This is a genomic window from Shewanella sp. SW1, assembly GCF_025653545.1.
Lineage (GTDB): Bacteria > Pseudomonadota > Gammaproteobacteria > Enterobacterales > Shewanellaceae > Shewanella > Shewanella oncorhynchi.
On sequence record NZ_JAKKSG010000002.1, the window covers coordinates 1 to 115,343 of the forward strand.

A 115,343-nucleotide genomic window follows, 5' to 3' on the forward strand; every position below is an offset into this window, starting at 1 on the left:
AAGGTCCCCTCCTTTCCCCCGTAGGGCGTATGCGGTATTAGCAGTCGTTTCCAACTGTTATCCCCCTCGACTGGGCAGATCCCTAGGCATTACTCACCCGTCCGCCGCTCGCCACCTCAGAAGTAAACTCCCTTGTGCTGCCGCTCGACTTGCATGTGTTAGGCCTGCCGCCAGCGTTCAATCTGAGCCATGATCAAACTCTTCAATTAAAGTTTTGTTGTTTGACTTTCGTCAAACGGCTCAATGAATTCTACTGTTTTGATTCGCTTTGCTCACTAAGAAGCATTGCGTTTCAATTCATACATTACTGTATGTACATATTACTATGAACACTCAATCACGCTTCCCGTTAAGGAGAATGACTTGAAAACATTGATTTAAATTTTTGACTGCCAACCCGAAGGCTAAGCAGTTTCGATTAACTCAACACCTGTGAGTGTCCACACAGATTTGCTTGATAAATTGTTAAAGAGCATGGTTAGCAGCTTATTCAGCGCTTAACCGTTGACCCCGCTGGGTCAGTGGATGCGCATTATAGGGATGTCAGATTTTACCGCAACCCCTTTGGCGCGAATAATTACGAAAAACGATTCAAGCGCACACTTTTTAAACTAAAAATGGTATTTTAACGCCAATATTATCGAATTTGTGCTGAGTTATGGGGAAAGATAAGGTTCATCAGCGCTAGAAATGACAAGAGCCAACCTATTGGTTAGCTCTTTATGCCATGTTAGATCGCTTTTAACGCAAGGTTCCATTCAACAAGAGCAACAACCCACGCTACTGGCTACTGTAATAGTAGCTAGTTGAGATGAACTTATAAGCAAATGTTTATCTGCTTATAAGTAGTAGCGTAGCGACTAGCCTAGGCTTTTTAAGTAAGCCGGCACATCGGCAATACTGTCGAGTACCACTGTGGCATCACTGTCATCGGCAATAACCTTACCACTGCGCACGAATATACGTGTAGTCACGCCCGCCGCTTTCGCTGCCTGCATATCTTCGGCTTTGTCGCCAACCATGACTGAGTGCGCTAAGTCGATTTTTAAGAATTGCGCCGCATCATTAAGCATACCCGGCTTAGGTTTGCGGCAATCACAGTCGACCTTATATTCCCCTATGCCTTTCTCGGCATGGTGCGGGCAATAGTAAATACCATCGAGCTCGACCCCTTTATCGGCAAAGTTCCAATCCATCCACTCCGTTAAGCTGTGGAATTGGTCTTCAGTATACATGCCACGGGCAATACCGGATTGATTAGTGACGACAACTAACTTGTAGCCCATTTCTTTTAAAGAGAGGCAAGATTCAAACACACCGTCAATATATTCGAAGTCATCCACTAGGTGGACATAACCATGGTCTTTGTTAATCACACCATCACGGTCTAAAAATACTGCTCGACTCACTGTAATACTCCCAAATCGCCTAAGGCGTTATCGCGCTATTATTCCATTCATTATCAGAAATTGCACCGCGAAGTTATGCTTTTAGCGCTAAATTGCACGTTAGTGATATTTCGTGGCTGTACAGGCAAATCTCTATGGACAGCTTGTGTCTATGCGAGATAGTAATTGTCCCACCAAATCAGCGTACAAAAAATCCAGCAGTGAAATGTGTAATTGCACTGTTTAATCAAAATACTCAATCGAAGAAGCTGAACAGCGTTTTTACAAATAATTGCCACTGTTACCATCGAAGCCACTCGCAAGTAATGCGCTTCAAATCGTAAGAGAAAACCACAAAAAAACCCGTCGTTTGGACATTGTTAGTCTCTTAGATGCTGCACTCAATCAAGCATTTCCCTTTATTTGTGGTGTTTTTAACGGTAATCTTGGGCAAATAACGAGAAAATACCCGAAATAGACGGAAATAATGAGTCGAACTACGCCTATCGTCCACAAAACCCGCACCCAGTTAGTTGTGGAAGTGCTCAGAGAGAGAATTCTTTCAGGTGACATAGCCGCAGGAGAACCCCTCAGACAAAGTGCCTTGGCTGAAGCGTTAAATGTCAGCCGTATTCCGGTGAGAGAAGCATTATTGCAACTCGAAGCCGAAGGACTCGTTAAGTTTGAGCCCCATAAAGGTGCGACCGCGACCGTGTTATCCGTCGAACAAGTCACCGAACTTTTTGAATTACGTGCAATGATCGAAACCGATCTGCTTGCGAAAGCGATCCCACGACTTCAAGAGGCTGATTTAGAAAAAGCAGAACGTGTACTCGAGCAATTGGAGTCGGCCTTCAAACATGAAGATGCCGTCGCCAGTTGGAGCGAGTTGAATACGCAATTTCACACTTGCTTATATCAGGCGGCTAATCGCCCACACACCCTTGAGGTTGTTCACGGCCTCAATACTAATTGTGATAGATACATTCGTTTGCAGTTATTGCTCGCGGGGGGAATTCCTGCCGCAGAGCATGAGCACAGGGCTTTGCTCAACCACTGCAAACTGAGAGAAACAGAAAAAGCGACGGCGCTACTGCGTCATCATATTCTGCATGCCGCAATGACAATTCGAGATCTCGTCGCCAAACAGGTGGTCTAGATCACGGACGGCCATTAGAGTTGCCGATAAGCTTTGTTGTCGATTCAAGGCAGCGCTCAGGTTCTGCCTTTTTTATTTGAGAGAAACCACCATGCAGTACGCCACTATCACAGGTTGGGGCAAATGTGTTCCACCAGCCACGCTGACTAACGATGATCTTGCTACCTTTATCGAGACATCCGACGAATGGATTAAATCTCGCACAGGGATCAGCCAGCGCCATATCAGTCATGTAAATACCTCTGAACTTGCTTCAGTTGCAGCACAACGTGCGCTCGCAGCTGCAGGTATTGATGGCAGTGAAATCGACATGATCATTCTGGCCAGTGCCAGCCCAGACACTTTGATCCCAAATATTGCATCCACTGTACAAGCTAATATTGGCGCCAGTTGTGCCGCATTCGATATCAATGCTGCCTGCAGTGGCTTTTTATATGGCTTAGGTTTAGCCAGCTCACAAATCAAGAGTGGCCAGAGCAAGAAAGTATTAGTCATTGGTGCTGAACGTTTATCTTTCTATTTAGATTGGTCGCGCCGCGAAACCGCAGTGCTATTTGGTGATGGTGCGGGTGCCGTTGTGGTTGAAGCGACAGATGTTGCCGGTGGCGTGCTCGGTTATGAGCTGAATAACGATCCTGAAGGTCGTGATATTCTGAAAGCGGGCTTTGGCACGGCGATGGACAGATTCTCAGCCGACTCATTGGACTTTTTCATTGAATTCGATGGCCAAGAAATCTTCAAGCGTGCGATTAACGGAATGAATAAATTGAGCACTAAAGTGCTTGAAAAATGTGGTGTTGATAAGGATGAAGTGGATCTCGTGATCCCGCATCAAGCCAACGAACGTATTATTGATACCTTAGTTAGCCGAATGAAAATCCCGAAAGAAAAAGCCTTCGTGAACATCGCTAATTATGGCAATACCTCGGCGGCGACGATTCCAATTGCCATTTGTGATGCGTTAGAACAAGGCATTATCAAGCCGAATCAAACCATACTCTCTTGTGCCTTTGGCGCAGGCTTAACCTCTGCCGCACTCTTGCTGCAATGGGGAAATCGCGTCACACCTATCAATATCAGTGATGCCGAGTTACCGCCTTGTGATAAAACAGGCATAGAGTTAGTCAAACGCGCTGTAGATTATTTTTGTAAGCCGTAAACGGTTTTTGCAAAACGATTACATAGTGTTTCACTAAAACAAAAAGCCATCTTAAGCGATGGCTTTTTTAGTATATGACTACAGAACTTATTCATTCAGCTTGCTAATGATCATCTCATCCCAATAGATAGCTTGATTAAAGTGTTCGGCGAGTTTTTGATTTAACTCATTAAAGCCTTTAATCACGCCTTCGCTACCACTAATACAAGACCAGACAAATCGATGGCAATTATTGTCGAATAAATCATATTCCCGATACTGATAAATCGCCTGTTCAGCGCGGGGCAACACAGACTCGGCAATAAGAGGCTGATGTTGGTGATTACAGGCAAGATAGATTTGGCTACCGGTCCGTCCCGCTAAAAAACGCTTTACCGATACAGCCCGCACCAGCCCTGAGCCATGTAACTCTACGAGGCAATCATCACCAAGCCAAATGCCAGTATGCTCAATCACGCCAAAAACATAACAACAGACGATACTGCCAGGAATTGGCGACACTTGTTTTAATCCCTTTTGCCATTGACTCGGCGGTGCCACCATAGCGCGATTGGCAACGGGGTACTTAGGGGCCTTACCGAGTAATCTGTCACGCTCAAGCTGTTGACGCTGCTCGCGCTCATCGGCCAGCAAAACCGCACCGATTACGGCACCACCCACCCAAAGTAAAGGTAACGGCATCATATTCTCCTACCCACTCAACTTAGTAGAGTGAAGTACAAGTTGGTTGGATTGCCAAGTTAACGGCAGGTTGAATTCGAACAGAGGATTAAATGTAAACTGAGTTTAGCTTGTCAGTGATTAACCTAAGATGAAATCCAGATGAAACCAATCCATCTCAAATGAATTCACTCACCACAAATAGTGATTTCTGTTAGCACTGACTAAGTCGATTTTTGCAGTAAATCAGCCACAGTAAGCTTTGCCGCACCGCCCATAGCAGCCATTTGCGCAAGTAATAATTCCCCACAAGCTAAGGCATCGGTCAGCGCGCTATGGGCCGTATAAATGGGTAAACCATAACGTTCGCGACAAGCGCCAAGGCGCAAACTCCCCTCTTTAATCACTGAGTGCTCCCGTAGTAAACGGTGCTTTTCAACCATTAAAGTATCGATTGCAGGTAAAACAAGGGCTTGATGATAAATCGTCAATAAATCCTGCTGTAAAAAACGACAATCTAAAGGGGCATGATGTGCCACCAGCACGCGTCCATAGGTTTGATTGATAAACCAGCCCATGGCTTCCTCAATGGTGACGGCTTGTACCAAATGATTATCAAGAATGCCGTGAATCGTCGCACTTTGGCCTACACTACCGCGAATTTGCACTAACTTTTGCTCGGCGCGTGCCAACGGGATCTCACCGCGCTCAATCGGCACCAATCCAATGCTGAGAATTTGATCTTGCTGTGGATTGAGCCCTGTCATCTCCAAATCCATCGCCGTTAACGGCGCTTCGGATAACGGCATTGCCAGTAGAGGCAACAGCGACTGATAATAGCCTTTAAATAAATGATGTTGGCAACGCAGCGCCCGCCAATTGAGCTGAGTTTTCAGCAACAATGTATTCATATCAAAAGCTTCGCATAAATTTCATCTTCATCCCCGCCTGCGCCTCATGTACGACTTTAAAAGCGTCACGTAACTGATGACGAACCAGCGAAGATAAATGCCCAGGCAGCAAATAATTACTCACCTCTACCCCTTGATTATGTTGATAACCTTGGTTCGATAACCGCATATGGGCGATAAACTCGTGGGCATCAGCCAAATTGAGCGCATCTTGTCGATTGAGAATATTCGCATCCATCAAGGCACGAATACGTTTTGCAGTATTCACTTCTTTAATGCCCGCAGACAAGGCATAAACACGGGCAATATCGTTAATCAAAGCATTACCTTTATGCTTCAAATCTATGCCTTTAACTTCGCTACCATCCCGCTCGAGTACAAATTTGCGGAAAAATCCAAGCGGCGGCGACTCCACCAGCGAATTGCCTGTCATACCCGCGAGGAAAATATCGTTATCGCGGGTTTGAGCCAAGACTTTATCCTGTAAGGCATCAAACAGGGTTTGTGGACCGTAAACCGATCGCATATCGAAGAAGATGCTGGCGTGCATTAACGCCTTAGGCTCAGGCGTTATGACCCATTTTTCAAATACCTGTTGCCACTGTTTGAGTGACATCCGCCATTGGGGATTTTGCGCCATAATATTGCCGGGACAAAATTCATAACCACATTGGTCAAGCCCTGCGCATACGGCATGGGTTAAGGCATCAAAGTAACCTTTAGCAAAATCATCCATCTCTTCTGCGACTAACAAGCCATTATCTTGATCTGAACACGCAGCCTGATCTTGTCGTCCCTGCGAGCCAAATGCCAACCAGCAAAAGGCCATGGGCGGTTCACCGAGTAATTGCTGATTGAGCACAATTAATCGCCGCGTCAGCGCATCGGTGACAGAGGTTAACACTCGGCCAATTTCTTCAGCTCTGGCATCGGCACTAATAAGATTTTGCAGCAATAGGGGAATTTGCTTACTGACGCCAATTAAACTGGCAAGATCCTGCTGCCGTTCAATCTCACCAATCAACAGTAGCGGTTGTGAGCCCTGCCCGCGCAAGATGTCGGTACTGGTCACCATACCGATAGCTTTATCTTGATCGATAATCGGTAAGTGATGAATGTTATGCTCACTCATCAGCAGCATAGCTTCAAAAATCAATGCATTGGAGGAAATCGAGATAGGTGAAACGGTCATGGCTTGATGCACAGCAACGCTGCCATCAAGCCCTGCTGCTAACACGCGATTACGCAAATCCTTATCGGTTAAAATGCCAACCAATTTATGATTATCCGTCACCAATAAGGACGATACTCGGCGATTTCGCATCAAGAGTGCCGCCTGAGTCACGCTAGCTTGGGCATCAATAACGATGGGAGTGGAAGACATTAACGTGCTGATCCGACTTGTGGTCGTCAGATCCTTTGCCTTAAAGCGGGCCTCATGGCGTAAACGCTTTGCGAAGGCGCGGGTAAAAAACTTATCGAAGTGACGACTCTCACTCCTAAGGCTATCAAACAAGGCTTGGGGCAGATGATAAACTAGACCGTCTTCAAGAATCGCGACTTTATTAACGACTTTTTCCCCTGATAACAAAGTAGAAAAGCCAAAAAACTCCCCCTCGCCCACTCTATCCACCAACACGCCGTCAGGATCGCGCACCTCAAAGGCGCCGCTACGCACCATATACAACTTAGGCGAATTCGCGTCGAAATTAACATAACCAGAGACTTTGCTGTAATACCCAACAGTAACAGCCTTAGCGCAGCGCACGACTACATCCTCAGGCAGAGCATCAAAGGGCACAAGTCCCTGTAGAAATTGCACTACGGGTTGTAACTCACTGGCATTCATAGGCAACACCTTCTTTAGGCGAATTTTTACTGAGATGTCATCACTATAGCCTGCATTGTCGCTACGCTACATTCGACTAAAGTCAGCCGCAAGCATAATAAAGTGACTCCCCACAGAGTGATAAAGGCAGGCCAAAAGAGGCAATAAAAAAGAGCGCCGAAGCGCTCTCTTGTGTTGATACTCACCATTACGCAGTAAGGTTAGTGTCCGCTTGCTTCACCCGAACCTTTAGGGAAACGAATCGATTCAACCATCTCCTGAACATGCAGTGGTGTTGCCGCAGTGACTCGACTCACTATCGCTGCCACACCGAAGTTCACTAACATGCCTACCATACCAATACCTTCTGGTGAAATACCCAGGAACCAGTTAGCAGCTATGTTAGCCGTTGGATCAACAAACTTGAAGTAGATGATATAACCCGCAGTAAACAGTAGACCCGTTAACATACCGGCAATCGCACCTTCTTTGTTCATCGTCTTAGAGAAAATACCCATAACAATGGCAGGGAACAGTGAGGAAGCCGCTAATCCGAAGGCGAATGCCACCACTGCCGCCACGAAACCAGGAGGGTTCACCCCAAAGTAACCCGCAATCACAATGCCGATACCTGCCGCCAAGCGAGCGTATAGCAGCTCTTTTTTATCGGAAAGGTTAGGCATTAAATTCTTTTTCAATAGGTCGTGTGAAACCGACGTTGAAATCACCAATAGCAAGCCTGCAGATGTTGATAACGCTGCTGCTAAACCACCCGCCGCCACGAGGGCGATAACCCAAGCTGGTAAATTAGCGATTTCTGGCGTAGCAAGTACGATAATATCGTTATCAATCTTCATTTCATTTTTGCTAGCGGGATCTTCAATCTTACCTGACGAATAGTAAATTTTACCGTCGCCATTTTTGTCATCCCACTTAATCAAACCGGTTTTTTCCCAGTTCTTAATCCAATCTGGTGCAGACTCATAAGCCACACCTTTAGAATCGGGACCGTTAATAGTTTCAATCATGTTCACGCGGGAGAACGCTGCTAACGCAGGCACTGTGGTGTACATAATCGCAATAAAAACAAGCGACCATCCGGCAGTGATACGTGCATCCTTCACTTTAGGTACAGTGAAGAAACGCACGATAACATGGGGTAAACCCGCAGTACCCACCATCAAGGCACCCGTAATACAGAACACATCTATCATGCTCTTAGAACCGTCGGTGTAAGGTGCAAAGCCGAGCTCAACCGAAACGTTATTGAGTTTTTCTAACAAATACACACCGCTATTATTACCAGCGGCATCCAGTAACTCAGCACCAAAACCAATTTGCGGAACTAAGTGGCCCGTCATCATCACTGAAAGGAAAATAGCCGGAACCATAAAGGCGAAAATCAGTACACAGTATTGGGCAACCTGAGTGTAGGTAATCCCTTTCATACCACCGAGTACCGCGTAGAAGAACACGACCGCCATACCTATATATACGCCCGTATCCACATCCACTTCAAGGAAACGCGAGAACACAACACCCACGCCACGCATTTGCCCTGCAATATACGTAAAGCAAATAAAGATAGCGCAGATAACCGCGACTGTACGTGCCGCCTGTGAGTAATAACGCTCACCGACGAAATCTGGCACAGTAAACTTACCAAATTTACGTAAATACGGTGCCATACAAAGGGCAAGCAATACGTAGCCGCCCGTCCAGCCCATCAAGTACACGCTACCATCGTAACCGACGAAAGACACAATACCCGCTAACGAAATAAATGACGCCGCTGACATCCAATCTGCCGCCGTTGCCATACCGTTCACCACAGGGTGAACACCGCCGCCAGCAACATAGAACTCTTTGGTTGAACCCGCACGGGTCCAGATTGCAATCCCAATGTAGAGCGCAAATGAGAGCCCTACGATAATATATGTGAGTGTTTGAACATCCATCTCAAAGCTCCTTAGTCTTCTTGTACGTTATATTTTTTATCTAAGGCGTTGGCTTTTGCCGCGTAGACAAAGATAAGCGCAACGAATACATACATAGATCCCTGTTGTGCAAACCAGAAACCTAATTTGAATCCCATGAAATGGACTTCATTGAGTACATCAACCAATAAAATGCCGCATCCAAAAGAAACTGCCGCCCAAATGGCTAATAAGCTCAGTACGAGACGAATATTCTCGCGCCAATAACCCTTTGCCTTGTCGTTGTTTTCAAAACCCATAGTGACTCCCCTGTGCTGTTTTAATTTTAAGTCATGTTTAATCTAGCAACAGCTGGTGTGAGCACAATCACGACTTTCGTCTAACCCGTGATTCAAAACACTGTCTGCAAATAGCGAATAGAAACAAATTCAAAGAGTTAACAATGATATTACATTTCGATACGGTTTTAACTTTTTTAACAGGTTAGACCAATGTCGAACATGAATGAGTGGGATGTGAATGGAGAAAGAGGATTTTCATCCAATAAATAGAAATAACTTATTGTCTGAACTAGGGAAATTAGAAATTTAAATGACCTTTAATACGGCTCTAGACTGGCTAAAAATCAGATGATTTAAGATTTTTAGCCTAGATTATTGAGGGTTTTAATCATGAGTTTCTCAATCAATTAGAGACGTTAAATCTCTCATCAAACCTAGGTCAGGCCAATTGCTTACCGTTTTATTTCATCATGTTATTTCGTCAAAATGTTAGGGTTTGACTCACTGCCTCTTTGCAGGTTTACAACAAAAAATAACCCAGCCTATGCTGGGTTACTCAATCTACCTTGAGGAAACGTGACTAAGCGTTACTCGCAACAAGCGGCTTTCATCGCATGATACATCGCGTGCCGTCCGTCTATAAAATGCCGTTACTTCGCAGCTAAAAACCTCACTAACGCCGCCAATTCTTCTGCGGTATGTGCGGTTGAGGTCAGCATATAACGGCCATTAACCAATAATGACGGTACCCCCTTGATCCCAGCAAGCTCAGCTTGAGAGTCATAATTCATTAGAGTGAATTTAGCATCGACGGAATTCATCGCGGCATCGACATCACCCACCTTAGCGCCTTGGGCAATGAAAAAGGCTTTTACTTGCTCTAGGGTGGTAAATTGCTCACCTTTCTCATGAATTTGCTTAAAAATGGCACCATGGGTTTGCTTAGTCATCTTTAATTTTTGCGCCATATAATAGGCAAACTGGCTCAATTCCCAAGCAGGACGACCTGCACCAACGGGGGTACGCTCAAAGGCCACATCTTTGCCAAGCAGCTTTACTGTCGACTCAATGAGCGGTTCTTGCTTATAACAATGTGTACAGTTATAAGAAAAAAACTCCCGCAGCACTGGCTTTTGCGTTTCGGTAATGCCCGCCACAGTGACATAATCCTTGCCTTCTTCGAAACTTGCAGCCTGCAGGGCAAAGCTGGCACTCAGCATTAATCCGCACGCAAATACTGCTATAGGTCGAACTCGATTAAACACGCTCATTATATTGTCTCTTTTTATTCGTCGTTTGTTTAAATAAGGATTACACATTTGCTCAAGCAAACTTGGGACCCAAAGATAACCTAAAAGTTCGACTTTTACCTTTTACAGTAATGAACCTTTCTCAACATGCCGCTAGCATATCCAGCGGCGAAACATACTGATATCGAAAGCCTAAATCTGTGACAATCGCGTCAGCTTGGATGACTTTACTCGGCATAGATTGTTGATTAAATTCTGGCGCGACTAAACCTAGAGATTCGGCAGCAGCTTGATAAAACTCAGCTTTAGTCGGATGTGAAGGTGCGCAAAGATTATAAATCGGCGCCACTGATAATCCAGAATGAGTTGCCGCGAGAATTGCGCTAACGGCGCGCACACAGTCACTAAGATGGACTAAATTTACCGCGACATTCGCCCCACTCACATCGGTTTTTCCAGCAAGAAAACGCCCAGGATGACGTTTAGGACCGACGAGTCCAGCAAAACGAACGATACAGGTATGGGGCAATGCTTGAAATAAAGCTTCAGCATCTAACAGCACTTGGCTATCGCTTGATTCTGCCATCGCATCGGCTTCTGTCATCAATTTATCTTGGGTCGGATATACACCCGTAGTGCTGATAAACACAATCCGCTGATATTGCCAGCCTTGAGTTAATGCGATGAGTTGTTGTAATTCTTCAAGATAAGCGGCATTACCACGCTTTAATCGGGGAGGAATATTGACCACTAAATAATCGGTCTGAAATAAACCGCTTAACGCCTGAGCATCGGGGGCAGAGGATGCTTCGTGGCCCAATTGCAGCGGATAGGCTTCAATCCCGACTTCAGTTAATACCGATAATTCTTCGGCACTGCGCTTACAGCCAGTGACTCGATAGCCCTCATGGACAAGTTGCTTTGCCAAAGCAAAACCAAACCAACCACAACCGACCAAAGCAACACTGGATTTTACTGCGCTGTTTTCTGCTTTTACATTCGCCATATTAGCCCTAAGGGAATCACATCAGCGGATAGAATACGGAACTTAGCGTATAAGATTCAAGTTTGTAGCGAACTAAAATAAAAACTAATCCCTTTATCGACTTGTAATGTACGAATAGCCCCCTCGGACAACTCTTCCGCCTTGATGGCTTTTTGTACTGTCACGCCTTCATTACTTAAAAAACGCAGCGATGGTTCACTGCCATCCTCTTTGCAGGCCCACACTTGGGGTTGACTCACATCTTTAGTCGTCATCATGACTTTTGCGATACAGCCATCGGAGAGTTTCACTATGGTTCCTGGTGGATAAATACCGAGAATTTTAACCAAAATAGCGATTAAAGATTCGGCATGTTTAGTGGCCCGATTCTTAAACAAATAACCTAAAGCGACTTGAGGGGAGGATATTTGTTGACCACTGAGCTGTTGATCGTAGTCATTTGCCAAACTTACGATCTGCGTAATGATAGGAATTTTATGGTCAGTTAACCCATCAGGGAAACCTGAACCGTCAATAAACTCATGGTGGTGTAGCACAATGTGGAGTACTTCTTTTGGGAATAATCCGGAACGATTGAGCATGTCATAGGCGAAATTAGGGTGCATTTGCAGATAATTTGACTCATGAGGTGTTAAGGCTCCACGCTTACGGCGAATAACATCAGGTACCTTAAGTTTACCAATATCATGTAACAAACTACCAAGAGCAATATCACGCAGTTCCCTTGGACTTAAATCCAGTGCATGGCCCATCATCATTGCTAATACTGCCACGGAGACGCCGTGCTGGGTCACACTGACATCGTTATCATCCATTCCAACCAAAGTGAGGAAAGGTTTTTCAACTTCCTGTAGATGGCTGAGCAAGTCTTCTACCAATGACGCCGACAATCGATAGGCACCTTCGGGATCACTGGCTATCTTGCCAAATACATTTCTGCAGTTATTTACGTTCTCAAGGAAACGTTTTTGGCTTAAACGTATCGCCTTACGGGTATCGGCCTTAAGATCTCGCTCAGGTGGAACTTCAATTTCATCTTCAACATCCTTATCTTCCCTAACTGTCTCCGATCCGCGATTCAATTCAGATAACAAAAAAACATAGGGAACACCTAAGCCACGGATCATTTCGATTTGAGCGGCACTGCTAATATCAACACGGTTAAATAAAAAAGGGTGGTTCGTCCATGACAAAGGCAACTTGACTCTCATGCCAAGTTGAATTTCTGACAGTAACAACTTTTTTTGAGGTACTTTTGCCACGCAATATGACTCCTTTCAAATGTAATGTGGGTATAAACAGATGGCCTCATCTGCGTATCCAACAGGGCACATTTAAGCTAAGTACATATAACTATAGATGATTCAAAGAATTCAATGGCGAAATAAGGTAAAAATCCTTATCAAACTGAGGGATAGAACACATCGTCATGTGCCCCACCGCTCAGATCTAAATAAAGTTATTATATAACAATACGATAAAAACTAAGGCTGAAGTTCTTTAGCTTCTTCTTTTGGCCAATCACGGAGGTAATAACTGAGTCGCTTCGATTTAATAAGATAAATACTCGACCAAAACAACATTAAAGCATCTAAAGCAAGACTCCAATGAAACAGAAATTGGCCATGGAACAATCGCTGACCCAACAAAACGCCATCAATAATCAACAGCAACCACAACCCCCATTTTAAATGCACAAAAATCGGTCTTAACCATTGGGGCGAACGTCGACGTTCAGCTATCACCACAAGATAAATCAAAACCGCGCCAAGTCCCGCACCGAGTGCTAGCAAAAAATCTGACTTTTCAGGGTAAAAAATCCGCACTAACTCAGAACGATCACCCATCTGAGTCAGCGAGGCGATAAAAATACACCAACCACGCGCGAGATAAGCCAAAAGCGCATATAAAAAGATGGGCGGTTTAATGTGGCCTTTATCATCGAGCCAAGTGATGTGACTAAAATTCAAATAGGTTTCCAATCAGCAAAATCTAAAACAGCATATCAAGGAGATGGTGCCAATCGCGGTTAATTCAATAGCCAAAGCAGATAATCTTTCCGCACCTTGATTATTTTCAGACAAAAAAATAGCGCCTTAAGCCAGGCGCTATTTAATATCGACTATTCGGCGGTTTCCCACCTTGATACAAGGCTGCAGCCGCTACAGCCAACATTGAATCAACATCAAGCCAACGCCCTCTCTCAACTGACGCCAATCAAGCGTTAGCCGCGAGAAGGGCTAACAACTCATCTTCATCCATCACTTTAACACCAAGCTCCTGCGCTTTAGCCAGTTTTGAACCTGCCGCCTCACCTGCCACTAAACAATCGGTATTTTTGGAGACACTGCCTGCCACTTTCGCCCCCAGCGCCTGCAACTGCGCTTTAGCATCATTGCGATTGAGCTGATTTAAGGTGCCAGTCAATACCCAAGTTTGGCCTTTAAGCGGCTGAGCATCTGCACTAGGTGCTTCAATGGCGGGCCAATGAACACCAGCAGCAACTAAAGCATCAATAACTTCAAGGTTATGGGGCTGGTCAAAAAAATGGGCCACATGCTGGGCAACGACAGCACCAACATCTTCTACTTCAGTTAACTGCTCCACAGTTGCCTCCCGCAGCGCATCTAGACTGGCAAAGTGCGCCGCCAGGTTTGCTGCCGTCGCCTCGCCCACTTCGCGAATACCTAAGCCATATAAGAAACGCGCGAGAGTGGTGGTTTTGGCTGCTTCAATCGCGGCAGCTAAATTGGTTGCCGACTTCATCCCCATGCGGTCAAGCATAGTCATCATAGAAGCGGTGAGCTTAAACAGATCCGCAGGACTTTGGACGAGTTCTTTATCAATCAATTGCTCAACGACTTTGTCGCCCATACCATCGATATCTAAAGCCTTGCGGGATGCAAAATGCTTAATCGCTTCTTTACGCTGCGCTTCGCAGAATAAACCACCGCTACAGCGAGCCACAGCCTCACCTTCTAGGCGCTCGACTAAACTGCCGCATACAGGGCAATTGTGTGGGAATACAATATCAGTCGCTGTTTCAGGGCGTCTTTCGGGCACTATGGCAACAATTTGTGGGATAACATCGCCAGCGCGGCGGATAATCACCGTATCACCGACCTTAATGCCTAAACGGGCAATTTCATCGGCATTGTGCAGAGTTGCATTTGATACAGTGACGCCGCCAACAAACACTGGCTTTAAGCGTGCTACTGGCGTGACAGCACCTGTGCGGCCCACTTGAAAATCAACGCCTTCAAGTTGGGTCATTTCTTCCTGTGCGGGGAACTTATAAGCAATCGCCCAGCGGGGTGATTTAGCCACAAAGCCTAAACGTTGCTGCTGGGCAATGTCGTTAACTTTCATCACTACGCCATCGATTTCAAAGGCTAAATCACCGCGACGGCTGAGAATATCTTTGTAGTAGTCATAAACTTGGCTTAGTTCAGCGCAGACTTTGATTTCGCTACTTACGGGTAAGCCCCACGATTTAAGCTGCTGTAACTGCTCGAAATGGGTTTTAGCTAACGGATGGGAATCCGGCTCCACCACACCGAGCGCATAGGCATAAAAAGCCAATGAACGGGCAGCAGTAATTTTACTGTCAAGTTGTCGCAAGCTACCGGCTGCTGCGTTACGCGGATTCACGAAGAGTTTTTCATCTTTGGCGCGCGCCCTGTCATTCAAAGCTTCAAAAGCGGCTTTTGGCATAAAAGCCTCGCCGCGCACTTCAACGAGCTCGGGAAAATCATGACCACGTAATTTAAGCGGGATCGATTTAATGGTTTTAACATTTCCAGTGATGTCTTCACCCACTGAACCATCGCCGCGCGTCGCCGCACGCTCGAGCACACCATGGCGATACAAGATACTCACGGCAAGGCCATCGAGTTTAGGCTCACAACAAAAGCTCACCTCACCCACTTTATCGGTGACACGCTTATGGAAAGCACTGAAATCCGCCTCATCGAAGGCGTTATCTAGGCTTAACATAGGCTTAAGGTGCGTGATTTGCTCAAACTTAGCCAGTGCCAATCCGCCCACCCTTTGAGTCGGTGAATCAGCGACAATCAAATGGGGATACAAGGCTTCTAACTTGAGTAAACGCTGCATCAACCTGTCGTACTCAGAATCGGTAATGCTCGGAGCATCGTCCACATAGTAACGAATGTTGTGCTCGTTCAGCGATTGGCTGAGCGCCTGCATCACCTGCGATGCGTTTTCTGGGGTGACGTCTTTAGACAGAAGTATATCGAGTTGAATGTCTTGCATATTCTTTATCCAGAATTCTTTAGATCACAAAAAGTAGATCACAAAAAATGAGGCCGCAATCGCGGCCTCATCAATCTATTAACCGCCAAATTGCGGCGTCGGCTAAGCGTTAGCGCGAATGCGGTGTAAATAATCTTGCTTAGTGAACTCACCCCAAGGTTGGCGTTGTCCGTCAAGCACCACCGCATCGATATCATCCGCGAGTTGACGCGCCGAGTTAAGCATAATCGAGAAGTTCATTAGGGCGTCACCGTAACAAGGCAAAGTCATGAAAAACACCACGCCTTGGGTACTGAACTGCTCCATATTATCAGGATCAAACACGCCAGGCTTTAGCATATTCGCTATCGAGAACAATACTTTACCATTGCCAGCATTATCCACATGGCGATGGAAAATATTCATATCGCCATATTTAAAATTCAAGGTTAAGAAACAAGGCAGCAATTCGGCGCCGTTAAGCTGTAGACCCTCTTTAGCGACCACGTGTAATACCAGTACGTCGCGTGGTTCACCTAACTCATCTGCAGCGGCTTGTTCAACAACCTCTTCTTGATAGCTATCTTCTTTATATTCATTTTCGTCAAACAAGGCCGTTTGCTGCGGAGCTGCACTACGTAACGCATGTTCCTGTTCAGCTGCTTTTTGCGCGACAATAGCCGCATGGGATTGACCCATTGGCGGAGTTTGCATGCTCGCTTGAGTGTTCAAAACGGGCTCTTGACGCGAGACTTTCGGGCCACGGTGTTGCTCTTTTGCCACGGGTGGCTGCAAGCTAAAATCAGGCTGAGCTGTCACAGGCTCGTGTTTAGGGCCAACTTTCAACTCTGGTTTAAATTCTGCTGATTTAAACTCTTGTGGTTTAAATTCAGGCTTTGGTTCTAGCTTTACTTCCTGCTTCAAATAAGGATTGGCCGCAGGAGTTTCATTGTTAGGTGCAAGTTCACCGGCTTTGCGCACGCGTACGGCGCCAATACCATCGGCATCAAACCCTTCTGAATCGATCCGCTTCGGACTCGGCTCACCTTTCTCAGCCTGTTTCTTATAAAAGTTGCTCATTGGGCTATCTTTCAATGATTTAGGCTGTTGTCTTCTGATAGACCAAAATCCATGCACCAGCACAGCAACTATGGCTATGGCGCCTAAAACGAACAATACTAGTTGCAAATCTTCCATTGGTTACCCTGTCTTTCTTCTAGTTATCCAGCGTCAGCCATCGCCACCGCTTGCTCTATGTCTACCGCAACTATACGAGACACACCGGGCTCGTGCATAGTCACGCCAATAAGTTGATCCGCCATTTCCATGGTTATTTTGTTATGGCTGATATAAATAAACTGTACGCTCTGTGACATTTCTTTTAGCAATCGACAGAAGCGTTCTACGTTGGCATCGTCTAATGGCGCATCCACTTCATCTAACATACAGAAGGGAGCAGGATTCAGCCTAAAAATGGCGAATACCAATGATAAAGCGGTTAATGCTTTTTCACCACCCGAAAGAAGATGGATTGTGCTGTTCTTCTTCCCCGGTGGTTGGGCCATGATAGTCACGCCCGTTTCTAACAAATCGTCGTCAGTTAACGCTAAATAAGCTCGGCCGCCACCAAACACTTTCGGAAATAAGCGTCCGAGATCTTCGTTGACTGAATCAAATGTCGTCTTAAAGCGGCTTCGGGTTTCCTTATCTATTTTACGGATCGCTTCCTCTAAGGTTGCAAGCCCTTTATTTAAATCGTCATCTTGATGATCAAGATAAGATTTTCGCTCACTTTGCTGTTCAAATTCTTCGATCGCCGCAAGGTTAATGGCACCTAAACGAACAATTTTCTGCCGTATTTGATCTAAATCACTCTGCCACTTGTCTGGCATCCCCTCTGCGGGCAAGTTTCCAAGGATTTCAGACAGAATGATTTGCTGTTCCTGTAAGGCTTCCAGCTGACTATTCGCTTGGCCTTTTATTCCTTCACGACGTAACTTTAACGTGCTCAGGCTTTGAGTCAAGTCCTCAAGCTTACCAAGCTCTTGTTTTTGCTTTATTCCTATACGGTTTAATGTGTCTGTGAGCACACTTTGCTGCTGACGAACCTCTTTTAAGCCCTGTTGTTGCTCATGTTGTTGCTTTAGTAACTGCGTTAACTGCTCAGTCAGCTGCACACTATTTTGCACCCCACTCAATTGGGCAACTTTGGCAAGTTCTGTTAACACAGACTCGCGGGAGTGGATGAGTTCATTGACACGCACTTGCTGTAATTCAATTTGCTCCGTGCTCACGGCCATGCGCATAGTCACGGCTTGCAAACCCGTCGCAGTGGCTGATAATTGACGTTCTACCTCAGTAATACGCCCTTTTAATGCTTGATGGCGCACACTATCGGCCTGTGTGTCTTGGATGAGTTGCCGCTGAATATCTTCACTAGCCTGCAGCGTCTCATCGAGCTCCATTTCTTGTTCTGCTAATAATTCGCATTGCTCGCTTAAGCGTTCAATATCAATCAAACTCGTACTTAAAGCCGCGTCGAGTTTACTTTGCTGTTCGACGCGCGCCTTCACTTGCTCGATTAAACCACTAAGCTGCATCGACTTAGTCGCTTTGTCTAACTGCAATTGATGTAATTTTTGCGCGCCATCGGTCAGTTGCAGTCTTTGTTGCTGCAAAATAGCCGCAAGATCTGTCATCTTGTCTTGCCGAATCTGCAGGGATTGTTGCAAATCGAGGATATTTTTCGCTAACTGAGCTTGCTCTTTACTGAGTTGCACCAGTGACTGGGCGCCCTCTGTTTTCGTGATTAAAAAACCTTGTCCCAGTAGATAACCGTCGGCAGTGACAATCCGTTGATCGGATGTTAGCTGTGGCAGCAGTTCTTTCGCTGCATGGATATCCTTTGCCCACTTCAGCCCCGCTAACCAAGGGGCGAGATTCACCTTAGCCTGTAAAAATTCACTTTGGCTTGATTGTGACGCTAACGCTTGAAACCCCATTTCAGTTTCAGTGACACCAACGGGCAAGGTCAACAAGCCATTTAGGGCGAGTTCGGCCGCTGTTTCCCAACCATTTTCAACGGTTAAACTCTGCCATAACTGCGGTTTATCACTCTGCTGTTCTTGCTTAGTCAACCACTGTTCAACCAGCTCATGGCGCGCTTTAGTCGCGGTTAATTGCTGCTGAATGTGCTCAGCGCTATGGCGGGCTTCATCTAAGGCTTGCGTACTAGCACTTACACTTTGTTCTTGCTGATAATTAATTTCATTTTGCAGTTTAAGCGCATCATCCAAAGACTCAATATCTTGCTGCAATGGTGTAATACTCGATGCGAGATCACCATCCATTAACGCCACAAGTTGTGCCTGCTGCTCACGACTTTGCTGCTGTTTGTGTTGCAGTAATTGCTGCTGATGCGCTAACTGGCTGCGACGTAGTTCAAGCTGCAACTTATGCTGAGAAACATCCGCTGCCTGTTGGCGCGCCACTTCGGCCTGCTGCTGACTGCGTTCTATGCTCATTTCCCATTGGGATTGCAGCTCATCCATGATCTCTTGTTGCTCATCATGCTGTGGCCCAAGTTTGGCAAGCTCAAGCTCCAATGCGCTAAGACTCGCTTTATAGCCGTTAAGCTTGTCGGTATTTTGTTGGATCTGCTCTTTGACTTGCGCCAACTGTGTTTCGAGCTGGGCGTCGCGCTGCTTTTGATTCTGTAACTGTTGCTCTAACTTAGCGATTTCAGTACCAGTCAGATAATAGGCCTCAACCGCTCGCTGCTCTTGCTCCGCCAATTGCGCGAGTTGCACTTGCAATTCAGTGGTTTGTAATTCATCGGTTTGCGCGAGTGACTGCGCCGCCGCTTGCTGCACTTCAATAGCACTTATCTGCTCAGATAGGCTCGCCATCTGAGCTTGCAACTCTTGATAGCGCATCACAAGGAGTTCAGCATGGGTCTTACGCTCGGCCTGTTTAAGCTCACGATATTGTTTAGCGGCTTTAGCCTGCTGCGCGAGTTTATCTAACTGCTTACCGAGTTCACTGCGAATATCGCCCAAACGCTCGAGGTTTTCGCGGGTATGGCGAATACGGTTTTCAGTTTCGCGCCGACGCTCTTTATATCGGGAAATCCCAGCGGCTTCCTCAATAAAGGTGCGCAAGTCTTGGGGTTTAGATTCAATCAGGCGGGAAATAGTGCCTTGCTCGATAATGGCATAACTTCGCGGGCCAAGACCGGTGCCCATAAACAAGTCGGTAATGTCTTTACGACGACACTTTTGACCATTGAGAAAATACCAAGACTCACCGTCGCGGCTCACCTGACGCTTAACGGCGATTTCTTCATAACTGGCATACTGACCAGCGAGGCGACCCTCTTTGTTTTCAAAAATAAGTTCCACACCCGCTACAGACACAGGTTTTCGCGCGCTTGAACCGTTAAATATCACATCGGCCATAGAATCACCGCGTAGGTGCTTCGCCGAGCTTTCACCGAGCACCCAACGCACGGCATCGATCACGTTCGATTTGCCGCAGCCATTTGGGCCAATAATGGCGGTTAATGCCTGTAAAAAAGGAATTTTCGTGGGATCGACAAACGACTTAAAGCCGGCAAGTTTTATCTGTTTTAATCTCATGGTGCCAGTTAGCGCGTCTCTGAAGTCTGGCCCGAAAATGAGCCAAGCGGTGCAAATGCATTTATCGGCCAACTTTAACAAAGCAGGCAGCATTTTGTAACGCTTTTTATTGAATTCATGCGGCTTTTAGCTTGTCATCTGTCCATGAGTTGATCACAATCGCATATAGCTGTCGCTTAACTTTTTGGAAAAACGATATGACACAGAAAAAAACCTTGCCCTTCCCAGCCAAAAGTGGCGTTAATTATTTTCTCGATGGCTTTGGTTTAATCACACGTAAAGGCCTGCGCACTTTCGTATTTATTCCGTTAATGATTAACCTTCTGCTGTTTGCTGGCGTCATTTATGTAGCCATAGGCCAGTTAGATACGCTATTCACTTGGATGAATGCCCAGCTCCCGGAGTACTTAAGCTGGTTAAACTTTTTACTTTGGCCACTCGCCGTCACCACTATGCTGGTGATGCTTGCTTTTGTATTTAGCTCCGTCATGAACTGGCTCGCCGCCCCCTTTAATGGTCTGTTGGCTGAAAAAGTCGAACAGTTGTTAACTGGTAAGCAGCTGAATACCGGTTCTGGTATTGATTTAATCAAAGACTTACCGCGTATCCTTGGGCGTGAGTGGATCAAACTCAAATACTATCTGCCCCGCGCACTGGTATTTTTGTTATTGTTTTTAGTGCCTATGGTAGGCCAGACGCTGGCACCGATTTTATGGTTTCTGTTCAGCGCTTGGATGATGGCGATTCAGTACTGCGATTATCCCTTCGATAACCACAAGGTCAGTTTTAAAGATATGCGCTTTGCCTTGAATCAAACCCGTGGCACCAGTTTTAGCTTTGGCGCCACTGTGACGCTATTTTCGATGATCCCCATAGTCAACTTTATCGTCATGCCAGTGGCGATTTGTGGCGCGACGGCCATGTGGGTCGATAAGTATCGTGAAGCGTATCGCAACCATGCAATCGCACCCGAGTAGTAACACCAGCAGTGCTGAGTCATGGCTCAGCACTGCTCCCCAATTTTTTTAGACCCAATAATCCAATCATGTTTCGCCTCGTTAAAATCAACGCAAACCTTGTAACAATTACTCACCATTGTTAACTTCACGTTTTCTGGCAAAATGCGCGCCACGAATGTGTTATTTGAGTCTTTTGTGTTGAAATCAATCTTAGCCATCATCTTATCTAGTCTTACTTTTCTACCTGTAACTTGTCTTGCTGGCTATGCCAGCCAATTTCAGTTAGCCATTCCAACACTTAACAGTGCTGCCAATATCGACGGTGAGTTGGACGATGCCATTTGGCAACAAGCCGCAGTCACAGAGCTCAAATATGAAACCCAACCAGGGGAAAACATTGCCGCATTAGTGAAAACCGAGGCGCGAGTCTATGCGACTAAAACCAGTCTTTTTGTGGCATTTACTGCCAAAGACATTAATCCCAAACTCATTCTGGCCACACTCAAGGACAGAGACAAGCTGTGGAGTGATGATTTAGTCGGAATTAAACTCGATACTTTTAATAATGCCCGTTTAGCGTACCAATTTTTTATTAATCCCCTTGGCGTGCAATTAGACTCAATTGAAAACGAACTAACGGGTGAAGAAAGCGAAGCATGGGATGGTATTTGGAAATCCGCAGGCAAGATCACCGCCGATGGCTATCAGGTCGAAGTCGAGTTACCACTGAGACTGTTTAACTTTGACGACAAGAAAAGTCTGCAAGAATGGGACTTTGAGTTAATTCGTTATTATCCACGCAATGAAAAACATCGCCTATCGACCCATAAGATTGACCGTAATACGAGTTGTCAACTTTGTCAGTTAGGTGTGGCTTCTGGCTTGGCGGGGGCAGAACAAGGACAGGATGTACAAATCACCCCGACTTTTATCGCCAACCGTAACGAACATAAACAGGCGGATGGCTGGGAAGCTGATAACAATCTCGAGCCAGGTGTAGACTTGCGCTGGGGCATTAATTCCAGCACCTTACTCAATGCCACCATTAATCCCGATTTTTCCCAAGTGGAATCCGATGCTGGCCAGCTCGATGTGAACAGCACTTTCTCCTTGTTCTATGATGAGAAACGGCCGTTTTTTTTGGATAATAAAGACTATTTCGACACACAGGTAAATCTGCTGCACACCCGCAATATTGTTGCACCTGACTATGGTATCAAACTGACAAGTAAGAGCGATGATCACACCTTAGCTCTGCTAGCGAGTAACGATAGCCAAACCACGTTTTTGGTACCGGGAAATTTAAGCTCAGAGGTTGCCTCGCTTGATCAAGAAAGTTTGAACCTTGCGGGACGTTATCGTTTCGACATGAGCAAAACCTTCTCCATCGGCGGATTACTTACCGCAAAAACGAGCAGTGACAACACTCACAATGGTACAGTAAATAACCCACACGATGGGATTAACAGCCAACCCGATTACCACAACTATGTCATTAGTCTGGATGCGAAATATCAACCAACACCACAGGACAGTTTCACTGCACAAGTGGCCCAATCGGATACTCAATACCCCACGGGAGTCTATCGTCAATTTTGTACTGATACTGAAAATGACCCTAGTAATGGTTTGCCCTGTGGCCAATCTCAGCTTGATTGCGAACTCGGTCACTGCCAACTCAACGAACAAGTATTACGTAGCCAATCTGATAGCCGCTTTGGCGGCAATTTATATCAGTTAACCTTTAAACACGAAGAGCGAAATTGGTTTGCATACAGTGAATACAACGCAGTTGATCCCGATTTTCGTGCCGATTTAGGCTTTGTCGAAAAAATCGATTACCGCACCTTTGAGGCTGGTGCGGGTTTGATTTGGTATCCTACGGGCACCTTTAACAAGGTGGAATTAGCTGGAGATTGGGATATCACTCATAACCAAGCAGGCGAACGACTTGAAGAAGAGTATGAAGCCTACATCGAAATCCTCGGCGCATTACAAAGCGAAATCACCTTTGGTGTAGAAACCCGTGAACGTGTGGGCCCTCGCCGCAATGCTTCACTGCTCACTATCGCCGGAAATAGTCAACTATATGATGAAACCCAAGTGTGGTTTTATGGCGCAGTAACCCCGTTATCGCCCCTGAGTATGGAGCTTGAAATGTACTACGGCGATGAAATTGATTTTATCAATGATAGGCTGGGCACTAAAACGCAAATGAACCCGAGTATCAATTGGAAAATTGCTAATGGACTTTCTATCGATATCTCCCATGTTTATCAGCAAATGGATGTGGAACAAGATGCGCTTTTTACCGCTAATCTGAGCGATGTACGCCTCAACTGGCAATTCAGTCTACACAGTTTTATTCGCCTTTCTAGCATTTACACCCGGATAAATCGCAATGTGGCGCAGTATTTATATTCGGCGCCGCAGAGTGAGGAAGCGCATTTAGGCAATGAGGTCCTCTACGGTTATAAACTCAATCCGCAGAGTGTGTTCTACCTCGGATACTCTGATAGTTTACAGGCTAATGATGAGTTAAGCCGCCTGACGCGGGACGAGAAAACCTACTTTATGAAGTTAAGTTACGCATGGCTGCTATAAACAATCATTACATTAAACAGAAAGCAACTTAGGCAAACAACTGACATAAAAAAGCCCACATCGAGGAAGATGTGGGCTTTTGATTATGACGGTTAGAATCTTAGACCTTCTGCAGAATTACACTGCCAATAGAATATCCTGCGCCAAACGAACTCAATAAACCTAAATCGCCAGCCTTAAAGTCACCGGAAAACTTGTGAAATGCAATAACAGAACCCGCGGAAGCCGTATTGGCGTATTCATCTAGTACCACGGGCGCTTGTTCCGCTGACACATCATCCCCAAGCAACTTTCTCACCACGAACTGATTCATGTTGATGTTCGCTTGATGCAACCACAAACGTTTGAAGGACTGTGGCGTTAACGCTTGTTCGGCCAGATGTTCATCCAAATGTTGATAAATCATCGGCAACAGCTCTTTAAATACCTTGCGCCCTTGTTGGTGGAATAGCTTATCGGCTTGATGGGCCGCACTCGGATCGCAGCGGTTCAAGAAACCGAAATTACTGCGAATATTGTTCGAGTAATCGGTAAAACAGCGGCTTGAGATGATCTTAAACACATGGTCAGACTGGGCTAAGCTTTGTTCTTCCAGTACCAGAGCCGTCGCCACATCACCGAAGATAAAATGGCTGTCACGGTCGCGATAATTCACCTGTGCCGAGCAAATCTCAGGGTTGATCACTAACACTCTTGAGGCAGAACCCGTAGCAATGGCATTAGCCGCGGCGACAATTGCAAACGTCGCCGATGAACACGCTACCTGCATGTCGTAACCATAACCCCGCGTACCTAGTGCACGTTGAATTTCAATCGCCATAGCAGGATACGCACGCTGAGTATAAGCGCAGGCAACAATCACTAAGTCAATTTGCTCAGCCTTGAGATTGGCATTCTTTAGTGCCATCAAGGCAGCTTCAAGGCCAATCTCAGCCTGCATAGATAATTCGTCACTGCTGCGCTCAGGAATCAACGGCATCATGACTTCGGGATCCAGAATGCCCTCTTTCACCATCACATATCTGTGCTTGATGCCGGAGGCTTTTTCAATAAACTCGCTCGATGAATAGGACAAAGCCGCAACATGGCCTTGCTCAATTAAGCCTGCATTTTCAAGATTGAAAATATCCACATAAGCATTGAAGCTCTCAACTAAGGCTTCATTGGAAATACTGTGGGGCGGCGTAAATAGGCCACTCCCCGAAATGACGACCTGTTTCATAAATGCTCCAAACGGGTACTGGTTGTAAGGTGAGCAGAGGATGCATCATCACTCGTAAGCACAGGTGCTAACTCATTTTGCCCCTGCGCTTGTTGCTCTAATCGTTGCTTTTTATGCATTTGCACTAAGTCTATCACGACTGTTGAAGATATTTTATCTTGGATCCCCTGCCGATTGGCATCCCAAAATATTTGCATAAAACCAAGTAAGCCTGTGGTAAAGCCTGCGGCATAGCCACCATAACGGCCAAACGCGGCCCATAAACTGATGTTGGCACCATCGAGCTGGATCACCCGAATGCCCAACATCTTCTTACCTAAGGTTTGACCATCAAATCGTGCAGTAAAGACGGTAAAGTAAAACGCTGCCCAACCAAAACCCAGCCCCATATCACTCAGAAAGCCTTTCACCCAAGCGACAACACTATGGCTTGTAGCTTCATCAACGGTTCTGAGGGGAGAATATTGCGAAGAGCTCACATTCACTGCATCAGCCACCGTGCTTTGCGGCTGTACATCCGGCGAAATAGCTTGAATAGGCTGAAGTGGCTCAGGCGGAGAATCTGTTGTCGCCAACTCAACAGGAAGCGTAATAACAGGCCATAGGCTGCCATTAAGCACTTCCGCCTGTAACTTTTCACTATCTATGGCAGGCAAACTACTGTTGGCTATGGTTGCTAGCACTATTTCACGTTGATCATTTTCTGTCATGCCCTTTGATCCTGAAGCATTTTTTATCGCTTCATGTAGGGACTGAACTTGAGTTTTACCACAAGCATAATTATTACACTGGCTCAACGACATCAATGCTGGTAGTGACGTAATGATTTGTTCACCTAATGCAAATTGTTGCTCTACTCCCTCACTGCTTTTAACGTCTGTTCCATTAAAATCAAACAGATTATTGGCGGTTGTCAGCAACATAAAAACCAACATCAAGGCATAAAGTCCCCACTTGAGTAAACGACCAAACTTACGACTGCGCTTTTCAATCCAGATAATACTGACCACCAGCAAGACAAACATCCAATCCATCTGCTCAGCTAACACAGTGATCAGCAAACCATCAATCAGTATGGCTAACATCCGCTTCAACGGTGTCGCCAATGGGGTATATAACACGGCTGCTGCAATGGTAAATGCCTTTGGTGTTACCATCGTTTTTGGATCTTTACCCAGATCCATTTGTTGCTGCTTCATCTTTGCGCTTGTCCGATACGAGTGATAGGCTAGTTTTACGATTGAGACATCAAGAAGTTATCCCTGTTAATGCCACAATCTTTTTTATGTTAGCAAGAGGTTAACACAGTTAAACTGGCTGCCAATCAGGGTTTGCGAATAACAGCACACCCTTTAATAACCAAATCGAATAAAGAAGAACAAACAATCACTTCTAAAAGCGCCACAGCAGATTATGATTCAGTAGTGCCAACATAGGAGCAAGCAATCCATGAGCAAAATTTTCGAAGATAATTCATATACTATTGGTAATACACCGCTAGTACGTTTAAACCGTGTTAGCCAAGGTAAAGTGCTGGCCAAAGTCGAAGCCCGTAACCCAAGTTTCAGTGTTAAATGCCGTATCGGTGCCAATATGATTTGGGATGCCGAGAAGAAAGGTCTATTAACAAAAAATCACGAGCTGATTGAGCCGACATCAGGCAACACAGGTATTGCATTAGCGTATGTTGCCGCGGCCCGTGGCTATAAACTGACCCTGACCATGCCAAATACCATGAGTTTAGAGCGTCGTAAGCTACTCAAAGCCCTAGGCGCAACTCTCGTGCTGACTGAAGGCGCGAAAGGCATGAAAGGTGCGATTGATAAAGCGGAAGAAATTCGCCAATCGGCTCCTGAAAAATACATTTTATTGCAGCAGTTTAATAACCCTGCTAACCCAGAAATCCATGAAAAAACCACAGGTCCAGAAATCTGGAATGATACCGACGGTGAAGTGGATGTGTTTGTTGCCGGTGTAGGTACTGGCGGTACAATTACTGGTGTAAGCCGTTACTTGAAAAAAGTGGCCGGTAAAACCATCACCTCAGTGGCGGTTGAGCCAGCAGATTCTCCTGTTATAGCTCAAACCTTAGCGGGTTTACCTGTGCAACCAGGGCCGCATAAAATCCAAGGTATTGGTGCAGGCTTTATCCCAGGTAACTTAGATTTAGAATTGATTGACCGTGTTGAGGCTGTAACTAACGATGAAGCCATCGACATGGCCCGCCGCTTAATGCAAGAAGAAGGCATTTTAGTGGGTATTTCATCGGGTGCCGCCGTTGTCGCCGCCAACCGCATCGCTGAGTTGCCAGAGTTTGCAGGCAAAACCATTGTGGTGATTTTGCCATCGGCTGCCGAGCGTTACCTATCTTCAGTCTTGTTCCAAGGCCAATTCGGCGACGAAGAAAACGTTCAATAAACGACGTTTTATCGTCCTTAAAATACCCAGCTTTGGCTGGGTATTTTTATTTATGGCATTCCATTATTTAGATCTCGATTACAGAGCATAAACAAGTTACTGCTCAAGTTTGGATACAGCTCATAGTTCTTTGTATCTCAACTGGCTTTCACGGCTAACTTGGTTATAAAGAACGGACCAGCTCGCCAATTCATTCCTTTTTATGTCTTTTTACCGAACACCAAGTAACATCAGCGCCTTCAATGCAAAGTTTGAAGCTCAAAAAATTGCCTTTGGCCCCATCAGCTTTCAAGTCGCCCACTGCCTACTCAAATTCGATGTGCTAGCCCAAATAGATAACGCGGCCGAGCATGGGATCACTGCAGCCGAGTTAAGGCAATCCACCCCACTGAGTGAATATGCCTTGGGGGTATTGTTGGATATGGGACTCAGTATGGGTTTAGTTTGGCAAAATGAAAATGGCTATGTGCTCGATAAAACGGGGCACTTTTTACTCCATGACGACATGGCAGCCATCAATCTTAACTTTGTGCAGGATGTTTGCTATCAAGGCCTTTTTAACCTTGATACCGCGCTACTCGAAGGCAAGGCCGCAGGACTTAAGGTGTTCGGTGACTGGAATACCATCTACCCTGCCTTAAAAGATCTACCACCCAAAGCGAAACAGAGCTGGTTTGCCTTCGATCATTACTATTCGGATCATGCCTTTCCACACCTTCTGCCATTAGTGTTTGCCCATAAGCCAATCCATTTAGTGGATATAGGCGGCAATACGGGAAAATGGGCACTGAGCTGCTGTGATTATGACGCAAACGTTGAAGTCACGATTATGGATTTTCCGGGGCAACTAGAGGTAGCCACACAAAATGCACTCGCACGAGGTTTTGCAGCACGCGTGCATACCTTTGCCACCGATCTGCTGGACGACTCCCAACCCTTTGTCGAAGGTGCCGATACTTACTGGATGAGTCAATTTCTGGATTGCTTTTCAAAAAGCCAAATCCTGAGCATTTTACAACGCACGGCAAAGGCAATGACATCAAGCAGCCAACTCTTTATCGTCGAAACCTTTTGGGATAGACAGCCATCGGCCGCCTCCGCCTATTGCGTAAATGCCACTAGCCTCTATTTCAGCGCCATGGCCAATGGCAATAGCCGCATGTATCACTCTAAGGATTTATTGGCCCTGCTTCACCAAGCGGGACTGTATGTAGATGAAGATACAGACAATCTTGGCCTAGGGCACACGCTACTACGTTGTAAACTCAAACCTTAAGTTTAATAGCAACATCAAAGTAAATAAAAATTATGCAATGAATAAAATTAATCAAATTTATTTATCATTGATACCCGCAGTACACTAAATACATCAAAACAGCGCCCCAAAAAAGCGATGTTAAGCATTGTCAGTATTGAGAGGTATTCAAAATGACTTCAAAACGCAAACGCTGGACATCCCACGCAGCTAAACTTCCCAGCCCTATGGCTGGGTTGGCATTGGCAATTGCCAGCTTAGGTTGGACATGGGAGAACATGACACCTTCACTTAATGGCGCAGGACAACTCACAGGCGCCATCATCGCCTCTGTGTTGCTGTTATTGCTCATGGGTAAATTCATGCTTCATCCTAATATTTTAAAGGACGAGCTAAGTCACCCTGTGATTGGTAGTGTAATCCCCACCTTCGCCATGGGCTTGATGGTGGTGTCTAAATCACTCGGCGATTATTTCCCCCATGCAGGCTTAACTCTGTGGCTAGTAGCCATTGGTATCCATGTGATCTTCCTAAGCGCGTTTATCTACTATCGCGCCATTGATTTTAAACTCGAGCACATGGTGCCAAGCTGGTTCGTACCACCCATTGGTATTATCGTCGCGGCGGTGTCTTTCCCTGTATCTGATTACCAATGGTTAGCAAACGCCATTTTGGTTTTTGGAATGTTAGCCTACTTAATCATGCTGCCTTTGATGCTCTATCGCCTCATCTTCTGTCAGGCGATACCTGATGCAGCTAAACCAACCATTGCCATTCTCGCAGCGCCCGCCAGTTTATCACTTGCAGGTTATCTGACCGTTTGCGAGCAGGCGTCGATCCCCTTAGTCGCCTTACTACTGAGCATCGCCATTCTGATGACCAGCATCATCTACTTGGCCTTCTTTCATCTGCTAAAACTGCCCTTTAGCCCAGGCTACGCAGCCTTTACCTTCCCTATGGTGATCGGTGCAACCGCCCTCTTTAAAACCGCTGCTTGGTTAACGCAGTTCAATAACATGGGTGAGTTAGCGATATGGATGAAACACTTAGCAGAATTCGAATTGGTAATCGCCACCTTAGTGGTTGCCTATGTCGCCCTACGTTATTTAGGACACTACTTTCCACTGCAATTTAACGTGGTAGAGCAAAAATCAGTTCTAAATAGCAAATAAACAGAACAGCTTTTTGTAAAAAAAATTAACCATACAAATGAATTGTTCACTCAAAAAACTAAACAATAAACCGAAAGCGAAGTGAATAGATATTCACTTCGCTTTTATATTTAAACAGTTAAAATTAAATAATCAGAAATAGTATTTGATTAGTTTTTATTCTTTACAACATTTCATTCCATAATTTTACTTCTAGTTTCCTGACGCGGTGTAAAAATATCACCATACAAAATTAAACCGCATGAAAACCCTTATTGATAACACTCCTCAATCATCCAATCTAAAATATATGGAATGACAAACCATATCGTTATTAATTTTTACTTTTTCACATAAAATAGTTTCAAACTATTATTGAAAACAACAAAATTAAAACACAATAAAACAAAATTTTAGCAACAATAAAAAAACACAAAGGACCCACAATAAAAACAAAAAGCCAAATAAAAAACAAAACCCTCAGATTAAAACCTTATCTGCCACCGATCACACACACACCCTACTTATATTTGCATTTTAAAAAAGAGAGTAAATAACAAATTTTAAACAAAACTCCAGCATGGCCAATGTTGCACTTGTTATTTTCTTGTGGTTATATCCTGAACTCAATTAAATGAGAGCTTAATTCTTTACATAAGTAACCATTTAAGAAAAATAAAAAATAAACATACAACATGTGTTAAGGGAGAATAAAATGCGTGCAAATTCTACATTAGCCAAAGCCGTTCGCTTTGCATTAATAAGCGGAGCAGCGACTGCCGCGTTAACCACTTCGATAGTATATGCAGCTGAAGATGGTGCCAAAGTTGAACGTATTGAAGTAACAGGTTCACGTATTAAGCGTACCGATATGGAAACCGCAACCCCAGTTACAGTACTAAGTGCTGATGATATGGCAAAACAAGGTTTTACTAACGTACAAGATGCATTGCAGAGCCTGACTTCAACAACAGGAGCAATGACAACTCAATCAGTACATGGTTTTACACCAGCTGCGTCATCAATCAGTTTACGTAATGCGGGTGCAAGCAGAACGCTAACATTGATTAACGGTAAACGTCTCAACCAATATCCTAAACCAGCAGGTGGTACAGACAACTTTGTTGATACCGCAAACTTACCAATGGAAGCTGTTGCTCGTATTGAGATATTACAATCTGGTGGTTCAGCAATTTATGGTGCAGATGCTGTTGGTGGCGTAGTAAACATTATTTTAAAAAGAGATTTTGATGGCGTCGCATTAAAATATCGACATGGTGATACTACTGAAGGCGGTGGTGGAAGCGATCGAATTGCGCTATCTCTGGGTTCATCTTCCGAACGTGGTAACGTCTCAACTTTCATCGAATTTACTGATACTGAGCGTTTGAATGCAACTGATAGAGCTGTTTTTGGATTAGATACAGACAAAGTACCTTATAGTAAATATTCACAATACAGCTCATATGGGGCTGGCATTACAGGTAAAAAACCTGCTGGTGGAGCGACACCAAAAGGCCAACGTGTCCTCACTGCGAGTGAATGCGAAGCGGGCGGTTTTCTTTGGACTGGTAGCGCATGTGGCTTTGATCGCTCAAAGTGGCGCGATCTATCACCAGAAAGCACCCGTTTTATCAGTTCAACGAACTTTAACTATGAACTTGCAGATAATTTGAACTTTGTAGGACGTCTTGATTTTGCAGAAGCAAAATCAACAACACGTATCGAACCTATGGGTATCGATAACTACAAAGTCAATGTTGCAGGAGACAAAGTAACTTTAGGCGTTGATTTAGATGATTCACTGACAAAGACATTCGACAAGAATACAGGTCTTGGTGGAGATTTTAAAAATGCCGAAAATGGTGACTACAACTATATTCGTCGTTTGCACGAATTCGGCAACCGCGCAGGAGAAACAAGTACCCGTAACTATTTCTTCACCGCGGGCTTGGAAGGCGTGATCGCTGATGATTATAGTTGGGATACATCCGTAAATTACGGCCGTACTAATGTGGATGTATTCAATAGTGGCTTTGCGACTGTGGGTGGATTATTTAATTATCTAGCTCAAGGTACTGACGGTAAATCACTGCTTGCGCCTATCAGCACAAATGATGTCAGCGGTATAGCGTACACTCCGTTTGAAAAAGCTCAATCAACTCAAAAAAATATTCAGGCAAATATCACAGGTCCAGCATTTGAACTGCCAGCAGGTTCAGCAGACTTTGCTTTTGGGGCGGAATATACCACTCAAGACTACTCATCAGAATCTGACTCAGAATCTGTTAAAGGCAATATTCTAAGCCGTGGTGGTTCATCAGGTGCTGGTGAGCGTTCATACTGGGCAACCTATATGGAATTAAAGCTTCCAGTTCTTGAGGACTTAACACTTGATGCGGCCTTACGTTATGACCGATATGATGATTTCGGTGGAAATTTGTCACCTCAATTAACCGTAGAGTATCGCCCACTTGATGAATTATTAGTTCGTGGCTCTATCAGTAAAGTGTTCCGCGCACCAGATATGCATCGCGTATATGGAGATGCAACTAAAGCATATAGCAATATCATTGATTTTAAACAGTGCCAAGCTCTAGGTGGAACTCCATCTCAGAAAAATCCAGATCCAACACTGAACAAAATCTGTAATGAACTCAATATTGATATCACTACTGGTGCTAACAAAGATCTTAGCGCTGAAACAGGCTATACAGCCAACATAGGTGCTGTATATGGTGGCGATAGCTTAAATGCTTCACTCGATATTTGGGAGTGGAAACTGGATGACATGGTAAGTGACATCTCTGCAAGCAAAGCTGCTCGTGAATATGAAACTTATGCAAACATGATCACCCGTGACGCATTAGGTACTATTACTCACATTAATACCGTCGCACAAAACCTTGCTTATCAGAAAGTTCGTGGTATTGACTTAACCACTGGTTACGGATGGGATGTCGCTGACTTTGGTGAGTTAAAACTAAACTTTAATGGTACTTATATTCTTCTTTCTGAAGGACAAACAGATCCTACAGCTGCAATTGATGATGACATCGATGATGGTGGTTTACCGCAATATAAAGCCAATATCATTTTAGGTTGGTATATAAACGATTTTGAAACAACTTTAGGCGCTTACCACACAGCAAGAATGCATGGTGTTGGATATAAATCGTTTAAAAAAGCTGCATTAGATAAAGGTTTGGCATTCGATGAAAGTGCAAACGAAATTGCATCACAAACGAAGTGGAACTTAACATCGGCTTATAACATCACAGACGCAATTAAAGTGACTGGCGGTGTAATGAACTTATTTAATGCTGGACCAAACTTTGATCCAACAGATACAGCCTGGCCACACTATAACCGCTCATCATATGATGCGCGTGGTCGTGAATGGTTTATCGAAGGCGAAGTTAAATTCTAATCTCGCATTTATTAGTTCGAACCTAATCAAAAAACGGCATCTTCGGATGCCGTTTTTATTTACTTCATTATTTACACATCATAGTAAACCGACATAAAAAAATGCCCAACTACTTGCTGGGCACTTTCCCTTCAGACTGATAATTAAAGACGTTTTAAGAATGTTTAGTCAGCTTAATCTCACTCTGATGCTGAGGTTTTTCAGTATGTGAATGTGGTGCAGAAAAATGTTCATGATGAGCTTTGTGTGATTCAGCCAAGGTTACTTTACCCTGCTCTATCCACCAATAACCTAAACCAACAATCACACCGCCACCGACAATATTGCCTAAGGTTACAGGTATTAAATTATTGAATATAAAGTTTGCCACGGTTAAATCGGCAAATTGTGCTTGAGTAACCCCTAAAGACACGAAGAACTCTGGGCTGGCGATAGATTGGATCATCATGCCCATAGGCACCATAAATAAGTTAGCGATACTGTGTTCAAAGCCACTACTAACGAACATAGCCACAGGTAAAATTAACAGTAACGATTTCGTCAGCACATCACGGCTGGCAAAGGTCATCCACACACCTAAACACACCAACATGTTACATAAAATGCCTAAACTAAAAGCTTGGACCCAAGTGTGGTGAAGTTTGTGCTGCGCCACTTTAAGGGCATTTAATCCCCAATTACCACCATCGAGCTCATACATACCTGCGGCAGTGATCAAGCAAACCATCAACATAGCGCCGACAAAATTGCCGGCATACACGCGGCACCAACATTTGAGTAATTCAGCGCCAGTGACCTGTTTTTGTGCCCAGGCGACGGTACTGAGCACAGAACTGGTGAACAGTTCTCCACCGCAAACAACCACTAAGATTAAACCTAAACTAAAGGCTATTCCGCCAACGAAACGAACTAAACCCCAAGACGCATCGCCTGCGCCAGTGGTTACTGTTAAATAAAAAACAAAGGCTAAAGCGATAAATGCGCCAGCAAACACGGCTAAGCCAAAGGACTGCCAAGGTGCTTTAACCACTTTGCTTGTCCCGTAAATTTCAGCCTGATTGTAACAACTAAAATGAGCTGAAACCTGTGGCGCTTCATGTGCGCTGTTTGTCACAGTTGGAACTGATGACGATGGATTTGGGCTTTTCATTGCATAACTCCAACTTCAGATAAACAAACTTGAACGCGTAGCATAGGTATCTCCAGCAGCGCCATTGCGCAGATAACACGAATCAAAACCGAGATAATGATTTGCTTAAATGATGATTCACTAAAGTCTCGCTTTGTATCATACAACGCGCTTATGCTGTGAAGCAGATATTGCTAAAGCGTGATGCTATTCACACCCAAAATGTGAAAACTTTGAAGCCAAAAACACAAAAGGTTAATTGGTCTTACCATGGTGACACAATTTTCATCGCGAGAATGTGGCTTAATTAAGATGGTATACGATGCAAATCCTGCACGTTTCCATCTCATATTTAGTGAACTAACGCTTAAATTAATGCCCTATAGATTCAAGTTAACCTCAGCAATGACACATTAAATGACCAAGAGCTTGACGCGTGTATCTCAGTATTCATTAAATTGAACCGATACTTTAGCATTTACAGTTTAGTCCAACAGCAAGTAACAAGTTGCCTGCATCATAACAAACTACTGTATTTAGCCACTCTTTAACCCTTCCTGAATGATTTAAGCATTGCATGCTTTATTTGATGGCGTTATGACATGCCGTCTCCTAAATCGACACTAAGTTAGCAAATAAAAATAAATTAATACAAATAGCTAGCATCAAACTTATTTTTAATATCATAACCACTGTGACAGCTCCCATTATCGAGCCGTGACTCCCACCAATCAAAATCAGCCTATACGAGGATAGATTTATCCTTGCTAAAGGTGGACAGTAAATGGGAACAATATAGGCAGGCTGATTTAAGAGATAATGGGGTTCAGATGTCACACCAACTTAAAAAGCGTGCCGTATTCCCTATTGTGGTAAAAAAATGCTACCTAGCTAGCAAATTTGGGATTAACAGAGCATAAACCAAGCCGTTTAAGATGCGATAGCGACAGACCTATGTTAATATACTTATGGACAATTGGTCTTACCAATTATAAAGATTTATCAGTAGCCGATAATCAAAGTAAGCGAATATTTGTCATCTTATCGGATATCAATAGACAGACTTTTGGAGTGACGAGCGCTTCAAAATCCAGTTCCCATCATAGGGCGTCATCATGAAGGGAGCTTTATTTCAGGAATTAGCTATTGGCTTATACTCAGCATTGCTTAACGCTGATCGCCAATAACCTTTTATCTCAACCAGAAGGTATTAGTACGATGACCGACAAAACTGAACTGTTTGCCAACGCATGGGAAGGCTTTACTCCTGGCGATTGGAAATCTGAAGTCAATGTACGTGACTTTATCCAACAAAACTACGCGCCTTTTGAAGGCGACGAGTCCTTCCTCGCCGGTGCCACCGAAGCGACCACAAAATTGTGGGATAAAGTCATGGAAGGCATCAAACAGGAAAACCGTACCCACGCGCCTGTTGATTTCGACACTAAGATGGTTTCAACCATCACTTCCCACGACGCTGGCTATATCAACAAAGAATTAGAAACTATCGTTGGCTTACAAACAGACGCGCCGCTAAAACGCGCTATGTTGCCTAACGGTGGTATTCGTATGGTGGAAAGCTCATGCGCCGCCTACGATCGTGTACTGGATGAAGATGTTAAATACGTTTATTCAGAACTGCGTAAAACCCATAACCAAGGTGTGTTCGATGTTTACACCCCCGAAATTATGGCCTGTCGTAAATCAGGTATTTTAACGGGCTTACCCGATGCTTATGGCCGTGGCCGTATCATTGGTGACTATCGCCGTGTGGCACTTTACGGTATCGATTACCTGATGAAAGATAAGTTTGCCCAATTTAGCTCACTGCAAGCGCAGTTCGAAGCGGGTGAAGAGTTATCTAACGTTATCCAATTACGTGAAGAAATTGCCGAGCAACACCGTGCATTAGGCCAAATGAAGAAAATGGCTGCCAAGTATGGCTTCGATATTTCTCGTCCAGCGACCAATGCACAAGAAGCGATCCAATGGACTTACTTCGGCTATTTAGCTGCAGTGAAGAGCCAAAACGGCGCTGCCATGTCATTAGGTCGTACCTCTTCATTCCTCGACATCTATATTGAACGTGATCTAAAAAATGGCACCTTAACTGAGCAACAAGCTCAGGAAATGGTTGACCATTTTGTGATGAAATTGCGTATGGTGCGTTTCCTACGTACCCCTGAATACGACGAATTGTTCTCAGGCGACCCAATTTGGGCGACGGAGTCAATCGGCGGTATGGGCTTAGATGGCCGTACGTTAGTGACGAAATCAAGCTTCCGTTTCTTGAACACCCTTTACACTATGGGTCCAAGTCCAGAGCCAAACATCACAGTATTATGGTCAGATAAACTGCCAATCGGTTTCAAGAAATATTGCGCCAAAGTGTCTATCGACACTAGCTCAATCCAATACGAAAACGATGACTTAATGCGTCCTGATTTCCAATCAGACGACTATGCAATCGCCTGTTGCGTGAGCCCTATGGTTGTGGGTAAACACATGCAGTTCTTCGGTGCTCGCGCTAACTTAGCGAAAACCATGCTGTATGCGATTAACGGCGGCGTAGACGAAAAACTGAAAATCCAAATTGCTCCTAAAGCTGACATGATCACAGACGAAGTGCTCCACTTTGATGATGTGATGAATCGCTTAGACGGTTTAATGGATTGGTTAGCGACTCAATATGTCACTGCACTGAACTCAATCCACTACATGCACGATAAGTACTCTTACGAAGCCGCGCTTATGGCGCTGCACGACAGAGACGTACGTCGCACTATGGCTTGTGGTATTGCGGGTTTATCTATCGCAGCCGACTCACTGTCTGCCATCAAATACGCCACCGTAAAACCGGTTCGTGATGAAAACGGCATAGCAGTTGATTTCGATATCAGCGGTGATTATCCAAAATTTGGTAACAACGACCCACGTGTAGATGATATCGCCTGTGACTTAGTTGAACGTTTTATGGCGAAAATTCGCGACCGTAAAATGTATCGCAATGCGATCCCAACGCAGTCAATTCTGACCATCACCTCAAACGTGGTTTATGGTAAGAAAACCGGTAACACACCCGATGGTCGTCGTTCAGGTGCGCCATTTGCACCGGGTGCAAACCCTATGCATGGCCGTGATGAAAAAGGCGCAATCGCTTCTTTAACCTCAGTGGCAAAACTCCCATTTGCCCACGCTCAAGATGGTATCTCTTATACCTTCTCAATCGTGCCAAATGCGCTGGGTAAAGATGATGATGCTCGCCGTACCAACTTAGCAGCATTGATGGATGGATACTTCGACCACAATGACAAAAAAGAAGGTGGCCAACACTTGAACGTGAACGTGATGAACCGCGAGATGCTCGAAGATGCCGTTAAGCATCCAGACAAGTATCCACAGCTGACCATCCGTGTTTCTGGCTATGCAGTGCGCTTCAATTCACTGACGCCAGAGCAGCAACAAGATGTGATCACGCGTACATTCACAAAAGGTCTGTAAGCTAAATTAGTCAAGGCTGTAGTACACTGTGCTACAGCCTCACTTATTTTAACAGGAGTCACAATGGCAGTTATCGGTCGGATCCACTCGGTGGAATCCTTTGGCACAGTAGATGGTCCCGGCATACGGTTTATCACCTTTATGCAGGGCTGTTTAATGCGCTGCCAATATTGCCACAACCGTGACACTTGGGATCTTGATGGTGGAAAAGAAGTTCTGGTCGATGAGTTAATGAGTCAAATCATCAGCTATCGGCCTTTTCTCGATGCCAGCAATGGTGGTGTTACGGCCAGTGGTGGTGAAGCCATTTTACAGGCCGAATTTGTCGCCGAATTATTCACGGCTTGTCAGCAAGAAGGTATTCATACCTGTTTAGATACCAATGGTTTTGTACGTAAGTACACGCCAGTGATTGATGAGTTGCTCGACCACACTGACTTGGTCCTGCTCGACATCAAGCACATGGACGATGAAAAACATATTGAGTTAACTAAAGTCAGCAACCATAGAACATTACAGTTTGCGCAGTATTTGGCAGAGCGTAATCAAGCGACGTGGATACGTTATGTAGTAGTGGGCGGATTTACCGACGATGAAGCATCGGCATTACAACTGGCCGAGTTTATCAAGCCCATGAAAAACATTGAAAAGGTAGAGTTACTACCCTATCACGAATTAGGTAAACATAAGTGGGAAGCCATGGGCGAAAGCTATCAACTCGATGGAATATCCCCCCCGAGTCGAGAAACCATGGAAAAGATCAAAGCGGTATTTGTCCAGCAAGGGATTAACGCGATTTATTAATCCACAGTAACAAAAGAGCCAAAAGGGATAACCGCGGCAACGGCCTAAAGTTCTTCCCAATAACTGGCATCTAGACGCTCAAAGGCTATTTTTAAAATCAGTGCCATATCGAGGTAACAGGCCTTAGCGCCTAACGTGTGGCAATTGATACCCATGGATGACAACTTCGCACTCAACTGGTTAATCCAGTCGAACAGCGTTAACGGTAATGGATGGCGAGCTCGCCAGCCTAACCACAGCAGCCCCTGTAACGGTAAGCTGATGAAAAATAAACCGAGCGTGACAGCTTGGGGCAGAAATGCCCAACCGTGAATATACAGCTGGCTCATACTCACAAAAATCGCCAGCACTGGCATCACCAGTATGGCGAGCTGAGTTGCTCGGACGACCCGATACTCAGGAAAATAAAAACCCAGTTGTCTAACCATAGGCCAAGTCTTCATATACTGATGACCATCACCTAAGGTTTTGAGGATCTTAATGCTCAATCTTAGACACCAACTACAATGGAATACTGCTCTTACCATAGCACAATCTGGCGAATCGCCCCAAGACTGATATGGTAAAAACACCGCAGTTCCTCATTATTTTGAATCGTTATATTAAACACAATGGCAAAGGGTTTACACATGTCAAATAAACTGGTTTTAGTTCTCAATTGCGGTAGCTCTTCTCTCAAATTTGCCGTCATTGACGCGCAAACAGGTGACGACCAAATTTCTGGCTTAGCCGAATGTTTTGGTTTAGAAGACTCTCGCATTAAATGGAAAATCAACGGCGAAAAACATGAAGCAGCCTTAGGTGCATTTACGGCTCACCGTGAAGCAGTTGAATACATTGTTAATAAAATTCTTGCGGAACAACCTGAATTAGCAGCAAAAATTCAAGCCGTTGGCCATCGTATCGTTCACGGTGGTGAGAAATTCACTCGCTCAGTGATCATCGATGAGAGCGTGATCAAAGGCATCGAAGACTGTGCTTCATTAGCCCCACTGCACAATCCTGCTCACCTTATCGGCATCCGCGCGGCAATGGCCTCTTTCCCTAAATTGCCACAGGTTGCTGTATTTGATACCGCTTTCCACCAAAGCATGCCAGACAGAGCTTATGTCTACGCCCTGCCTTACAAGTTATACCGTGAACACGGTATCCGTCGTTATGGCATGCATGGCACGAGTCATTTATTCGTTAGCCGTGAAGCGGCCAAAATGCTCAACAAGCCAATTGAAGAAACGAATGTAATCTGTGCTCACTTAGGCAACGGCGCGTCAGTCACCGCCATCAAAGGCGGCAAAAGTGTCGACACTTCTATGGGGTTAACCCCATTAGAAGGTTTGGTCATGGGCACTCGTTGTGGCGATATTGACCCTTCAATCATCTACCACTTAGTTCATCAACTGGGTTACACCTTAGAAGAAGTGAATAACCTGATGAACAAGCAAAGTGGTCTGCTGGGTATTTCCGAGCTGACCAACGATTGCCGTGGCATCGAAGAAGGTTACGCCGAGGGCCATAAAGGCGCGACCTTAGCCTTAGAAATCTTCTGCTACCGCTTAGCCAAGTACATCGCCTCTTACAGTGTGCCACTGGGCCGTTTAGATGCAGTCGTCTTCACCGGCGGTATTGGTGAAAACTCAGATTTAATCCGTGAAAAAGTGCTCAACATGCTGGAGATCTTCAATTTCCATGTCGATAGTGAGCGCAACAAAGCGGCGCGTTTCGGTAAGAAAGGTATCATCACCCAAGATAAAGGCACGATTGCCATGGTGATCCCAACGAACGAAGAATGGGTTATCGCCGAAGATTCCATTAAACTTATCAACAAATAAAAAGACCTAAGCCGTTTGCTCACCCAAACGGCTTTATACCTTACGTAGCCGTACTCACAAGCAAATTTGCAGAAACTATTCTGCCAAAAACCATCGAAACTAGAGGTTTTTATGTCTCGTAATATTATGTTAATCCCCATAGGTACCGGAGTCGGCCTGACCTCCTTAAGCCTTGGGATGGTGCGCGCACTGGAGCGCCACGGGGTTAAGGTTCAGTTCTTTAAGCCTATTTCTCAGCTTCGTCCAAACGATAATGGCCCAGAACGCTCGACCACTATTCTGAGCAAATCGCCAACAGTCAATCCCTTAGAGCCCTTCGACATGGCCCATGCCGAAGCCTTAATTCGCGCCGACCAAATCGACGTCTTAATGGAGCAAATCATTGCCCGTGCGGCCGATTGCGCTAGCAACACAGAGACCTTAATTGTCGAAGGTCTAGTACCAACGCGTAATCATCCCTTCGCCGATGATGTGAACTATGCCATCGCTAAAGCTATGGATGCCGACGTGATTTTTATTGCCACACCAGGCAGTGATACGGCCACAGGGCTAATGAATCGCCTCGAAATCGCCTATAACTCTTGGGGCGGGAAAAAGAATAAACGCTTAATTGGCGCTGTGATTAACAAGATTGGAGCACCCGTGGACGACGAAGGTCGCGCGCGCCCTGATCTATCTGAAGTCTTTGATCACCAAGGTGTTCAACGCTCAGATGCAGCCAGCATGTTCCAACTGCCGGGTAAGAGCCCACTGCGTATTTTAGGCAGCGTGCCCTACAATCTTGATCTTGTCGCTCCTCGTGCGTCGGATTTAGCGAAACATTTAAGTGCACGCATTCTGAATGCTGGTGAAATGCATACCCGCCGCCTGCGTAAAGTAACGTTTTGTGCCCGCAGTATTCCGAATATGGTCACTCATATTAAGACTGACTCCTTGCTTGTAACCTCAGGCGACCGCTCAGATGTGATCGTATCAGCCTGTCTTGCGGCCATGAACGGCGTGAAAATTGGTGCCCTGTTGTTGACCGGTAGCTATGAGCCGGAGCCAGAAATTCTTAAGCTGTGTGAGCAGGCCTTTGAAACCGGTTTACCTGTGTTCTTGATCGACAGTAACACTTGGCAAACCTCGCTCAACATTCAACGTTTCGACCATGAAGTACCCGTTGATGACGCCGTCCGTATCGATCTGGTGCAGGATTATGTGGCCAGCCACATCGACCAAACGTGGATTGAAAGTGTCACTAAAAACTCACCCCGTGAGCATCGCCTGTCGCCACCGGCTTTCCGTTACAAACTCACGGAACTGGCGCGCGCCGCCCACAAGACTGTGGTGCTGCCTGAAGGTGATGAGCCGCGTACCATTAAAGCGGCGGCCATTTGTGCAGAACGCGGTATTGCTCGCTGTGTACTTTTAGGTAAAAAAGATGAAATCCTGCGTATCGCCGCACAGCAAGATGTGGTGCTTGGCGAAGGCGTGATCATTATCGATCCAGAAGAAGTGCGCGATCGTTACGTAGAACCTATGTTGGAACTGCGTCGCAGCAAAGGCTTAACTGAAGTCGTTGCCCGTGAACAGTTAGAAGACAACATGGTGCTCGGCACTATGATGCTGGCGCAAAACGAAGTCGACGGTATCGTTTCTGGTGCGGTTAACACCACAGCCAATACCATTCGCCCACCACTGCAATTGATCAAAACGGCACCAGGCTCAAGCTTAGTTTCATCAATCTTCTTTATGCTGATGCCAGATCAAGTGCTTGTTTACGGTGACTGTGCGATTAACCCAGATCCCAATGCTGAGCAGTTAGCTGATATCGCCATCCAATCGGCAGAATCAGCAAAAGCCTTCGGTATCGAGCCAAGAGTGGCAATGATCAGCTACTCAACTGGCAACTCAGGTACAGGTTCAGATGTGGATAAAGTGCGTGAAGCAACCCGTATTGCCAAAGAAAAACGCCCAGATCTGATTATTGATGGTCCATTGCAATACGATGCGGCAGTCATGCCAAACGTTGCCCGCTCTAAGGCACCTAATAGCCCTGTCGCTGGTCAAGCTACCGTTTTCGTGTTCCCAGACCTTAATACAGGCAACACGACTTACAAGGCCGTACAGCGAAGCGCCGATCTGATCAGTATCGGTCCTATGCTGCAAGGTATGCGCAAACCTGTGAACGACTTGTCTCGCGGTGCGTTAGTCGATGACATCGTCTACACTATCGCCCTAACGGCAATTCAAGCCGCACAGAACGACGCAGCTAAAGGCTAACAGCATTAAATCTGCATAGCGTTACGTACAAAAAAGCACTGGTTATTACCGGTGCTTTTTTATGCTTAAATTTAGCGTAAACCATACCGTTGATCGCAAGAATCGCTTAATGGATAAGTCGAAATTACAAAAGATGAAGAAAAAACGAGAAATATCGAATTATGCAGTGTGAATAAGCTCGGCAAATTGCGAAAAATATCCACAAGTAGAAGTGGAACATAATGGAAAGCAGAAAAGCGTCATTTTTTAACCAGCAAATAAAGCAAGACAATATCAGTGACTTACAAAGTATCACTGAAGTCTTCAACATAGTTTTCCACAGTTTCTGTGGATAACCTTTTTATATGACTCCTAACTATATGCCACACACATGAGGTTTGAGTCAATGCTTTTCACAATAGACAGCGAATCACGACAAGACTTGTACATTACAGCTAAAATCGCGATACTCGGAACAAATTCCAATAACTAAAACTTATGCGAACTCTATTTTTTTTCTCCCTCCTGTTTCTCTTCGGTTGTGGCGATCCCTCAACGCAAGAGCAGCGCCAGTTATCACCGGAAGAAGTGAGCTTAGGCTTTTTTCAAGCGATTTATGTTGATCGTAATGTTGAACAAGCCAAGCAATACGTCGACGATCCCATTAAACAAGTGCTCACCCATTACCACATTGCCGCAGCCGTACAGCGTAATATGCTCGGCCTATCTATGACCAATGTTGAAATGGAAATTGATGATATCGATATCGACTTCTTCCGCAAATTTACCAAAGACGTCATTGTTGTGGTCAAAATGAAAGGTCTTAAAGGTGGTCAACCATGGATTGATGACAGGACCATACGCCTACACAAAATTGGTAGCCAATGGATTATCGTCGAACTTCTGCCTGAAAAGCGCAAAGTTAACGGTTAACCCCCTTTCTTGCCTGCTTTCACCGCGCATACCTTGTCATACAATCATTCTGCTTACTTTCAGCCAAAAAAATAGCAACCTTAGGGTTGCTATTTTTTTGTGCTTGTTCTGTTATTTCCGACTCATAAGTACCGTCAGTTTAATCACTATCGATTAAGCTTGGATCACTTCTTCTTCGCTTTCAGCAGGTAAAGACGTTAGTACATCGTCTTTCACTTGATAATAAGCATTTTCGTATTCATGAACTTCCATAACAACTCCTGCTTGATTGGGTAAGGTCGCAGAGGCTTGCCATTCTATGCTGACATTTTGCCTATGAGGAAAGGGATACATTCCGTGGGCTGGAGTATAACAAAGCAAAAGCCACAATTACAGAAAACTTTCAGTTTTGTATCACCAAGCATAGTGTTTAAGGCTGGTTATCATTTAAATAGCTCACAATCAGTGATTCGACATGAAAGACTTTCACTTTCTACGAGGATATTGAGGCCATGCTGACGCCATTTCATCATTCGCTTTATACACAAAAGCGATTAACAGAAATCGCTTACATAAAATGAATCTAGGGAATGCCATTAGATGTTCAGGGCAGGCTTTATGGTGAAATTTCTATCCTCAAACACTTAGACCAACATCAAGTCAGTAAAGTGATTGAAACCTATGGGCGATCGCAGCTATCTGAGCGATTAAGCTACTGAAGAATAAGTGCTGTGTAATAAGCGACAGTGTAAAAAGCTAAACACTCAACCTAAGCCGACAAAAAAGGCCAGTTAATACTGGCCAGTTAAGCTAAATCAGGCCTAGGCTTGAGTCGATAAGCGGTAGCGAAGCACCTTAAGTGACTTCTCTTCCGACACATCCATAAAGGCTAGCGGATTGGCTAAGCGCTCTATGTATTCGAGTGCAGGTGCTGCTTCCGCTACCTGTTGACGCAGGAAAGCGGTATCGAGTTCAGGTGCATTTAGACACAGTAATACTTCACCATTCTCGGCAAGCAACTCAGGTAAACGCCTAATTAAACGCACATAATCCTTAGTCGCGACAAAACTGCCCTTTTGATTGCTCGGTGGATCGGCAACAACAATGTCGTAGGGACCGAGCTTTTTCAGTTTGCCCCAAGATTTAAAAATATCATGGCCTAAAAAACGGGCTCCCGCGCTAAAGCCATTCAGCAAATGGTTCTGCTTACCTATGCCTAATGCGCCTTTGCTCATGTCCATATTCACAACTTCATCGGCGCCCCCTTGTAATGCCGCGACCGAGAAACCACAGGTATAAGCGAACAAATTAAGCACCTTTTTATAACGGGCGTTTGCTCTAACCCACTCGCGGCCATTGGCCATATCGAGGAAGAGTCCGTGGTTTTGTCCGCGCATTAGGTGCACCTGAAACCGTGCACCGTTTTCGCTAACGATATGCGGCTCAGGCACTTCACCTTGCAATAATTGGGTAAACGTCTCCCCCGCACTACGGTATTGGTAGACTAAATTCAATTGACTATCTGGCCGAATAGCTTGCCAGCGCACTGCAATCGCCTGTTGGCAGAGGGTTAAATCCGTATCCTCCAAGGGAGTAAAGCTGGTCAGCAATAGTACGGGTGCAAACCAATCTAAACATAGGTGCTCACAACCCACGTAATGCCCACCGCGGCCGTGGAATAACCGCACCGCATCATCACCTAACTCAATTGTCGCTAGCGCTTGTATAAAACTTTGCATCTTCTACTACTTACTCTCAGTTGCACTTGTATTGGCTTCATCGCCATTGGGAATTGCATTTTCCGTGTTACTGGCCAAGAACTTATCTTCGATATCGTCCGATAATAAAATGGCTAACCAATTACCACTCTTACTCGATTCGAGGGCAATTTTAACCACCATAGTCAATGGCACTGACAGCAACATGCCCACAGAACCTAATAACCAGCCCCAGAAAATTAATGATAAAAACACCACTAAGGTCGATAACCCCAGACCGCGCCCCATAAATTTAGGCTCAATGATATTGCCCATCACCATGTTGGCACCCACGTACAAAAGTGCAGTCCCCCCCGCAGCCGCAGGGCCAAGCTGAATAAAGGCCAACAACACCGCTGGAATGGCGGCAATGATAGAACCAATATTGGGAATGTAATTAAACAGGAAAGCAATCACCGCCCATAACATGGCGTAATCCACGCCGATGAAGGTCAATCCCACACCGACGATGATCCCAGTAGCCAAACTCACTAAGGTCTTGATCACCATGTACTGATTCACAGATTGTAAAAAGCGGTCAATCTGCTTTAAGCGCATATCGGGATCGTCCAATGCCAGGTGCAATTTCTTTGGCAGCGACTGAGCTTCAAACAGCATAAAGACGATAGTGAGGATGATCAGAAATAAATTCGCCATCACATTGCCGACACCCGATAGCATATTTGTGGTCATGGACAAGGCCATGCCAGGATCAAAATAGGCTAATACCTGATCCTTCGAAATCTGAATATTTAATGCCTGTAATTTATGGATAATCCACGAAAACTGCTCCACCAGCTGATCGCGATATTGGGGCAATTGTTTAGAAAACTCATTGACAGAACTGCCGACGACTGAGGCTAACCATAGGCCCATCAACACAATAAAACCCATCAAGAGGATCACTGCCAGCCATTTAGGCACACGGAACTTTGTCATCAAACCGATTGCAGGATTACAAATCACCGCAAGAAAACTGGACAGCACAAACGGCACCACAATCGGGCTCGCCGCCTTAATCCCTGCCAAAATAATCACTACAAAGGCCATAACCGCAAAGCCACGATAAGCAGCAGAGGGCGCATTAGGTCGAGTCATTTATTAAAAATCCTTCTTGATCTTAGATAAAATTGTTAGGCTAACCCTTGAAACCACTTAACCTCAGAAACTTTAGCTTAAGATAGCCATTTGTCATTATGAAACCAGAAACCGCGATTATACGCATTAAAAACTTAAGACTTCGTACTTTTATTGGCATTAAAGAAGATGAAATCCAAAATCGCCAAGACGTGATCATTAATGTCGTGATCCATTATTGTGCCGAACGTGCCCGCAACAGTGACAATGTCGAGGATGCGCTCAATTACCGCACAATCACCAAAAAGATCATTGAACTGATTGAGAATAACCGTTTCTCATTACTCGAAAATCTCACCAGCCAAACGCTGGCCATCGCCAGTGAGCATCCTTGGGTTGAATTTGCCAGTGTCGAAATAGACAAACCCCATGCACTACGCTTTGCCGATTCAGTCTCGATGGAGTTATGTTATCAAAAATAATCTGGCTAAAAATATTCCGACTAAGTGATCGTTGCACACCGCATTTTGGTATATATCCGCAGAGCTTAACCAATTAAGAGAGGTTCCATGAATATACTGATCACCGGCGCAAGCGGCTTTATTGGCCGCCAATTAGTCGAACGACTGGCGCCATATCATCAACTGACGTTATTAACTCGCTCAGTGCAACAAACACAAAAAGTGCTCGGTAATCAGCACCATTACCTCGAGAGTCTCGATGCGCTAAGCGACTTAAATCACATTGATGCCATTGTAAATCTTGCGGGTGAACCCATAGTCGCTAAACGTTGGAGTAAAAACCAGAAGCAACGCATTTGTGATAGTCGCTGGGATATTACGGCAAGATTAACTCAGCTAATACAACAGAGTAGCACTCCTCCTCAGATCATGGTGAGTGGTTCGGCAGTCGGTTATTACGGGCGGCACGATGATAAATTACTCGATGAGTCTAGTGGTGCCCATGTTGAGTTTAGCCATGATATCTGTCGAAAATGGGAGCAAGAGGCGCTAAATGCAACCTCAGAGCACACACGCGTCTGCATTATCCGTATTGGTATCGTGCTAGGTAAAGGTGGTGCCTTAGAGAAAATGTTACCGCCATTTAAACTCGGACTCGGTGGCCCAATTGGCCATGGACGCCAAGGTATGAGCTGGATCCATGTGCAGGATCTCATTTCCCTTATTGATTTTTTACTCACTCAACAACACTGTAAAGGCATATTTAATGCCACTGCACCCAATCCAGTGAGTAACGCTGTGTTTACCAAAGCGCTCGGAAAAGCACTTAATCGCCCAGCGTTAATCACGACCCCACCGCTTGCATTACGCTTAGCGATGGGCGAAATGTCGGAGCTACTGACAGAAGGGCAATTTGTTTACCCCAAACGTGCCCTCGAAGCGGGTTTTCAGTTTCAATTCAGTGATCTCGATAACGCCTTAACAAACGTGTTAGCCAAATAGGCTAGCACGCTAGAGCCTAAACTCAGCTTAAATATGCTGATAAAATCAGTGGCTAATGCAGGTGGCATCTTAGTACTCAAATCCGCTCAACAACCAGGTATATTGTAACGTCAATCTTGCCATTATTTTAGCAACACTAGAAAAACAAGAATGTAACATCATGATTTATATTATGATTTAGCGACAATCCGTCCATTTTCTGCTAAACTCGCCTCCATTCGGTCATAGGAGGCACGCATTAACCGCCTCAGCCTTGACCACAGATAGACTCAGCAACACCTCATAAATAGACAGTTATTTATGCTCAGGAACAGGCTATTTAATCTGCTGTTCTTGGTCTGTAGACCATAAAACGATACACACTCGCGCCTACTCATCCTTTAAATTTTTTATCGGATTGACACTGATCTGTCCTCGACATCAAGCGCTTAACATCCAGCATTAGCAGGTACTTAATAACAAGATGGGTTACTTCTCATTGGACATTGTGCCCAATGAAATGCCCGCACTAAGACAGTTTGTAAGGAATTTTCATGCACATGACCTATATGATTGGCGAGCTAGAATCATTTTTAATTGCCATTTTCGTGCTGTTTATCGGCCACTCTATCAATCGCCATGTACGTGTCTTCAGGCAATATAATATCCCCGAACCCATAGTGGGTGGCCTTGTTGTCGCCGCGGGAGTCACATTTCTTCACTTTCAAAATATCAGTCTCGACTTCAGCCTATCACTGCAAAATACCTTAATGCTGATGTTTTTTAGCACCATTGGCCTCTCGGCAAACTACAAGCTATTGCTCAGCGGTGGTAAAAAAGTCTTCATCTTTTTAGGTGTGGCCTCAGTGTATATTGTGATTCAAAATGCCGTCGGCGTCAGTTTAGCCAGCCTATTGGGGCTCGATCCCATCATGGGACTTATCGCAGGATCAATTACCCTGTCGGGCGGCCATGGTACCGGCGTCGCTTGGTCACAAACCTTTGCTGAGCGCTACGGTATCAACACCTTAGAGTTTGCTATGGCCGCGGCAACCTTTGGTTTGATCATGGGTGGGATCATCGGTGGCCCCGTCGCGCAGCGATTAATCGGTAAGCATAATCTTGTTTCTCGCTATGGGGTTGGCCGCAAGCATCACAGTGAACATCCACATTTAGTCACTTATGATCACTTAGAAGAAGACCAAGTCACCGCCAAAACCATATTAGAAACTCTGTTTGTGCTGTTGTTGTGTGTTGCAGGATCAAAATGGCTCACGCTGTGGATCAGCCAATCGGGTATTGCATGGCTAAAAATGCCCGACTTTGTATATGCTCTTTTTCTTGGCGTGCTCATCGCTAATCTCACAGAACTCACCCGCGGTTACAAACCCCATACCGAAAGTATCGATGTGATAGGGACGGTCGCACTGTCTCTCTTCCTCTCAATGGCCTTAATGACTTTAAAATTATGGGAAATTTTTGATTTAGCGATCCCGCTATTGGTGATTTTACTGGTACAAACCGCAGTGTTAGCCATTTTTGCCTATTTCGTGACGTTCAAAGTCATGGGCAGTAATTACGATGCTGCGGTGATCACCGGTGGCCACTGCGGCTTTGGTATGGGTGCAACCCCAACAGCGGTAATGAATATGGGCGCGCTAGTCTCACGCACAGGGCCATCACCCCAAGCCTTTATGGTAGTACCTATCGTCGGAGCTTTCTTTATCGACATAGTTAACTTAATTGTCTTACAGGGCTATCTGAGCTTTATGAAGTAGTTGCGAATAAACCAATCACTTAAAAAATAGGGCGTCGACTTTGGCGCCCTATTTCATGGTTCAAAATAGTTAAGACTAGAATTCACGCATTAAGCGTTCAGGCCGAGGCAGGTAATTATCATCATAATCAAGGGAGAAAACGACTGAACTTGAACGGCCAACAATCTCATCACGGGGCACGAAGCCAATAACCCGAGAGTCTGCGCTGTTATCACGATTATCACCCAGGGCTAAATAATGCGCATCCGGCACTGTGACAGGTCCAAAATTGGCAAGCCTTGAGGGTACAGGGTTAAGGCGAATACTGTGGACCATACCGAGTAAATTTTCCTGCATTTCTGTCACATCAGCGGGAGCATAAGCACTCAATGCTTGGGATGTGTAGCTAAGCATTTCACCGTTTAAATACAAGCGATTATCCTGCATCATCACAGTATCGCCTGGCACAGCTATTACCCGCTTAATCAGTTTTTTATCGGCCTTTTTCGAGTCAAATACCACAATATCGCCACGAGCAGGATCTGCCAGTTTAACTAATGCAATATGCGTAAATGGCACCCTAAGATCATAAGCCATCTTATTAACAAGAATGCGATCACCCTCGACGATAGTCGGCAGCATAGAACCCGATGGCACAGTATTCCAATCGGCCACAGCGCTCCTGAACACTAACATTAAGCTGATAAACAGAAAAAAGGAGCGATTATCCTTAAGCAGTTTTGTTATTCCTTTGAACATAATATTCCCTCTATGGCATATATAAGCTAGTCGCTGTTCTCAGTTAGATAGACCCATTGCGTTGCACTAAGTTCTGTTGCTACCTGCTTAAGCACAGATCAATTTGTAAGCCGATGTAAAAAGCATATTCAATTCAAGTGCAGCAGAATCAACCCCATAACAAAAAAGCACTGAGCTTATGTCGCATCAGTGCTTTTAATGTTGGCTCAGCTTGTTGTCTTAATAAGCTTTATGTTTTAGCCCATCAACAGAGTTCACAAACCGCCCTAGCTCCCAGCCTTTAATAGCTCAGAGCAAGATTGGCTGAGCAATTGTCGACAACGCCAAACCCCTAGTAAGGCGACGATTAAGGCTCCAGAAACAGGGGCAATACCCCACCAAGGCCAGTGCATGTATACATTAAGTTCAAATACTTGCGTCTTAAGTAGATATAACGCAAATTCGGCCACAATTACGGCTAACACACCCGCAATACCGCCAAGTAAGGCGAACTCTAAACCCGTTGCACTGCGCAATAACCATCCTGAAGCACCAAAGGTACGTAACACCGCCAGTTCACGTTGCCGAGTTGCCATGCCAGCCTCAGTCTGTGCAATCAAGACTAAGGCACTGGCTAATAACACTAAGGCCAGCACTAAAGACAACGACAGCGACACTTGCTCAATTATCTGCCGCAACTGCCCCACCATAGCGCCAACATCTATGATAGATATCGTCGGAAATTGCTGAATAAGCGCAAGGATCACTGCATCCTTAGGCGTACCATCAGCATTAATAGTCTTATCGTTAGTCGCCTGATCATTCAGATAAAAACTCGCCATCGAGGTATACGCAAAAGGCGCGAGCGCTTCTTGGGTGAAAATCATAAAGAAGTTCGGTTGCAGTGTTTCCCAATGCACGGCACGAATACTGGCAACTTTAACTGTGAGCTCTTGATTATCAATCACGTAAGTCAGCTTATCGCCAAGACCAATACCTAGACGCTCCGCCACGCCGGACTCCACCGACACTTCATCGGCGGCTTGATTAAAATGCCCCTCTAACAGTTCGTTGTTAGCAGGCAGTGTATTGCGCCACGTTAGGTTTAACTCGCGCGAAATGCCCACTCTTCCCTTTTCACCCGCTTCGGACTGTTCATTCGAAATCAGCGCTTCACCGTTAATTTGAGTTAATCGGCCACGGATCACCGGATAAATGTCTGTCGCCACTATCCCCTTCGCCGTCATGAAATCATTCAAGGGCTTTGCATCATCAGGCGCAATATTGACAAGGAAATAATTAGGCGCATTTTCGGGCAACTGTTTTTGCCATTCGTTAAGTAAATCTTGTCTTAACGCCAAAATAGTCAATAACAGTACCAGTGCAGCGCTAAAGCCAACCAATTGCACCGCATTTTGCCGCGCACGACGCCTTAGCCCCGCCAGCGCTAATTGCAAAGGATTGGTAGTCTTCATACCAACACTGTGTCCTGCTCGTATCATCACAAATCCAAGCAGACTTAATAGCACAGCCAGCAATAGCACAGCCGCGACCACAGTCAGAGTTAAAGTCCAACTTTGGGAATACAAATAGCCCAGTAGCGCCATAGCCCCTAGACTCAGTAGCAAATGCAGCCACATACCAAGCTGTAAGCCTTCTAACTGACGCTGCAACACCCGCAGTGGCGGAATAGCCAGTAAACGCATCAATGGATAAGCCGAAAACATAAAGGCGCTGATGAGCCCTGTGCTGATGCCGAGTAATAATGGTCGTGTGAGTGGCGGTGAATAGGCCGCAATTTCGGGTGGCAATAGATAACTGATCCCAAAATCGAGTAACCCTCCCCCAATAAGACCTAGACCAATTCCCAGTAGCGTTACCAACAATAAATGAGTACCAAACAACAGGCGAATTTGCTTTGCCGAGGCGCCAAAGGTTTTCAGCATGGCCACCACATCGTAATGACGCTGACAATAACGCTGGGCGGCAATACCTATCGCCGCGCAGGCCAATGCAATGCCCATCAAACTTGCCAGCAGTAAGAAGCGCTCCGCTCGCTTAACGGCTCCCGCAATCGGCGAGTCACCGGATTGCACATCGACCCAACGCTGGGTGCTATTCAAAAGCGGTTTAACACTTTGTTCAAAGGCCGTAAGCGAGGCTTCATCTCCGGCAAATTGATACAGATAAGTCACGCGGCTGCCCGGTTGAATAACACCTGTTTTGGCGACATCCTCCATCCGCATCAATACCACAGGCGATGAAGCAAAAGGATTAAAACCTGCGTCGGGTAAGCGGCTGATCTCATTGCTGAGCACAAATTCGGTATTACCTAGTTCGATGGATTTGGGATAACCCAAAAGTCCGCCTAAGCGAGTCTCAAACCAGATTTCGCCCGCTTGAGGTAACGCCTTGGTTTTACCGCTGGTGAGTTCAATATCGCCCTTAAGCGGGTAACCCGACTCTACGGCGCGTACTGTAACTAACTGAAACTTATCTCCCGAATAGACCATGGAATTAAATTGCATGTTAGTCACATGCTTAAGCCCAAGCTCTTCGGCTTTGGATAAAATCGCCGCATCAATTTTAACTGGCGAATCGATAATACGGTCGGCCGCAATAAACTGTGAAGCTTGACCACTAATTGCCACTTGCAGACGTTCACTCACCCGCGCTAAGCCACTCACAGACAAAACCGCGAGCGTAATAGCGAGGATAATCAATAACAATTGTCCCTGCTGTAACTCGCGTTTAAACAGGCGCCATGCCAGACTTAACTCCATTATTAAGCCTCCTTAACATCGGCTAGCGGTTCTATTTGAGTGATATCTTCCTGTAAATGGCCGTTATCCATCACTAGTTGACGCTCACACCGCTTGGCCAGCAGCAGATCATGGGTAACAAGGACTAAGGTTGTATGGCTTTCTTGATTAAGCTCAAACAACATATCGGCAATCTTATGGCCATTGACGCTGTCTAAATTGCCAGTTGGTTCATCGGCAAACAAAACTGTAGGCTCACAGATAAAAGCGCGGGCAATCGCCACCCTTTGCTGTTCACCACCCGAAAGCTGTTTGGGTAAATGGGTCAAGCGATGGGATAAACCAACCCGCACCAACATGGCCTGCGCTTTTTCCTTGGCATTGCTCACGCCCGCAAGCTCGGCGGGTAACATGACGTTCTCAAGCGCAGTTAAGGTATCGACTAACATAAAGGATTGAAAAATAAAGCTGACCTTCTGTTTACGCAGTGCCGCTTTTTGCTCTTCATTCAGTGGTGATAATGCCACACCATCAAGCCAAATCTCCCCCGACGTAGGCGTATCAAGCGCCGCAAGCAATCCCAATAAGGTGGATTTGCCCGAACCTGATGGGCCGAGAATGGCCACACTCTCACCTTGCTTGACATCTAAGTTAATGCCCTTGAGGATAGTGAGCGTTCCTTCCTGAGTAATCACTGATTTTTCGAGGTTAACAACATTAATGGCACTGTTTTTTAAGATGACGTTAGACATAGGATCCTTCTTATATAAATCGTTCTGGTATCAATCGCTAAGATTAAAATCAATGGCGAAGACCCTAGGGGCATTCATCCTACTGAGTGTACTCATGGTCACGCCCGCTCACGCGGCAAAGATACTGATCCTCGGCGATAGCTTAGGCGCTAGCTACGGCATGGCAGAACAGTCAGGCTGGGTAGCACTACTGCAAAAAAATCTGCCCGAACATCAGTTTACCAATGGCTCAGTGAGCGGCGAAACCACAGCGGGCGGCCTACGCCGATTACCCGCCTTGCTCGATTCTGTTGCTCCCGATCTTGTGGTCATTGAGCTAGGAGGTAATGATGGTTTACGTGGATTCCCCCCAACGCAACTCGAAAATAATCTAATCCAAATCATTACCCTAGCCAAAGATAGCGGCGCAAAAGTGCTGCTGACCGAGATCATGGTACCGCCTAACTATGGCCCTCGCTATACCCAAAAGTTCACCCAAGTGTATCAAGACATATCTAAAACCCAGGATATAGTGTTGATCCCCTTCTTTATGCAGGATATCGCTCCCCATCCAGAATTAATGCAAAGGGATGGCATTCATCCCAACGAAAAGGCGCAAGCTCAGATTGCGGCTTGGATGCAACCATGGATAGAAAATGCGTTAACCCAATAAAATAGCTGCTATTTTAAGCTAACGAACCGCTTACTTAGCTAAACTCATACTCAACGGATAAAAACGTGTTCTAACGCAAGATTAACCCTATAGATAAACAGTAAAATTCGTGTTAGCAAATGGTTAACTCAAACAAGGAGTCAATATGTCCCTTAGCCATCAGCAAAAAGTGTACATACCCAAGGAAGCCCGTACAAATCAATACATCACAGCCGAAATCAAGGTGACGGATGAGCTACTCAATCAATATCCCGATTATCAAAGCTGTTATCAAACGTTAAGCCGTTTGATATTTAATTTGGCAGAACAACACGATCTCCGTAATGTTCACGTGATCACTAACGATAAACTGCCAGTAGTGCGTTACCATACCGAAGCATATTGCTTCCAAACCACTGAACAAATTCTATTTTTTTATAACCCAGCCTACCACGAAGCCCAAAACTTATTCTCGCAAGAAAACTATCCCGCCCGCAAACTGCGCATTGTGTTTCTTGCCACAGGTGACGATATTCGCAGTAATTCCGCCAGTTTCCATATCAAGGTGCGTGAGTTGCTCACTGAATTAATGCCCTTAATGCCAATAAGCGATCTTAAGGTTAAGGTCCGCGACCATCAGCATTTATCCTATGATCTGTTCGCAAAAGCTAAGGGCTATAAAGAAACCTATGGTTATAAACTGCGCGCCATCGGCCCAAGATATAAAGCCAGAAAATGTGAGTTACCAGAAAACGTTAGCTCTCTTACCTATGTGACGGTAAGCTTGCCGCTGAGTCGCAAACTCAAACAGGGTTTATTACCTGACTCAGCTACTGACTTTACGCCTTTATATCAGCATCTTGAAGACTGCTTCCTCAAAGCGGCAGCGAATAGACAGCTGACACGCCTTGCTATGATAGCGAACGGCTTAACACCGCTTGTGCGTAACAGTAAGTTTGAAAAGCTCGACAGCAAAGCCGAAGTACAAATGATAGGGTTCGATCCTAATGCGACTGAGCAACAAGTTATCCGTCGCTGGGATGCCGATAACTTGGTCGAAGCCGCGCACTTTACCATAGTGGCAGGTACTAAGGACTGTGACGATTCGGGTTTCGGTCGCTTTATGAACAATGTTGAAACGGCTCTGAAGGCCTTCGCAGCCGACATAGGTGTCGATCCGGAGCGTGAAGATCTCATCGTACGTTTCCATCAACATATCAGCTATCAAATCTAACCCGCTTCGGTATTAGCCGCGAAAGCTCAGCAAATGAAAACGCCTGCAAATGCAGGCGTTTTTACTTTTATTCACCAATAGACAGAATTACATAGGACGATTTTTTTCTATGAGGCGATTGAAAATAGCGTTCACAGACAAAGAGGCACCGTGGGCAATTTTATCGGCAAGTTTCTTTCTCACCTGATAACGTATCTTGTACACAGTACGCTCTGTGGCGAGTGACATTATCACATCATCGCTGGTCGAAATCGCATCAACTAAACCTAATTCAATGGCTTGCTGACCGTACCAATGCTCGCCAGTGGCGACTTTCACTAAATCCAACTCAGGGCGATACTTACCAACAAACGCTTTAAATAAGACGTGGGTTTCTTCGAGTTCTTCTTGAAACTTCTGTCTTCCCTCATCGGAGTTTTCACCAAACACTGTCAAGGTACGTTTAAAATTACCGGCCGTATGTTGCTCATAATCGATTTCATGCTTTTTCAGCAGGCGATTAAAGTTAGGCAGTTGAGCAACAACACCAATAGAACCGACAATGGCAAAAGGTGCAGCATAAATTTTATTCGCTACACAGGCCATCATATAGCCACCACTGGCGGCGACTTTATCAACACAGACAGTCAATGGAATATCAGCTTGGCGTAAGCGATCTAACTGGCTTGAGGCTAAACCATAACCATGCACCATACCACCGCCACTCTCTACATTGACAACCACTTCATCGCCTTTTTCTGCGATAGCAATAATTGCACTGATTTCTTCACGCAATGATGCAACCTCAGCGGCATCGATACTGCCCTTAAAATCAATCACGAACACTTTGCCCGTGCAGGCTTCATCTGCGGCCTTGTCTTTTGCCTTTTCGTCAGCTTTTAATTGCTTTTCATAGGCTTTGAATTGTTTCTTTGACAGAAGTTCTTCTTTTAAGCCATGCTTAAGTTCTTCTAACTCTTCAGACAAGTTAGTGATCCTCAGCTCGCCCTTATCTGACTTGTGTTTTACAGTGGAAGCCAACACCACAATAATAACGGCAATGATTGCGACCACTATTGTGACGGCTTTCGCCAAAAACATTCCATACTCGTATAAAAATTCCAAAGTGTTCTCCGTTAGGGCGTTACATCATTCAGTCAATTGCGCGCTATTCTAACAGCCTAAAGGCCCATAAAAAAACCCAGCAAAGGCTGGGTTTTTCCGATTAAGGCAAGATTAGTTAGGACAAGTCGCAATGACCTCACTGTTTGTCACTAAAATCGTCGCATCGCCCTTACCTGCAGTAGCTGCATAGGTTGCCACTTGAGTCTGCATTTCAACCGTGGCAGCCGCGGCCATACCATCCGTTGATTCCTTTTCTTTAGGATCAACAATCGAACTGTGGTGACCTTTAGCGAAGCGTACAACGCCATGACCTTTGCTCGTGCTATCGGCACAAGGTAGCCCGATGGCAGCGATCAGCGGCTCAGTGCCCGATAATGGGAAGTTATCGACGCGATTAGGCAGCACTTGGTCTGCTAAGTTACCGTTACCATCACCCGCCACTTCAATTAAGTGCACAGGTAAGCCAGTCGCTTTTAACATAGCAGCATGGTTAACAGGATCTGCAGAATCTACCGCTGTTTGAACCGCAAAGGCAAACGTCGGAATAAATTGGGCATATACCCCCTGCACCAGTGCCGCATATTCAGGGCTACCAGGCTCATAACCTGCTGTATTAGCCGCATCGATCTGCGCTTGGAAAGTTGCAGATGCCGTAATATTACTAAACAGTACTGGGCCAAAGGTTGCAGAACCTGCGAATGATCCTGCTAATCCACCTGCTGGCGCAACTAAGGATACAGCATTGATAGCATAAGCATTTGGCAAGGCATCGCCGGTTGCTGGATCCTTCATGCCTGTGCTGGCATAGGTCGCAAAATCGGTGCCCACAATGGCGCCTAAACTCAGACCTTGAGCACTGATTTTAGTCACATCAAATACTTGCGGCTGACCTGCTTGCGCTAAGCCCTGTGCTAAGCCCGTAAGGGCAAGACGCACCCCTAAATGGTCCATCGTCGCTTGACGGAAGTTATCTCGCACCGACAAAGTGCTAGAAATATTCACAAACACCAACGGGTTACCATTTTTAAAGGCGTCCGGTTTACCGACAACTGCACCGAAGGCAGGATCTGTCGCAGAGACTTCATAAATCCCATCACCGTTAGCATCGAATGAACGCGCACCGTGAAGTGGCATATCAATAGCAACAGTCGCAACCCCCATTGCCGCATAGGTGCCGGCATAGGCCAATGACATTTCTTTACCGCCACCTAAACCGTGAAGGGCAATTGTTGTTGGCCAACCAGATGTAGGAGGAATAAACTCACGACCTTGCTGTTGATAAAAAGCGGCCAATTTCGTTGCATTGGGCATAGAAATCAGTACAGATACTGTTTCATAACCTTTGATTGCTGGAATAGGATTGAATTTAGTCAGATGTTTGGTTTTATCAACTGCCGTACCATCATCTAAAACCCATGTTTTACCCGCCATTAACGAGGGATTGGCTAAAGCATCAGCAGGGTTGGCAATACCATTAGCCACGGCTTGCATACCAAAATTATTCTGGCTGAGTGTGCCCGCTTGCAGGGCTAGTAGCACAGATACAGGGCTATCACCTTGTGCTTTCCAATGACCATTAATTAATGGTTTACCTTCAGCGGATAAACAACCAACTGAAGAACAATCACCGTAAATAGGCAGTTTAATTTTTGCCGTATACACATCAGCCAAGTTTGCGGCAACATAGGCAGCTCCAGCAGCTGGTGTTAAGCCCGCCGCTTGAGCCACAGTCAATCCAGTTGGTGTTGGCATCTTGGCAAAACTTGGTGCATAGGGAGCTCCCTTCGCCATCAGCAATTTGGTGGTTTCATAGACGTTAGCAACAGACTGAGTTGTAAATAAGCCAGAGTAACTGATGGTTAAAGGATCGACCTTATGGGCCGCAGCAATCCCTTTCTCATAACTATTCACTAAGGTTTGCAGCATCAATTGGTCTGGTGTTTCTAAAGGTAACGTATTGATATCCAGCTTCAACAAACCATAGGTCGTTGAAGGAGCGATACCACGACCTTCAGAATCTTGAATAAGATTCGTTGTCGCATAAATATAAGATTGCCCAGCTTTGAGTGGCTTAAGCGGAATTATTACCACTTTTTTGCCCGAAGCGGTGGATATAAAGTCAACGCCAAACTGCAACTCAGCGCCCACTTTACAGGCTGAAACTGACGGTTTAGCCTTACATTCGGGATCAGATGATAATGCGCCACCTACTGTGGCTTCAAACATTCTGACAGCACCCTGTTGTGAAACCGATGCCGCCATTAAGGTCAGCGGTGTACCGTCATGTTTTTTCGCCAAATCGATATCAATAGAAATCGGTGATGTTGTCGACCACCCATCTAACGCCCCAAGCGCTATTTGTGGATCAACATAATTGCCCGAGCTTTCACCCGGAATTGATAATGTGCCATCTTTGGTGCCACTGAACAGCAAATCATTCGGTAATGGAACTTTTGAATTAGCAGGGTCGAACACCATGTGCGATTCAGGGATGAGCACTTCTGTCTTATCCTTGAGTTCATTAAAACTGTCCTCACCACATCCTGTGAGGCCCAGTGCAGATGCAATCGCAACACCCAAAATGAGTCTTTTCATCTTTTTTCCCCAAATCTTGTTGTAATAGTTTTGTTTTCCCCAAGAAATTAGTCACAATAGCTTTTAGATCTGTGACCAATAGGGCTTATGTTAGCCCCTAACTCATTTCAAGTTAACGTAAAAATATTGAGTTAGCCACAAGTTTGTCACAAAGATTTTAGCTATTGATAACAAAGTTTCATTCATTTGTTTGAAACATGCGTTTATCACTTCGGCGACTCTAGAAGTGGCGGGCATTCTCGCCAAGAGGAAAAAGAGACTCATGTTGGAATATCAAGCAGCAAAAGATTTACTCAAGGGCAAGACGATTTTAGTCACAGGCGCTGGTGCTGGCATAGGCCGTACCGCCGCCATTGAGTTTGCAAAACACGGCGCCACTGTGATTTTACTTGGTAAAACAGTGAAAAAATTGGAAGCTGTTTACGACGTAATAGAACAAGCAGGTTATCCCAAACCTGCCATAGTGCCATTGGATCTTAAGGGCGCAACGGAACAAAATTATCGCGATATGGCCGATACCATAGCCGAGCAATTCGATCATTTAGACGGCTTATTACATAACGCTAGCTTACTCGGTGCCTTAGGTCCGTTTGAACACATAGATATTCCATCACTCGAAGACGTGCTCAAAGTGAACGTCACGGCCCAAGTCATGCTAACTAAAGCATTACTACCTGTGATGCGCCAAGCACCCAGTGCATCTATTATCTTTACGTCGAGCAGTGTGGGTCGTCAAGGCCGCGCCTATTGGGGACCTTATGCTTTCTCTAAATTTGCCACCGAAGGCATGATGCAAGTTCTCGCCCATGAATCCGATGGCACCTCAGTTCGAGTTAACAGCATAAATCCAGGAGCTACCCGCACTGAGATGCGCGCTAAAGCCTACCCTGCAGAGAATCCACTGGATCTCAAAACCGCTGAGGAGATCATGCCGACCTATCTCTATTTGATGGGTCAAGATTCTAGTGCCGTCAACGGACAGCAGTTTAACGCACAGTAAATTCATTTTTTATACAAAAGCAAAAAGGCCGCTTAGCGGCCTTTTTCATTGGGATAAAACAACTTAGCTACGCTGACGCGATGGCTTAGGTTTTCCCGAACCTGTTACTTTATGCTTACGTACGGCGCGGCGAATTTTAGCACTCTTCACCTGAGCACGGGCTACGCTGTGTTTATCGGCAGCAAGCATAGTACGTGTTTCGGGCTCAAGACCCGCCAGCTTACGCAAGTAGTTAACTTGCTCTACGGGCAATTCAACCCAGCCACCGCGAGGCAGTGATTTTGGCAGTTCGACCATACCATAACGAATACGGATCAAACGGCTCACCTGTACTTCTTGGGATTCCCACAAACGGCGCACTTCACGGTTGCGACCTTCGCGTAAACAAACATGCCACCACTGGTTCATGCCTTCGCCGCCCGCTGGTTTGATGCTATCAAACTGCGCAGGGCCGTCTTCTAACATGACGCCAGTACGTAAACGTTGCACTGTCGCCTCAGGGATTTCACCAAAGGTACGCACTGCGTATTCGCGGTCGACTTCGTTCGATGGATGCATTAAACGGTTCGCCAACTCACCATCTGACGTAAACAACAATAAGCCTGAGGTGTTAATGTCTAAACGACCAACCGCCACCCAGCGTGAATCACGCACTTTTGGTAAGCGATCGAATACCGTTGGACGGCCTTCAGGATCTTTACGACTGCAAATTTCGCCTTCAGGTTTATGATATGCAAGCACACGGCAAATCACGTCTTCGGCAGACTTTAACGAAATGGCTCTGCCATCGATACGCACTTTAGCATCCGCTTCAATACGATCCCCAAGGCTAGCAATTTCACCATCAATACTAACTCGGCCTGCAGCAATCCATGCCTCCATCTCACGACGGGAGCCATGGCCTGCACGGGCCAAGACTTTCTGCAACTTTTCACTCATTAGTATTATGCTCTTCTGACTGTTCTGGCGATGATTTCAAACCTGAAAAAACCGCCTGCAATGACTCAGTATCCGACAGCGGCGGTAAATCCGCTAAGGTGTCTAAGCCAAAATATGCTAAAAATTCTAAGGTAGTGGCATATAACGCGGGTCGCCCCGGTACTTCTTTATGGCCAACTACTTTAATCCAATGTCTATCTGACAAACTTTTTATGATATGGCTACTTATAGCCACACCGCGCACCTGTTCAATATCGCCGCGAGTCACAGGTTGACGATAAGCAATCACCGCCAAGGTTTCTAATGTCGCACGCGAATATTTAGGCGCCTTTTCTTGCCACAGAGGCTGCAAAAATGGACTCAAGACTTCTAAGGTCTGGAAGCGATAACCCCCAGCGACTTTCACAAGTTGTACACCTCTGTCTTGATAATCCTGCTGCAGCTCATCCAATGCAGCTTTTATTTTGTCTCTGGAAACCGTGAAATCCACCAATACAGTGTCTTTCAACATTTTCGCCGACAAGGGTTTCCCCAATACAAACAAACTCGCTTCAATAAGCTGTTTTAATTGAGTAGGATTTATCTGCATCAATTAATAGGCCTTAACGTAAATAGTTGAAAACGGCTCTGTTTGGTACAATTCGACCAATAATTCTTTGACTAATTCCATCAAAGCTAAGAAGGTGACTACCACGCCGGCACGGCCTTCTTCTAGGGTAAATAAACGTTCAAATGCCGTAAAATCTTCCGAGTTCAGCATGGCTAAAATCTGGCTCATGCGCTCACGGGTCGATAACTGTTCACGCTTAACATGATGATCTTCATAGGCATCGATTCGTTTGAGTACATCACCAAAGGCACGGGCAATTTCAAACAACGAAACTTCTGGCGGGATCATTAACGGCTTAATGTCGGGTGCTGCCACTGCTTTGGCTTGAAATACATCCCGCTCGAGCCGCGGTAAATCATCGAGTTTTTGCGACGCTTCTTTAATCACTTCATAGGCTTTAAGCTGCCGAATAAGCTGTGCCCGAGGATCTTCCTCAACCTCATCTTCAGCCACCATACGCGGCAGCAGCAAACGGGATTTAATCTCGGCAAGCGTTGCCGCCATCACTAAGTAATCGGCAGCAAGCTCGATTCTAGCCTGAGTCAGCAACGTAATATATTCTAAATACTGCGCGGTGATTTGCTGAATGGGTAAATCGACAACGTCTAATTTTTGCTTACGGATCAAATATAAAAGCAAATCCAATGGCCCTTCAAAGGACTCGAGGAATACTTCTAATGCCTCCGGCGGAATAAACAAATCCAGCGGCATTTCGGTCATTGCCTGACCACGAATAACGGCTAAGGGTAAACTTTGTTGCGTGCCCTGCATCCGCTATCTTGCTCCGTTAACACTGCGCTATCCAACCTAGGCTAACGCCAAACGCGCGATTATACCTGTAAATCTACGACGATAAAACTGCCAAATGTTGACTACCACTATCCGAATCACTTACCCGCATCCATTAGCGATAAATCTAATGCGGCAGATTTAGAGGAACGGCGTGATATCACCCGCGCCTTCACGTAAAATCTCGGCGCCATCTTCAGACATATCAATCACAGTCGTTGGTTTTTCGCCTAAATAACCACCGTGGATAATCACATCCACTTGATGCTCGAGCAAATCACGAATTTGTTCAGGATCAGACTCGGCAAATTCCGCATTCGGCATCACTAAACTGGTCGACATCAGCGGCGCATCTAAGGCTTCAAGTAAAGCCAGTGCGATCACATTGTCGGGCACACGAATACCTATGGTCTTTTTCTTGTCATTTTGTAAGCGACGCGGTACTTCTTTAGTCGCTTTGAAAATGAACGTATAAGGCCCAGGCGTGCAACTTTTTAGGATGCGATACGCCTGATTATCCACTTTAGCGTAAGTCGCAAGCTCGGATAAATCACGGCACATCAAGGAAAAGTTATGATCGTTCTCAATTTGACGAATTCTCGCCATCCGCGTCATCGCGTCTTTCTCACCAATCAAGCAGCCTAAGGCATAGCCCGAATCGGTGGGATAAACAATTACACCGCCGCTTTTCAATACGGCAACCGCCTGACTTATAAGCCGCGTTTGCGGATTTACTTCATGTACATAAAAAAACTGACTCATGGTCGTTCCATCCAAGATTCCGATTGCCAGACCCAATCAATACCTTGGGGCTGATACAGATTTTTACCTAATTCTATCCAATTGCTCGGAAAGTGAAAATCACTCCCTATCGATGCGAGCAACTGGTTTTGGACACTCAGCGCCACAAGATTGGCCCTGTCGTCTAATGTTTGCTGGCCAAGCACCACTTCCATGGCATCTCCACCCGCTTCTTTAAATTCACGCACTAAGCGCTTAAGCCACTTAGCCGATAACTTATAACCACTGGGATGCGCCAACACGGCTAATCCACCTGCGTTATGGATGATATCAATGGCACTGGCCATATCACCCCAATTATTAGGCACATAACCGGTTTTACCGCGGGCAAGGTAGCGTTTAAAGACGCTCGGCATATCCACAGCATGACCATTTTCAGCCATCCAGCGAGCGTAATGTCCACGGCTCAATGCCGCATCACCCGCCAACGCCTTAGCACCTTCGTAGGCACCTTCAATGCCGGCTTTAGCTAATCTATGGCCAATTTCTTGAGCCCGTAATTCACGTAATTCGCGCTGGTTTTCTAAAAATGCTAATAGCGCTGGATTATCAGCATCGAAGTTAAGCGCCACTATGTGGATATCGTAACTGTTCCAGCGAGTAGAGATTTCCACGCCAGAAATCAATTTCAATGGAGTAGCTTGTGCCTGATTAAAGGCACGGGCTTCAGGTAAACCAGCCACTGTGTCGTGATCGGTAATGGCAAATAACTGCACACCCTTTTCAAGGGCTCTTGCCACCAATTCAGACGGCGTTAACTGGCCATCGGACGCGGTCGTGTGGCTGTGTAGATCAGCCAATATGCTTTGAGTATTCATGGCGCTATTGTACGCGAACTTGTTAACAAATGCGCTGTTATCTCGTATTTTGTGGCTGAGTAACATCAATTTTATGCATCATTGCAGCGAATAAATCGCAGGAAGTGAAAAATATTCAATTGACATTCAGCTCCAGCTAAGGTTTTCTATACACCAATTGACTGAATTAGCGAGACCCTTTTGAATGACACACATTAACGCTTCATTAAACATCATTTGGTGGTGGCACTTCCCAACGTAGCGGGTGGTGTGAAGCTCTGTGCTCATTTGAAAGTGACCAGAATCAACAAGAAGCCCGCAGAAATGCGGGCTTTTTTGTTAGGTGCGAAAAATGTCGGCAGACTCGGGTAAAAAATTAAGAAAGCGAGATAACTCATGATGTTAAAGACATTTTATAAGGTAGCTGGAATATGAACATGCCCAAACAGACATTCGCACGCTCAAGCACACTCAAGGCGGCATTAACCTACCACAGCGATCCACTACGCTTATATCAGCACATCACCCAAGATGCGCCCCATACTATGTTGCTCGAATCGGCCGAAATCGACAGTAAAGATCACTTAAAAAGCATGGTGATGACCCATGCCGCCATGATGATCCGCTGTGACGGTTATCAGCTGACCTTCACTGCACTGACCGACAATGGCGCGAGCTTACTTGCCCCTATCGAACGCTTTTTTAGCCCGACCGCCCACTGCCAAAGCGCGCAATCCACCTTAGTGGTGACATTGCAAAAAGACACTCAATTGCAGGATGAAGATGCACGCTTAAAATCGACCTCGCCACTCGATGGCCTGCGGATGTTTATCCAGCAGATTGATTGTGGCGCCCATACTGACAGCCAGACCAAGCCCGCCTTTGAGGATCTGTTTTTAGGTGGCGTGCTGGCCTACGACTTAATTGATACTGTCGAACCACTGCCCGCCGTACCGAACCGCGATAACGATTGTCCTGATTACTTATTTTACCTCGCCGAAACCTTAATCCTTATCGATCATAAACTGAAACAAGCCGACATCATTACCCATAATTTCAGTCGTGATTCAGCCCAGTATGCCGCCATCACCGCAGCGCTAAGCGAACGAGTTCAGCAGTTAAGCACACAATGTAAAACTCTGGGTAATTCACCTGCCGATATACCGACACTGGTCGCCATCGACGCAACTGAGCAAGTCAATATTTCCGATGAGGTGTTCAAACAAACCATTATCGATTTGAAAGAACACATTATTGCGGGCGATATTTTCCAAGTGGTGCCATCCCGTAGCTTTAGTTTACCTTGCCCGAATACTTTAGGGGCTTATCGTGCCCTGCGCCTGACTAACCCTAGCCCTTACATGTTTTATTTCAGGGGCCATGATTTCACGCTTTTTGGTGCCTCACCAGAAAGTGCGCTCAAATTTGATGCCAGCAGTAATCAGGTGGAAGTCTACCCGATTGCCGGCACCCGCAAACGCGGTAAAACCGCCACGGGCGAGATTGATTTTGACTTAGACAGCCGTATTGAACTTGAACTGCGTTTAGATAAAAAAGAACTGTCGGAACACTTAATGCTGGTCGATTTAGCGCGCAATGATATCGCACGCATCAGCCAAAGCGGCAGCCGCAAAGTCGCCGAATTATTAAAAGTTGACCGTTATTCCCACGTGATGCACCTCGTCAGCCGCGTAACGGGTCAACTGCGCCAAGATTTAGATGCGCTGCATGCTTATCAGGCTTGTATGAATATGGGCACATTAGTGGGCGCACCAAAAGTACGTGCATCACAACTGGTACGCCAAGCAGAAAAAGCCCGCCGAGGCAGCTATGGTGGCGCCGTGGGTTACCTTAATGCCCTTGGTGACATGGACACTTGCATCGTTATCCGCTCCGCCTTTGTTAAAAATGGCACCGCCTTTATTCAAGCGGGCGCGGGCGTGGTATTTGATTCGGATCCCCAAAGTGAGGCTGATGAAACCCGTCAAAAAGCTCAAGCCGTGATTTCGGCAATCAAAATGGGCGCTGGGCTGCCAGTCAATGAATCATCAGCGAATGACGCGTCAGCGCAATCCACTTCAGTAGAATATAAATAGGAGCCAAACATGAAACTCTATCTACTCGATAACTTTGACTCCTTTACCTATAACCTAGTGGATCAATTTCGCAGCCTAGGCTGTGAAGTGGTGATTTACCGCAACGATGTTGCCGCCGACTTTATTGCTGAAAAACTGCTTAACGAACAAGAACCCGCAGCGCTGGTGTTATCACCCGGTCCTGGTGCGCCCCATGAAGCAGGCTCTATGATGGCGCTTATCGCCAAAGTCGCGGGCAAGGTGCCTATGCTGGGGATCTGCCTTGGACATCAAGCTATGGTGGAATATTACGGCGGCACAGTAGCGCGTGCACCTTTTGTGGTGCACGGCAAGGCAAGCCCCACTTTCCATGACGGTACTGGCGTATTTGCCGGTTTGCCTTCTCCCCTGCCCGTTGCCCGCTATCACAGTCTGGTCGCCACTCACGTGCCTGATTGCTTACAAGTGATAGCAACCACTGACACTATGCCGATGGCAATTTTGCACCCGCAGCATAGAGCCGTTGGGTTTCAGTTCCACCCAGAATCGATTCTGACGACGCTGGGCAGCACACTGCTCATTCAAACCTTGGCATTTCTGACCCAAGACATGACAGCAGGAGTAAATGCATGAGTACAAACCATATTCAGCCTTTACTCGATGTTTTATACCAAGGTAAGAGTTTAAGTCGCGAGCACACCGCCGAACTTTTTGGCGCGTTAATTCGCGGTGAAATGAGTGAAGCCACTATGGCAGGCATGTTAGTCGCGCTCAAGATGCGCGGCGAAACCATAGATGAGATCAGCGGCGCCGCCGATGCCATGCGCGCCGCCGCCAAGACGTTTCCCTACTCGAATGGCGATAACCTTAGCAATGGAATCGTTGACATAGTTGGCACGGGTGGCGATGGCTTTAATACCATTAATATTTCCACCACTGCGGCCTTTGTTGCCGCGGCGGCGGGCGCCAAGGTCGCCAAACACGGCAATCGTAGCGTGTCGAGTAAATCGGGTTCATCGGATCTTTTGGCGCAGTTTGGCATTGACTTAACCATGTCACCAGACACCGCCAGTCGTTGCCTCGACGCATTGAACCTGTGCTTTTTATTTGCGCCCCACTACCACGGCGGAGTAAAACATGCGGGGCCGGTCAGGCAAGCACTGAAAACGCGCACTTTATTCAATGTGTTAGGGCCACTTATCAATCCTGCCCGCCCCGAATTTATGTTACTTGGCGTTTATAGCCCTGAGTTAGTCTTACCGATAGCGAAAGTATTAAAGGCGCTTGGCACAAAACGCGCTATGGTAGTGCACGGCAGCGGTTTAGATGAAGTCGCGCTGCACGGCAACACCCAAGTGGCCGAATTAAAAGACGGCGACATCATAGAGTATCAACTCACGCCCGCCGATTTAGGTGTGCCTTTAGCACAAATCAGTGACTTAGAAGGCGGCGAACCAGCGCTGAATGCCTTGATCACCGAGTCAATTTTAAAAGGCCGTGGCACAGATGCACATGCCAATGCGGTCGCCATCAATGCGGGTTGTGCTTTATATGTGTGTGGGATTGCTGATTCAGTGAAAACAGGAACCTTACTTGCGCTCAGTACCATACAAAGCGGTAAAGCCTTTGAATTGTTAAGCCAATTAGCTAAAGTCAGCAGTGAAACAAAGGAATAAGTGGCAATGACTCAAGAACTGATAACAAATAGCCAAGATATGAGAACTCAGCCACAGGCAGCAACAAACCCTATGCCAAAAAGTAATGTGTTAACCCGTATAGTCGACACCAAAGCGGCCCATATTGCCGCCCTGAAGCTGCGTTTCCCCGAGGCCAGTCTGTCGCCAAAAATCTCTGACCGCAGTTTATTTGCCGCACTCAAGGCGCCCAAGGCGGGTTACATTTTAGAATGTAAAAAAGCCAGCCCGTCCAAAGGGCTTATCCGCGATGTGTTTGATGTAGAAGCCATTGCCGATATTTACGGAAAATATGCGGCGGGCATTTCGGTATTAACCGACGAGCAATTTTTCCAAGGGGATATGGACTATATCCCTAAGGTGCGCGCTAGGGTGAACCAACCGATTCTGTGCAAAGATTTTTTTGTGGACGAATACCAAATCAAACTCGCCGCCCACCAAGGCGCCGATGCGATTCTTTTAATGCTGTCCGTGCTCGATGATGAACAATATCAACGTCTAGTGAAAGAAGCCGCTAAGTATCAACTCGATGTGCTGACCGAAATCAGTAACGAAGAAGAACTTAAACGCGCCATCGCATTAGATGCGCCGATTATCGGGATCAATAACCGTAACTTAAGGGATTTGAGTACCGATCTCGCCACCACAGAAACGCTGGCGCCACATATTGGCAGCGACCGCGTGGTGATCAGCGAATCAGGCATCTACAACAATCAGCAAGTACGCCGCCTGAGTCCACTGGTTGATGGTTTCCTCGTCGGCAGCTCAATTATGGCCGAGGCTGATATCGACTTAGCCTGCCGTAAATTGATCTTCGGTCACAATAAAGTCTGCGGCCTCACCCGCATGGAAGATATTCGCGCCGCAGCAACAGCAGGCGCCGTCTATGCCGGGCTGATTTTTGCTGAAAAATCCCCGCGCGCATTAACCCTTAATGCAGCTGAACAATTGCTCAGGGAATATCGCGCATCCGCGGCTCCCGCCATTGAATTCGTCGGCGTGTTTGTTAATGCCGCGCCAAGCACCATTACGGATACCGCAGCCAGTTTGCAGTTATCTGCCGTACAGCTGCATGGCACTGAAACTGAACTTGAAATAGCACAACTCGCAGAGCGACTTGAGCAAGCGGGACTCACTACTCAAATTTGGAAAGCCGTCAGCGTCGATGCGCAAACGGGTGAGCTTGGTAACTTACCTCATGGAGCATCGCGATATCTCTTTGATAGTAAAACGGCAGACCAATTTGGCGGCTCGGGCCAAGCCTTTAATTGGCAAAGCATTGATGCGAAATCCCTCTGCCCACAAAAAGCCCATGCCATGTTGGCGGGCGGACTCAACGCCGACAATGCGGCCAGTGCCAATGCCCAAGGATTTTACGGTTTAGATTTTAATTCTGGCCTAGAAACCGCCGCAGGAATTAAATCGGCGCAACTGATCCAAACGGCTTTTGCCCATTTACGTCTCTAGCCTATCGCGCTAAGCAAGAAGCCCTAGATGCTGTTGGTGCTCGACAAGAGTGATACTCAACAAACAATATGAACCTATTAATGCCAGTGGCCAAATAGATAACGATGCGGTTAACCCCAAGACGCTGTTAGCACCATCAAGCCACTGACAAACTGATTGATAAGATAAGGAAAAAGGTATGTCAAAGTTAAAGCTTAACCCTTATTTCGGCGAATACGGCGGCATGTATGTGCCACAGATTTTAGTGCCAGCCCTTAAGCAATTAGAAACTGCCTTTGTGGAAGCGCAGGAAGATGACGACTTTAAAGCCGAGTTTACCGATTTATTGAAAAACTACGCGGGTCGCCCAACAGCACTGACCTTAACCCGCAATTTAAGCCCAAATCCTATGGTGAAAATCTACCTTAAACGGGAAGATTTACTCCACGGCGGCGCCCATAAAACCAACCAAGTGTTAGGCCAAGCCCTGCTTGCTAAGCGCATGGGTAAAAAAGAAATTATTGCTGAAACTGGCGCAGGACAACACGGCGTAGCCACCGCCCTTGCCTGCGCGCTGTTAGGCTTAAAATGTAAAGTCTATATGGGCGCCAAAGACGTTGCGCGCCAATCACCTAACGTATTTAGAATGCGTTTGATGGGCGCGGAAGTGATCCCTGTCACCTCAGGTTCTGCCACCCTAAAAGATGCCTGTAACGAAGCGATGCGTGACTGGTCTGGCAGCTACGAAAAAGCCCACTATCTTCTAGGCACAGCTGCGGGGCCACATCCGTTCCCAACCATAGTGCGTGAATTCCAACGCATTATTGGCGAAGAAACCAAGAAGCAAATGCTTGAGCGTGAAGGTCGCCTGCCCGATGCCGTTATCGCTTGTGTTGGCGGCGGTTCCAACGCTATCGGTATGTTTGCTGACTTTATCGACGAGCCAAGTGTCGAACTGATTGGCGTCGAACCTGCGGGTAAAGGCATAGACACGCCAATGCACGGCGCGCCGCTTAAACACGGTAAGACTGGTATTTTCTTCGGCATGAAAGCGCCTTTGATGCAAGACAGCGAAGGGCAAATCGAAGAATCTTACTCGATTTCAGCCGGATTGGACTTCCCCTCCGTTGGCCCGCAGCACGCGCATCTTAATGCCACAGGCCGCGCCCGTTATGAATCGGCTACCGACGATGAAGCCTTAGAAGCCTTCCAACAACTGGCGCGCTGTGAAGGGATTATCCCCGCATTAGAATCGGCGCATGCTATCGCCTATGCCGTGAAAATGGCGCGCGAGTGCACCAAGGAAACCATTTTAGTGGTCAATCTTTCCGGTCGTGGCGACAAAGATATTTTCACCGTTTCTGACATTTTGAATGGTAAAGAGGAATAATAAACATGAGTGACACGTCTACCAACACTGGCCGTTACCAAGCCACCTTTGCCAAACTCAAAACTGAAGGTCGTGGCGCTTTTGTCCCCTTCGTCACCCTTGGCGATCCTAGCCCTGAGTTATCGCTAAAAATTATCGATACCTTAGTACAAAACGGTGCCGATGCCTTAGAACTGGGTTTTCCGTTTTCCGATCCCTTGGCCGATGGCCCAGTGATCCAAGGCGCTAACCTGCGTTCTTTAGCCGCAGGCACGACTCCAACGGCATGTTTTGAATTACTGGCGCAAGTGCGTGCAAAATATCCTGAACTTCCAATCGGTTTGCTGCTGTATGCGAACTTGGTGTTTGCTAATGGCATAGATGCGTTTTACGCCAAAGCGCAGCAAGCGGGTGTAGATTCAGTACTTATCGCCGATGTGCCAGTGGAAGAATCAGCGCCCTTTAGCGAAGCCGCTAAAGCCCATGGTATTGCGCCGATTTTTATCGCACCGCCCAATGCCGACAGTGAAACCCTTGAGCAAGTGAGTAAAAGTGGTGAAGGTTACACCTATCTCTTATCCCGCGCGGGAGTCACAGGCACAGACACGAAAGCTGGCGTGCCGGTAGAGGAAATTTTATCTAAATTAAAAGCCTTTAACGCCCCACCACCGCTCCTCGGTTTTGGTATTGCCGAGCCTTCACAGGTAAGCGCCGCCATCAAAGCGGGCGCTGCGGGGGCGATTTCTGGCTCTGCCGTAGTAAAAATCATCGAAACCCACCAGCACGATGAAGTTAAACTACTTGCAACGCTTGGGGAATTTACTCGCGCCATGAAGGCTGCGACCTAAGCGAGTCTTGATTTAAATAATCCAATATAAATCAAGAATTCAATTACAAATAAAATAAGTGAGGTAGACTCGTCGCCTCGCTTATTTTTTTTGTATTTACCAAGCTCTATGTTTACTCAGCCTTTATCTCCCTCAAACACTATCTATCAAGGCAATACTGACACTCACGCAGTACTACACTGACAGCGTATTTATTTAGTCACAGTTCCTCGATAGAATGCCCTATCGAAGAAAAACGGACTTTTTATGCAGTATCGGATCTATATTCTCGAACTCACACCATGGGGCTGTGGATTTGAAGGGGAAGTAGCCGCAAAATGCGACAATGGCGCGCCAATTTGGTTTTACTACCAAGGCAGCGATCAGCAGGCAAAAGCGCGCTTTCCCCTTAACCAATGGGTGACGGTTGAATTATTGGGTCGGCTGGCGAGTGCGATCCCTCAAGTTGACATCATTGAACAAGCGCCACACCAGCATTTGCAGTTCCCGCTGCATAACTGTCACTTTGAAGCTTCAGGACAGATCATCGACATCAGCCAAACACCCGAAGATACGATTTACCTGTTGCAATCAAACTTACCGCTCCCCTTCGATAATGAACTGGGAAAATCCCCTATCTCACTCAGTGACTGGGTCAATGTGACAGGTGAACTTTGGGTAACAAATTGGATGAATTAAGTCGATAAAAGAAGGTATAGTGCTAACCTTTGACCAATCATTCGCCTGATACATTTCCATTAGAGGATCCGATGACCGTTTCTAAATCTTTAGCCAATGACAAACCTCGTACTTTTTTGGGAACACCCAAATTACCCGCCAAGTATGCCACTGTGGTGATGCCATTTTTTCTTTCTATTCTCATGAGTTGTATCGTTTCTGGGATCAGCACTTTCAATGGCGTTGGCGCTTCACCGCAATTTATCGAACTCTGGCTCGGCGCTTGGCTGATCTCATGGATTGTCGCCTTTCCGACATTACTGATGGTGTTACCTTTGGTGCGTAAAATCACAGCTCATTTTGTCGATTTACGCTAGTTTTACGACTTAATCTTCCGATTTAACTGTTTTATTTCAAAGCCGTTTTAGGACGGCTTTATATTGAACTCCTTCTCTATATGCGTACAGCGGCTAAAAATCACATCGATAATTGTTCGATCTGTTACCCTGCCAACATTCACTTAAACTAAAACAGTACGACCTACACCATACCAATCGTATTAAATCAAAGCGCTCATTGAGCCCCCAGTCCACGCTTTACAATGGATTTACACTGACCGTTTAGCGGCACCTATGTTTATTGTATAAGGATGACATGACCCCCACCTAAATCAATTTCCCTCTGCTCTCGAACCAACTCAAGCATTAATGTAAACCACTGTATTTATATCTTTTATAAAAATAGAGCTCGTAAAACCCTAAATGATATATCCCCAAAACGCTGTCTAATTATCCCCCCTTTATCACTTACTTATTTGTACCATTAACCGTATCCGCCCCCCTTATTTATCAGTTAAAAGTATTAACCTATAGCCCTGCCAAAATGAGAATGGTTTGCATTTGAATATTTTCACATGCTAATTTACCTACCGTTGTCGGGACAGAGACAGCAGGAAATGGCCTAAGGACTAAGCTAAAAATAGCGAGTTGATCAACGCAAGATAAATAGCCAAACAGTCTATTTTGATAACCGCATTCACTTTGGTTTGCGTCCTTAGGTAACTGATTACTGGATCGGCAACGCGCAGTAGCATGTTGCCAAGGAGGCGTAAGTGAGTACACAGCAAAGGGAAATGGATCGCGAAATCTTTGATCTACTTGGCATAGGCATTGGCCCATTCAATCTTGGCCTCGCCGCCTTATCAGAACCTATTGACGGCTTTAACTGCTTATTTTTAGATGCTAAAACCAGTTTTGACTGGCATCCAGGCATGCTACTCAAATCCTCAAGATTGCAAACACCCTTTATGTCGGATCTGGTGACTATGGCCGATCCCACCAGCCGCTACAGTTACCTTAATTTTGCCAAGCAAACGGGCAGACTTTATCCCTTTTATATTCGTGAGAATTTCTTTTTACCTCGCCACGAATACAACTTGTATTGCCAATGGGTGAGCCAACAGCTCAGCAACCTTAAATTTGGTTTTAAGGTCACTCAAGTGGATTACAACGCCGGTGAAGGTATTTATCGAGTTACAGGTTTTGATAGACGCAGTGGCAAAACCCATACCTATCAATGCCGAAAGCTAGTGTTAGGCACTGGCACTGAACCTTATCTGCCAAAGGATTGCCCAATCCAAGATGCACGGATCATGCATACCGCCAGTTATATGCAGCAAAAAACCTACCTGCAGAGTCAGAGTGCCATCACAGTGATTGGTAGTGGCCAGAGTGCGGCTGAAGTGTTTTACGATCTACTGCAAGATATTGATACCTATGGTTATCAACTCAATTGGATGACGCGATCACCACGTTTTTATCCCTTGGAATATACCAAGCTTACTTTAGAGATGACCTCGCCAGATTATGTCGATTACTTCCACGAGTTGACCCCTAATCAAAGATGCTCACTGATCGCCAGCCAGAAACAGCTCTACAAAGGGATAAATTCTGAGCTGATAAACGACATTTACGATTTGTTATATCAAAAGCGCCTATTGGCCGATTTTCAATGCCGACTGATGACGAATGCGGCGCTGACTCATATCGAGCCCCAAGCCAATATTCTCAAGTTGCATTTCCACCACAATGAAAAAAATCACACCTTTGAGCAAGAAACGGGCGCCGTCATTTTAGGCACAGGTTACCACTATCGTTTACCCGAGTTTATCAGTGGTATTAAACAACAAGTCGAATTCGATGACGCCGGACAACTTAGCGTGCAGCGTGATTACAGCATAGATATTCGAGGGGATATTTTTGTCCAGAATGTCGGTTTGCATACCCATGGGATAAGCTCTCCAGATCTGGGTATGGGCTGTTATCGCAACGGCACCATCTTAAAAGCTGTGCTCGGTTATGCGCCCTACCACATTGAGGAACATATCGCGTTTCAAACCTTCGATCCGGCCAAACTTGCCAGTCATCAGCCCTGCGGCGCCAATGCAATTAACACGCTGGATCTTAATCCAAGACATTTTCCTAAGGCGCCGCACAGAAAAACTCAAGTTGATACGCCACAAACTATTCCTCCAACCAAGATTCCAAGTTCTGGCACAAGTTCAACCGTGAGTTCAGGCGCGGGAACCAATATGCCGGTCTTAATGGCGCCGAACCAGGAGGCATAATAATGGCAAGCCAATTTAGCAACCATTGTTTAACGCAACTATCCGCTATTTCGAGCATTAATGGTTTTCAGTTCAGAGCGTTAGACCTTACACAAGACATCCCAACACTACAGTCTTGGTTTAACCAAGATTACGCCAAGTTTTGGGGTATGCAGGGCTTGAACCTTGATGCCATAAAAAATCTGTTAGCAACAACAGAGCACAAGTTTGCCTTGATAGGTGAATGGCAGGCCAAAGCGCTATTTATGGTGGAACTCTACGATCCCGTCCACGATGAAGTCGGCCAGCACTATCGTGTTGCGCCGGGTGATTGTGGTATGCATCTGATTATCGCACCGCCAGATGGCAAACCCGTCAGCGGCTTATCCTTGAAAGTGATGGATGCGATAGCGCAGCTCGTGCTTGAAAAACTGGCCTTTAATCGCCTCGTGGTTGAACCCGATCAACTCAATAGCAAAATTCATCGCTTAAATAGCCTGATAGGCATTCGCTATGAAAAAGCGATTCAGTTAAACACTAAAGCTGCTTTCCTCGGATTTTGCACTGCGGCCCAGCGCCTTCAACCATCGAGCACGCCCTCTTTGACGAGCCTAGCCCAAACAACCTCAGCCCTGCCAAGCTCAGTCAACGTCTGCTCTGCCAAACTTAGCAGAACAATACTTAGCAAGCCCAACCCTAGCAAAGTCAAGCTCGCTCACAGCACCAGTAGCCTCTCCCATAACATTATCGACTCTTCAGGTGAATTAGATGAACTTACCCACAAAAGCCTTATTAATGAACCCATTGCCAACGCAAGATCATCATGATCAAGCAGTACATGCTCAACAAAGCCCGGCGCTATCGACAACATCGACTTCTATGCCGGAGCATTTGACTCCCGCCTATTGGCAAGCGGCTAATCGTCATTTAGTGAAGAAAATCCTCTGCGAATTCACCCACGAGAAGCTCATTACGCCGACCCTGTACGGGCAAAAAGCGGGGCTCAATCACTATGAACTGCGGCTCAAAGACAGCACTTATTATTTTAGTGCGCGGCATTATCAGCTAGATCATCTCGCGATTGATGCCGATACCATCCGCGTTTCACTTGCAGGCAAAGAACAAATCCTCGATGCGATGTCGCTGATTATTTCCCTTAAAAATGACTTAGGGATCTGCGAAACCTTACTACCAACTTATTTAGAAGAAATCACCAGCACCCTTTACAGTAAGGCATACAAGTTAGCGCATCAGTCGATTCCCGCAGCCACACTGGCGCGAGCCGATTATCAAAGCATAGAAGCGGGTATGACAGAAGGTCATCCGGTGTTTATTGCCAATAATGGCCGGATTGGTTTTGATATGCAGGATTACCGTCAATTTGCCCCTGAAAGCGCGATGCCGATGCAGTTAGTCTGGCTTGGAGTCCGCAAAAACAAAACCACGTTTGCCGCCCTCGAAAACTTGAGTCACGACGCGTTACTAAAGGAAGAGCTTGGCCAACAGTTCACTGACTTCCAACAACGTCTTAAAACACAGCAGCATGATCCACAGGACTTCTACTTTATGCCTGTGCACCCTTGGCAGTGGCGTGAAAAAATCGCCCGCGTCTTTGCCGGCGATATAGCCCGTGGCGATCTGGTTTATCTTGGTGAAGGCAATGAGCAATATCAAGTGCAGCAATCGATACGCACTTTCTTCAATCTTGCATCACCGCAAAAGTGCTACGTCAAAACCGCGCTTTCTATCCTTAATATGGGCTTTATGCGTGGTCTATCGCCCCTTTACATGAGCTGCACACCGCAGATCAATGCTTGGGTTGCAAACTTGGTTGAAAACGATCCTTACTTTGCCCAACAAGGCTTTGTGATCCTCAAAGAAATTGCCGCAATAGGTTATCACCACACCTATTACGAGCAGGCACTCACCCAAGATAGCGCCTACAAAAAAATGCTTTCTGCCCTGTGGCGCGAAAGCCCACTGCCACACATTGAGCCTAAGCAAAATCTGATGACCATGGCTGCGCTACTGCATACGGATCATGAAGATAAGGCCCTTATTGCAGCCTTGATAGCCGCCTCAGGCTTACCAGCAAAGGATTGGGTCAGTCGCTACTTAAACCTGTATTTATCGCCGCTGTTACATGCCTTTTTTGCCTACGATCTGGTCTTTATGCCCCATGGTGAAAACCTGATCTTAGTGCTCGATGAATATGTGCCAGTCAAGATTTTGATGAAAGACATAGGCGAAGAAGTCGCGGTACTCAATGGCGCGAAGCCGCTACCTGATGATGTAAAACGCCTGGCGGTGACCCTTGAAGAAGAGATGAAGCTTAACTACATCTTACTGGATATTTTTGACTGTATTTTCCGCTATTTAGCACCGCTGCTCGATGAGCAAACCAGTGTCAGTGAAAGCCAATTCTGGGAGTTAGTTGCGGACAATGTACGTGATTACCAAGCCCAGCATCCACATTTGGCCGCCAAGTTTGCCCAATACGATCTGTTTAAGGACAGCTTTGTACGCACCTGCCTCAATCGTATCCAATTGAATAATAACCAACAAATGATAGACCTCGCCGACAGGGAGAAAAACCTGCGTTTCGCCGGTGGCATCGACAATCCCTTGGCGGCCTTTAGACAAAGCCATGCCTTTAAGCGCCCTATGCTTAGCAGCGCTGAGCAAAGGACACGTTAACACACCACAAAGTGGATAACCCCGAAACTTTAGCATGGGCCAATGTTGGCCCAGCTTGTTTAACCCCCAACCTAAACGGAATTAAAGATCAACATTATGAAGACTTTTCCTCTCTCCAACATCGCACTCGTCTGTCGGCAAGCCCTCGTTAACCCGAAGCTATTGCTGTGCTCAGCCATGTTAGCCACAGTTCCCCATGCCACAGCTGACACTGTCGATACGGATAGTAAGACTAAAAAGCACCAGAAAGAAATTGAAGTCATCAATGTCATTGGCGCTAAGGACTTACACGACAACCGTTATAAAACCCAAGCGATGAACACGGCAACTGGGCTCGATTTATCCTATCTAGAAACGCCGCAGTCGGTCACTTCTATCACCCGCCAAATGATGAATGATCAACAGCTTAATAGCGTGATTGATGCCATGACCAGCGTTGCGGGGATCAATGCCCGCCCAATGGATAACGACAGATACAGTATTAGTGCCCGCGGCATTGCCGTGACCAGCATTTTGTACGATGGCGTGCCAACGACCTACGATACCCGCTTCAACTATGGCGATAATCTGATCGACACCGCCATCTACGAGCGAGTAGAAGTGGTACGCGGCGCGACTGGCCTCATGACGGGAGCCGGTAATCCCTCGGCGGCCATTAACCTTATCCGTAAACGCCCGACTCAAGAGTTTATGGGCAACACCTCGTTAAGTGTGGGCTCATGGAATAATGTGCGCGGTATGGTCGATGTTTCCAGCGGCTTAAATGATTCAGGTTCTGTGCGCGGTCGCGTGGTGGCCGCCTATCAAGATAAGGATTCATTCCAAGACAGGTACGAGCAGCAGCGCACTACGCTATACGGCATAGTCGAAACCGATATTGGCGATAGCACCTTATTCACCCTTGGTGTCGATTACCAAGATGCCACACCGAGCGGCACTATGTCGGGCGGTTTACCGCTATTTTACAGCGATGGCAGTCGCACTAATTATGATCGTGCCACTTCAACGGCGCCCGATTGGGGCTCGGCGCATACCCAAGGTCTCAACACCTTTGCGAGTCTCGAACACAGATTAGATAACGGTTGGAACCTAAAAGGGACTTACACCTACGGCGATAACTCATTGGAGTTCGATGTACTATGGGCCACGGGATATCCAGATCCTGTAACCAATATCGGCGCCACTGCAGGCTCTATCGCCTATGTCGACGGCAGTCGCACCCAACACAATGTGGATTTGCGCGCCGAAGGACAATACCAACTCTTTGGATTAGAACATCAATTGATGTTTGGCTGGAATGGCCAACGCCAAGAGTTCGCCAATCCCTATTATTACCCCACTGCGGCAGTACCGCCTTTGGGGGATTTTCGCGATCCGAACTTCCAATATCCAAAACCTCAATGGAAGGAAACCTATACCACGGGTTCATTTGGCGAAACCAAACAGAGTGCAGCCTATGTAGCGACTCAGCTTAATCTCAGCGACGCTTTAGCTGTCATCGTCGGATTACGCCTCAATGAGTGGGAAACCGACCAAGATAATTTTGGCAGCCGTTACGATTTCAACATCAGCAACGAACTCACCACTTACTTCGGCCTCACCTACGCCCTGACCGAGCAATATTCGCTCTATGCCAGTTATACGGATATTTTTGCACCGCAAACTAAGCAAAAAATCGATAAAAGCTATCTAGATCCGGTCAAAGGGAAAAACTACGAAGGCGGGATTAAGGCGAGCCTGTTCGATGAGGCTTTAGATATGTCGCTGTCGGTGTTTGAGATCAGACAAGACAATGTCGGAGTCAGCACTGGCGATGTGATCCCAGGAACAACAACGCAAGTGTATGAAGGCGTAAACGGTACAAAAACACAGGGATTCGAATTTGAATCAACGGGTAAAATCACTGATGACTGGAATCTTTACTTAGGTTACACCCAGTTCACTAGCGAAGATCCTGAAGGCAAACGTATCAGTACCACGTCACCACGTCAGCAGTTAAAACTCTTCACCACTTATACCTTTGGCGGTGATTGGCATAAATTGCAAATAGGTGCGGGGGTTAACTGGCAGAGCCGCGTCTACCAAACAGTTAATTCGCCACTTGGCAAAGTCGAAGTCGAGCAAGGCTCTTACGCGCTAGCGAGTCTAATGGCGAGTTACGCCTTCACCGAGCAACTTAAGCTCAGCGCCAACCTGCACAACGCCTTAGATAAAAGCTACTACAGCCAAGTAGGTCAATATAGTCAATTCCAATACGGTACGCCGCGAAGTGCCAGCTTAACCTTGGACTATCGCTTCTAAGTCAGATTTATATTGAGATCGTTCGAAAAACCTTGTGAGCCCAAATCTTGGGCTCGCAAGGTAATCATTTACATGGACTTATCGATAACCGCGGCAATCAATCACAGCCATTAAGGAGTCACTATGGCAAGCCAACGGAGAGACACCAGACTGCAAACATTGTGCGATACAGCGCCAAGCCACAACGCGTTGAATCAAACTATTTTGTCACTCAATCAGCTGTTACATAAGCGGGCGCCCTTCTATGGCGAGCATCTTAGCGCAACGCAGTCCCCTTCAGGGCTCAGTTTTAATGAATGGAGCTGCGCCGATACTTATCAAAAACTCATTGCACGTTTTGCCATCGCACATCCTAGCGCAGAAACTCAGAGTGAAACTGAGGCTGTAACTAAAGATAAAACCGAGGCTACTAAAACAGCTGCAACCAGCCGAGCGCCCGCTTTCGCCATTAAAAGCGCTTTGGTCAGTAAAAGTGCTGTGGCCAGTAGAAAAGACACTCGCAAAGCGCTGCATTCACTTTGGGGTCAATGGTATTTTGGCCTTTTAGTTCCGCCTGTGATGGAGTGGATTTTTAACGCAAAAAAAGCCGATTTCGAGCCTATTCACTGGCAGCCACAGTCCGTTTTTATGCAGGTACACGCCAGTGGCCGAGTGGCAAAATTTGAATTTAACATCGCAAAACCCCAGCCAAATACCGCTTTGGCCTTTAAAAAACACCACGACATCGAGCCACTTTCCCAAATAAACACTAAGCCAAGTTTCAAGACAGACACTAAGGTACACTCGCCATTAACCCCATATAAGCCGCCAGTTGATAAAGAACTCGCCCTACAAGGCCTTATCTTAAACTTACTACAACCGAGTGTTGAGCGCCTACTCACTTTGAGCCCCGTGCCCGCTAAATTATATTGGAGTCACTTAGGCTATCTGATCCACTGGTATCTTGGGGAGCTGGGACTCACTGAGCAGCACAGTCAGCAATTGAAACAAGCCCTGTTTCGCAGCACGACCTTTTTAGATGGCAGCACAAATCCGCTGTATAACAGCATTAACTTACTCATCGAACCAGAGCAAGATAGCGCAACACCGAACACAGTTGCGAGAATAGTAACGAGTACAGCATCGCGCTCAAAACCGAGCCCCAAAATCCACTGCATTCGCCGTACTTGCTGCTTAAGGTATCAACTCGCCAACACAGGCCAATGCCACGATTGCCCGCTGTTAAGTCGTGCAAAGGTTAATGTCAACGCCGCCAAGCCAACGTGAAGCGAGCTTATAAGATTAAATCGGTTTAATGGGCAAGATCGCAATCCTAGGCCCATGATGCTTTTGCCCTTATGTTGCACATGCTACACTCAAGCCCATGTCTCTTTAACACGATTAATTATGAAACAACTGCTTGATTTCCTGCCCCTCGTCATCTTTTTTGCTGTCTATAAATTTTTCGATATTTATATCGCCAGCGGCGCATTGATCGCAGCCACCGCGCTTCAATTGATCGTGACCTATGCGCTATATAAGAAACTTGAAAAGATGCACTTAATCACCTTTGCTATGGTGACAGTGTTTGGCACACTCACTTTAGTGTTCCACGATGATTCTTTTATCAAGTGGAAAGTGACCATCATCTACAGCTTGTTTGCCATAGCCTTAGGTGTCAGTCAATTGCTCAATAAATCGATATTAAAGTCGATGTTAGGCAAAGAAATGCAAGTAGACGACAAAATTTGGGCTCGTGTAACTTGGTATTGGGTGATCTTTTTCGCCGCTTGTGGCCTAGTCAATATTTATGTCGCCTTTAGTTTGCCATTAGAAACTTGGGTCAATTTTAAAGTGTTTGGTTTAACCGCTTTAACCTTAATTAATACTGTCCTGACCGTATTTTATCTTTATAAACACCTTCCCGAAGATCAACGCAAGGAACTCAAATAATGTGGTATATGATTTCAGCTCAAGATTTTGAGAATAGTTTAGAAAAACGTTTAGCCGCACGCCCAGCCCATTTAGCTCGCCTGCAAGCCCTCGCCGATGAAGGTCGTTTACTGATCGCTGGCCCACACCCAGCCATCGACAGCGAAAACCCAGGTGATGCAGGCTTTAGTGGTTCACTGGTTGTCGCAGATTTTGAATCCTTAGTGGCAGCAAAACACTGGGCCGATGCCGATCCCTATATCGAAGCGGGCGTTTACCAAAGTGTTGTGGTTAAACCCTTTAAACGAGTTCTGCCTTAATGAAAATAGTGTCCTTTAACATCAATGGTCTGCGGGCACGCTTGCATCAATTGCAAGCCTTAATCGATAGCCACCAGCCCGACATTATCGGCCTGCAAGAAACCAAAGTGCACGATGAGGCGTTTCCATTAGCCGAAGTCGAAGCTATGGGATATCAAGTGCATTACCACGGCGGTAAAGCTCACTATGGTGTTGCCATGCTGTCTAAAGTCGCACCAGAAAAACTGCAAAAGGGTTTTCCAAGCGATGATGAAGATGCCCAGCGCCGCATGATTATCGGCACATTTACCCAAGCGAATGGTCGTCCATTGACTGTGTTCAACGGCTATTTCCCCCAGGGCGAAAGCATAGATCACCCAACAAAATATCCTGCTAAACGTAAGTTTTATCAGGACTTAATGCACTACTTGCAGACAAATCACAGCAACGATGAAGATATCGCCATCATAGGTGACATCAATATTTCACCGACCGATTTAGACATAGGCATAGGTGAAGTCAATCGTAAGCGTTGGCTAAAAACCGGCAAATGTAGCTTCCAACCGGAAGAACGTGAGTGGTTGAAAACCTTGCAAGACTGGGGTTTAGTCGACACTTTCCGTCAATTACACCCAGAGCGCATCGAACGTTATTCTTGGTTCGATTACCGCAGTAAAGGGTTCGATGACAACCGCGGCCTACGTATTGATGTGATTTTAGCAACGCCTTCACTGGCAGCACGTTTAGTCGAATCCGATGTCGATTACGATCTTCGCGGCATAGATAAACCCTCAGACCACGCGCCCATCTGGAGCACGTTCAAAGAGGCCTAATCCGCAGGGTTAACCATCTCATAGACATAAAAACATCGGCCTAAGCCGATGTTTTTTTATGGGCGAAACATATTTCATCTTTGTCGTTCGATGAATAGTCAATGAGTCAGGCTTGATACTGAACGTAATTCACTTTTGGACAGATATGTCTTGAAGACGAGTGTTTGGGGACCAATAATTTTAGTTGTGAGGAGTTTAGCGTTTGCTGATATCCACTCACACATGCTTGCCATGGTATTTGCTCGTCGACTCGCAGCCAGTCCATCCGTGAATGCTCGACCGCCCCATCTGATGTGAAAGGATTCACAAATGCCGCGATGGCATGGACGCCAAAGAGCGGCTATGGGGCGGACGGTCGTCTCGCAAATCACCAAGGCTCACCTGTTTAGCATTGGTGAAACCTGTTTGTTTTAAAGAAATAGGTAGTATGCTTTGGGACAAAAGCGTGTTAGGTCATCAGCTATAACAGGTGAATTTCGCATAGAAATTTCTATGGTGTAACGCCTTGCGCAGCTGCATTTTTGGAGTAGAAGCTTTTGTGTTATCAAACAAAAAAGAAGGAACGGAAAAATTTCAGATACAGCAATTTGTTATGTTCGCATTCTGATAATACTATCAACATATTGACGGACCATTATTCAACTTTCACATAGAAGCAATTACATTTACAACTGAAAAGACCAATTTGAGGATCTTTAGGTGTAACTCCCTTACGTTTAGCTTGTGAGTTAGCAACTTCTACAGCGTGCTTAATCTCATTAATTTCTTTGCTAGATAGCCTTCTCGTATGCCCATGTACAGGACATCGTTCTCGTTCTCCATCACCCGATATTCGCTCTCCTGACATATCGATGCCCTCTTTCTAATTTCTACCGCTTTAAACATAACGCCACCAGCAACTGCCGGAGTGAGTTGGAAGCTTTTTTACGTCTTTTTTGCAAAAAAGAAGACAGTTTACGGAGGTCAGATTGACTGGCCTTGTTAAACATTTTAGAAATTGAGCGAATAACCACTGGAAACCCACTCATTGAAATTTTCCGCCAACAATACCATAGACTCTTTCGTTAAATCGCCGAAAGGTACCCTATAAACTGGCCAGTCTTCTGAACTTATATTATGTGTGGTATCGAAGACAATTGACTCTCCCCCACCATCTGAACCAATAGCAACCAACCCAGGCAAGTATTGCTCGTAGCAATAGGCTTCTGTTAATTCGGATATCTCTTTAGCGCTCCAGAGCACAACTGAGTCATCTGGTTCTTGCACGCCAATCGGAGTTTCTGCCCCATTAGTTTCAAGCAAGAACTTCTTATACTCACTCGGAAGATCTGTTCCTAACCATTTCTCAAGAGCCTGAATTTCTTCAGCACTTGCTGGATTTTCCGGATATTCGAATTTATCTCGATATTTGCTCATAATGCTTAACGCCCATTTAAGGGGCTGATAATCGTTTGCTAAAATTGTGTAGCGAAGCGAAGTCGAGCAAACTGTTAGCCGTCCCGCTTTAAATGCTTGTATGGGTTAACGTTTGGCTAAGGGGCAGGCTTTAACCCATCACTGAGAGCGGAGCGAACGATTTGAACCACTATTTAGGCTATCACAGTTACTCAAGGTCTACACAAACCTGCTTGTGCCATGCAGAAAGATTCGGCCATTCTTCCTTAGTGCTGCCGTTGTGAGACCAATAAATTATCTCACCCGTCTTTGCTATGCAGAAATAGTCGCCATTATCCTCGATGAATGGCAAAAGGTCTCTTGGAAGACCAATGACATTCCAGGCTGTTTCAGCAATGTCAAAGATATCAAGATGACCAGAGCCAGGTAAAATTACCGCAGGCTCAAAGGTAGCGTTTGCAACATCGCTGCCAGACTTCAAAAATGATCGGTAGTCGTCATGAAAACTGATGCCCAGTTTGCTTTCAGCGCTGGTTATTTCGGTATCTGTCGGGTTTCGAAATGGATCGTTATTCATAATTATTGTTGCCTAACGTTAAGCGGCGTCCCAAGCCAATTTTAATTGACCGAGGCGAACAAGTGATACTCTGGTGAGCGTTTATCATCAACGAACAATTTAAAATTGCTTGATATTTTTCTTAAATATTTCCGATAAAGGTTAACACAATCAGCCATATAGAAACCATCAATTTCCCCAAATTCTATTTTTACAAAACACAGATTTCCACCGCCAACCACAGTGAAATACCCTCCGCAAAAAGGACATTTTCAGACATAACTTTCTCCCCTGAAATCTATGACCGTCAATTTAGATAATGTCACGCTGATAGAACGGAATGGGGCAATATAACTAAATAGTTCTTTGGGTACTTCCAAATTAAAATGGCGGAAATCTACGATTTCCGCCATTGTCTGATGATACGTTACTACTTAACATGAGACTCAGTATCGGGCGTTATTACTCTCCTACCCATGCTGAAAACTGGCAATGCCGACGACTCACCTTGAAGGTGAACATTAGCTAGTATGATACTGCTTTAAAATCCCATCTAACTCGACCGAGGCATGGTGCAGATCATTGGCTAAGGTCACACTGCGCTGGGCTGTTTGTTTGATAGTTTCCGACTGATGGCGGATTTCATTCAATTGTCCGGCAATGTCGCGAGCGGCGACACTCTGCTCTTCCGCCGAGGCGGCAATTTGGCTGCTCATATCAAATACCGCATTGACCGATTGCGCCATGCCTTGAACATCATCACCGACGGCGATAATCGCACTGCGACCTTCATCGGCCTGATCGACTATCTCCATGGTAATGCTAGATAAACGAGTCGTGCCAGATTGTAAGCCTTCAATCATGGCCTGAATTTCTACCGTGGCCTGTTGAGTTCGACCCGCTAAGGTACGCACTTCATCGGCTACCACAGCAAAGCCACGACCTTGCTCACCGGCACGGGCCGCTTCAATGGCCGCATTTAAGGCTAATAAATTGGTTTGCTGGGAAATACTGTTAATGGTTGTGACCACGGCATCAATACTCGCCGCATCCTTAGACAATTGTTCCACCGATGAAAACGCCGCACCAATCTTAGTTGAGAGTAAACCAATGCTTTCCACTGTATGGCTAATACGCCCACGACTGGCCAACATTTGGCTTGAATTTTCCTTGGTTTGCAACGAAGTATTACTCGCATTAACAGAGACTTCTTCAATCGCTGAGGTCATTTGTGCCATCGCCACGGCAACGGAATCGAGGAATTGATGTTGGAACCCAATCAGTTTATCACTGGTGGCCGCCTGTTGATTAAATTCATCGGATGCCAATGATAAGGTCTGTGCATTTTTGCCAATGGCTGACACCATTTCACTCATATTGTCGGCGCAGCGATCGATTTCCCGAGCAATCAAACTGAAATCGTCAGTACCAAAGAAGTTTAATCTAAAGCTCAAATCACCATCGGCTAAGCGTTTGATGGCTAAGTACATGTCCCATAATCCACCACCGAGTGAAGTCGAAATCCAGTAACTCAGTTGGAATAAAGGCAACAAGCCCACTAATGCTAACCAGAACATAAAGTTAGCATCGCTACGCGCATCGGCTTCCCACTCATGGACATTCTGTGTCAGTTGTAAGGCTTGACCTGACACACTGGCGCTGGCCGTCACTTTATCCCCTTGACGCTGCGCGTCACTTTGCCTTGAAGTTACAGTTAACCCGTATTGGCTGGCAAATTGAGATAAGGCGTCAGCTTCTAGCTTTTGCGCCGTTGCAACTTGCGCTAGGGTATCGACGCTCGCTTGAACCCGAGCGATAGAGGCCTGCTCAAGGTTACGGTGCGCATGTTGATAGTTGACAAGTGCCACGGCGGCCGTGATCAGCGCCACCATAGAACACACTACCCAAAACTTTCCGTTGAGACTGAACTTGATCAATATGGCATCAATGGTACGAAACTGGATTTGTTTCATCTTGATAATTCCTAAGAAAAAAATGCTATTTGGCACTAAATCAGCAGTATAGCTCAGATTGCCACGACAACTATGTCAGTCATAAGATCTGAGCAGGTATTATGCTAATCCGCGCTAGCAACTTGGTTACGTGTGGCGGCAGACCACTTTTGTGTCAGAGTAACCAACTGCCCCGTTAACAGGCTCATGCTAAAACCTAATAAGCCACCAATGATCAACGACGGCACGACATTGGCCACATCACCCGCCATGGCAAAGGTAGTGCAACAGCCAATAAATGCGCCGGGAATAAAGCTAAGCTTTTGATAACTTGCCTGTAAACACATGGCCGAAGTGGCTATGCCGGTAAAAATATACCCAAATACGGGCGAAATAAAAAAGCTGCTACCCGAGATAATGAGCCAAGCCCAAAATACACCGGACAGGTTTGTGCACCACGCCATCATCACGCCCTGAAAGCCAGCCTTAGGTTGAGCAAAAAAAGTGCTACAACCTAAAAAGCCGATCCAAGTGACCAGATGAAAAGCATCTGCGACGCCACACCAAATAGCCGCCAATAGGCCGGCAGAAATAGCGACTTGCCAACGATTTTCCATGGATGACCCCTTTAGTAATTCTATTCACGGAAGTTTAATACCCTTGGGCGCTCTAAAATGTGTATTTTGAGGTGGCTTGGGTAAACATATTGGTTAAATTACCTCTATTTTGGTAACAAAAACCTGATCTATTGCTAATTTTCGGCATTAATGCCCGTAAAATCGCTAACAAGCAAATTTTTTGTGGTAAAAAAACGAAAAAAGCGCTTATTAGGCGCTTTTTTGTTCAAACGGCTTTCAGTTAACCCTCTTGCCGACACTTACACTCGCAATAGTTTATTCACGGGAAGATCGCGGATCCTCAGCCCCGTCGCCGCAAAAATCGCATTGGTTAAACTCGGGGCAACGGGCGGCACACCCGGCTCACCCACGCCCGCTGGCGCAGCATCAGACTCAATAATGATGATCTCCATATCGGGAGTTTGGGGAAGTCGCAGCAAAGGATAATCGTGGAAATTCGATTGCTGCACCTTGCCCTCTTTGTAAGTGATTTCCCCCATCAAGGCTAAACTCAGGCCAAATACAATCGCACCTTCTGTCTGTGCTTTTACCCTATCAGGGTTAACTATCGTGCCCGCATCTATGGCTGCGATGGCATTAAGCACTTTAAGCTGTTTATCCTCACTCACTTCCACCAACATAGCCACAGCGACGTAACTGACAAAACTGCGGTGTACAGCAAAACCCCAGCCCTGATTTTTACCCGCCTTGGGCGCCTTAGCTTGGGCTTTTTCGACCGCGTCGATTACCCCAAAATAGCGACTGACGTCCACGGGATGACGATCAAGATCTTCGCCATAGTTGCCATATTTAAACTGTTGGTCGGTAAAGGTCTCACGCCTTGCTTCACCTAACAGGCTACGCCACATTGCAGGGCAAGAAACCTGAGCTCTGTGAGCCATTTCATCGACAAAACTGCCGACACTAAAACCGTGCTGAATGTTACACACAGAGCGCATCCAACCAATACGGCTATGCGCCTGCGCTTTTACCGCTTCGTATCTTAAATTCGGCAAAGCAAAGGGCACATCCACAAAGCCTAAATCCAACTCACCGCCAGAGGGATATTCCACCCCTTCAGCAAAGGTTGAACTGATCGATGGGAATCCCGTACGGGCTAAAAGCGCGGTCGGTTTGTTATTGGCATCGAACAGCGCCTGATAGGACTGGGCGCTGATAGCATGGTAGTAACCGTTTTGGATCTCATCCTCGCGGCTCCAACTCACTTTAATTGGACGCTTGAATTGCTTCGATAACAGCGCGGCTTCAACGCTAAAATCAGGTTTAGATTTACGCCCAAAACCACCACCCAATAGGGTAACATTCACTTTAATCGTATCTTCTTCCATACCCAGCGCAGCGGCCACATTTTGCTGGGTACTTTGCGGCGTTTGGGTCGATGCCCAGATTTCACAGCCCTTTTCAGTCACATGGGCAGTAGCAACGGGCGGCTCGATAGAAGAATGAATTAAATAAGGCACGGTATAAACCGCCTTTAACGTATTCGCCTCGGGCCAGTTTTTGATCTCATCACCAACTTGGCGCACGACATTACCACTTTGCTGTACCCGCTCGACCAACTCTTTCAAATAAAGGCTTGAATCATGCTGACTATTGTCGGCCTGAGTCCAAGTGACTTTTAAAGCTTTGCGCCCTTCAAGGGCACTCCACGTGTTTGTGGCGATGACAGCAACGCCGCCCAAAGCCTGAAACGCGGGTGCGCCCTTAGCGGCGGGCAAACGATACACATCCACGACACCGGCCACTTTGCGCGCTGCGGTATAATCCAAGCTTGCCACATCGCTCCCAAGCACGGGCGGACGCATGATGCTGGCGTAGAGCATACCCTCGAGTTTGATATCGTAACCATAAATCGCGCTGCCGCTTAACATGGCATCCATATCAACGATTTGGCGTGATGCACCAATCTGCTTGAAATCTTTAACCTCTTTAAAGGTTAACGACTCAACGGCGGGTACGGGTTGCTCAGATGCGGCTAACGCTAACTCGCCGAACCTGGCCGCTCGGCCCGTTTTAGCATGCAACACTTTATGGTCGGCGGTATGCACCTCGCTCACGGGGACTTTCCAGCGCGCAGCGGCGGCTTGCTCTAGCATGGTTCTTGCCATAGCCCCCATCTGGCGCATACGGTCGTAATTTTCACGAATACTGCGACTACCATCGGTATTCTGGCTGGCATAACGTTTATCGGCTAAGCCTTGAATAGGGACGATTTTATCCCAATCCGCGTCTAACTCTTCGGCTAAGACTTGCAGAATGCCGGTTCTGATCCCCTGTCCCATCTCGGAGCGATGGCAAGTGAGGTACACTTTGTCGTCTTCACCAATGGCAATAAACAGATTCAGCCGCGCTTCTTTATCCTGCGCCAGCGCCATGGGGCTCCAAGTTAATCCACTCGCCCCTAATGCTAATCCGCCCCCTACTGCGCCAAACAGTTTTAACACATCGCGACGGCTGATATTTTCTACGGCAGTAAAAGTACTCATATTAGCCCTCCTGTTTGGCATAGTTTTGCAGTGCGGCTTTGATCCTAGGATAGGTGCCGCAGCGGCAGATATTGCCCGACATGGCAGAGTTGATTTGTTCTTCAGAAGGTTTCGGATGCTGCGCAACTAACGCCGCAGCCGACATCAATTGTCCCGCTTGGCAATAGCCGCACTGGGGCACGTTATGTTCGGCCCATGCATTTTTAAGCTTTTGATTATCCAGCCCTTCAATTGTTGTCAGACGTTTTCCCTGTGCCTGCCCCAAACTGGTTAAACAGGCGCGCACAGGTTGGCCGTCTAAATGCACAGTGCAAGCACCGCATAGCCCTGCACCACAACCATATTTAGTGCCCGTGAGCCCTAAAATATCCCGTAACGCCCACAGGATTGGCATTTTAGGATCGGCATCTAAGGTAAATGATTTACCGTTGATGAAAAGTGTTTGGGTGGAAGCGACGGTACTGGCTTCCTTGATAACTGCAGTGGTTGATAATACTTCTGCCATAACTCACTCCTTAAGTGCCAACCACGACGCAAGATCGGCTTGGGTATCAATATCAATTGCGGCGCGGGGTAGTGTTATAGCGACTAACGCTCCCCGCTGTGCTTGTTGTTTTAGAATCGATTTCGCCCCGCGGTCACCACTCAAGTGAGTGAACTGCGGTAATGTAGAGGCATTAAAAATAGCAGGTACGCCTAAATCATCCAAATAATGGGCGGCAACGTCTTTACCGGTTTCATACCATGTCAAAATCAGTTGTCGATAATCGTCTGCACTCAAGGCCACTTGGTCTGCCAATGTCAGCAGCATGGCATCAAAGCCCTGCTCCTTGGCATAGCTTGCCGCCAAACTCACCGAGGATGCCAAGCCTGTCTGCCACTGTGGATTAACTAAAATATCAAAGGGTTGGCGGGAATGAAGCTCGACTAATAATGGTTGCAGTATGTGCTGGTGAGCACCGAGTATGACTAACAAAGGCGTATGCTGGGGCGAATGTGTGTCTTGGCGCTCCAAATCTAAATCTTGGCAATAAAGCTGTTGTAAAAGCTCAACATGGGTGCAAATGATGGCTTGCTCGCGAGTTTCTGTAGCGCTAAGTGATGGTATAAGCTGCGCTAACTTAACTCCCTCAAAGCGCTTACTTTCACCCGCCGCAAGTACCACGTTCAACAGCCGCTTGGATGAGCATGGCGCCTGCGCTGCCGACTTTGGCACTGCCGAACTGGGCTGTCTCGAACCGGGCAGTGTCGACGTTAGCGCAGTGGGCTTTTGTACTGGCGGCAACGTCATCAACGCATTATCTCATCGAGATGTTTTAAAGTCGCACCATGGAGCACCCCGTGGCACTGGGCCAAAATACTTAACGCCACTGCGCTCGGTAACTCGCCGCCAAGGGCAAGCCCCGCGGGAGCAGAAAATACCCCAGTAAAAGATTCAGCACTGAGCCCTGCCATTCCAAGCACTTTATCCCGTCGATGGGCAGGACCAAGCAAGGCGATATAGGCTAGCGGATGCGCTTGAATGACCTTTAATGCCGCAGCATCTAAGCCCAAGTTATGGTTCATCACCACGGCGCAATCCAATTGAGCGATATGATTCGCGGTTAATTCCCCCGCGGTCAGTTTCACTATATGGGCATGGGGGAAATCCGCAGCTCTAGCATAGGCGGTACGACCATCGAAAACAGTCACTTGCCAACCTAAAGTGTGGGCCATGGCGGCAATGGGCTTAGCATCGATACCACCGCCAAAGATCCCAAGATGGAATCTTGGTCTCAAGGGAATAATCAATGATTCTCCCGCGTCTTGGGTGAAGACGCCCGTGCGAACAAAATCGCTGGCGGGGAACGGCATCAACTCCTCAGAATAAAACGCAGCGTGATACTGACGCGCATCCGTCCCCGCTTTGACTAAAGGTAATTGGTAAAAACCCGACCGACCGTGGCGAAATGCCTGCACTAGCTCAACTAAGCCAAGATCATGATTCTCTTTTAGCAGAGGGATCAACATGATATCTACTATGCCACCACAACCGAGTCGATAGCTGGCATCGGACTCATCGCTTGCATCATAGGTGACACACATGACTTGCTTAGTCTGCATGGCATTTTGAGCATGGCGACGTAAATCGGCTTCTAAACAGCCGCCACTTAACATACCCACACCTTGACCAAACTCATGGAACAACATCATGGCACCGGGTTTACGATAAGCCGAACCTTGAATTTGGGTGATCACCGCAAGTACCCAAGCGTCATCCGCCAGTGGTAGCCAATGCTCTAGTAAATCTTCGATTTGGTGATCCATCCGCAAGGACTCCATTGGGTTAGGGAGATTTAAAAAATTTAATGCGCTTATCGCTATAGAAACTATCACAGTTAATAACGCAGCTATCGACGTCTATTTGTCATCAAAACTTGACGCAAGTTTTATCAGCAAATAAAACCGCTTCGTCAAACGCTCGCATTAAACATATGGACAACCAAGTTAGCAAAGGCGTGTGCGTATTGAAAGGAGTAATAGATTTCAAAAAGTGTTGAAGCATAAAATATGTTCAGGGGAAGTTAAAGAGGAAGAATTGACGTCCATGTCTGAGTGGCGTTTGTTCGCAAATCAACCACATTTATCTAAAACTGGTATTCGCCCGCCTTAGTGCGCAGTATCTGTGATTGGTTGTCTAGACTAATGGATGTCGATTCAATCTGTTCGATAATCTGTGATACTTCACGGGAATTATCGCGGATCACCATCATGCTCGAAGCGATTTCTTTAGAAACTAAGGATTGTTCTTCGGTTGAAGCGGCAACCTGAGTATTGATCCCATGAATCGCTTCCGTACTATGGCGAATATCCTCAAATACTGCCACGATACGTTGCAGTTCTACCCCCGCCTTTTGCATTAGCGTCGCCGCTTGAGTCACTGATGTACCCACTTGATTCGTACGGCTTTGAAGGCTTGCGACAATATCATCGATTTCCTTGGTGGAATCTTGAGTGCGCTGGGCTAATGATCGAACCTCATCAGCTACCACTGCGAAGCCTCGTCCTTGCTCACCGGCCCGCGCGGCTTCGATCGCGGCATTCAGTGCCAGCAAATTCGTTTGCTCAGCAATCGCCTTAATCACACTCAACACATTGCTGACTTGGGTACTTTCGTTCACTAGATGTGACATAGAGTCTTGAGTATTCCTAAACTCAGTTTCTAATACCGACATGGCTTTCAGCGCTTCCGATACTGTCTGTTTACCTACAGTGACATGCGTTTCATTTTCGGCGGCGCGGCTTTCAGCATTCGAAGTGCTCTCACTCACATGCACTAAGGTCGTGGTCATTTCTTCCATCGCACTGGCGCTGGCATCCAGTTCTCTCGCCACCCGATTTGAGCTTTCACGCGAAATTTGAATTGATGCTTTAGTTTGCTTAGCTAAATCAGCCACCTCTTTTGCAATGCCATCCGTCGTCGATAATGAACTGGCAAGGGAAGAGATAAACAAGTTGATTTGATTAACGATTTCGCCAATTTCCCCCTGAGTCGTAACAGAGATCCGCCGCGCAAGATTTTTAGAACGCTGAATATCGAGCAATTCAACACAAGTCTGCACTAAGGGAGTCACAATCCTGCTCTTAACGATAATAAATCCGCCAACGGCGGCTAAAATCACGATAAATAACACCAGTTGGGACCAGTTTAATGCCGCATGCAGGGAGTCGAGTCGGTTATTCACATCACCATCGGTACGTTTATCCAATGCTGTAAAAAACTCATCAATCGGCTGCATGATCTTAGCTTTTTCTCTGTGGTATTGGTCGCTATGTAATAACTCCCTCGCCATAGTTAAGTTAGGCTCACCTTTGATCGTGTAAGTTTGGGTGTTGGGATCCATAAAAATACCTTTAACGGCATTCATGGCTTTCACTTCGAGGGCAACTAACGCATCTGAGTTTTGCTGAGCTTGTTCAAGGTAACGGAATTCTTCATCAGAAAAACCGAGGGACTTCATTTGCGTGTTTATCGCAATGCTAGCACCGTCGGGTTTTGGCTTATCGCCATAGCTCAGCACCAAATCCCAGTAAATCTGGTGATATTTTTCAGGTCTAGACTTCTCACCATTACGGATAGCCAAAATATCCATATACATTTTTTCGTATTTTTCATCACCCGTAACAGCGTAAGTTCGAGCGAGACGCGTTAGGTCATCGGAACTTTGTCTTAACTCATCGGCGACTTGATAGGACTGATATCGGACGCTAGCCGCATCATTAAAGAGATCGATTTTAGACTTAACATTGAAGCTCAATACCGCAGAAATCACGGCACTCGCGACTATGGTCGAAAAGACCACGCTCATCATTGTTTTTGTTTTCATACTTACCCCAGTAGACGGAAGAACTGCTTTAAGTCTAGAAGGAAAAACAGAAAACATAAAAAAGGTTGGTTTATTAGCTGAAATAATCATTTGATTTGCGAGTGATTATCGCTCACAAATCAAGCAATGCTGAATGGCGTCTCAATTACAGTAAAAGTTGGTCCGCGACAAAGGGGTTATGCTCGCGCTCTTCGCCAAAAGTCGACATAGGACCATGCCCAGGAATGAATTCAACCTCGGCACCTAAGGGCCACAGTTTTTCGGTGATCGAGTGAATTAAATCCTGATGATTTGATTGGGGGAAATCGGTGCGACCGATAGAACTTCGAAACAAAATATCCCCCACCCACGCCAACTTAGATTGGGCAGAGAAAAGTGCAATGTGTCCCGGCGTATGCCCAGGGCAATGCAGCACAGATAAACTTTGCTCGCCCACTTTAACAATATCGCCATCCTGTAGATATTGATCCGGTTCAAAGGCATCGCAATGGGGAAAACCAAAATTTTGGCTTTGCTTAGGTAAGTTATCAATCCAGAATTTATCGGCAATATGCGGGCCAATAATCGGCACATTGGCGGCTTTCGCTAAGGCTTTAGCACCACCGACATGATCGATATGCCCATGGGTAAGGAGGATTTTTTCGAGGACGAGTCCAAGTTTCGCTACTTCGTTTTGGATCCTGTCAATATTCCCGCCGGGATCCACAACTGCAGCACGCTTGGTTTTTTCACACCAGATCAAGCTGCAATTTTGCTGAAAAGGTGTCACTGGAATAATCTGATACTTCATAGCTTCAATCTCGTGTTATCCATAAGCGATAGATTACGCTAAGAAACTCATCATGGCTCAAATTTGTATCCAAAAAATTGATCTTCACCAAAAGCTAATCAAATAATCCTAGCTTACGACATAAACTATTTTGTCTATACCCAAGTTAGCTGAAGATACGCGTTTCAGGTAGCCTAGGTTACTGCATCTTCAGCTTATTTGGGTATACAATCTGCCAATCACAATAACATGATCCTCTGCCATTAAGGTTGTTTGATGAAACCCGATATTATTCTCGCCGGAGTGCTGGCGAAGAAACACACTTTTACCTTGCCCCTCAACTATCAAAATCCAATTGCAGAGCAAATCCAAGTGTTTGCCAGAGAACTCTGTAGCCCAGAAAACAAAGATAAAAAACTACCTTATATCGTATTTTTTCAAGGCGGCCCTGGATTTGCGGCCATGCGTCCCGCCAGCAACAGCGGCTGGATCCGCCGCGCATTAAAAGAATATCGAGTGTTATTACTCGATCAACGTGGCACAGGCTTATCAACACCGATTAATTACCAAAGCCTGCAACACTTAGATCCCGCAGCTCAAGCGGATTATCTGAGCCATTTCAGGGCTGACAATATTATTCGTGATGCCGAAACGATTCGTGCCCAGCTTTGTCCCGCCGATAAGTGGGCGATTCTCGGCCAAAGTTTCGGGGGATTTTGCGTGTTACATTATTTAAGCGCCGCCCCTCAAGGCGTCAGCGAAGCCTATATCACGGGTGGCATACCATCATTAACCCGTAGCAGCGACGACGTCTATCTTGCGACTTATCAACGCGTACTGGCGAAGAATAAACAATTTTTCCAACGCTTCCACGATGCTCAACATCTCGTCACTCGCTTAGCAAAACATTTGCTTGAAAATGAAGTGTATTTGGCAACGGGTGAACGCCTCACGGTTGAAATGTTGCAACTGCTAGGTATTAATATTGGAATGGAGCAAGGGCCTGAATCGGTTTATTATTTGCTTGAACAAGCCTTGATCAACACGGCTTCAGGGGCAGTAGTCAATCCGTTATTTTTAAATCATTTCGGTCAAATGCTCGATTACAACACTAACCCAATTTTTGCCCTGTTGCATGAGGCCATTTACTGCCAACACTCAGCTTCACAATGGTCTGCACACAGGGTTAGACAGCAATTCCCCGCCTTTAACTATCAACAAGGTAAACCGTTTTTATTCACAGGTGAGATGATATACCCATGGATGTTTGACCAATTTAGTCACTTAGTGCCGCTTAAAGCTGCGGCAGAAATCCTCGCCCATAAATCAGATTGGCCAGCACTTTACAATCTAGAGCAACTGGCACAAAACCGAATCCCTGTTGCAGCGGCCATTTACAGTGAAGATATGTTTGTAGAGATGCAATACAGTTTAGAAACCACAAAACAAGTTGGCAGGCTAAAGTATTGGTTAACATCAGAATATGAGCACAACGGCATCCGCATGGATGGAGAACGCATACTGGATAAGCTCATCAGCTTAAACCGAGGCGACACCCTAAGATAAATATGAGCTTTAAGGGCTAATTAAGTTAATGCTGAGATTATATGCCTGCTCCTCATCAATTGAGTGATTTTGGCAAGCTTTAACGACCCATTTCCGTATGAGTAAACCGTTTTGGTTTACTCTTTTTTTGCCCAAATTCAGTGCTGTGAAAGCGTTATAGCTTAAGGTCGAATATCCCCTACAACAGAATCACAACGCACTCGTGACTATTAAGCCTCTGTAGCCACTTTGCGTGTTCGACTCCTTGCGCCAGCACTAGCCACTGACTTCTTCACACTGCTTTTAGCTGTACTTGCAGTGCCTGCCCGTTTTGCCGAGCTCGAGGCTTTGCGGTAAGGCGACTTACGATAACCGGATTTATTACTTGCCGTTTTACGATAACCTTGGCCTTGTAAACCATTAAGCGCGGTTGGCAGTTGGGCGCCTGCATTCTGGATAAGCGTGGATAAAGTGCCGAGCAGCGGTTGCATAAAGGCTTGATAAGAGGTTTCTTTATGGCAAATGCCGTTCAAGCTCGCTTCCCAAAGCGCTGTCATATCCGGCGTAGTCGCACTCGCGGGCAAGCTGTTAATCAATCCTTTCCCCACGTCTGTCGAGACAATGGATTTACCTAAGCGTTGTAAAAAACCGCGTTTGAACAGCAATTCGATAATACCTGCACGGGTGGCCTCTGTACCTAATCCGTCGGTTTCTTTAAGAATTTTACGGATCTCAGGATCGGTCACATAACGGCTAATACCCGTCATAGCACCGAGTAAAGTGGCATCGTTAAAGGCCTTTGGTGGTTGAGTATTTTTCTCCAATAATTCGCCTCGAGTACAATGCAAAGCTTGCCCCAGTTTCAGAGGGGGCAATTGGCCGATAAACTCGTCATTCTCCTCATCGTCCTTACCTGTGCTTTCTTCCGTCGACTTGTTGCCACTCGCCTTACTGCCATTTGGCTCTTGGCGGGCAAAGAGTTGCTTCCAGCCGAGGGATTTATCCTGACGCGCCTTAGTATTAAATAAGCCACCCTCGATTGTCACTTGCACTGTGGTTTCACTGTAACAATAAGCCGGATAAAACTGTGCTATGTACTGGCGAGCAACATGAAGATATAACTGCCTCTCACGCTGACTCAAGCTAGATAAGTTAGCCATCTTCTCTGTGGGGACGATTGCGTGATGGGCGTCCACTTTTTTATCATCCCATGCTTTAGATTTAAGACGGGGCTCGGGGGCATCAGCACCTTGCAATAACTCAGCAGCACCGTCACTTATCGCCTTAAGTACCGAAGGCGCAAGGTTATGTTGCTCAACGGGTAAATAACGACTGTCGGAGCGTGGGTAAGTAATGAGTTTATGGCGTTCATACAAACTCTGGCAGGTATCGAGCACATCCTTAGCACTCATGCCAAACCGTTTCGCCGCATCAATTTGCAACGCGGATAAGCTGTAGGGCAATGGTGGATTCTGTTTCTTGTCCTTAGCCACTAATTGAGTGACTAAGGCGGGTTTATCACTGATGCGACTCACCACATTTTGCGCTAACCCTCTCGCTAATACTCGTCCTTCTTCATCCATATAGGGCTGACAAGCTTCGCTAGGTTGCCACTTGGCGCTGAAGGTTTCTTGCTTCTCGGTCGCCAAATGCGCTAGTACTTCATAAAAAGGTTTAGATTGAAAGTGAGCAATCTCTTCATCACGGCGCACCACTAGCCCAAGCAATGGCGTTTGTACTCGGCCGACGGATAACACGCCTTGATAACCGACCTTTTTACCTTGGATGGTGTACGCACGCGTCATATTCATGCCATAGAGCCAATCGGCACGACTGCGAGCTAAGGCCGATGTGGATAAAGGAATAAACTCGCGATTACTGCGTAGCTGCGTTAGAGCCCGTTTTACAGCTTGTGGGTTTAAGTCACTGATCAGTAAACGCTGGGTTTGATGTAGCTTGTCCCCCGTCACGCCAAGATAGGCAATCACTTCATCCACGAGTAACTGCCCTTCGCGGTCGGGATCGCCCGCATTAACCAAGGTGTTAGCTTGTTTGACTAATCGTTTTAGCACTGTGAGTTGGCTGCGGGTCGCAGCCTTAGGTTTTAGTTGCCACTTGTCTGGCACTATTGGCAAATGCTCGAATTTCCAAGACTTAAATTCGGGATTATAGACATCAGGTTCTGCTTGTTCAAGCAAGTGACCAACGCACCAAGACACACAATCGCCATTGGCGGCTTCGATAAATCCATCGCCTTTTTTATGGGGTTTAGGCAATACATCGGCAATGGCCCGCCCTAGGCTAGGTTTTTCTGCGATATAGAGAATCATACAAACACCAAGCACTGGATATAATTACAGTATAATTTAGCCCAAACGCCAGTTGAGTGCAAATTTCTGTAGTAAACCGAGCTTAAATGTAAAATTTTAAGTGTAAATTCAATTGCGAATTATTCTCAACAAGGCATAAGATACACTAAATGACTAAGGAGTGACTATGAAACAGTTTGCAATAAATGCGCGACAGGCCATGACAACAACTCCAGCATTAATATTAAGATTCAATCAGTTATTGATATTCCATAGCTTAATGTTACTCGCAATAAGCATGCTCACCAGTACCTGGCTGGGACAAATGAAAATCATCGATATGCCGTTAGCATGGGGATTCATTCTCGTCATTCCTATTGCTGTGAGTTTATCTCTATTACTCAGCCATCAAATCACGCGCCATAGCTTAAGCAGTTTATTCGGCGTGTGGATGCTACTTTGGGTAATGGGATAACTGACATTCATAATAAATCACTACCGTATTTCGAGTTAACTCGCCCCTCCGCTCTATTTATCCATGCTAAAACTCAATTTCAAAACACATTGGTTTCAAATATTTAACACTTTAACTATGAAGCTCCCTAAAAAATAGTTATGTTGAGTATCTTGGATATTTACAAAAAATGTCTTAATCAAAAGTGAATGTCCTAACTCAACATCTGTTGAATAACCGTAAACCTAAAAACTCTGCTAAAACAACACAATAAAGGAATCGGAGTCTATGAATGAGATTGTCAACGCGATCAATAGTGTAATTTGGAGCCCTGCACTTATTTTTCTTTGCCTAGGTGTCGGGCTCTATTTCTCCCTTCGCACTCGATTTTTACAGCTGCGCCATCTGCCAGAAATGATCCGCCTGATGTTTGATGGTAAGAGTACTGATGCGGGAGTGTCGTCTTTTCAAGCACTCGCAATGACATTAGCGGGCCGAGTCGGTACAGGTAACATTGCAGGGGTTGCCACAGCAATCACCTTTGGTGGTCCTGGCGCTTTATTTTGGATGTGGATGGTTGCCTTTCTCGGTGCCAGCTCCGCCTTCGTTGAATCGACCTTAGGTCAAGTCTATAAAGAAAAAATCAATGGTGAGTATCGCGGTGGGCCTGCTTTTTATATTGAAAAAGGCTTAGGCATGAAATGGTATGCATGGGTATTTGCAATTGCGACCATATTTGCTTGCGGGATCCTGCTGCCGGGCGTACAAGCTAACTCGATTGGTTCAAGTTTAAAAACCGCTTTCAACATAGATCCTAATGTGACTGCAGCCATACTAGCGATGCTTCTTGGCTTTATCATTTTTGGCGGTGTAAAACGTATCGCTCACTTTGCCAGTGCCGTCGTCCCCTTTATGGCACTGGGTTACATCATAGTGGCTTGTGTCATCATAGCGCTAAATATTGGCCAGCTACCGGGTATTTTATGGTTAATTATCAAAAGTGCCTTTGGCTTTGATGCGGGTTTTGGTGCCATTTTAGGCTTAGCCATCATGTGGGGGGTAAAGCGAGGTATTTACTCCAACGAAGCGGGTCAAGGTACAGCGCCACATGCCTCATCTGCAGCGGCGGTAAGCCATCCAGCCAAACAAGGGTTAGTTCAAGCTTTTTCTGTGTATATCGACACCTTATTCGTTTGCTCTGCAACAGGTTTCATGCTGCTCATTACAGGACTGTATAATGTTCAGGGCCCAGACGGTGCGGCGCTCTATACCGGCATTGCCGGAGTCGCTGCAGGACCAGGCTACGTACAAACGGCAATGGAAAGTATGATGCCAGGATTTGGCAATATCTTTGTGGCTATCGCACTGTTCTTCTTCGCCTTTACTACCATAGTGGCTTATTACTACATTGCCGAGACCAACATTGCCTATATTAACCGTAAAGTAAATCATCCTTGGTTCATGGTCGTTCTCAAAGTCGTGATCATTGGCTCAACCGTATACGGCACAGTTAAAACGGCTGATATGGCTTGGGGAATGGGTGACATTGGTGTCGGACTGATGGCATGGCTCAATATTATTGCCATTATTCTATTGAGGAAAACCGCATTCACTTGCCTTAAAGATTATGAATCACAGCAAGCTCTCGGCATAGAGCCACTTTTCGACCCGGTAAAACTGGGTATTAAAAATGCGGATTACTGGGTTGAACGTAAGCACGCTGAAGAAAATGTAATGACTGAAACAGCGCAACGTATAAATACGTAGACGTTATCACGATGATCCGTTAAGCAAATATAAGCCATTAAAAAGCCAGTGATTTCTCACTGGCTTTTTGTATCGTTTAGAACAAAAAGGACACAAACTTTACGATACTGAATGACCCACAATCCTTATGGGTGACAGACGTTATGCAGCTCTAAGTTAGTGCCGATATCTTTATTTCGATCGGCTTTGGCATCGTCATTACGCAGTTGCGTCAAGTGATCTAAATACGCTTGGTCAACGTCGTTCGTGATGTAGTGACCATCAAATACGGACGTTTCGAAACGTTTAATCGCAGGATTCTCCATTCTTACCGCTTCAATTAAATCGGGCAAGTCTTGGAAAATAATGCCATCAGCACCAATTAACTTGGCGATTTCATCGGCATCACGACCGTGGGCAATAAGCTCATTCGACGTTGGCATGTCAATACCGTACACGTTCGGGAAACGAATTTCCGGTGCGGCAGAGGCAAAGTACACTTTCTTAGCACCTGCTTCACGGGCCATTTCGATGATTTGCTCTGAGGTCGTACCGCGAACGATAGAGTCGTCCACCAACAGGACATTTTTGCCTTTGAACTCAGTGTTAATGGCATTCAACTTACGACGCACTGACTTCTTACGCTCCTGTTGACCAGGCATGATGAAGGTACGGCCAATATAACGGTTTTTCACAAAACCTTGGCGGTACGGTAAATCCATGCAACGGGCAATTTCCAGCGCGATATCGCAAGAGGTTTCAGGAATAGGAATAACCACGTCGATATCGTGATCGTACCATTCCTTCTTAATCTTCTCGCCAAGCTTAGCGCCCATGTTGACGCGACTTGCATATACAGACACTTTGTCGATCGTCGAATCTGGACGGGCAAAATAAACAAATTCGAAGATACAAGGTGCATAGCTAGGCTCGGCTGCACATTGACGGGTATACAGCTGGCCGTCAATTGAAACATAAATCGCTTCACCCGGTGCCACATCACGCATCACTTCAAAGCCAACGGCATCGAGTGCCACACTTTCAGAAGCCACCATGTATTCAGTGCCAGTGGCAGTTTCGTGCTTACCTAATACCAAAGGACGAATACCAAATGGGTCACGGAACGCAACTAAGCCTTGACCAATAATCATGGCAACAACCGCGTAAGCGCCACGAGCTTGTTGGTGTACGTTAGCGACCGCATCGAACACTTCTTCCGACGTCAGAGTCAAACTCGTGGTTTTTTGCAGTTCGTCGGCCAACAGGTTTAACAAGACTTCAGAATCCGAAGTGGTGTTCACGTGGCGACGTTTTTTGATCAGCCCTTCGGCTAATTCGACTGTGTTGGTTAAGTTACCGTTATGGGCTAATGAGATCCCAAATGGCGAGTTAACATAGAAAGGCTGCGCTTCAGATGCGCTTGAACTGCCCGCAGTTGGATAACGCACATGGCCAATACCAGCATTACCTTGTAGGCGTTGCATATGTTTGACTTCAAAAACGTCTTTAACCAAACCATTGGCTTTACGTAGTCTGAAAGCACCACGATCAATGGTCACAATACCTGCCGCATCCTGACCTCTGTGCTGCAACACTGTCAGTGCATCATAAATGGTCTGATTAACCGATGATTGGCCAACTATTCCGACGATACCACACATGGGTAAGCTTCCTCATTGTAAGATGTTCTATCACTTAGGATTATTTTATTTTCTTTCTTATAGTTTGGGTACAAAGCTGGAGGTATTTTCCAAATAGTCAAAAAACCATTGAATAACAACGCCAAATTCGGGTACTAGCACAGAATCTTTCCACCATTGGGAGTTGGGAGATCCTGTGAAAGCATCCATGAAAAACAACAAGGCGCTCACAATAAGCGCGCCTCGAATAGCACCGAAGCACAAGCCCAAAAGCCTGTCAGTGCCAGATAATCCGGTTTTGACAACAAGTTGTCCGAGAATATAGTTAACTAAGGCACCGAGTACCAAAGTGGTAATAAAGAGGATGGCAATAGAAACGCCATTACGCAGCATCTCATCGTTCATTTGTGTTAAGTGAACGGCAAGATCTTGGTAAAATTGGCTGGCAACAAAGAAAGCCGCAAACCATACCACTAAGGACATGGCTTCTTTGGCAAATCCACGGATCAGACTGATGAGAGTCGATAATCCGATGACGAATATGATAGCGTAATCAATCCAAACCATTGAGATGGCTTTCCGACATGGGCTTTAAGACGGCGCGATTCTACCAGAGACTGAAACGATTCTCACCCCTAGTGAGGTAAATAAATCATTTTCAGTCTCGTGTGTTGTATCACCATTAAGATTCTAAGGGATTAAAAGGAACAATCCAGCCCTTGAGACGTGTAAGGTTTTCCACCTCAACTTGTACTTTCTTCAGCTTTGCCTCAGACACATCGGGTCCGACAAACACTTTGGTTAATACGCCATCTTTAGGGTTTTCAGGAATAGTGTACGCTTTAAAACCACTCTTACGCAGCTGTGCAACCAAGGCTTTAACATTCGTTGCGTTGTTAAAACTGCCAAGCTGCAAGGTAAAGCCACTTTTCAAGCTGTCACGGCTGACCACTTTAACAGCATCCTCTTTGGCTGCACTGGCTTTGGGCGTTTCTGCTTTAGGCTTTTCAGCCTTAGCCACAGTAGTCGCTTTAGCATCCGCTTTTTTAGCCGGCTCAGTTTTTACAGTGGCTTTAGGCGGCTCTTTTTTAGCTTCAGGTTTCGTTTCAGGCTTAGGCTCTGCTTTTTTAACATCAGGCTTAACGTCTTTCTTAACATCTTGCTTTGCGACTTCGATTACTGGCGCAACGGCAGACTTTTCATTGTCAGCATTAACTGGCATTTCGGCTAAGGCGACCTCAGTCCCATTCAGCGCAGCAGCATCCTCGGCCGACAAGACTTCAAACATATCATCGTCGGCTTTTTGCTGCTCAATCACGGTCGGGCGCAAAGGAATTTCGGAAAACTGCTCTTCTTGGCGATCTTTTTTGCCATCCAAAATATCCGGCAAAAAAATTACCCCAAGCGCAACCAGCACTACAGTGCCGACTAAACGATTATGAAACTGGCTAGACAAAACTGACTTCCTGCATAAATTGAGACTTAAAACCTGCCACAGTGTAAAAGGAGCCAAACACAATTACCACATCATCTGGGTTAATTTGCGCTTTTAATGCAGACCAAGCCTCAGATATGTCCTCAAACTCAAATGCAGCAGCCTCAGTGGCTAATGTTTTGCGTAGCATGGCCGAACTCGCGCCACGCTCACCGTGCAGACTGACCAAATACCAAGTGTCGATCAGTGGATTGATCACAGGCAACACACCTGCAATATCTTTATCCTTCAACATGCCGCAAAGGGCGAACACGCGCTTACCCACAACGATTGGCGCTAACTGTTGTACCAAAAAACGCGCCGCATGGGGATTATGGGCAACATCGAGTAACACTAACGGCTTCTCACTCACCTGCTCTAATCGACCCGTTAACCGAGCCGTGCTAATACCCTCAGCAATAATTGAAGGCGTGATATCCGGCCAGCCCTGTTCAATCACTGCCAATACAGTCGCCGCATTAGGTAATGGCAAAGTTGGTAACGCTAAATCGTGCAGTTTGAGCACTTGACCTTGAAAATCCCACAGATTGCCATGGGCTTGATAACTGAATTCATTACCGACACGATACAAGATGGCGCCAACCTCATTGGCGACATCATTGACAGTGTGTGGCAAGTTGGGTTCACCGACAATGGCAGGTTTACCACTGCGGAAAATGCCCGCCTTTTCACGGCCCACAAGCTCACGGGTATTACCGAGATAACTTTCATGGTCTAAATCGACCGACGTCAGTACGCTAATGTCGGCATCGATAATATTGGTAGCATCTAACCGTCCACCTAAACCGACTTCTAAGATAACCACGTCAAGCTGAGCGGCTTTAAAGAGTATCAAGCCTGCAAGCGTAGCGTACTCAAAAAAGGTCAGAGAAATATCGCCGCGCGCGGCTTCAATTTGCTCAAATGCCGTAACAAAATCGCTATCACTGACATCGCTACCATTGATACGCACTCGCTCGTTGTACTTCAGCATGTGTGGCGAACTGTATACGCCCACCGTCAAACCCGATAAGCGCAGAATATTTTCGAGCATGGCGCAGGTGGTACCTTTGCCGTTCGTCCCCGCCACTGTCACTATCTTGGTTGGACCTAAATCCAAAAGACCAAGGGTTTGCGCGACCTTAGAGACACGGGTTAACCCCATATCGATTTCGGTTGGATGTATAGATAGCAAATAATCCAACCACTGTTCCAATCCTGCATTTGACGCTGGTACTGTAAGCATGTCCGTATATCCTCGTATTCGATTATCTCTCAAATAAGATCTTTTCAATCCAACATGAATAATGGCCCAAGGGCGAGCTTAGGTAATTGATATTGTTCTGGATAAGTCACATCAACTAAATAGAGTCCATGGGGTTTAGCCGTTGCTGCGGCTTGGTTTCTGTCTTTTAACGCGAGCAAATCGCCCATCCAAGTCAGTGGCTGATTACCTAGACCGATTTCTAACAATGAACCGACAATATTACGCACCATGTGATGCAAGAAAGCATTCGCGGCGATATCAACAATCACATACATACCTTGGCGCGTGACATTAACGCAATGCACATTACGAAACGGTGTTTTCGACTGACACTGGACAGCGCGAAAGCTGGTAAAATCCTGCTCACCCAAGAGTGCCTGTGCCGCTTGGTGCATTTTGTCAGCATCGATATTGCCGTGATAATGGCTTACACCATGGCGTAAAATCCCAGGGCGAAAAGTGTGATTATAAATCACATAGCGGTAGCGTCTGGCGGTCGCCGAAAAGCGCGCATGGAAGCTCTCGTCGACTTCTTTGACCCAACGTACGGCAATATTGTCGGGCAAATTAGCATTCACCCCTAAGGTCCATGCACCTTCATTACGAATGGCATTGGTTTCAAAATGAACCACTTGGCCAGTGGCATGCACGCCCGCATCGGTACGGCCAGCGCAGAAGACGACGATAGGCTCATTAGCCACTATCGATAACGCCCGTTCTAATTGCCCTTGTACTGAATCGACTTCGGCCTGACGTTGCCAGCCAAAATAACCATTACCGTCATATTCAATACCTAATGCAATCCGCATCCACTTATCCTCACAATTGATTTAGCGGCGCATTTTATCACAGCAGCCCATAAAAAAAACGGCGCTGAAGGCGCCGTTAGATTGAAACACTCTCAACCGGGATTAACTAATCTCTTTGAGCAAACGTCCAGCTTCATCCTGCTGGCGCTCGTTACCGTCAATTTGCACTTCTTTGAGCAGGGCTTTCGCGCTGTCGCTGTCGTCAATTTCGATATAAGCACGCGCTAAATCCAGCTTAGCGTTGACTGAGTTTTCTTCATCATCAACATCGATCATCGCGGCATCACCGATTAAGGCACCGACATCACTCATCTCAACGTCAACTTCCGAATACAAATCGGTATCTGCGCCCTCTTCATCGGCATCATTCAGCAACTTGTCGATGTCGATAAAACCGTTTTCATTTTGAAAACTGGTTAAATCATGGTCTGGAACAAACTTTTTCTGCGCTTTTCGCGACTCCTGGGCATCGAGTGCAGCCAAGGCTTCATCGACGGTAAGATTATGATCATCGACGAGTGAGAAACTGTCTTCCGACGTCAACACATCTTCATCGTCATAATCTGTATTGGCTGTAAAAGCGGCGAGCACGTTATCGTCACTTAAGTCTAGCCCTTGCTCAAGGTCCAAATCATCCGCGTCTTCTTTGATATCAAGTTTAAAATCTTCACTAAAATCAATATCGTTACGCGTAGCATTAATGGGCTTCTCTTGAGAAGCATAATCGAGCGCTGTGGCATCTTTGTTAGGCTCAACATCATTAGCCGTTACATCTGCTTGCGTTGCCAAAGGCTTAGCCTTAGGCGCAAAATCTAGCTCTGAGTCCCAATCGAGCACATGGGGATCTTTGCTCTTATTGGCTTTTAAATCATTAAAGAAAGAAGATTCTTTTTCTTTAACACTGGCCGCGGCTGCAGCAGCGGCCAAAGTGACTGCAGCCGTCGCTAATACATCAGCGTCGTTATCGTCACTCAGTTCCTCGACTAATGTAAAAGTATCATCGGTGCCATCGATAGAGTGAGCCGCACCAATGCCTTTAAGTAAATTATCTTCGTCAACTGAATTGTCTTCTGAATCGAGCTGCGCCGTTTCCATATCGAAGTCGAATTCATCTTCATCGGCATCCAATTGCTCCGGCACATCAAACTCAGCTAAGAGTGCATCTAAATCATCATCACCTGACGCTTCACCTTTTATGTCTTCCGGTAATGAAGCTTCTAATTCTGCGGCGATTTCTGCACTGATATCATCATCATCTTCTGCATCGACTTTGAGTTCAGGCTCAGCATCAAAACTCGCCAGTAGTGAATCAATATCATCGGATTCTTCTACGCCTAATTCATTAAGCTCATCGTCTAACTCAGCGGCAATTTCAGCGCCGAGGTTGGGTTCAACTTCGGGTTCTGCTGGTTTATCGAAATCGGCTAACAGGGCATCAATGTCGTCGGTATCTTCTACACCCAGTTCATTAAGCTCAGTGTCTAACTCGGCGGCAATTTCAGCGCCGAGATCAGGTTCAACTTCAGGTTCTACTGGTTTATCAAAATCGGCTAACAGGGCATCAATGTCGTCAGTATCTTCTACACCTAGTTCATTAAGCTCAGCGTCTAGCTCTGCGGCAATTTCAGCGCCGAGATCAGGTTCAACTTCAGGTTCTGCTGGTTTATCGAAATCAGCTAACAGGGCATCGATGTCATCGGTGTCTTCTACGCCCAGTTCATTAAGCTCCGCATCTAGTTCAGCAGCAATTTCAGCGCCAAGATCAGGCTCGACTTCAGGTTCAGCGGCTGGCGTTGGTTTATCGAAATCAGCCAATAAGGCATCGATATCATCAACCTCTTCTCCGCTAAGTTCATCATCTAGATCATCACCGAGTTCTGCGGCGATGGCAGCACTGAGATCTTCATCATCAGATGCAACAACGTCTGGTGCAGACGCTTGTGCAGTCTCAGTATCTTTTGCAGGAACACTAAACTCGGCAAGTAATGCATCAAGATCATCGTCATCCGCGATGGCTTCATCGGCAGGTTTAGTGTCTGCGACTTCAACATCATTCAGCTTAAAAATAACATCATTACTGTCATCTTCTTGAGCTAAATCGCTCGCAAAGTTACGCTCTAATTCACTTAAATCCTCTTCGGCTTCGGTGCTGTCTTCAGAAGTGCTGTCGTCAGAACCTAGGCCCGCTAATAGTGCATCAAGATCGGCTTCCTCAAGAATATTGCCAGATTTAGGTTTCTCTTCAGGAATATCATCCTCCTGATCGCCCATCGCTTCTGCCCACAGATCATCAAGAGATTGCCCTTCGTCTTCAACCTCAGGTTCGGCAGAGATCCCCGGATCGACAAACATTTCAGAAGCCATATCCATCTGATCGTGGGAGTCAGTCAAATCTTGCTCAGGTTGTAAATCGACACTGCCCATATCAAGAAGACTATCGATGGAGTCCGCATGGTCAGAATCTAAATGTACCGCCATATCGTCTAAATCGTCATCATCCATGTCCATGATGGCGGTACCCGCAATCCCAGCGGCACCGGCGGCCATAACCGCTTCTTGTGTCTGCATTTCACGACGTTCTTTATTGCGTTTACGGCGCAGGAACCAGAACACAGCAAGCAGTAAGAACAAGGCAGGGATCACAGCCGCGGCAATCAATAACACAGGACTGTTAAGGATATTGCGCCACAAGTCATCGGGCTCAATCGGTGCCTCTGCCTCTACTTCAGCTTCAACAGCTGTCGTCTCTGGCACTTGCGCAGCTTCAACTTCGGCTTTCAAGGCTTGGTTTTGTAGTTTGCTGGCTTGAAGTGTTTCTTCCAGCACAGCAATCCGTTGATTTAATTCTTCAACTTTAACTTTTAGCGCTTCAACATCTGAAGTGCGCACTGAGAGTTGATCTTGCGTGCGGGCTAATTCATCGGTTAATGACAGATTTTTGCTTTCTGCCGCTTCTAACCGCGCCGTCACATCTGAACTCAGCATCTTGGGCTTTTCTGGAACAGGTGTTTCAGCAACTGCTTTAGGTGGTGTCACTTTCGTTTCAACAATCACCGCAGGAGCCGTGACTGGCGCTTTAGCTGTCGTCACCTTAGCTGGCGGTTTAGACGCTGCTTTCGCCGGAGCACGAGATTGTCTATCACTTTGCTCTGCTCTGGCTATCGCCATACGATTGGGGATCGACAGCATGACTTCTTTAGACGGAATGAGCAGGATCATACCGCGTTCTAAACTGTTATAACTGGCAGAGTTAAACGCATGAGGGTTAGCATCGTATAAGGCGGCCATCACCTGATAGACGCTAACACTGGCATCAGGACGGACTTTTTGCGCTATGCTCCAAAAAGTGTCTTTAGATGTCGTTGGACCATATTGATGGTTAACTTGACGGATCTGTCCGTCTGGCCCCATGATTTTTAAGGGTTTTAATCTTGGTGTATCTGCAGCAACGGCGGGATCAATAAAATAAGCGGTAGAAGAAACAGCTAAAACAGTGGCCATTAGACCCACAAGATACGAAGTGCGAAATTTCATCAATCCTTCCCTTTGAAGCGCTATAAAGTTATCTCACTGATAACAGGCTTTAGGCAATTGTATTTATTGAGATTACTATAAACCAGAAATCCCCGCCCTGCTACTGTTCACAATTGTAAAACAAAAAAAGCCTGCTGACAGCAGGCTTTTCAATGGGCATCAAATGCAATCTAATGCTTAGTAATAATCTCTCACTAAGATCTCGGCAATTTGCACACTGTTCAAGGCTGCGCCTTTACGAATATTGTCTGACACGACCCACAAGTTAATCCCGTGAGAATGAGAAATATCCTTACGAATGCGACCCACATAAACCGGATCGGTTCCTGCGGCATCTGTCACTGCTGTTGGATAATCATCATCGGATTCAAACAATACCACTCCTTCGGCATTACGCAGTAAAGCTTTAACGTCTTCGGCATCAACAGGCTGACGAGTTTCGATATTAATGGCTTCCGAGTGACCATAAAACACAGGCACACGTACGGCAGTCGCATTCACTAAAATCTCATCGTCACCGAAAATCTTCTGGGTTTCCCAGACCATTTTCATTTCTTCTTTGGTATAGCCGTTATCCATAAATTTATCGATTTGTGGCAATACGTTAAAAGCAATTTGTTTTGGATAGACTTCAGCGTCAGCAGGTAAACCTTGCAATAATTTAGTGCACTGATGCGCTAATTCTTCAATGGCTTTTTTACCTGTGCCCGATACTGACTGGTACGTTGCCACATTAATGCGGCTGATACCATAGGCATCATAAATAGGCTTAAGTGCCACCAGCATTTGAATGGTTGAGCAATTTGGGTTAGCAATGATATTGCGATTGCGGAAATCAGCGATAGCATGCGGATTCACTTCAGGTACAACCAAAGGAATATCGATGTCGTATCTAAAGTGAGAGGTGTTATCAATCACAACACAGCCTGCTTCAGCGGCAATCGGTGCCCATTTGGCGGAAACATCACCACCTGCAGAGAAGAAACCAATTTGAGCTTGGGTCCAATCGAAGGTTTCTACGTCGAGAATGGTAATTTGTTTGCCATGAAAGCTGACCGTTTCACCGGCGCTGCGGCTACTGGCTAAAGGGTACAAATTGGCAACCGGGAAATTACGCTCTTCGAGGATCTCTATCATAGTTTGACCCACTGCGCCCGATGCACCTAAAACGACAACATTAAATTCCTGTGACATAGCTACTGACCGACTCCTGAAAAACCTAAATTGGACAACCAATCTACCTCAGATTGACCGTCATAAGCCAGCGCCAATGCACTAAATTCGCGTCTATGTTGGTGATTTTTTCTCATAGTGTCGAAGCCATTCTCATTTAAGAATGTATTTCTGAACATCTTGTCATCATCGCGCAAATCATAGACAAAACGCGCGAGCTGTAATAACGCTTTTTCATTCGGCGCGGTCGCAAGTTCGACCGCCTTAATGTTAAAGCTTGGCAAGAGATCCAGCAGACTTTTATCGGCAGTAATATTAAGTAACTGACACAGCTTTTGATAGAGCATAAAAGTGCCACGCGCCTTACCTTCTAAGCTGTAACCTGCAATATGCGGCGTGGCAAATTCAGCCAGTGGTACGAGTTCAGGCATCGGTGTTGGCTCGCCTTCCCACACATCGAGTACAAGTTTGAGATCATCACGCTGGCGTTTAACTCTGACAAGTGCTTTGTTATCTATCACATCACCGCGGCAGCAATTCACTAACCATGTATTGGGTTTAAGCGCCTTTAAGCGCACCTCATCGAACAAATGTTTGGTTTTATGCTCGCCCGTGCGCGTGATGGGCACATGCAAACTGATGATATCGGCCTGCGCCATGATAGTTTCTAAGCTCACAAAACTGCGCGGATCGCCCTGTTTCTCTTTGATGGGATCATTAAGCAACACGCTAATACCGTAGGCTTGCAAACATTTTGCTGTTGCAGTACCGGTATTACCCGCGCCCACTATGCCGACGACCTTGCCCTTAAGCGGCGAATCAAACCGCTGTGCTAGCTCCAGCATAGCGATAAAAGCAAATTCCCCAACCGCAGTCGCATTGCAACCTGGCGCATTAGAGAAGGGGATATTACGCTCGGCAAGGTAGGCTAAATCCACATGATCTGTGCCTATAGTGGCACTGCCGACAAACTTCAGTTGATGATTGTCCGAGAGCAACTCGGCATTCACTTTGGTGACTGAGCGCACTAATAACACATCGGCATCGCGCACTTGCGCTGCGGTTAACGTGCGGCCATTAACAGGAATAATTTCCCCGAGATCGCCAAATAGCGGTTCAACATAGGGCATATTTTCATCGACTAAAATCTTCATGGGCACCTGATCTAAAAAAGTGGGAATGGAAGGCATCAAGATGCTCGGTATTCTAACAAGACTAATGGGATAAATCCTTGTCGATGCAACAGGTTTACAAAAAACGCCCATAAAAAAGGGAAGCCTAAGCTTCCCTTCTATCGCGTTTGATAAACAAATTTATTTGAATTTACGCATCACTAGCGTGGCGTTTGTACCGCCAAAACCAAAGCTGTTACTCATGACAGTAGTCAGCTCAGCATCGCGATATTCACGCACGATAGGCATATCTTTCGCCGCTTCGTCCAGATTTTCGATATTGATGCTTGGGGCAATAAAGCTGTTTTCCATCATGATTAAGCTGTAAATCGCTTCATGTACGCCTGCGGCGCCTAATGCATGACCTGTCATAGACTTAGTCGATGCAATCGGTGGGCACTTGTCTTTGAAAACTTCACGTAGCGCTTCTAATTCACGCACGTCGCCCACTGGCGTTGAAGTGCCGTGAGTATTGATGTAATCGATTGGGGTATCGACATCCATCATCGCCATTTGCATACAACGCACAGCGCCTTCACCCGATGGCGCCACCATGTCATAACCGTCTGAAGACGCGCCATAACCAATCACTTCAGCGTAAATTTTTGCGCCGCGAGCCAGAGCATGCTCTAACTCTTCAACCACTAAAATACCGCCGCCGCCAGAAATCACAAAACCATCACGGTCTGCATCATAGGTACGAGAGGCTTTTTCGGGTGTGGCATTGTACTTAGTTGACAGTGCACCCATAGCGTCGAAGCCCATGGTCAGTGTCCAATCCACTTCTTCAGCACCACCGGCAAACACCATGTCTTGCTTACCCATTTGGATAAGTTCAACGGCGTGACCAATACAGTGGGCGCTAGTTGCACAGGCTGAACTGATAGAATAATTCATGCCTTTAATTTTAAATGGCGTTGCTAAACAAGCGCTGGCCGTGCTCGACATGATGCGAGGCACAATATACGGACCTACGCGTTTAACGCCTTTTTCACGCAATGTATCGGCAGATTGTACTTGGTTAGACGATGATGCGCCGCCTGTACCCACAATCAAACCTACGCGCGGATCTGAATACTGTTCTTCAGTTAAATTGGCATCGGCAACCGCTTCTTGCATAGCAATGTAGGCATAAGCTGCCGCATCACCCATAAAACGCAATGCCTTACGATCGATATGCTCAGCAGGGTTTAACTTGATGTCACCCCATACATGGCTACGTAATTGCATCTCTTCAAACTGAGCTGAATGCGTAATACCACTGCGGCCCGCTTTCAGTGACTCGGTCACTTCTTGCTTGTTATTACCGATACTTGAAACAACACCCATTCCGGTGATCACGACTCTTTTCATTTTATTGCTATCCATTGTGTACATGTCAGTACCTACTTTTCGCTGAGCCAATAGTATCTGTTTTGACTCAATTAAGTGGTCAGCTTTCCATAAAGGCGAGTAAAATAATGCCAATTATGAGACCGAGAGTAAATTTCTTTGACTGCAGAGCCCAATAAACCTTGCCAAATTAAGCGCGATTACCCGCAATTAATCAACCTTTATCCCGCAACAGCTCACACTGATGCACACTATCTCAGCAAATTGAGCATTTATCAGCAGCGGGTATTTGAGGCTCATTCACAGCAAAAACTCTTAGTATTAGGGCAAATGGGTTTAGGCAACGGGCTTGAACTCTTATCTTGGTGGCGCATTCAGACGAACCCTAACCAACGATTACTCCTTAACGTATTCGAACCCAATCCGATTAATGCGTACGAACTTAAATTACTTTGGGATCAATCCGCCAGTTTAACCAAAGTGCCTGAACTTGAGCCACTTGCCCAACGCTTACTTCATACAGAGCCTACGGCTATTATAGGTTGCCAGAGATTAATTTTTGATGACGGTCGTACCACAATCGACCTGCACTTTGGTGATATTCAATCCCAGCTCAGTTCACTCATCCATTCTCCGCGTCACCCCGTTCAGCACTGGCTGGTATTGCCCCATCTACAAAATGGGTTAAATCAGCAGATCCATTGGCAGATGGCAAAACTCAGTGACGATGGCGCCACTGTTGCAACTATTGGATTAAACGAATCAAGCGGACTAAGCGAAACACCTGTGAGCCGTTTCCAAGCCTGCGGCTTTGAGGAGAGGGATTTTACCTGCGCTGAAATACAGACAAACCATCAGCCTGATGCCATTTGGTTACACGAGCGCCACGTCTTACGCCAGCAAGATGCTAAAGCCTATGCCTTTAATCCTATGGCTGCAATCTTACCCTCGGACGCGCCCAGCTCGATTGCCATCATAGGCGGCGGGTTAGCCTCGGCGCATTTGGCACTGTCTTTGGCGGAACGCGGCCAAAGTACGCAGCTCTTTTGTAAAGATGCCAAGCTTGGCCAAGGCGCTTCGGGCAACCGCCAAGGAGCGATTTATCCGCTGCTGACACCGGAAAATGATGAATTAAGCCGCTTCTTCCAGCAGGCATTTTTATTTAGCCGCCGTCGAGTACAGGCGCTGACATCTGTCCCCGCCCCAAATCAAACGCCGATTTCCCATGATTTTTGCGGGGTATTGCAAACTGCCCACGATGAACGCAGCCAATTACG

At 46.1% G+C, this 115,343-nt stretch carries 88 protein-coding genes, 1 rRNA gene, 1 pseudogene and 1 other annotated feature (1 of these 91 running past the window's edge); of the genes and pseudogenes, 40 read left to right on the top strand and 50 right to left on the bottom strand.

The features are described from left to right. Positions 1-209: ribosomal RNA gene (locus tag L5M71_RS01935) — 16S ribosomal RNA — on the bottom strand; the annotation flags it as partial. A 651-nt stretch (positions 210-860) separates the two neighbouring features. Further along, positions 861-1,409 (bottom strand): D-glycero-beta-D-manno-heptose 1,7-bisphosphate 7-phosphatase, encoded by a 549-nt coding sequence (gene gmhB / locus L5M71_RS01940; protein ID WP_263206165.1) that lies wholly within the window; start codon positions 1,407-1,409, stop codon positions 861-863. Between the two features lie 466 nt (positions 1,410-1,875). On the opposite strand from gmhB, the gene L5M71_RS01945 reads away from it, so the two are divergent. Both L5M71_RS01945 and L5M71_RS01950 read left to right on the top strand, forming a co-directional pair. Further along, complete coding sequence (locus L5M71_RS01945; protein ID WP_028760950.1) at positions 1,876-2,547, top strand: GntR family transcriptional regulator; 672 nt, start codon at positions 1,876-1,878, stop codon at positions 2,545-2,547. A 91-nt stretch (positions 2,548-2,638) separates the two neighbouring features. Beyond that, positions 2,639-3,706 (top strand): ketoacyl-ACP synthase III, encoded by a 1,068-nt coding sequence (locus tag L5M71_RS01950; protein ID WP_028760951.1) that lies wholly within the window; start codon positions 2,639-2,641, stop codon positions 3,704-3,706. 87 nt (positions 3,707-3,793) lie between these two features. Here the strand turns inward: L5M71_RS01950 and L5M71_RS01955 are convergent, their stop codons facing one another. The 12 genes from L5M71_RS01955 to L5M71_RS02010 all read right to left on the bottom strand — a co-directional run bounded on the left by L5M71_RS01955 (position 3,794) and on the right by L5M71_RS02010 (position 20,470). Then, complete coding sequence (locus L5M71_RS01955) at positions 3,794-4,387, bottom strand: lecithin retinol acyltransferase family protein (RefSeq protein ID WP_263206167.1); 594 nt, start codon at positions 4,385-4,387, stop codon at positions 3,794-3,796. A gap of 203 nt (positions 4,388-4,590) precedes the next feature. Beyond that, a complete protein-coding gene (locus L5M71_RS01960; RefSeq protein WP_263146377.1) occupies positions 4,591-5,277 on the bottom strand; it encodes an exonuclease domain-containing protein in 687 nt (228 codons plus the stop codon). A gap of 1 nt (position 5,278) precedes the next feature. Further along, on the bottom strand, positions 5,279-7,126 hold the full coding sequence (locus L5M71_RS01965) for a DUF294 nucleotidyltransferase-like domain-containing protein (RefSeq protein ID WP_263206169.1): 1,848 nt from the start codon (positions 7,124-7,126) through the stop codon (positions 5,279-5,281). Positions 7,127-7,326: 200 nt separating this feature from the next. After that, entirely contained in the window at positions 7,327-9,063 is a 1,737-nt protein-coding gene (locus L5M71_RS01970) for a sodium:solute symporter family protein (protein ID WP_131523557.1), read from the bottom strand. A gap of 11 nt (positions 9,064-9,074) precedes the next feature. After that, complete coding sequence (locus tag L5M71_RS01975) at positions 9,075-9,341, bottom strand: DUF4212 domain-containing protein (protein WP_006082142.1); 267 nt, start codon at positions 9,339-9,341, stop codon at positions 9,075-9,077. 632 nt (positions 9,342-9,973) lie between these two features. After that, a complete protein-coding gene (locus L5M71_RS01980; RefSeq protein WP_263138980.1) occupies positions 9,974-10,594 on the bottom strand; it encodes a thiol:disulfide interchange protein DsbA/DsbL in 621 nt (206 codons plus the stop codon). A 121-nt stretch (positions 10,595-10,715) separates the two neighbouring features. Further along, the gene (locus L5M71_RS01985; RefSeq protein ID WP_198572821.1) at positions 10,716-11,579 is read right to left on the bottom strand and encodes an NAD(P)-binding domain-containing protein; all 864 of its coding nucleotides are present in this window, start codon (positions 11,577-11,579) and stop codon (positions 10,716-10,718) included. 56 nt (positions 11,580-11,635) lie between these two features. Then, a complete protein-coding gene (locus L5M71_RS01990) occupies positions 11,636-12,841 on the bottom strand; it encodes an HD-GYP domain-containing protein (protein WP_263206171.1) in 1,206 nt (401 codons plus the stop codon). Between the two features lie 222 nt (positions 12,842-13,063). Next, positions 13,064-13,549, bottom strand: a complete 486-nt coding sequence (locus L5M71_RS01995) for a DUF2919 domain-containing protein (RefSeq protein WP_263183549.1) — start codon at positions 13,547-13,549, stop codon at positions 13,064-13,066. A gap of 247 nt (positions 13,550-13,796) precedes the next feature. Next, positions 13,797-15,854: an NAD-dependent DNA ligase LigA gene (gene ligA / locus L5M71_RS02000; protein WP_263183546.1), complete on the bottom strand. Its 2,058-nt coding sequence runs from the start codon at positions 15,852-15,854 to the stop codon at positions 13,797-13,799. A 102-nt stretch (positions 15,855-15,956) separates the two neighbouring features. Further along, positions 15,957-17,030: a cell division protein ZipA gene (zipA, locus tag L5M71_RS02005; RefSeq protein ID WP_263206173.1), complete on the bottom strand. Its 1,074-nt coding sequence runs from the start codon at positions 17,028-17,030 to the stop codon at positions 15,957-15,959. A 23-nt stretch (positions 17,031-17,053) separates the two neighbouring features. Then, positions 17,054-20,470, bottom strand: coding sequence for a chromosome segregation protein SMC (locus L5M71_RS02010; RefSeq protein WP_263206176.1), 3,417 nt, complete (start codon positions 20,468-20,470; stop codon positions 17,054-17,056). Between the two features lie 197 nt (positions 20,471-20,667). On the opposite strand from L5M71_RS02010, the gene cysZ reads away from it, so the two are divergent. Together cysZ and L5M71_RS02020 are read left to right on the top strand one after the other, a co-directional pair. Next, entirely contained in the window at positions 20,668-21,447 is a 780-nt protein-coding gene (cysZ, locus tag L5M71_RS02015) for a sulfate transporter CysZ (RefSeq protein WP_131523549.1), read from the top strand. 144 nt (positions 21,448-21,591) lie between these two features. Then, on the top strand, positions 21,592-24,033 hold the full coding sequence (locus L5M71_RS02020; RefSeq protein ID WP_411569129.1) for a DUF5916 domain-containing protein: 2,442 nt from the start codon (positions 21,592-21,594) through the stop codon (positions 24,031-24,033). A gap of 100 nt (positions 24,034-24,133) precedes the next feature. Here L5M71_RS02020 and L5M71_RS02025 read toward each other — a convergent pair whose 3' ends face one another. Next, positions 24,134-25,255, bottom strand: a complete 1,122-nt coding sequence (locus L5M71_RS02025) for a beta-ketoacyl-ACP synthase III (RefSeq protein ID WP_168824151.1) — start codon at positions 25,253-25,255, stop codon at positions 24,134-24,136. Further along, positions 25,252-26,454 (bottom strand): RDD family protein, encoded by a 1,203-nt coding sequence (locus tag L5M71_RS02030; RefSeq protein WP_263206180.1) that lies wholly within the window; start codon positions 26,452-26,454, stop codon positions 25,252-25,254. The genes L5M71_RS02025 and L5M71_RS02030 overlap by 4 nt, the downstream gene beginning before the upstream one ends. Before the next feature lie 250 nt (positions 26,455-26,704). On the opposite strand from L5M71_RS02030, the gene cysK reads away from it, so the two are divergent. The 4 genes from cysK (at position 26,705) to L5M71_RS02050 (ending at position 33,509) form a co-directional block, all read left to right on the top strand. Further along, on the top strand, positions 26,705-27,673 hold the full coding sequence (gene cysK, locus L5M71_RS02035) for a cysteine synthase A (protein ID WP_113940761.1): 969 nt from the start codon (positions 26,705-26,707) through the stop codon (positions 27,671-27,673). Positions 27,674-27,875: 202 nt separating this feature from the next. Further along, positions 27,876-28,949, top strand: coding sequence for a methyltransferase (locus L5M71_RS02040; protein WP_263206182.1), 1,074 nt, complete (start codon positions 27,876-27,878; stop codon positions 28,947-28,949). 152 nt (positions 28,950-29,101) lie between these two features. Beyond that, complete coding sequence (locus tag L5M71_RS02045) at positions 29,102-30,100, top strand: TDT family transporter (protein WP_263206184.1); 999 nt, start codon at positions 29,102-29,104, stop codon at positions 30,098-30,100. Between the two features lie 694 nt (positions 30,101-30,794). Next, entirely contained in the window at positions 30,795-33,509 is a 2,715-nt protein-coding gene (locus tag L5M71_RS02050) for a TonB-dependent receptor plug domain-containing protein (RefSeq protein WP_263206186.1), read from the top strand. A 154-nt stretch (positions 33,510-33,663) separates the two neighbouring features. On the opposite strand, the gene focA is transcribed toward L5M71_RS02050, so the two are convergent. Continuing rightward, on the bottom strand, positions 33,664-34,659 hold the full coding sequence (gene focA / locus L5M71_RS02055) for a formate transporter FocA (RefSeq protein ID WP_263206189.1): 996 nt from the start codon (positions 34,657-34,659) through the stop codon (positions 33,664-33,666). Between the two features lie 1,197 nt (positions 34,660-35,856). On the opposite strand from focA, the gene pflB reads away from it, so the two are divergent. Further along, on the top strand, positions 35,857-38,139 hold the full coding sequence (gene pflB, locus L5M71_RS02060) for a formate C-acetyltransferase (RefSeq protein WP_263206191.1): 2,283 nt from the start codon (positions 35,857-35,859) through the stop codon (positions 38,137-38,139). A 63-nt stretch (positions 38,140-38,202) separates the two neighbouring features. Beyond that, positions 38,203-38,943, top strand: a complete 741-nt coding sequence (gene pflA / locus L5M71_RS02065) for a pyruvate formate lyase 1-activating protein (RefSeq protein WP_105252135.1) — start codon at positions 38,203-38,205, stop codon at positions 38,941-38,943. Between the two features lie 44 nt (positions 38,944-38,987). Here pflA and yfbV read toward each other — a convergent pair whose 3' ends face one another. Then, the gene (gene yfbV, locus L5M71_RS02070) at positions 38,988-39,431 is read right to left on the bottom strand and encodes a terminus macrodomain insulation protein YfbV (protein WP_081729091.1); all 444 of its coding nucleotides are present in this window, start codon (positions 39,429-39,431) and stop codon (positions 38,988-38,990) included. 141 nt (positions 39,432-39,572) lie between these two features. On the opposite strand from yfbV, the gene ackA reads away from it, so the two are divergent. The 4 genes from ackA (at position 39,573) to L5M71_RS02090 (ending at position 44,647) form a co-directional block, all read left to right on the top strand. After that, positions 39,573-40,772: an acetate kinase gene (gene ackA, locus L5M71_RS02075; RefSeq protein ID WP_263206194.1), complete on the top strand. Its 1,200-nt coding sequence runs from the start codon at positions 39,573-39,575 to the stop codon at positions 40,770-40,772. A gap of 111 nt (positions 40,773-40,883) precedes the next feature. Continuing rightward, positions 40,884-43,037, top strand: a complete 2,154-nt coding sequence (gene pta / locus L5M71_RS02080) for a phosphate acetyltransferase (RefSeq protein WP_028760976.1) — start codon at positions 40,884-40,886, stop codon at positions 43,035-43,037. 477 nt (positions 43,038-43,514) lie between these two features. Further along, positions 43,515-43,949, top strand: coding sequence for a hypothetical protein (locus L5M71_RS02085; RefSeq protein ID WP_028760977.1), 435 nt, complete (start codon positions 43,515-43,517; stop codon positions 43,947-43,949). Between the two features lie 569 nt (positions 43,950-44,518). Further along, entirely contained in the window at positions 44,519-44,647 is a 129-nt protein-coding gene (locus L5M71_RS02090) for a hypothetical protein (protein ID WP_263206196.1), read from the top strand. A gap of 102 nt (positions 44,648-44,749) precedes the next feature. Here the strand turns inward: L5M71_RS02090 and L5M71_RS02095 are convergent, their stop codons facing one another. Together L5M71_RS02095 and L5M71_RS02100 are read right to left on the bottom strand one after the other, a co-directional pair. Beyond that, positions 44,750-45,667: a class I SAM-dependent methyltransferase gene (locus tag L5M71_RS02095; RefSeq protein WP_263196635.1), complete on the bottom strand. Its 918-nt coding sequence runs from the start codon at positions 45,665-45,667 to the stop codon at positions 44,750-44,752. A gap of 6 nt (positions 45,668-45,673) precedes the next feature. Continuing rightward, a complete protein-coding gene (locus tag L5M71_RS02100; protein WP_219234382.1) occupies positions 45,674-46,783 on the bottom strand; it encodes an AI-2E family transporter in 1,110 nt (369 codons plus the stop codon). Positions 46,784-46,881: 98 nt separating this feature from the next. Here L5M71_RS02100 and folX point away from each other — a divergent pair, with 98 nt between their 5' ends. The 3 genes from folX (at position 46,882) to gltS (ending at position 49,982) form a co-directional block, all read left to right on the top strand. Further along, the gene (gene folX / locus L5M71_RS02105) at positions 46,882-47,244 is read left to right on the top strand and encodes a dihydroneopterin triphosphate 2'-epimerase (RefSeq protein WP_006082167.1); all 363 of its coding nucleotides are present in this window, start codon (positions 46,882-46,884) and stop codon (positions 47,242-47,244) included. Positions 47,245-47,331: 87 nt separating this feature from the next. Then, on the top strand, positions 47,332-48,225 hold the full coding sequence (locus L5M71_RS02110; RefSeq protein WP_028760980.1) for a TIGR01777 family oxidoreductase: 894 nt from the start codon (positions 47,332-47,334) through the stop codon (positions 48,223-48,225). 533 nt (positions 48,226-48,758) lie between these two features. Beyond that, positions 48,759-49,982, top strand: coding sequence for a sodium/glutamate symporter (gene gltS, locus L5M71_RS02115; RefSeq protein WP_168824169.1), 1,224 nt, complete (start codon positions 48,759-48,761; stop codon positions 49,980-49,982). 75 nt (positions 49,983-50,057) lie between these two features. On the opposite strand, the gene lepB is transcribed toward gltS, so the two are convergent. The 3 genes from lepB to L5M71_RS02130 all read right to left on the bottom strand — a co-directional run bounded on the left by lepB (position 50,058) and on the right by L5M71_RS02130 (position 54,213). Continuing rightward, positions 50,058-50,720: a signal peptidase I gene (gene lepB, locus L5M71_RS02120; RefSeq protein WP_198572810.1), complete on the bottom strand. Its 663-nt coding sequence runs from the start codon at positions 50,718-50,720 to the stop codon at positions 50,058-50,060. 266 nt (positions 50,721-50,986) lie between these two features. Beyond that, positions 50,987-53,482 (bottom strand): ABC transporter permease, encoded by a 2,496-nt coding sequence (locus L5M71_RS02125; protein WP_263206200.1) that lies wholly within the window; start codon positions 53,480-53,482, stop codon positions 50,987-50,989. A 2-nt stretch (positions 53,483-53,484) separates the two neighbouring features. After that, positions 53,485-54,213: an ABC transporter ATP-binding protein gene (locus tag L5M71_RS02130; protein WP_263206202.1), complete on the bottom strand. Its 729-nt coding sequence runs from the start codon at positions 54,211-54,213 to the stop codon at positions 53,485-53,487. A gap of 52 nt (positions 54,214-54,265) precedes the next feature. Between L5M71_RS02130 and L5M71_RS02135 the strand changes: the two genes are divergently transcribed. Together L5M71_RS02135 and L5M71_RS02140 are read left to right on the top strand one after the other, a co-directional pair. Continuing rightward, positions 54,266-54,865 carry an arylesterase gene (locus L5M71_RS02135; RefSeq protein ID WP_263163352.1) on the top strand — a complete coding sequence of 200 codons (600 nt, stop codon included), beginning with the start codon at positions 54,266-54,268 and terminating at the stop codon, positions 54,863-54,865. A 145-nt stretch (positions 54,866-55,010) separates the two neighbouring features. Beyond that, a complete protein-coding gene (locus L5M71_RS02140) occupies positions 55,011-56,078 on the top strand; it encodes a DUF3083 family protein (protein ID WP_263206204.1) in 1,068 nt (355 codons plus the stop codon). An 87-nt stretch (positions 56,079-56,165) separates the two neighbouring features. Here the strand turns inward: L5M71_RS02140 and sohB are convergent, their stop codons facing one another. Then, positions 56,166-57,182 carry a protease SohB gene (gene sohB, locus L5M71_RS02145; protein WP_263206206.1) on the bottom strand — a complete coding sequence of 339 codons (1,017 nt, stop codon included), beginning with the start codon at positions 57,180-57,182 and terminating at the stop codon, positions 56,166-56,168. Positions 57,183-57,293: 111 nt separating this feature from the next. After that, a complete protein-coding gene (locus tag L5M71_RS02150; RefSeq protein ID WP_263206208.1) occupies positions 57,294-59,777 on the bottom strand; it encodes a VolA/Pla-1 family phospholipase in 2,484 nt (827 codons plus the stop codon). 262 nt (positions 59,778-60,039) lie between these two features. On the opposite strand from L5M71_RS02150, the gene L5M71_RS02155 reads away from it, so the two are divergent. Continuing rightward, entirely contained in the window at positions 60,040-60,777 is a 738-nt protein-coding gene (locus tag L5M71_RS02155) for a YciK family oxidoreductase (protein WP_263206210.1), read from the top strand. Positions 60,778-60,840: 63 nt separating this feature from the next. Here L5M71_RS02155 and rluB read toward each other — a convergent pair whose 3' ends face one another. The 5 genes from rluB to rnm all read right to left on the bottom strand — a co-directional run bounded on the left by rluB (position 60,841) and on the right by rnm (position 64,734). Then, positions 60,841-61,716, bottom strand: coding sequence for a 23S rRNA pseudouridine(2605) synthase RluB (gene rluB / locus L5M71_RS02160; protein ID WP_028760991.1), 876 nt, complete (start codon positions 61,714-61,716; stop codon positions 60,841-60,843). Beyond that, positions 61,709-62,305, bottom strand: coding sequence for an SMC-Scp complex subunit ScpB (gene scpB, locus L5M71_RS02165; protein ID WP_113940746.1), 597 nt, complete (start codon positions 62,303-62,305; stop codon positions 61,709-61,711). The genes rluB and scpB overlap by 8 nt, the downstream gene beginning before the upstream one ends. Before the next feature lie 3 nt (positions 62,306-62,308). Further along, complete coding sequence (locus L5M71_RS02170; RefSeq protein ID WP_105252121.1) at positions 62,309-63,097, bottom strand: segregation and condensation protein A; 789 nt, start codon at positions 63,095-63,097, stop codon at positions 62,309-62,311. Positions 63,098-63,256: 159 nt separating this feature from the next. Beyond that, on the bottom strand, positions 63,257-63,877 hold the full coding sequence (locus L5M71_RS02175; protein WP_028760994.1) for an L-threonylcarbamoyladenylate synthase: 621 nt from the start codon (positions 63,875-63,877) through the stop codon (positions 63,257-63,259). Beyond that, on the bottom strand, positions 63,874-64,734 hold the full coding sequence (rnm, locus tag L5M71_RS02180; RefSeq protein ID WP_105253095.1) for an RNase RNM: 861 nt from the start codon (positions 64,732-64,734) through the stop codon (positions 63,874-63,876). The genes L5M71_RS02175 and rnm overlap by 4 nt, the downstream gene beginning before the upstream one ends. 211 nt (positions 64,735-64,945) lie before the next feature. Continuing rightward, positions 64,946-65,053 (top strand) — a sequence feature (Trp leader region). A gap of 97 nt (positions 65,054-65,150) precedes the next feature. On the opposite strand from rnm, the gene L5M71_RS02185 reads away from it, so the two are divergent. From L5M71_RS02185 to xthA, 16 genes and pseudogenes are all read left to right on the top strand, one after another. Beyond that, positions 65,151-66,809, top strand: coding sequence for an anthranilate synthase component 1 (locus tag L5M71_RS02185; protein WP_263183503.1), 1,659 nt, complete (start codon positions 65,151-65,153; stop codon positions 66,807-66,809). 9 nt (positions 66,810-66,818) lie between these two features. Then, positions 66,819-67,421, top strand: a complete 603-nt coding sequence (locus L5M71_RS02190; RefSeq protein WP_263183502.1) for an aminodeoxychorismate/anthranilate synthase component II — start codon at positions 66,819-66,821, stop codon at positions 67,419-67,421. Continuing rightward, positions 67,418-68,464 (top strand): anthranilate phosphoribosyltransferase, encoded by a 1,047-nt coding sequence (trpD, locus tag L5M71_RS02195; protein ID WP_263183500.1) that lies wholly within the window; start codon positions 67,418-67,420, stop codon positions 68,462-68,464. The genes L5M71_RS02190 and trpD overlap by 4 nt, the downstream gene beginning before the upstream one ends. A 6-nt stretch (positions 68,465-68,470) precedes the next feature. Beyond that, on the top strand, positions 68,471-69,949 hold the full coding sequence (trpCF, locus tag L5M71_RS02200; RefSeq protein WP_263206212.1) for a bifunctional indole-3-glycerol-phosphate synthase TrpC/phosphoribosylanthranilate isomerase TrpF: 1,479 nt from the start codon (positions 68,471-68,473) through the stop codon (positions 69,947-69,949). Positions 69,950-70,127: 178 nt separating this feature from the next. Next, positions 70,128-71,318, top strand: coding sequence for a tryptophan synthase subunit beta (trpB, locus tag L5M71_RS02205; protein ID WP_063884781.1), 1,191 nt, complete (start codon positions 70,128-70,130; stop codon positions 71,316-71,318). A 5-nt stretch (positions 71,319-71,323) separates the two neighbouring features. After that, positions 71,324-72,145: a tryptophan synthase subunit alpha gene (gene trpA, locus L5M71_RS02210; RefSeq protein ID WP_168824199.1), complete on the top strand. Its 822-nt coding sequence runs from the start codon at positions 71,324-71,326 to the stop codon at positions 72,143-72,145. A gap of 246 nt (positions 72,146-72,391) precedes the next feature. Continuing rightward, positions 72,392-72,823, top strand: coding sequence for a hypothetical protein (locus tag L5M71_RS02215; protein ID WP_061783151.1), 432 nt, complete (start codon positions 72,392-72,394; stop codon positions 72,821-72,823). Positions 72,824-72,894: 71 nt separating this feature from the next. Continuing rightward, the gene (locus tag L5M71_RS02220; RefSeq protein WP_263206216.1) at positions 72,895-73,179 is read left to right on the top strand and encodes a DUF2798 domain-containing protein; all 285 of its coding nucleotides are present in this window, start codon (positions 72,895-72,897) and stop codon (positions 73,177-73,179) included. 734 nt (positions 73,180-73,913) lie between these two features. Beyond that, positions 73,914-75,428, top strand: coding sequence for a lysine N(6)-hydroxylase/L-ornithine N(5)-oxygenase family protein (locus tag L5M71_RS02225; RefSeq protein WP_263206219.1), 1,515 nt, complete (start codon positions 73,914-73,916; stop codon positions 75,426-75,428). Between the two features lie 2 nt (positions 75,429-75,430). After that, positions 75,431-76,175 (top strand): annotated as a pseudogene (locus L5M71_RS02230) (GNAT family N-acetyltransferase). Further along, positions 76,176-78,104: an IucA/IucC family protein gene (locus L5M71_RS02235; RefSeq protein ID WP_263206221.1), complete on the top strand. Its 1,929-nt coding sequence runs from the start codon at positions 76,176-76,178 to the stop codon at positions 78,102-78,104. A gap of 96 nt (positions 78,105-78,200) precedes the next feature. Next, positions 78,201-80,405 carry a TonB-dependent siderophore receptor gene (locus L5M71_RS02240; protein ID WP_263206223.1) on the top strand — a complete coding sequence of 735 codons (2,205 nt, stop codon included), beginning with the start codon at positions 78,201-78,203 and terminating at the stop codon, positions 80,403-80,405. 123 nt (positions 80,406-80,528) lie between these two features. After that, a complete protein-coding gene (locus L5M71_RS02245) occupies positions 80,529-81,671 on the top strand; it encodes an IucA/IucC family C-terminal-domain containing protein (RefSeq protein WP_263206225.1) in 1,143 nt (380 codons plus the stop codon). Positions 81,672-81,791: 120 nt separating this feature from the next. Beyond that, entirely contained in the window at positions 81,792-82,337 is a 546-nt protein-coding gene (locus L5M71_RS02250; RefSeq protein ID WP_028761007.1) for a septation protein A, read from the top strand. Beyond that, complete coding sequence (locus L5M71_RS02255; RefSeq protein WP_028761008.1) at positions 82,337-82,636, top strand: YciI family protein; 300 nt, start codon at positions 82,337-82,339, stop codon at positions 82,634-82,636. Before L5M71_RS02250 ends, L5M71_RS02255 begins: the two co-directional genes overlap by 1 nt. Next, a complete protein-coding gene (xthA, locus tag L5M71_RS02260) occupies positions 82,636-83,448 on the top strand; it encodes an exodeoxyribonuclease III (RefSeq protein ID WP_105252109.1) in 813 nt (270 codons plus the stop codon). Before L5M71_RS02255 ends, xthA begins: the two co-directional genes overlap by 1 nt. 990 nt (positions 83,449-84,438) lie before the next feature. Here the strand turns inward: xthA and L5M71_RS02265 are convergent. The 10 genes from L5M71_RS02265 to L5M71_RS02310 all read right to left on the bottom strand — a co-directional run bounded on the left by L5M71_RS02265 (position 84,439) and on the right by L5M71_RS02310 (position 95,632). Further along, positions 84,439-84,864 (bottom strand): SMI1/KNR4 family protein, encoded by a 426-nt coding sequence (locus L5M71_RS02265; RefSeq protein WP_198572796.1) that lies wholly within the window; start codon positions 84,862-84,864, stop codon positions 84,439-84,441. Between the two features lie 187 nt (positions 84,865-85,051). Beyond that, the gene (locus tag L5M71_RS02270) at positions 85,052-85,420 is read right to left on the bottom strand and encodes an SMI1/KNR4 family protein (protein WP_263173836.1); all 369 of its coding nucleotides are present in this window, start codon (positions 85,418-85,420) and stop codon (positions 85,052-85,054) included. A 500-nt stretch (positions 85,421-85,920) separates the two neighbouring features. After that, positions 85,921-87,372: a methyl-accepting chemotaxis protein gene (locus tag L5M71_RS02275; RefSeq protein WP_263206227.1), complete on the bottom strand. Its 1,452-nt coding sequence runs from the start codon at positions 87,370-87,372 to the stop codon at positions 85,921-85,923. Positions 87,373-87,476: 104 nt separating this feature from the next. Beyond that, complete coding sequence (locus L5M71_RS02280; RefSeq protein WP_028761013.1) at positions 87,477-87,968, bottom strand: DUF1097 domain-containing protein; 492 nt, start codon at positions 87,966-87,968, stop codon at positions 87,477-87,479. Positions 87,969-88,228: 260 nt separating this feature from the next. Next, positions 88,229-90,475 carry a xanthine dehydrogenase family protein molybdopterin-binding subunit gene (locus L5M71_RS02285; RefSeq protein ID WP_263206229.1) on the bottom strand — a complete coding sequence of 749 codons (2,247 nt, stop codon included), beginning with the start codon at positions 90,473-90,475 and terminating at the stop codon, positions 88,229-88,231. Between the two features lies 1 nt (position 90,476). After that, positions 90,477-90,980 (bottom strand): (2Fe-2S)-binding protein, encoded by a 504-nt coding sequence (locus tag L5M71_RS02290; protein WP_263206231.1) that lies wholly within the window; start codon positions 90,978-90,980, stop codon positions 90,477-90,479. A gap of 3 nt (positions 90,981-90,983) precedes the next feature. After that, positions 90,984-91,766, bottom strand: coding sequence for a nucleotidyltransferase family protein (locus tag L5M71_RS02295; RefSeq protein ID WP_263196676.1), 783 nt, complete (start codon positions 91,764-91,766; stop codon positions 90,984-90,986). Then, a complete protein-coding gene (locus L5M71_RS02300) occupies positions 91,766-92,782 on the bottom strand; it encodes an XdhC family protein (protein WP_263196660.1) in 1,017 nt (338 codons plus the stop codon). Before L5M71_RS02300 ends, L5M71_RS02295 begins: the two co-directional genes overlap by 1 nt. Before the next feature lie 320 nt (positions 92,783-93,102). Beyond that, a complete protein-coding gene (locus L5M71_RS02305; protein ID WP_028761018.1) occupies positions 93,103-94,842 on the bottom strand; it encodes a methyl-accepting chemotaxis protein in 1,740 nt (579 codons plus the stop codon). Between the two features lie 145 nt (positions 94,843-94,987). After that, entirely contained in the window at positions 94,988-95,632 is a 645-nt protein-coding gene (locus L5M71_RS02310; RefSeq protein ID WP_131523516.1) for an MBL fold metallo-hydrolase, read from the bottom strand. 255 nt (positions 95,633-95,887) lie between these two features. On the opposite strand from L5M71_RS02310, the gene L5M71_RS02315 reads away from it, so the two are divergent. Next, the gene (locus L5M71_RS02315) at positions 95,888-97,177 is read left to right on the top strand and encodes an alpha/beta hydrolase (RefSeq protein ID WP_263139072.1); all 1,290 of its coding nucleotides are present in this window, start codon (positions 95,888-95,890) and stop codon (positions 97,175-97,177) included. A 209-nt stretch (positions 97,178-97,386) separates the two neighbouring features. Here the strand turns inward: L5M71_RS02315 and L5M71_RS02320 are convergent, their stop codons facing one another. Beyond that, a complete protein-coding gene (locus L5M71_RS02320) occupies positions 97,387-99,486 on the bottom strand; it encodes a DNA topoisomerase III (protein ID WP_263206234.1) in 2,100 nt (699 codons plus the stop codon). Positions 99,487-99,652: 166 nt separating this feature from the next. On the opposite strand from L5M71_RS02320, the gene L5M71_RS02325 reads away from it, so the two are divergent. Together L5M71_RS02325 and L5M71_RS02330 are read left to right on the top strand one after the other, a co-directional pair. Then, positions 99,653-99,940 (top strand): hypothetical protein, encoded by a 288-nt coding sequence (locus L5M71_RS02325; protein ID WP_263206236.1) that lies wholly within the window; start codon positions 99,653-99,655, stop codon positions 99,938-99,940. 267 nt (positions 99,941-100,207) lie between these two features. After that, positions 100,208-101,686 (top strand): alanine/glycine:cation symporter family protein, encoded by a 1,479-nt coding sequence (locus L5M71_RS02330; protein ID WP_105252099.1) that lies wholly within the window; start codon positions 100,208-100,210, stop codon positions 101,684-101,686. Between the two features lie 125 nt (positions 101,687-101,811). On the opposite strand, the gene purF is transcribed toward L5M71_RS02330, so the two are convergent. The 9 genes from purF to fabB all read right to left on the bottom strand — a co-directional run bounded on the left by purF (position 101,812) and on the right by fabB (position 114,087). After that, complete coding sequence (gene purF / locus L5M71_RS02335; protein ID WP_028761029.1) at positions 101,812-103,326, bottom strand: amidophosphoribosyltransferase; 1,515 nt, start codon at positions 103,324-103,326, stop codon at positions 101,812-101,814. 57 nt (positions 103,327-103,383) lie between these two features. Further along, a complete protein-coding gene (locus L5M71_RS02340; protein ID WP_028761030.1) occupies positions 103,384-103,872 on the bottom strand; it encodes a CvpA family protein in 489 nt (162 codons plus the stop codon). A 115-nt stretch (positions 103,873-103,987) separates the two neighbouring features. Continuing rightward, positions 103,988-104,761, bottom strand: coding sequence for an SPOR domain-containing protein (locus tag L5M71_RS02345; protein WP_028761031.1), 774 nt, complete (start codon positions 104,759-104,761; stop codon positions 103,988-103,990). After that, complete coding sequence (gene folC / locus L5M71_RS02350) at positions 104,754-106,025, bottom strand: bifunctional tetrahydrofolate synthase/dihydrofolate synthase (protein WP_263181545.1); 1,272 nt, start codon at positions 106,023-106,025, stop codon at positions 104,754-104,756. The genes L5M71_RS02345 and folC overlap by 8 nt, the downstream gene beginning before the upstream one ends. A gap of 44 nt (positions 106,026-106,069) precedes the next feature. Further along, a complete protein-coding gene (gene truA, locus L5M71_RS02355; protein ID WP_263206239.1) occupies positions 106,070-106,855 on the bottom strand; it encodes a tRNA pseudouridine(38-40) synthase TruA in 786 nt (261 codons plus the stop codon). Positions 106,856-106,957: 102 nt separating this feature from the next. After that, positions 106,958-110,389: a FimV/HubP family polar landmark protein gene (locus L5M71_RS02360; RefSeq protein ID WP_263206241.1), complete on the bottom strand. Its 3,432-nt coding sequence runs from the start codon at positions 110,387-110,389 to the stop codon at positions 106,958-106,960. Between the two features lie 177 nt (positions 110,390-110,566). Then, on the bottom strand, positions 110,567-111,583 hold the full coding sequence (locus L5M71_RS02365; RefSeq protein WP_131523510.1) for an aspartate-semialdehyde dehydrogenase: 1,017 nt from the start codon (positions 111,581-111,583) through the stop codon (positions 110,567-110,569). A 2-nt stretch (positions 111,584-111,585) separates the two neighbouring features. Continuing rightward, positions 111,586-112,716: a 4-phosphoerythronate dehydrogenase gene (locus L5M71_RS02370; protein ID WP_263196525.1), complete on the bottom strand. Its 1,131-nt coding sequence runs from the start codon at positions 112,714-112,716 to the stop codon at positions 111,586-111,588. Positions 112,717-112,875: 159 nt separating this feature from the next. Beyond that, entirely contained in the window at positions 112,876-114,087 is a 1,212-nt protein-coding gene (gene fabB / locus L5M71_RS02375; RefSeq protein ID WP_168824238.1) for a beta-ketoacyl-ACP synthase I, read from the bottom strand. 138 nt (positions 114,088-114,225) lie between these two features. Here fabB and mnmC point away from each other — a divergent pair, with 138 nt between their 5' ends. Further along, positions 114,226-115,343 carry the 5' portion of an FAD-dependent 5-carboxymethylaminomethyl-2-thiouridine(34) oxidoreductase MnmC gene (gene mnmC / locus L5M71_RS02380; RefSeq protein ID WP_263196527.1) on the top strand. It continues 925 nt past the right edge of the window, so the window shows 1,118 of its 2,043 coding nt (coding positions 1-1,118); it begins with the start codon at positions 114,226-114,228; its stop codon lies off the right edge, out of view.

Bases quoted from the DNA above. Each gene is read 5' to 3' on its own strand.
- L5M71_RS01945 (WP_028760950.1), top strand. From the start codon at position 1,876: ATGAGTCGAACTACGCCTATCGTCCACAAAACCCGCACCCAGTTAGTT.
- L5M71_RS01950 (WP_028760951.1), top strand. From the start codon at position 2,639: ATGCAGTACGCCACTATCACAGGTTGGGGCAAATGTGTTCCACCAGCC.
- L5M71_RS01955 (WP_263206167.1), bottom strand. From the start codon at position 4,387: ATGCCGTTACCTTTACTTTGGGTGGGTGGTGCCGTAATCGGTGCGGTT.
- L5M71_RS01960 (WP_263146377.1), bottom strand. From the start codon at position 5,277: ATGAATACATTGTTGCTGAAAACTCAGCTCAATTGGCGGGCGCTGCGT.
- L5M71_RS01965 (WP_263206169.1), bottom strand. From the start codon at position 7,126: ATGAATGCCAGTGAGTTACAACCCGTAGTGCAATTTCTACAGGGACTT.
- L5M71_RS01970 (WP_131523557.1), bottom strand. From the start codon at position 9,063: ATGGATGTTCAAACACTCACATATATTATCGTAGGGCTCTCATTTGCG.
- L5M71_RS01975 (WP_006082142.1), bottom strand. From the start codon at position 9,341: ATGGGTTTTGAAAACAACGACAAGGCAAAGGGTTATTGGCGCGAGAAT.
- L5M71_RS01980 (WP_263138980.1), bottom strand. From the start codon at position 10,594: ATGAGCGTGTTTAATCGAGTTCGACCTATAGCAGTATTTGCGTGCGGA.
- L5M71_RS01985 (WP_198572821.1), bottom strand. From the start codon at position 11,579: ATGGCGAATGTAAAAGCAGAAAACAGCGCAGTAAAATCCAGTGTTGCT.
- ligA (WP_263183546.1), bottom strand. From the start codon at position 15,854: ATGCAAGACATTCAACTCGATATACTTCTGTCTAAAGACGTCACCCCA.
- zipA (WP_263206173.1), bottom strand. From the start codon at position 17,030: ATGGAAGATTTGCAACTAGTATTGTTCGTTTTAGGCGCCATAGCCATA.
- L5M71_RS02010 (WP_263206176.1), bottom strand. From the start codon at position 20,470: ATGAGATTAAAACAGATAAAACTTGCCGGCTTTAAGTCGTTTGTCGAT.
- cysZ (WP_131523549.1), top strand. From the start codon at position 20,668: ATGACACAGAAAAAAACCTTGCCCTTCCCAGCCAAAAGTGGCGTTAAT.
- L5M71_RS02020 (WP_411569129.1), top strand. From the start codon at position 21,592: ATGCGCGCCACGAATGTGTTATTTGAGTCTTTTGTGTTGAAATCAATC.
- L5M71_RS02025 (WP_168824151.1), bottom strand. From the start codon at position 25,255: ATGAAACAGGTCGTCATTTCGGGGAGTGGCCTATTTACGCCGCCCCAC.
- L5M71_RS02030 (WP_263206180.1), bottom strand. From the start codon at position 26,454: ATGAAGCAGCAACAAATGGATCTGGGTAAAGATCCAAAAACGATGGTA.
- cysK (WP_113940761.1), top strand. From the start codon at position 26,705: ATGAGCAAAATTTTCGAAGATAATTCATATACTATTGGTAATACACCG.
- L5M71_RS02040 (WP_263206182.1), top strand. From the start codon at position 27,876: ATGTCTTTTTACCGAACACCAAGTAACATCAGCGCCTTCAATGCAAAG.
- L5M71_RS02045 (WP_263206184.1), top strand. From the start codon at position 29,102: ATGACTTCAAAACGCAAACGCTGGACATCCCACGCAGCTAAACTTCCC.
- L5M71_RS02050 (WP_263206186.1), top strand. From the start codon at position 30,795: ATGCGTGCAAATTCTACATTAGCCAAAGCCGTTCGCTTTGCATTAATA.
- focA (WP_263206189.1), bottom strand. From the start codon at position 34,659: ATGAAAAGCCCAAATCCATCGTCATCAGTTCCAACTGTGACAAACAGC.
- pflB (WP_263206191.1), top strand. From the start codon at position 35,857: ATGACCGACAAAACTGAACTGTTTGCCAACGCATGGGAAGGCTTTACT.
- pflA (WP_105252135.1), top strand. From the start codon at position 38,203: ATGGCAGTTATCGGTCGGATCCACTCGGTGGAATCCTTTGGCACAGTA.
- ackA (WP_263206194.1), top strand. From the start codon at position 39,573: ATGTCAAATAAACTGGTTTTAGTTCTCAATTGCGGTAGCTCTTCTCTC.
- pta (WP_028760976.1), top strand. From the start codon at position 40,884: ATGTCTCGTAATATTATGTTAATCCCCATAGGTACCGGAGTCGGCCTG.
- L5M71_RS02085 (WP_028760977.1), top strand. From the start codon at position 43,515: ATGCGAACTCTATTTTTTTTCTCCCTCCTGTTTCTCTTCGGTTGTGGC.
- L5M71_RS02090 (WP_263206196.1), top strand. From the start codon at position 44,519: ATGCCATTAGATGTTCAGGGCAGGCTTTATGGTGAAATTTCTATCCTC.
- L5M71_RS02095 (WP_263196635.1), bottom strand. From the start codon at position 45,667: ATGCAAAGTTTTATACAAGCGCTAGCGACAATTGAGTTAGGTGATGAT.
- L5M71_RS02100 (WP_219234382.1), bottom strand. From the start codon at position 46,783: ATGACTCGACCTAATGCGCCCTCTGCTGCTTATCGTGGCTTTGCGGTT.
- folX (WP_006082167.1), top strand. From the start codon at position 46,882: ATGAAACCAGAAACCGCGATTATACGCATTAAAAACTTAAGACTTCGT.
- L5M71_RS02110 (WP_028760980.1), top strand. From the start codon at position 47,332: ATGAATATACTGATCACCGGCGCAAGCGGCTTTATTGGCCGCCAATTA.
- gltS (WP_168824169.1), top strand. From the start codon at position 48,759: ATGCACATGACCTATATGATTGGCGAGCTAGAATCATTTTTAATTGCC.
- lepB (WP_198572810.1), bottom strand. From the start codon at position 50,720: ATGTTCAAAGGAATAACAAAACTGCTTAAGGATAATCGCTCCTTTTTT.
- L5M71_RS02125 (WP_263206200.1), bottom strand. From the start codon at position 53,482: ATGGAGTTAAGTCTGGCATGGCGCCTGTTTAAACGCGAGTTACAGCAG.
- L5M71_RS02130 (WP_263206202.1), bottom strand. From the start codon at position 54,213: ATGTCTAACGTCATCTTAAAAAACAGTGCCATTAATGTTGTTAACCTC.
- L5M71_RS02135 (WP_263163352.1), top strand. From the start codon at position 54,266: ATGGCGAAGACCCTAGGGGCATTCATCCTACTGAGTGTACTCATGGTC.
- L5M71_RS02140 (WP_263206204.1), top strand. From the start codon at position 55,011: ATGTCCCTTAGCCATCAGCAAAAAGTGTACATACCCAAGGAAGCCCGT.
- L5M71_RS02150 (WP_263206208.1), bottom strand. From the start codon at position 59,777: ATGAAAAGACTCATTTTGGGTGTTGCGATTGCATCTGCACTGGGCCTC.
- L5M71_RS02155 (WP_263206210.1), top strand. From the start codon at position 60,040: ATGTTGGAATATCAAGCAGCAAAAGATTTACTCAAGGGCAAGACGATT.
- rluB (WP_028760991.1), bottom strand. From the start codon at position 61,716: ATGAGTGAAAAGTTGCAGAAAGTCTTGGCCCGTGCAGGCCATGGCTCC.
- scpB (WP_113940746.1), bottom strand. From the start codon at position 62,305: ATGCAGATAAATCCTACTCAATTAAAACAGCTTATTGAAGCGAGTTTG.
- L5M71_RS02170 (WP_105252121.1), bottom strand. From the start codon at position 63,097: ATGCAGGGCACGCAACAAAGTTTACCCTTAGCCGTTATTCGTGGTCAG.
- L5M71_RS02175 (WP_028760994.1), bottom strand. From the start codon at position 63,877: ATGAGTCAGTTTTTTTATGTACATGAAGTAAATCCGCAAACGCGGCTT.
- rnm (WP_105253095.1), bottom strand. From the start codon at position 64,734: ATGAATACTCAAAGCATATTGGCTGATCTACACAGCCACACGACCGCG.
- L5M71_RS02185 (WP_263183503.1), top strand. From the start codon at position 65,151: ATGCCCAAACAGACATTCGCACGCTCAAGCACACTCAAGGCGGCATTA.
- L5M71_RS02190 (WP_263183502.1), top strand. From the start codon at position 66,819: ATGAAACTCTATCTACTCGATAACTTTGACTCCTTTACCTATAACCTA.
- trpD (WP_263183500.1), top strand. From the start codon at position 67,418: ATGAGTACAAACCATATTCAGCCTTTACTCGATGTTTTATACCAAGGT.
- trpCF (WP_263206212.1), top strand. From the start codon at position 68,471: ATGACTCAAGAACTGATAACAAATAGCCAAGATATGAGAACTCAGCCA.
- trpB (WP_063884781.1), top strand. From the start codon at position 70,128: ATGTCAAAGTTAAAGCTTAACCCTTATTTCGGCGAATACGGCGGCATG.
- trpA (WP_168824199.1), top strand. From the start codon at position 71,324: ATGAGTGACACGTCTACCAACACTGGCCGTTACCAAGCCACCTTTGCC.
- L5M71_RS02215 (WP_061783151.1), top strand. From the start codon at position 72,392: ATGCAGTATCGGATCTATATTCTCGAACTCACACCATGGGGCTGTGGA.
- L5M71_RS02220 (WP_263206216.1), top strand. From the start codon at position 72,895: ATGACCGTTTCTAAATCTTTAGCCAATGACAAACCTCGTACTTTTTTG.
- L5M71_RS02235 (WP_263206221.1), top strand. From the start codon at position 76,176: ATGAACTTACCCACAAAAGCCTTATTAATGAACCCATTGCCAACGCAA.
- L5M71_RS02240 (WP_263206223.1), top strand. From the start codon at position 78,201: ATGAAGACTTTTCCTCTCTCCAACATCGCACTCGTCTGTCGGCAAGCC.
- L5M71_RS02245 (WP_263206225.1), top strand. From the start codon at position 80,529: ATGGCAAGCCAACGGAGAGACACCAGACTGCAAACATTGTGCGATACA.
- L5M71_RS02250 (WP_028761007.1), top strand. From the start codon at position 81,792: ATGAAACAACTGCTTGATTTCCTGCCCCTCGTCATCTTTTTTGCTGTC.
- L5M71_RS02255 (WP_028761008.1), top strand. From the start codon at position 82,337: ATGTGGTATATGATTTCAGCTCAAGATTTTGAGAATAGTTTAGAAAAA.
- xthA (WP_105252109.1), top strand. From the start codon at position 82,636: ATGAAAATAGTGTCCTTTAACATCAATGGTCTGCGGGCACGCTTGCAT.
- L5M71_RS02265 (WP_198572796.1), bottom strand. From the start codon at position 84,864: ATGAGCAAATATCGAGATAAATTCGAATATCCGGAAAATCCAGCAAGT.
- L5M71_RS02270 (WP_263173836.1), bottom strand. From the start codon at position 85,420: ATGAATAACGATCCATTTCGAAACCCGACAGATACCGAAATAACCAGC.
- L5M71_RS02275 (WP_263206227.1), bottom strand. From the start codon at position 87,372: ATGAAACAAATCCAGTTTCGTACCATTGATGCCATATTGATCAAGTTC.
- L5M71_RS02280 (WP_028761013.1), bottom strand. From the start codon at position 87,968: ATGGAAAATCGTTGGCAAGTCGCTATTTCTGCCGGCCTATTGGCGGCT.
- L5M71_RS02285 (WP_263206229.1), bottom strand. From the start codon at position 90,475: ATGAGTACTTTTACTGCCGTAGAAAATATCAGCCGTCGCGATGTGTTA.
- L5M71_RS02290 (WP_263206231.1), bottom strand. From the start codon at position 90,980: ATGGCAGAAGTATTATCAACCACTGCAGTTATCAAGGAAGCCAGTACC.
- L5M71_RS02295 (WP_263196676.1), bottom strand. From the start codon at position 91,766: ATGACGTTGCCGCCAGTACAAAAGCCCACTGCGCTAACGTCGACACTG.
- L5M71_RS02300 (WP_263196660.1), bottom strand. From the start codon at position 92,782: ATGGATCACCAAATCGAAGATTTACTAGAGCATTGGCTACCACTGGCG.
- L5M71_RS02305 (WP_028761018.1), bottom strand. From the start codon at position 94,842: ATGAAAACAAAAACAATGATGAGCGTGGTCTTTTCGACCATAGTCGCG.
- L5M71_RS02310 (WP_131523516.1), bottom strand. From the start codon at position 95,632: ATGAAGTATCAGATTATTCCAGTGACACCTTTTCAGCAAAATTGCAGC.
- L5M71_RS02315 (WP_263139072.1), top strand. From the start codon at position 95,888: ATGAAACCCGATATTATTCTCGCCGGAGTGCTGGCGAAGAAACACACT.
- L5M71_RS02320 (WP_263206234.1), bottom strand. From the start codon at position 99,486: ATGATTCTCTATATCGCAGAAAAACCTAGCCTAGGGCGGGCCATTGCC.
- L5M71_RS02325 (WP_263206236.1), top strand. From the start codon at position 99,653: ATGAAACAGTTTGCAATAAATGCGCGACAGGCCATGACAACAACTCCA.
- L5M71_RS02330 (WP_105252099.1), top strand. From the start codon at position 100,208: ATGAATGAGATTGTCAACGCGATCAATAGTGTAATTTGGAGCCCTGCA.
- purF (WP_028761029.1), bottom strand. From the start codon at position 103,326: ATGTGTGGTATCGTCGGAATAGTTGGCCAATCATCGGTTAATCAGACC.
- L5M71_RS02340 (WP_028761030.1), bottom strand. From the start codon at position 103,872: ATGGTTTGGATTGATTACGCTATCATATTCGTCATCGGATTATCGACT.
- folC (WP_263181545.1), bottom strand. From the start codon at position 106,025: ATGCTTACAGTACCAGCGTCAAATGCAGGATTGGAACAGTGGTTGGAT.
- truA (WP_263206239.1), bottom strand. From the start codon at position 106,855: ATGCGGATTGCATTAGGTATTGAATATGACGGTAATGGTTATTTTGGC.
- L5M71_RS02360 (WP_263206241.1), bottom strand. From the start codon at position 110,389: ATGAAATTTCGCACTTCGTATCTTGTGGGTCTAATGGCCACTGTTTTA.
- L5M71_RS02365 (WP_131523510.1), bottom strand. From the start codon at position 111,583: ATGTCACAGGAATTTAATGTTGTCGTTTTAGGTGCATCGGGCGCAGTG.
- L5M71_RS02370 (WP_263196525.1), bottom strand. From the start codon at position 112,716: ATGAAGATTTTAGTCGATGAAAATATGCCCTATGTTGAACCGCTATTT.
- fabB (WP_168824238.1), bottom strand. From the start codon at position 114,087: ATGAAAAGAGTCGTGATCACCGGAATGGGTGTTGTTTCAAGTATCGGT.